Origin of the sequence: Streptomyces sp. NPDC058326 (assembly GCF_042879855.1) — a bacterium.
Classification (GTDB): Bacteria; Actinomycetota; Actinomycetes; order Streptomycetales; family Streptomycetaceae; genus Streptomyces.
Genome location: NZ_JBHVZO010000004.1, coordinates 1 through 112234, shown reverse-complemented (window position 1 = coordinate 112234; position 112234 = coordinate 1). Strand labels below are relative to the sequence as shown.

Annotated in this window: 106 protein-coding genes and 4 pseudogenes (1 of these 110 cut by a window edge); 62 read left to right on the top strand and 48 right to left on the bottom strand. The window is 71.8% G+C overall.

The window, feature by feature from the left end; genetic code table 11:
* Both ACFVYX_RS09145 and hutH read left to right on the top strand, forming a co-directional pair.
* Positions 1-1104, top strand: the 3' portion of a protein-coding gene (locus tag ACFVYX_RS09145) for a diguanylate cyclase domain-containing protein (protein ID WP_389680712.1). Its footprint begins 66 nt before the window's first position; only the last 1104 of its 1170 coding nucleotides appear in the window; its start codon lies beyond the left edge, outside the window; its stop codon occupies positions 1102-1104.
* A gap of 152 nt (positions 1105-1256) precedes the next feature.
* A complete protein-coding gene (gene hutH / locus ACFVYX_RS09140; RefSeq protein WP_389681113.1) occupies positions 1257-2801 on the top strand; it encodes a histidine ammonia-lyase in 1545 nt (514 codons plus the stop codon).
* A gap of 181 nt (positions 2802-2982) precedes the next feature.
* Here the strand turns inward: hutH and ACFVYX_RS09135 are convergent, their stop codons facing one another.
* Entirely contained in the window at positions 2983-3252 is a 270-nt protein-coding gene (locus tag ACFVYX_RS09135) for an LPXTG cell wall anchor domain-containing protein (protein WP_389680711.1), read from the bottom strand.
* Positions 3253-3363: 111 nt separating this feature from the next.
* Between ACFVYX_RS09135 and ACFVYX_RS09130 the strand changes: the two genes are divergently transcribed.
* Together ACFVYX_RS09130 and ACFVYX_RS09125 are read left to right on the top strand one after the other, a co-directional pair.
* The gene (locus ACFVYX_RS09130; protein ID WP_389680710.1) at positions 3364-3705 is read left to right on the top strand and encodes a hypothetical protein; all 342 of its coding nucleotides are present in this window, start codon (positions 3364-3366) and stop codon (positions 3703-3705) included.
* A 251-nt stretch (positions 3706-3956) separates the two neighbouring features.
* Positions 3957-5228 carry an Ig-like domain-containing protein gene (locus ACFVYX_RS09125; protein WP_389680709.1) on the top strand — a complete coding sequence of 424 codons (1272 nt, stop codon included), beginning with the start codon at positions 3957-3959 and terminating at the stop codon, positions 5226-5228.
* A 73-nt stretch (positions 5229-5301) separates the two neighbouring features.
* Here the strand turns inward: ACFVYX_RS09125 and ACFVYX_RS09120 are convergent, their stop codons facing one another.
* The gene (locus tag ACFVYX_RS09120; protein WP_389680708.1) at positions 5302-6156 is read right to left on the bottom strand and encodes a helix-turn-helix domain-containing protein; all 855 of its coding nucleotides are present in this window, start codon (positions 6154-6156) and stop codon (positions 5302-5304) included.
* 129 nt (positions 6157-6285) lie between these two features.
* Between ACFVYX_RS09120 and ACFVYX_RS09115 the strand changes: the two genes are divergently transcribed.
* Together ACFVYX_RS09115 and ACFVYX_RS09110 are read left to right on the top strand one after the other, a co-directional pair.
* The gene (locus tag ACFVYX_RS09115; protein ID WP_389680707.1) at positions 6286-7338 is read left to right on the top strand and encodes an NAD(P)-dependent alcohol dehydrogenase; all 1053 of its coding nucleotides are present in this window, start codon (positions 6286-6288) and stop codon (positions 7336-7338) included.
* A gap of 79 nt (positions 7339-7417) precedes the next feature.
* Entirely contained in the window at positions 7418-7774 is a 357-nt protein-coding gene (locus tag ACFVYX_RS09110) for a DUF1330 domain-containing protein (RefSeq protein WP_389680706.1), read from the top strand.
* Here the strand turns inward: ACFVYX_RS09110 and ACFVYX_RS09105 are convergent.
* The 3 genes from ACFVYX_RS09105 to ACFVYX_RS09095 all read right to left on the bottom strand — a co-directional run bounded on the left by ACFVYX_RS09105 (position 7757) and on the right by ACFVYX_RS09095 (position 11799).
* Positions 7757-9535: an ABC-F family ATP-binding cassette domain-containing protein gene (locus tag ACFVYX_RS09105; RefSeq protein WP_389680705.1), complete on the bottom strand. Its 1779-nt coding sequence runs from the start codon at positions 9533-9535 to the stop codon at positions 7757-7759. The two genes, ACFVYX_RS09110 and ACFVYX_RS09105, sit on opposite strands and share 18 nt — an antisense overlap.
* A gap of 374 nt (positions 9536-9909) precedes the next feature.
* Complete coding sequence (gene msrA / locus ACFVYX_RS09100) at positions 9910-10575, bottom strand: peptide-methionine (S)-S-oxide reductase MsrA (protein WP_389680704.1); 666 nt, start codon at positions 10573-10575, stop codon at positions 9910-9912.
* 117 nt (positions 10576-10692) lie between these two features.
* On the bottom strand, positions 10693-11799 hold the full coding sequence (locus ACFVYX_RS09095; RefSeq protein ID WP_389680703.1) for a hypothetical protein: 1107 nt from the start codon (positions 11797-11799) through the stop codon (positions 10693-10695).
* Positions 11800-11870: 71 nt separating this feature from the next.
* Here ACFVYX_RS09095 and ACFVYX_RS09090 point away from each other — a divergent pair, with 71 nt between their 5' ends.
* On the top strand, positions 11871-13025 hold the full coding sequence (locus ACFVYX_RS09090) for a cystathionine gamma-synthase (RefSeq protein WP_389680702.1): 1155 nt from the start codon (positions 11871-11873) through the stop codon (positions 13023-13025).
* A 69-nt stretch (positions 13026-13094) separates the two neighbouring features.
* Here the strand turns inward: ACFVYX_RS09090 and ACFVYX_RS09085 are convergent, their stop codons facing one another.
* The 4 genes from ACFVYX_RS09085 to ACFVYX_RS09070 are packed head-to-tail and all read right to left on the bottom strand — an operon-like array spanning position 13095 to position 14730.
* On the bottom strand, positions 13095-13286 hold the full coding sequence (locus ACFVYX_RS09085; RefSeq protein ID WP_389680701.1) for a DUF1059 domain-containing protein: 192 nt from the start codon (positions 13284-13286) through the stop codon (positions 13095-13097).
* 43 nt (positions 13287-13329) lie between these two features.
* Positions 13330-13581: a hypothetical protein gene (locus ACFVYX_RS09080; RefSeq protein ID WP_389680700.1), complete on the bottom strand. Its 252-nt coding sequence runs from the start codon at positions 13579-13581 to the stop codon at positions 13330-13332.
* The gene (locus ACFVYX_RS09075) at positions 13578-14099 is read right to left on the bottom strand and encodes a sigma factor-like helix-turn-helix DNA-binding protein (protein ID WP_389680699.1); all 522 of its coding nucleotides are present in this window, start codon (positions 14097-14099) and stop codon (positions 13578-13580) included. The genes ACFVYX_RS09080 and ACFVYX_RS09075 overlap by 4 nt, the downstream gene beginning before the upstream one ends.
* Before the next feature lie 31 nt (positions 14100-14130).
* A complete protein-coding gene (locus ACFVYX_RS09070) occupies positions 14131-14730 on the bottom strand; it encodes a MarR family winged helix-turn-helix transcriptional regulator (RefSeq protein ID WP_389680698.1) in 600 nt (199 codons plus the stop codon).
* A gap of 149 nt (positions 14731-14879) precedes the next feature.
* Between ACFVYX_RS09070 and ilvA the strand changes: the two genes are divergently transcribed.
* The 3 genes from ilvA to ACFVYX_RS09055 all read left to right on the top strand — a co-directional run bounded on the left by ilvA (position 14880) and on the right by ACFVYX_RS09055 (position 18099).
* Positions 14880-16109 carry a threonine ammonia-lyase gene (gene ilvA, locus ACFVYX_RS09065; RefSeq protein ID WP_389680697.1) on the top strand — a complete coding sequence of 410 codons (1230 nt, stop codon included), beginning with the start codon at positions 14880-14882 and terminating at the stop codon, positions 16107-16109.
* Between the two features lie 110 nt (positions 16110-16219).
* Positions 16220-17248, top strand: coding sequence for an ATP-binding cassette domain-containing protein (locus ACFVYX_RS09060; RefSeq protein WP_389680696.1), 1029 nt, complete (start codon positions 16220-16222; stop codon positions 17246-17248).
* Positions 17245-18099 carry an ABC transporter permease gene (locus tag ACFVYX_RS09055; protein WP_389680695.1) on the top strand — a complete coding sequence of 285 codons (855 nt, stop codon included), beginning with the start codon at positions 17245-17247 and terminating at the stop codon, positions 18097-18099. The genes ACFVYX_RS09060 and ACFVYX_RS09055 overlap by 4 nt, the downstream gene beginning before the upstream one ends.
* Before the next feature lie 67 nt (positions 18100-18166).
* Here ACFVYX_RS09055 and greA read toward each other — a convergent pair whose 3' ends face one another.
* Both greA and ACFVYX_RS09045 read right to left on the bottom strand, forming a co-directional pair.
* Positions 18167-18664 carry a transcription elongation factor GreA gene (gene greA / locus ACFVYX_RS09050; protein ID WP_030548867.1) on the bottom strand — a complete coding sequence of 166 codons (498 nt, stop codon included), beginning with the start codon at positions 18662-18664 and terminating at the stop codon, positions 18167-18169.
* A gap of 189 nt (positions 18665-18853) precedes the next feature.
* On the bottom strand, positions 18854-19255 hold the full coding sequence (locus ACFVYX_RS09045) for a DUF4307 domain-containing protein (protein WP_389680694.1): 402 nt from the start codon (positions 19253-19255) through the stop codon (positions 18854-18856).
* Between the two features lie 98 nt (positions 19256-19353).
* Here ACFVYX_RS09045 and mca point away from each other — a divergent pair, with 98 nt between their 5' ends.
* The 8 genes and pseudogenes from mca to ACFVYX_RS09005 all read left to right on the top strand — a co-directional run.
* Positions 19354-20235, top strand: coding sequence for a mycothiol conjugate amidase Mca (gene mca / locus ACFVYX_RS09040; RefSeq protein ID WP_389680693.1), 882 nt, complete (start codon positions 19354-19356; stop codon positions 20233-20235).
* Positions 20228-20470: a hypothetical protein gene (locus ACFVYX_RS09035; RefSeq protein ID WP_389680692.1), complete on the top strand. Its 243-nt coding sequence runs from the start codon at positions 20228-20230 to the stop codon at positions 20468-20470. The genes mca and ACFVYX_RS09035 overlap by 8 nt, the downstream gene beginning before the upstream one ends.
* A gap of 338 nt (positions 20471-20808) precedes the next feature.
* Positions 20809-21195 carry a rodlin gene (locus ACFVYX_RS09030; protein WP_389680691.1) on the top strand — a complete coding sequence of 129 codons (387 nt, stop codon included), beginning with the start codon at positions 20809-20811 and terminating at the stop codon, positions 21193-21195.
* 144 nt (positions 21196-21339) lie between these two features.
* Positions 21340-21495, top strand: a pseudogene (locus tag ACFVYX_RS09025) (DUF255 domain-containing protein); the annotation flags it as partial.
* Positions 21496-22166: 671 nt separating this feature from the next.
* Positions 22167-24305 carry an N-6 DNA methylase gene (locus ACFVYX_RS09020; protein WP_389680690.1) on the top strand — a complete coding sequence of 713 codons (2139 nt, stop codon included), beginning with the start codon at positions 22167-22169 and terminating at the stop codon, positions 24303-24305.
* A 161-nt stretch (positions 24306-24466) separates the two neighbouring features.
* Positions 24467-24868 carry a DUF4357 domain-containing protein gene (locus tag ACFVYX_RS09015; RefSeq protein ID WP_389680689.1) on the top strand — a complete coding sequence of 134 codons (402 nt, stop codon included), beginning with the start codon at positions 24467-24469 and terminating at the stop codon, positions 24866-24868.
* Positions 24869-24984: 116 nt separating this feature from the next.
* Positions 24985-25239 carry a hypothetical protein gene (locus ACFVYX_RS09010; protein WP_389680688.1) on the top strand — a complete coding sequence of 85 codons (255 nt, stop codon included), beginning with the start codon at positions 24985-24987 and terminating at the stop codon, positions 25237-25239.
* A gap of 164 nt (positions 25240-25403) precedes the next feature.
* Positions 25404-26189: pseudogene (locus ACFVYX_RS09005) on the top strand (DUF4365 domain-containing protein); the annotation flags it as partial.
* On the opposite strand, the gene ACFVYX_RS09000 reads toward ACFVYX_RS09005, so the two are convergent.
* On the bottom strand, positions 26108-26674 hold the full coding sequence (locus ACFVYX_RS09000) for a Uma2 family endonuclease (RefSeq protein ID WP_389680687.1): 567 nt from the start codon (positions 26672-26674) through the stop codon (positions 26108-26110). The pseudogene ACFVYX_RS09005 and the gene ACFVYX_RS09000 sit on opposite strands and share 82 nt — an antisense overlap.
* A 197-nt stretch (positions 26675-26871) precedes the next feature.
* On the opposite strand from ACFVYX_RS09000, the gene ACFVYX_RS08995 reads away from it, so the two are divergent.
* Positions 26872-28896, top strand: a complete 2025-nt coding sequence (locus tag ACFVYX_RS08995; protein WP_389680686.1) for a thioredoxin domain-containing protein — start codon at positions 26872-26874, stop codon at positions 28894-28896.
* Between the two features lie 22 nt (positions 28897-28918).
* Here the strand turns inward: ACFVYX_RS08995 and ACFVYX_RS08990 are convergent, their stop codons facing one another.
* On the bottom strand, positions 28919-29980 hold the full coding sequence (locus ACFVYX_RS08990) for an LCP family protein (RefSeq protein WP_389680685.1): 1062 nt from the start codon (positions 29978-29980) through the stop codon (positions 28919-28921).
* Positions 29981-30131: 151 nt separating this feature from the next.
* Here ACFVYX_RS08990 and ACFVYX_RS08985 point away from each other — a divergent pair, with 151 nt between their 5' ends.
* Together ACFVYX_RS08985 and ACFVYX_RS08980 are read left to right on the top strand one after the other, a co-directional pair.
* Positions 30132-30335, top strand: coding sequence for a hypothetical protein (locus tag ACFVYX_RS08985; RefSeq protein ID WP_389680684.1), 204 nt, complete (start codon positions 30132-30134; stop codon positions 30333-30335).
* Positions 30336-30526: 191 nt separating this feature from the next.
* A complete protein-coding gene (locus ACFVYX_RS08980; protein WP_389680683.1) occupies positions 30527-30760 on the top strand; it encodes a chaplin in 234 nt (77 codons plus the stop codon).
* An 82-nt stretch (positions 30761-30842) separates the two neighbouring features.
* On the opposite strand, the gene ACFVYX_RS08975 is transcribed toward ACFVYX_RS08980, so the two are convergent.
* Positions 30843-32309, bottom strand: a complete 1467-nt coding sequence (locus ACFVYX_RS08975; RefSeq protein ID WP_389680682.1) for an ATP-grasp domain-containing protein — start codon at positions 32307-32309, stop codon at positions 30843-30845.
* 333 nt (positions 32310-32642) lie between these two features.
* On the opposite strand from ACFVYX_RS08975, the gene ACFVYX_RS08970 reads away from it, so the two are divergent.
* Entirely contained in the window at positions 32643-34016 is a 1374-nt protein-coding gene (locus tag ACFVYX_RS08970) for a glycoside hydrolase family 26 protein (protein WP_389680681.1), read from the top strand.
* A 32-nt stretch (positions 34017-34048) separates the two neighbouring features.
* Here the strand turns inward: ACFVYX_RS08970 and ACFVYX_RS08965 are convergent, their stop codons facing one another.
* The 8 genes from ACFVYX_RS08965 to ACFVYX_RS08930 all read right to left on the bottom strand — a co-directional run bounded on the left by ACFVYX_RS08965 (position 34049) and on the right by ACFVYX_RS08930 (position 43567).
* A complete protein-coding gene (locus ACFVYX_RS08965) occupies positions 34049-35197 on the bottom strand; it encodes a GNAT family N-acetyltransferase (protein ID WP_389680680.1) in 1149 nt (382 codons plus the stop codon).
* Positions 35194-35874, bottom strand: a complete 681-nt coding sequence (locus tag ACFVYX_RS08960) for a lipopolysaccharide biosynthesis protein (RefSeq protein WP_389680679.1) — start codon at positions 35872-35874, stop codon at positions 35194-35196. The genes ACFVYX_RS08965 and ACFVYX_RS08960 overlap by 4 nt, the downstream gene beginning before the upstream one ends.
* 50 nt (positions 35875-35924) lie before the next feature.
* Complete coding sequence (locus ACFVYX_RS08955) at positions 35925-37070, bottom strand: glycosyltransferase (protein ID WP_389680678.1); 1146 nt, start codon at positions 37068-37070, stop codon at positions 35925-35927.
* Entirely contained in the window at positions 37067-37867 is an 801-nt protein-coding gene (locus ACFVYX_RS08950; protein ID WP_389680677.1) for a polysaccharide deacetylase family protein, read from the bottom strand. The genes ACFVYX_RS08955 and ACFVYX_RS08950 overlap by 4 nt, the downstream gene beginning before the upstream one ends.
* Positions 37764-39560, bottom strand: coding sequence for a lipid II flippase MurJ (locus tag ACFVYX_RS08945; protein ID WP_389680676.1), 1797 nt, complete (start codon positions 39558-39560; stop codon positions 37764-37766). The genes ACFVYX_RS08950 and ACFVYX_RS08945 overlap by 104 nt, the downstream gene beginning before the upstream one ends.
* Positions 39561-39636: 76 nt before the next feature.
* Entirely contained in the window at positions 39637-40971 is a 1335-nt protein-coding gene (locus ACFVYX_RS08940) for an O-antigen ligase family protein (protein WP_389680675.1), read from the bottom strand.
* A gap of 2 nt (positions 40972-40973) precedes the next feature.
* Positions 40974-42431 (bottom strand): exopolysaccharide biosynthesis polyprenyl glycosylphosphotransferase, encoded by a 1458-nt coding sequence (locus tag ACFVYX_RS08935; RefSeq protein ID WP_389680674.1) that lies wholly within the window; start codon positions 42429-42431, stop codon positions 40974-40976.
* A complete protein-coding gene (locus ACFVYX_RS08930; RefSeq protein WP_389680673.1) occupies positions 42428-43567 on the bottom strand; it encodes a glycosyltransferase in 1140 nt (379 codons plus the stop codon). The genes ACFVYX_RS08935 and ACFVYX_RS08930 overlap by 4 nt, the downstream gene beginning before the upstream one ends.
* Before the next feature lie 500 nt (positions 43568-44067).
* Between ACFVYX_RS08930 and ACFVYX_RS08925 the strand changes: the two genes are divergently transcribed.
* From ACFVYX_RS08925 to ACFVYX_RS08910, 4 genes are all read left to right on the top strand, one after another.
* Positions 44068-44307 carry a chaplin gene (locus ACFVYX_RS08925; RefSeq protein ID WP_389680672.1) on the top strand — a complete coding sequence of 80 codons (240 nt, stop codon included), beginning with the start codon at positions 44068-44070 and terminating at the stop codon, positions 44305-44307.
* A gap of 471 nt (positions 44308-44778) precedes the next feature.
* The gene (locus ACFVYX_RS08920; protein WP_389680671.1) at positions 44779-45045 is read left to right on the top strand and encodes a hypothetical protein; all 267 of its coding nucleotides are present in this window, start codon (positions 44779-44781) and stop codon (positions 45043-45045) included.
* Positions 45046-46572: 1527 nt separating this feature from the next.
* Complete coding sequence (locus tag ACFVYX_RS08915; protein ID WP_389680670.1) at positions 46573-47049, top strand: hypothetical protein; 477 nt, start codon at positions 46573-46575, stop codon at positions 47047-47049.
* Positions 47050-47341: 292 nt separating this feature from the next.
* Positions 47342-47617: a chaplin gene (locus tag ACFVYX_RS08910; protein WP_389680669.1), complete on the top strand. Its 276-nt coding sequence runs from the start codon at positions 47342-47344 to the stop codon at positions 47615-47617.
* Positions 47618-47699: 82 nt separating this feature from the next.
* On the opposite strand, the gene ACFVYX_RS08905 is transcribed toward ACFVYX_RS08910, so the two are convergent.
* Positions 47700-48566, bottom strand: a complete 867-nt coding sequence (locus tag ACFVYX_RS08905; protein ID WP_389680668.1) for a tyrosinase family protein — start codon at positions 48564-48566, stop codon at positions 47700-47702.
* On the bottom strand, positions 48550-48966 hold the full coding sequence (locus ACFVYX_RS08900; protein ID WP_389680667.1) for a tyrosinase family oxidase copper chaperone: 417 nt from the start codon (positions 48964-48966) through the stop codon (positions 48550-48552). The genes ACFVYX_RS08905 and ACFVYX_RS08900 overlap by 17 nt, the downstream gene beginning before the upstream one ends.
* A 170-nt stretch (positions 48967-49136) precedes the next feature.
* Here ACFVYX_RS08900 and ACFVYX_RS08895 point away from each other — a divergent pair, with 170 nt between their 5' ends.
* From ACFVYX_RS08895 to ACFVYX_RS08885, 3 genes are read left to right on the top strand one after another with little or no spacing between them, the layout of a single operon-like run.
* On the top strand, positions 49137-49640 hold the full coding sequence (locus tag ACFVYX_RS08895) for a DUF5949 family protein (protein ID WP_389680666.1): 504 nt from the start codon (positions 49137-49139) through the stop codon (positions 49638-49640).
* Positions 49641-49662: 22 nt separating this feature from the next.
* Positions 49663-50307, top strand: coding sequence for a vitamin K epoxide reductase family protein (locus ACFVYX_RS08890; RefSeq protein ID WP_389680665.1), 645 nt, complete (start codon positions 49663-49665; stop codon positions 50305-50307).
* Position 50308: 1 nt separating this feature from the next.
* Complete coding sequence (locus ACFVYX_RS08885) at positions 50309-51325, top strand: glycoside hydrolase family 26 protein (protein ID WP_389680664.1); 1017 nt, start codon at positions 50309-50311, stop codon at positions 51323-51325.
* A 19-nt stretch (positions 51326-51344) separates the two neighbouring features.
* Here the strand turns inward: ACFVYX_RS08885 and ACFVYX_RS08880 are convergent, their stop codons facing one another.
* Positions 51345-52028, bottom strand: a complete 684-nt coding sequence (locus ACFVYX_RS08880) for a hemolysin III family protein (protein WP_389680663.1) — start codon at positions 52026-52028, stop codon at positions 51345-51347.
* Positions 52029-52224: 196 nt separating this feature from the next.
* Between ACFVYX_RS08880 and ACFVYX_RS08875 the strand changes: the two genes are divergently transcribed.
* Positions 52225-54048 carry a phosphoenolpyruvate carboxykinase (GTP) gene (locus ACFVYX_RS08875; RefSeq protein WP_389680662.1) on the top strand — a complete coding sequence of 608 codons (1824 nt, stop codon included), beginning with the start codon at positions 52225-52227 and terminating at the stop codon, positions 54046-54048.
* 147 nt (positions 54049-54195) lie between these two features.
* Here the strand turns inward: ACFVYX_RS08875 and ACFVYX_RS08870 are convergent, their stop codons facing one another.
* The 6 genes from ACFVYX_RS08870 to ACFVYX_RS08845 form a co-directional block, all read right to left on the bottom strand.
* Positions 54196-54789 carry a hypothetical protein gene (locus ACFVYX_RS08870; RefSeq protein WP_389680661.1) on the bottom strand — a complete coding sequence of 198 codons (594 nt, stop codon included), beginning with the start codon at positions 54787-54789 and terminating at the stop codon, positions 54196-54198.
* Positions 54776-56401, bottom strand: coding sequence for a substrate-binding domain-containing protein (locus ACFVYX_RS08865; RefSeq protein WP_389681112.1), 1626 nt, complete (start codon positions 56399-56401; stop codon positions 54776-54778). Before ACFVYX_RS08865 ends, ACFVYX_RS08870 begins: the two co-directional genes overlap by 14 nt.
* 53 nt (positions 56402-56454) lie before the next feature.
* Positions 56455-57675 (bottom strand): toxic anion resistance protein, encoded by a 1221-nt coding sequence (locus ACFVYX_RS08860; protein WP_389680660.1) that lies wholly within the window; start codon positions 57673-57675, stop codon positions 56455-56457.
* Complete coding sequence (locus tag ACFVYX_RS08855; protein ID WP_389680659.1) at positions 57672-58808, bottom strand: hypothetical protein; 1137 nt, start codon at positions 58806-58808, stop codon at positions 57672-57674. Before ACFVYX_RS08855 ends, ACFVYX_RS08860 begins: the two co-directional genes overlap by 4 nt.
* A 127-nt stretch (positions 58809-58935) precedes the next feature.
* Complete coding sequence (locus ACFVYX_RS08850) at positions 58936-59337, bottom strand: hypothetical protein (RefSeq protein WP_389680658.1); 402 nt, start codon at positions 59335-59337, stop codon at positions 58936-58938.
* A gap of 80 nt (positions 59338-59417) precedes the next feature.
* Complete coding sequence (locus ACFVYX_RS08845; RefSeq protein WP_389680657.1) at positions 59418-60629, bottom strand: pyridoxal phosphate-dependent aminotransferase; 1212 nt, start codon at positions 60627-60629, stop codon at positions 59418-59420.
* A gap of 236 nt (positions 60630-60865) precedes the next feature.
* Between ACFVYX_RS08845 and ACFVYX_RS08840 the strand changes: the two genes are divergently transcribed.
* The 3 genes from ACFVYX_RS08840 to ACFVYX_RS08830 all read left to right on the top strand — a co-directional run bounded on the left by ACFVYX_RS08840 (position 60866) and on the right by ACFVYX_RS08830 (position 63411).
* Positions 60866-61423: a hypothetical protein gene (locus ACFVYX_RS08840; RefSeq protein ID WP_389680656.1), complete on the top strand. Its 558-nt coding sequence runs from the start codon at positions 60866-60868 to the stop codon at positions 61421-61423.
* A 104-nt stretch (positions 61424-61527) separates the two neighbouring features.
* Positions 61528-62961, top strand: a complete 1434-nt coding sequence (mptB, locus tag ACFVYX_RS08835; RefSeq protein ID WP_389680655.1) for a polyprenol phosphomannose-dependent alpha 1,6 mannosyltransferase MptB — start codon at positions 61528-61530, stop codon at positions 62959-62961.
* A gap of 9 nt (positions 62962-62970) precedes the next feature.
* Positions 62971-63411: a glutaredoxin domain-containing protein gene (locus ACFVYX_RS08830; RefSeq protein ID WP_389680654.1), complete on the top strand. Its 441-nt coding sequence runs from the start codon at positions 62971-62973 to the stop codon at positions 63409-63411.
* Positions 63412-63482: 71 nt separating this feature from the next.
* Here ACFVYX_RS08830 and ACFVYX_RS08825 read toward each other — a convergent pair whose 3' ends face one another.
* Positions 63483-65078, bottom strand: coding sequence for an amidohydrolase family protein (locus ACFVYX_RS08825; RefSeq protein WP_389680653.1), 1596 nt, complete (start codon positions 65076-65078; stop codon positions 63483-63485).
* Between the two features lie 10 nt (positions 65079-65088).
* Positions 65089-66363, bottom strand: coding sequence for an alanine racemase (locus ACFVYX_RS08820; protein ID WP_389680652.1), 1275 nt, complete (start codon positions 66361-66363; stop codon positions 65089-65091).
* Positions 66364-66513: 150 nt separating this feature from the next.
* On the opposite strand from ACFVYX_RS08820, the gene ACFVYX_RS08815 reads away from it, so the two are divergent.
* The 3 genes from ACFVYX_RS08815 to ACFVYX_RS08805 are packed head-to-tail and all read left to right on the top strand — an operon-like array spanning position 66514 to position 68950.
* Positions 66514-67779, top strand: a complete 1266-nt coding sequence (locus tag ACFVYX_RS08815; protein WP_389680651.1) for a sugar kinase — start codon at positions 66514-66516, stop codon at positions 67777-67779.
* Positions 67776-68540, top strand: a complete 765-nt coding sequence (locus ACFVYX_RS08810; protein ID WP_389680650.1) for an IclR family transcriptional regulator — start codon at positions 67776-67778, stop codon at positions 68538-68540. The genes ACFVYX_RS08815 and ACFVYX_RS08810 overlap by 4 nt, the downstream gene beginning before the upstream one ends.
* On the top strand, positions 68537-68950 hold the full coding sequence (locus ACFVYX_RS08805; protein ID WP_389680649.1) for a RidA family protein: 414 nt from the start codon (positions 68537-68539) through the stop codon (positions 68948-68950). Before ACFVYX_RS08810 ends, ACFVYX_RS08805 begins: the two co-directional genes overlap by 4 nt.
* A gap of 89 nt (positions 68951-69039) precedes the next feature.
* Here the strand turns inward: ACFVYX_RS08805 and ACFVYX_RS08800 are convergent, their stop codons facing one another.
* Positions 69040-69906, bottom strand: coding sequence for a hypothetical protein (locus tag ACFVYX_RS08800; RefSeq protein ID WP_389680648.1), 867 nt, complete (start codon positions 69904-69906; stop codon positions 69040-69042).
* A gap of 111 nt (positions 69907-70017) precedes the next feature.
* Positions 70018-71385 (bottom strand): M14 family metallopeptidase, encoded by a 1368-nt coding sequence (locus ACFVYX_RS08795; RefSeq protein ID WP_389680647.1) that lies wholly within the window; start codon positions 71383-71385, stop codon positions 70018-70020.
* Between the two features lie 172 nt (positions 71386-71557).
* Here ACFVYX_RS08795 and ACFVYX_RS08790 point away from each other — a divergent pair, with 172 nt between their 5' ends.
* The gene (locus ACFVYX_RS08790; RefSeq protein ID WP_389681111.1) at positions 71558-72844 is read left to right on the top strand and encodes a serine/threonine-protein kinase; all 1287 of its coding nucleotides are present in this window, start codon (positions 71558-71560) and stop codon (positions 72842-72844) included.
* Between the two features lie 57 nt (positions 72845-72901).
* On the opposite strand, the gene ACFVYX_RS08785 is transcribed toward ACFVYX_RS08790, so the two are convergent.
* Positions 72902-74617 (bottom strand): chitinase, encoded by a 1716-nt coding sequence (locus ACFVYX_RS08785; protein ID WP_389680646.1) that lies wholly within the window; start codon positions 74615-74617, stop codon positions 72902-72904.
* Positions 74618-74990: 373 nt separating this feature from the next.
* Here ACFVYX_RS08785 and ACFVYX_RS08780 point away from each other — a divergent pair.
* The 12 genes and pseudogenes from ACFVYX_RS08780 to ACFVYX_RS08725 form a co-directional block, all read left to right on the top strand.
* A pseudogene (locus ACFVYX_RS08780) lies at positions 74991-75815 on the top strand (hypothetical protein); the annotation flags it as partial.
* A 670-nt stretch (positions 75816-76485) separates the two neighbouring features.
* Positions 76486-77193 (top strand): Flp pilus assembly protein CpaB, encoded by a 708-nt coding sequence (gene cpaB, locus ACFVYX_RS08775; RefSeq protein ID WP_389680645.1) that lies wholly within the window; start codon positions 76486-76488, stop codon positions 77191-77193.
* A gap of 7 nt (positions 77194-77200) precedes the next feature.
* Complete coding sequence (locus tag ACFVYX_RS08770) at positions 77201-78463, top strand: CpaE family protein (protein WP_389680644.1); 1263 nt, start codon at positions 77201-77203, stop codon at positions 78461-78463.
* 3 nt (positions 78464-78466) lie between these two features.
* Entirely contained in the window at positions 78467-78832 is a 366-nt protein-coding gene (locus ACFVYX_RS08765) for a TadE/TadG family type IV pilus assembly protein (RefSeq protein WP_389680643.1), read from the top strand.
* Entirely contained in the window at positions 78829-79215 is a 387-nt protein-coding gene (locus tag ACFVYX_RS08760) for a TadE/TadG family type IV pilus assembly protein (RefSeq protein WP_389680642.1), read from the top strand. Before ACFVYX_RS08765 ends, ACFVYX_RS08760 begins: the two co-directional genes overlap by 4 nt.
* Entirely contained in the window at positions 79212-80558 is a 1347-nt protein-coding gene (locus ACFVYX_RS08755) for a CpaF family protein (RefSeq protein ID WP_389680641.1), read from the top strand. Before ACFVYX_RS08760 ends, ACFVYX_RS08755 begins: the two co-directional genes overlap by 4 nt.
* A 40-nt stretch (positions 80559-80598) precedes the next feature.
* A complete protein-coding gene (locus ACFVYX_RS08750; RefSeq protein WP_389680640.1) occupies positions 80599-81540 on the top strand; it encodes a type II secretion system F family protein in 942 nt (313 codons plus the stop codon).
* Between the two features lie 12 nt (positions 81541-81552).
* A complete protein-coding gene (locus ACFVYX_RS08745) occupies positions 81553-82440 on the top strand; it encodes a DUF5936 domain-containing protein (protein ID WP_389680639.1) in 888 nt (295 codons plus the stop codon).
* A 211-nt stretch (positions 82441-82651) separates the two neighbouring features.
* On the top strand, positions 82652-82858 hold the full coding sequence (locus tag ACFVYX_RS08740; protein ID WP_389680638.1) for a Flp family type IVb pilin: 207 nt from the start codon (positions 82652-82654) through the stop codon (positions 82856-82858).
* Positions 82859-82860: 2 nt separating this feature from the next.
* A pseudogene (locus ACFVYX_RS08735) lies at positions 82861-83016 on the top strand (pilus assembly protein TadG-related protein); the annotation flags it as partial.
* Between the two features lie 487 nt (positions 83017-83503).
* Positions 83504-84073 carry a hypothetical protein gene (locus tag ACFVYX_RS08730; RefSeq protein WP_389680637.1) on the top strand — a complete coding sequence of 190 codons (570 nt, stop codon included), beginning with the start codon at positions 83504-83506 and terminating at the stop codon, positions 84071-84073.
* Between the two features lie 9 nt (positions 84074-84082).
* Positions 84083-84697 (top strand): OmpA family protein, encoded by a 615-nt coding sequence (locus ACFVYX_RS08725; protein WP_389680636.1) that lies wholly within the window; start codon positions 84083-84085, stop codon positions 84695-84697.
* On the opposite strand, the gene ACFVYX_RS08720 is transcribed toward ACFVYX_RS08725, so the two are convergent.
* Positions 84694-85626: an endonuclease domain-containing protein gene (locus tag ACFVYX_RS08720; protein ID WP_389680635.1), complete on the bottom strand. Its 933-nt coding sequence runs from the start codon at positions 85624-85626 to the stop codon at positions 84694-84696. The two genes, ACFVYX_RS08725 and ACFVYX_RS08720, sit on opposite strands and share 4 nt — an antisense overlap.
* Positions 85627-85747: 121 nt before the next feature.
* Here ACFVYX_RS08720 and ACFVYX_RS08715 point away from each other — a divergent pair, with 121 nt between their 5' ends.
* On the top strand, positions 85748-86182 hold the full coding sequence (locus ACFVYX_RS08715) for a hypothetical protein (protein WP_389680634.1): 435 nt from the start codon (positions 85748-85750) through the stop codon (positions 86180-86182).
* Positions 86183-86213: 31 nt separating this feature from the next.
* The gene (locus tag ACFVYX_RS08710; RefSeq protein ID WP_389680633.1) at positions 86214-87341 is read left to right on the top strand and encodes a mannosyltransferase family protein; all 1128 of its coding nucleotides are present in this window, start codon (positions 86214-86216) and stop codon (positions 87339-87341) included.
* Positions 87342-87426: 85 nt separating this feature from the next.
* Here the strand turns inward: ACFVYX_RS08710 and ACFVYX_RS08705 are convergent, their stop codons facing one another.
* Positions 87427-87777 carry a DUF192 domain-containing protein gene (locus ACFVYX_RS08705; protein ID WP_389680632.1) on the bottom strand — a complete coding sequence of 117 codons (351 nt, stop codon included), beginning with the start codon at positions 87775-87777 and terminating at the stop codon, positions 87427-87429.
* A 40-nt stretch (positions 87778-87817) separates the two neighbouring features.
* Between ACFVYX_RS08705 and ACFVYX_RS08700 the strand changes: the two genes are divergently transcribed.
* The gene (locus ACFVYX_RS08700; protein ID WP_389680631.1) at positions 87818-88555 is read left to right on the top strand and encodes a prepilin peptidase; all 738 of its coding nucleotides are present in this window, start codon (positions 87818-87820) and stop codon (positions 88553-88555) included.
* 275 nt (positions 88556-88830) lie between these two features.
* On the opposite strand, the gene mgrA is transcribed toward ACFVYX_RS08700, so the two are convergent.
* Complete coding sequence (gene mgrA, locus ACFVYX_RS08695; RefSeq protein WP_389680630.1) at positions 88831-89868, bottom strand: L-glyceraldehyde 3-phosphate reductase; 1038 nt, start codon at positions 89866-89868, stop codon at positions 88831-88833.
* A gap of 127 nt (positions 89869-89995) precedes the next feature.
* Here mgrA and ACFVYX_RS08690 point away from each other — a divergent pair, with 127 nt between their 5' ends.
* The 5 genes from ACFVYX_RS08690 (at position 89996) to ACFVYX_RS08670 (ending at position 95730) form a co-directional block, all read left to right on the top strand.
* Positions 89996-90757 carry an isoprenyl transferase gene (locus ACFVYX_RS08690; protein ID WP_389680629.1) on the top strand — a complete coding sequence of 254 codons (762 nt, stop codon included), beginning with the start codon at positions 89996-89998 and terminating at the stop codon, positions 90755-90757.
* A gap of 307 nt (positions 90758-91064) precedes the next feature.
* Positions 91065-92390 (top strand): PhoH family protein, encoded by a 1326-nt coding sequence (locus tag ACFVYX_RS08685; RefSeq protein ID WP_389680628.1) that lies wholly within the window; start codon positions 91065-91067, stop codon positions 92388-92390.
* Between the two features lie 376 nt (positions 92391-92766).
* A complete protein-coding gene (locus tag ACFVYX_RS08680) occupies positions 92767-93492 on the top strand; it encodes a transglycosylase SLT domain-containing protein (protein WP_389680627.1) in 726 nt (241 codons plus the stop codon).
* A gap of 130 nt (positions 93493-93622) precedes the next feature.
* Positions 93623-95065 carry an AI-2E family transporter gene (locus tag ACFVYX_RS08675; RefSeq protein ID WP_389680626.1) on the top strand — a complete coding sequence of 481 codons (1443 nt, stop codon included), beginning with the start codon at positions 93623-93625 and terminating at the stop codon, positions 95063-95065.
* The gene (locus ACFVYX_RS08670) at positions 95062-95730 is read left to right on the top strand and encodes a hypothetical protein (protein ID WP_389680625.1); all 669 of its coding nucleotides are present in this window, start codon (positions 95062-95064) and stop codon (positions 95728-95730) included. Before ACFVYX_RS08675 ends, ACFVYX_RS08670 begins: the two co-directional genes overlap by 4 nt.
* Before the next feature lie 55 nt (positions 95731-95785).
* Here ACFVYX_RS08670 and ACFVYX_RS08665 read toward each other — a convergent pair whose 3' ends face one another.
* Positions 95786-96319, bottom strand: coding sequence for an alkyl hydroperoxide reductase (locus tag ACFVYX_RS08665; RefSeq protein ID WP_073809246.1), 534 nt, complete (start codon positions 96317-96319; stop codon positions 95786-95788).
* Positions 96320-96325: 6 nt separating this feature from the next.
* The gene (locus tag ACFVYX_RS08660; RefSeq protein WP_389680624.1) at positions 96326-96880 is read right to left on the bottom strand and encodes a peroxiredoxin; all 555 of its coding nucleotides are present in this window, start codon (positions 96878-96880) and stop codon (positions 96326-96328) included.
* Between the two features lie 133 nt (positions 96881-97013).
* On the opposite strand from ACFVYX_RS08660, the gene ACFVYX_RS08655 reads away from it, so the two are divergent.
* Positions 97014-97994, top strand: a complete 981-nt coding sequence (locus tag ACFVYX_RS08655; protein ID WP_389680623.1) for a hydrogen peroxide-inducible genes activator — start codon at positions 97014-97016, stop codon at positions 97992-97994.
* Between the two features lie 125 nt (positions 97995-98119).
* Here ACFVYX_RS08655 and ACFVYX_RS08650 read toward each other — a convergent pair whose 3' ends face one another.
* Genes ACFVYX_RS08650 through ACFVYX_RS08640 form a run of 3 tightly spaced genes read right to left on the bottom strand, consistent with a single transcriptional unit; the run spans position 98120 to position 101693 of the window.
* Complete coding sequence (locus ACFVYX_RS08650; RefSeq protein ID WP_389680622.1) at positions 98120-100492, bottom strand: FtsX-like permease family protein; 2373 nt, start codon at positions 100490-100492, stop codon at positions 98120-98122.
* The gene (locus ACFVYX_RS08645) at positions 100489-101172 is read right to left on the bottom strand and encodes an ABC transporter ATP-binding protein (protein ID WP_389680621.1); all 684 of its coding nucleotides are present in this window, start codon (positions 101170-101172) and stop codon (positions 100489-100491) included. Before ACFVYX_RS08645 ends, ACFVYX_RS08650 begins: the two co-directional genes overlap by 4 nt.
* On the bottom strand, positions 101169-101693 hold the full coding sequence (locus ACFVYX_RS08640) for a PadR family transcriptional regulator (RefSeq protein ID WP_389680620.1): 525 nt from the start codon (positions 101691-101693) through the stop codon (positions 101169-101171). The genes ACFVYX_RS08645 and ACFVYX_RS08640 overlap by 4 nt, the downstream gene beginning before the upstream one ends.
* Before the next feature lie 260 nt (positions 101694-101953).
* Here ACFVYX_RS08640 and ACFVYX_RS08635 point away from each other — a divergent pair, with 260 nt between their 5' ends.
* Entirely contained in the window at positions 101954-104176 is a 2223-nt protein-coding gene (locus tag ACFVYX_RS08635) for a transglycosylase domain-containing protein (protein ID WP_389680619.1), read from the top strand.
* A gap of 233 nt (positions 104177-104409) precedes the next feature.
* Here ACFVYX_RS08635 and ACFVYX_RS08630 read toward each other — a convergent pair whose 3' ends face one another.
* From ACFVYX_RS08630 to ACFVYX_RS08620, 3 genes are all read right to left on the bottom strand, one after another.
* Complete coding sequence (locus ACFVYX_RS08630; protein ID WP_389680618.1) at positions 104410-106356, bottom strand: SpoIIE family protein phosphatase; 1947 nt, start codon at positions 106354-106356, stop codon at positions 104410-104412.
* 311 nt (positions 106357-106667) lie between these two features.
* Entirely contained in the window at positions 106668-107333 is a 666-nt protein-coding gene (locus ACFVYX_RS08625) for a DUF402 domain-containing protein (protein WP_389680617.1), read from the bottom strand.
* 96 nt (positions 107334-107429) lie between these two features.
* Complete coding sequence (locus ACFVYX_RS08620; RefSeq protein WP_389680616.1) at positions 107430-108839, bottom strand: class II fumarate hydratase; 1410 nt, start codon at positions 108837-108839, stop codon at positions 107430-107432.
* Between the two features lie 140 nt (positions 108840-108979).
* Here ACFVYX_RS08620 and ACFVYX_RS08615 point away from each other — a divergent pair, with 140 nt between their 5' ends.
* Positions 108980-110509 carry a ricin-type beta-trefoil lectin domain protein gene (locus ACFVYX_RS08615; RefSeq protein ID WP_389680615.1) on the top strand — a complete coding sequence of 510 codons (1530 nt, stop codon included), beginning with the start codon at positions 108980-108982 and terminating at the stop codon, positions 110507-110509.
* Between the two features lie 109 nt (positions 110510-110618).
* Here the strand turns inward: ACFVYX_RS08615 and ACFVYX_RS08610 are convergent, their stop codons facing one another.
* The gene (locus tag ACFVYX_RS08610) at positions 110619-111284 is read right to left on the bottom strand and encodes a lipoprotein (RefSeq protein WP_389680614.1); all 666 of its coding nucleotides are present in this window, start codon (positions 111282-111284) and stop codon (positions 110619-110621) included.
* Between the two features lie 120 nt (positions 111285-111404).
* Between ACFVYX_RS08610 and ACFVYX_RS08605 the strand changes: the two genes are divergently transcribed.
* Complete coding sequence (locus ACFVYX_RS08605) at positions 111405-111902, top strand: hypothetical protein (protein WP_389680613.1); 498 nt, start codon at positions 111405-111407, stop codon at positions 111900-111902.
* 37 nt (positions 111903-111939) lie between these two features.
* Positions 111940-112234 (top strand): IS5 family transposase (locus ACFVYX_RS08600; protein WP_389680612.1); only part of this gene is annotated, 295 nt, incomplete at its 3' end.

The following is a 112234-nucleotide window of genomic DNA, read 5'->3' as shown; positions in this document are numbered from 1 at the left end:
CCACGCGAGTTCTGGCGGGCGGCGGCGCTCGGGTCCCGCGACGGGCTCGACGGGAGCTTCGCCGCCCTGTCGGTCTGGGAGCGGGACCACGGCCGTCTCAAGGTCCTGGTGAACGCGGGGGAGCGGGCCGTGGGGGAGGAGGAGTTCCCGGACTCGGAGACGTATCCGGTGCACCAGTTCCCCGAGATCACCGAGTTCCTGCACGAGCAGTGGGCGGGCGGCGGCGAGCCGGACGCCTGGGTGGAGACGGCGGGGGACCCGGTGCCGACCGGCCGCGTGACCGGGCTGCGCAAGCGGGGCCGGGGCTGCTGCGTGGTCGCCCCGATCGTGCTGCACGGGCGGGCGTGGGGCGAGCTGTACGTGGCCCGCCCGCCCGAGGCGAAACCTTTCACCCGCGCGGACGCCGACTTCGCGACCGTGCTTTCCGCGGTCGTCGCCGCCGGCATCGCCCAGGCCGAACGCCTGGAGGAGGTCCGCAAACTCGCCTTCACCGACCCGCTGACCGGTCTCGCCAACCGGCGGGCCGTCGACACCCGCCTCGACGAGGCCATCGAGCGCTACCGGGCGGACGGCTCCGTCGTCAGCCTGATGGTCTGCGACCTCAACGGCCTCAAGCGCGTCAACGACACCCACGGGCACGCGGTCGGCGACCGCCTCCTCGAACGCTTCGGCTCCGTCCTCTCCCGGTGCGGCGCCAAGCTCCCCGGCGCCCTCGCGGCCCGTCTCGGCGGAGACGAGTTCTGCCTCCTGACGGTGGGCCCGACGGCCGACGAGGTGGTCGCGGTCGCCGAGGAGCTCTGCGTACGGGCGGCGGAGCTGGAGCTGGGGGAGGGCGTCGCCTGCGGAGTGGCGTCCACCGGAGACCCCATCGGCCCCCTCAAGTCGGCCCGCCGCCTCTTCCGGCTCGCCGACGCGGCCCAGTACCAGGCCAAGGCGGCCCGCTCGACCAAGCCGGTGGTGGCGGGCCGCGACGGAACGGTCGTCCGCCTCGCCGACGCACCCCCGGGAGCCCGCGACCGCCGCCGCTTCAGGGACGCGCCACCGGTGGGGCAGCCGCCGACGGACCCGACCATGGCGGATCCGTGGCCCGACGCGCCGTCCTGAGCCGCCGGAGTGTCACCGGCCGCACTCCCGGGCGGCAGACTGGGAGCGCGTGACCGGTCATCGGGCAGGTAAGGGGTCGACCCCCGTCGGGGCCGTGACGAAGTCACCTAGTGACAGGTCGGTCTTCAATCCGTAGGGTGCTGAATATGGATATGCAGACAGTCGTCGTCCTCGGCACGTCCGGCACGACCCCGCAGGACGTCATCGACGTCGCCCGCCACGGCGCCCGCGTCGAGCTGTCGGCCGAGGCCGTGCAGGCGCTGGCCGCCGCCCGAGAGGTCATCGACGCGCTCGCCGCCAAGCCCGAGCCCGTCTACGGGGTCTCCACCGGCTTCGGCGCGCTCGCCACCCGGCACATCAGCCACGAGCTCCGCGCCCAGCTCCAGCGGAACATCGTCCGCTCGCACGCCGCCGGCATGGGCCCCCGCGTCGAGCGCGAAGTCGTGCGCGCCCTGATGTTCCTCCGTCTCAAGACGGTCGCCTCCGGACACACCGGTGTCCGCCCCGAGGTCGCGCAGACCATGGCCGACGTCCTCAACGCGGGCATCACCCCGGTCGTGCACGAGTACGGCTCCCTCGGCTGCTCCGGCGACCTCGCCCCGCTCTCCCACTGCGCCCTCGCCCTCATGGGCGAGGGGGACGCCGAAGGCCCCGACGGTGAGCTCAGGCCCGCCGGCGAGCTCCTCGCCGCTCACGGCATCACGCCCGTCGCGCTCAAGGAGAAGGAGGGTCTCGCCCTCCTCAACGGCACCGACGGCATGCTCGGCATGCTGATCATGGCCCTCGCCGACCTCGACACCCTCTACAAGTCGGCCGACATCACCGCCGCGCTCTCCCTCGAAGCCCTCCTCGGCACCGAGAAGGTCCTCGAACCCGAGCTGCACTCCATCCGCCCCCACCCCGGCCAGGCCGCCTCCGCCGCCAACATGCTGGCCGTGCTCAAGGGCTCCGGCCTCACCGGCCACGCCCAGGCCGGCGAGGCCCCCCGCGTCCAGGACGCCTACTCCGTGCGCTGCGCCCCGCAGGTCGCCGGCGCCGGCCGCGACACCATGGCGCACGCCCGGCTCGTCGCCGAGCGCGAGCTCGCCGCCGCCGTCGACAACCCGGTCGTCCTCGCCGACGGCCAGGTCCGCTCCAACGGCAACTTCCACGGCGCCCCCGTCGCGTACGTCCTCGACTTCCTCGCCATCGCCGCCGCCGACCTCGGCTCCATCGCCGAGCGCCGCACCGACCGGCTCCTCGACAAGAACCGCTCCCACGGCCTGCCGCCCTTCCTCGCCGAGGACGCCGGCGTCGACTCGGGCCTGATGATCGCCCAGTACACGCAGGCCGCCCTTGTCAGCGAGATGAAGCGGCTCGCCGTCCCGGCCTCCGCCGACTCCATCCCGTCCTCCGCGATGCAGGAGGACCACGTCTCCATGGGCTGGTCCGCCGCCCGCAAGCTGCGCACCGCGATCGGCAACCTCAACCGGATCATCGCCGTCGAGCTGTACGCCGCCACCCGCGGCGTCGAGCTCCGCGAGGGCCTCACCCCGGCCCCCGCGTCCCGGGCCGCCATCGCCGCCCTGCGCGCGGCGGGCGTCGAGGGCCCGGGCCCGGACCGGTTCCTCGCCCCCGACCTGGCCGCCGCCGACACCTTCGTACGGGAAGGGAAGCTGGTCGCCGCCGTGGAGCCGGTCACCGGCCCGCTGGCCTGACACCCACCCCACGCGCGCGGGATCCAGCCCTGGGTCCCGCGCGCCACGGGGTCCCGGGCAGCCAGGACCCGCGTACGCCGTGGGTCCCGGGCAGTTCCTACCGGGTACGCCGTGGGTCTCAGAAGGCGCGGCCCCGCACGCCGTGGATCTCGGGCAGTCCCCACCCCGTACGCCGTGGGTCTCAGAAAGCGCGGCCCCTGCGCCGCATCGCGAGCGCCACGAAACCCGCGCCGACCCCCAGGAAACCGGCCCCGCCCAGCAGATACGACGTGGTGTTCCGGCCCCCGGTCTCCGCGAGGCGCCCGCCGCCTCCCGCGGGCGCGTCCTGGATCACCCCGATGCGTACCCCGCCCCGCTCGTCGGTGGCGTTCGCGGACGGTACGAACCACAGGGCGCACAGCAGCGTCCCCGCGACGGTCGCGGTCAGCAGTCGGCGTCGGGCAGCGGGCACGGAAATGTCGGATCCCCCTTGCGGAAACCGCGAATTGGCAGGTGCGCCGATGCTAATGAACACAGCGGGTCGTGGGAAAGCCGAGGCCCCGCGGCACCTACGCTCCGACTCGTGAGCACTTCTGAGACAGCACGCTATGTACGCCTTCGCGTCGATGTGGTTCTGGAGATCGACGGTCCCGCCGAGCTGGCCGAGGCCGCGGAGGCCCGGATCGGCGCCGACGAGTTCATGCCCGAGGAAGAGCGGGTGCACGCCCGGGCCGCCGCGCGCGACGACAGCGCCGAGGCCCTCGCCTACCTCGTCGAGCCCTTCGACCTCATCCGCGACGTCCCCGGCATCGAGATGGTCCAGGCCTCCTGGAGCAGCGAGGAGGTCGAGTACGACCCCGATGCGCTGGAGTGGGACCTCGGCGAGGAGGATGGGGCGGAGGAAGACGACGACGACCGGCCGTAGCGGCGTGGTCCACCGGCCGTGAGGCCGGGAAGCCGCCCGGTGTGAGACCGGGAAGCCGCCCGGCGTGCAGCGCCGGGTGGCCGCTCTGCCGGAGGCCCCGGGACGCCGTCCCGGGGCCTTTGCCCGGCCCCGGGAACCGGACGCGCCACCGGTGCGTGTCGATCAGTGGTGTTCCCCACATACTGCCCGGTTCCGGAACCGGACGGGGTGTCATGGGTATTCAGGTAAGTGTTGGCAGGGATTCGGCGACGATGGAGATGCGTGTGATGACGGACGGCAAGCGCCGCAGGAGCCTGGCGGTCGCGGCCGCGGTGCTCGGCGGCGTAATGGTGCTCTCGGCGTGCAACGACGGCGACAAGGGCGGCAGCGCTTCCGGATCCGCGACACCAACGTCACAGGCCCAGGTCGACGAGGCCGTCGAGGCGGCCAAGACGTCCAAGGCGCAGATCACCATCGCGCCCGAGAGCGGCACGCAGAACGCGTCCATCAACAACGACGCCAAGGTCACCGTCGCCGACGGCAAGCTCACCGAGGTCACCATGACCTCCGCCGAGGGCACCCAGGTCAAGGGCGAGATAACGGCCGACGGCCTCAGCTGGAAGCCGAGCGAGCAGCTGGAGCGGGCCACGGTCTACAAGATCACCGCCACCGCCACCGACGCGGAAGGCCTGGAGGCGCACGAGAACTCCTCGTTCACCACCGTCTCCAAGGCCAACAGCTTCATCGGCAACTTCACGCCCGAGGACGGTTCGACCGTCGGCGTCGGCATGCCGGTCTCGATCAACTTCAACAAGGCGATCACCGACAAGAAGGCCGTCCAGGGCGGCATCACCGTCACCTCCAGCACCGGCCAGGAGGTCGTCGGGCACTGGTTCAACAGCCAGCGCCTCGACTTCCGCCCCGACGACTACTGGACCGAGGGCTCCACCGTCACCCTCAAGCTCGACCTCGACGGCGTCGAGGGCGCCGACGGTGTCTTCGGCGTCCAGCAGAAGACCGTCACCTTCAAGATCGGCCGCAACCAGGTCTCCACCGTCGACGTCGCCACCAAGACCATGACGGTCACCCAGGACGGCAAGACGATCAAGACCATTCCGATCTCCGCGGGCTCCCCGGAGAACCCGACCTACAACGGTCAGATGGTGATCTCCGAGAAGTTCAAGGAGACCCGGATGAACGGTGCCACCGTCGGCTTCACCGACGATGACGGCAAGGGCGAGTACGACATCAAGGACGTGCCGCACGCGATGCGCCTGTCCACGTCGGGCACGTTCATCCACGGCAACTACTGGGGCCCGGACTCGATCTTCGGCGCCGCCAACACCAGCCACGGCTGCGTCGGTCTCAACGACGTCAAGGGCGCGGGCGACCCGAACCAGACGGCCGCCTGGCTCTACGACCACTCGATCGTCGGCGACGTCGTGATCGTCAAGAACTCCAAGGACAAGACGATCGCCCCCGACAACGGCCTCAACGGCTGGAACATGAGCTGGGCGGACTGGAAGGCCGGCTCGGCGGTCTGATCCACGGCCCGACCCGTACGGCACGCAGGACAGCGGCGGCCCCCTCGAAGACCGAGGGGGCCGCCGGCGTTCGTCACCGCCCGACGTCCGCCGACAGGTTCACGCCCCAGCTCGCCAGCAACCGCAGGGCCTCCTCCGACGGAGACCCCGGCTCCGCGTGGAAGGTGACCAGTGACTGTTCCGGGTCGTCGGCCAGTTTCAGCGTCTCGCACCAGAGGGTCAGCTCGCCCACCAGCGGATGATCCAACCGCTTGCTGCCGTAGCCCTTGTCCTTCACGTGGTGCGCCGCCCACAGGCTCCTGAACGGCTCGCTCTTCACCGACAGCTCGCCGACCAGCGCGGACAGCAGAGGGTCATCCGGATGACGGCCCGCTTCCAGCCGCAGATGGCTGACGACCTCGCACGCCTTGTGCTCCCAGTCGACGAACAGCTCCCGGCAGCCGGACCCCAGGAACAGCAGACGGGCGATGTTGCGTTCCTCCGCGGGGAGCGAGGTGACATCCCCGAACAGCGCGGCGGCCATCCGGTTGCAGCCGAGGACATCCGTGCGCCGCCCTATGACGTACGCGGGCACCCCCACCATCGCGTCCATCAGCTGCTGCACCCCGGGCCGCAGTCGCTGCGGGCGCGGCGGGCGCCTCCTGCCGGGGGCGGGCTTGGCGAGCCGGGTCAGGTGCGCCCGCTCCGTGTCGCTCAGCCGCAGCGCCCGCGCGATCGCGTCCAGCACCTCCATGGACACGTTGCGGCCGTTGCCCTGTTCCAGACGGGTGTAGTACGCCACCGACACGCCCGCCAGCTGCGCCAGCTCCTCACGGCGCAGCCCCGGTACACGGCGATGCCGCCCGAACTCCGGCAGGCCCACGTCCTCGGGCTTCAGCCGGGCCCGGCGCGAGCGCAGGAATTCGCTGAGTTCGGCACTGAGATCCATGCAGCCCTATTATCCCAGGTCGTACGACCGGACAGCCGGGCATGCCTGTCCCTGCCAGTGGTAGGCACAGTGGACGTAGGCAGAGCAGGGCACTGGGTGGACCGCCGGAACTCCGGCAGCCTTGACGGCATGACCACGAACGTGACCACCGTCCCCGCCTACGCCGCACCCGCCGCCAACGCCCCCCTGGAGCGCACCACCGTGCCGCGCCGGGCCGTCGGCGAGCACGACGTCCTCATCGACATCAAGTACGCCGGCATCTGCCACTCCGACATCCACCAGGCGCGCGACGGCTGGGGCGAGGGCATCTTCCCGATGGTCCCGGGCCACGAGATCGCCGGCATCGTCGCCGAGGTCGGCCCCGGCGTGACGAAGTTCCGGGTGGGCGACCGGGTCGGCGTCGGCTGCTTCGTCGACTCCTGCCGCACGTGCGAGTACTGCCTGCGGGGCCTGGAGCAGTACTGCGCCCAGGGCATGACGGGTACGTACAACTCCCTCGACAAGAACGGTGAGCCGACGTACGGCGGCTACTCCCGCCACATCGTCGTCGACGAGAACTACACCCTGCGCATCCCCGAGGGCGTCGGCCTCGACGAGGCCGCGCCGCTGCTCTGCGCCGGCATCACCCTCTACTCGCCGCTCGCCCACTGGCAGGCGGGCCCCGGCAAGAAGGTCGCGATCGTCGGCCTCGGCGGCCTCGGTCACATGGGTGTGAAGATCGCCCACGCGCTCGGCGCGGAGGTCACCGTGCTCAGCCAGTCGCTGAAGAAGCAGGAGGACGGCCTGAAGCTGGGCGCCGACCACTTCTACGCGACGAGCGACCCGGAGACCTTCACCGAGCTCGCCGGCACCTTCGACCTGGTGATCTCCACGGTCTCGGCCCCGCTGGACTTCGGCGCCTACCTGAGCCTGGTCAAGACGGACGGCGCCCTGGTGAACGTGGGCGCGCCCGAGGAGCCCGTCGCGCTCAACCTCTTCTCCCTCATCGGCGGCCGCAAGACCCTCGCGGGCTCGATGATCGGCGGCATCGCCGAGACGCAGGAGATGCTCGACTTCTGCGCGGCGCACGGCCTGGGAGCGGAGATCGAGGTGATCGCCGCGGACCGCATCAACGAGGCGTACGAGCGGGTCCTCGCGAGCGACGTGCGCTACCGCTTCGTGATCGACGCGTCGACGATCTGACGACCTGGCGCAGGCGGCTGCCGGGGCATGACCTCGGGGGTAATCGACCCCGGACACCATGCCCCGGCACCCTTGCGTCATGACCGCATACGCCATCGGAAACCTGCAGCCGAAGCCCGCCCTCCACGAGGAGGTCCTCACCTACATGGAACGCATCCAGGGCACCCTCGACCCCTTCGGCGGCCGCTTCCTCGTCCACGGAGCCCCCGAACGGGAGGTCAAGGAGGGTGAGTGGCCCGGCGCCCTCGTGATCATCGGCTTCCCGACGTACGAGGACGCCCGGGCCTGGTACGACTCCGAGCCCTACCGCGCCCTCATCCCCCTGCGCACCCGCCACATGGCCGGAGACATCCTCCTGATCGACGGCGTTCCGCAGGGCTACGACCCGATGACGACCGTCGCGGCCCTGCGCGCCGCGTCAGACGGCACGGCCTGAGCGCAGTTCGAGCCGTGTGCCGCCGAAGCCCGCACGGAACCGGTCGTCGTGGGAGACCGCGACGACCGCGCCCCCGAAGGCGGCCAAGGCCGTCTCCAACTCCTCCACCAGCGAGAGCGCCACATGGTTGGTCGGCTCGTCCAGGACGAGCAGATCGGCCGGCCGGGTCACCAGCCGGGCCAGCTCCAGCCGGCGCTGCTGGCCCACCGAGAGCCGGGCCACCGGAACGGCCAGGTCCTCCTCCCGGAAGAGACCGAGGGCGAGCAGCTCCTCCGCGTGCTCCTCGGGCGGTCCGGGGCGGCCCGCCGCGTACGCCGTGAGCAGGGGCTTCGGGGACGGTACGGGGGGCAGCTCCTGGCGCAGGTACCCGACGGCGACCGGGCGGGTGACCGTACCGCTGTCGGGGCGGAGCTCACCGGCGAGGACGCGGAGCAGGGTCGTCTTGCCCGCGCCGTTGGGACCGGAGACGAGCAGCCGGTCACCGGCGGAGATCCGGAGCGCGTCGACGCGCAGCCGGTCGCCGACGACGACGTCGGCGAGCTCGACGAGAACGCCGTCGTCGACCGGAAGCACACCGCCCGACCCGGGACGGCCCGGCACCTCCGTGGCGACGGGAGAGACCGCCACCCCCGTGGCGACGGGACGGCCAGGCACCCCCGTGGCGACGGGACGGCCCGGCACCTCCGTGGCCGCGGGACCGGCCGAAGCCCCCATCCCGGCGGGACCGGCGGTCGGGATTCGGGCGGTGAAGCGGAGTGGCTCCGGTGGGGCCGCCACCGGTGTCCTCCGGAGCTGTTCGAGCCGTACACGCGCCGCCCTGACCTGCCCGGACAGCTTGTTCTCGTGTGAGCGGCGGTGCTTGCCGAAACCCTGCCGGGGATCCTTCCCCGCCCCCGCGAGCCGCTGCCCGGCCGAGGCCACGAGCTCCTCCGTACGGGCCAGTTCCTCCCGCCACTCCTCGTGCTCCCGCGCCCAGCGCCGCCGCGCCGCGGCCTTCGCCGCCCGGTAGCCGGACCAGCCGTCGCCGTACCGGGTCACCGCGCGGGTGTCCCGGTCGACCTCCAGGACCGTCGTCGCCATCCCTTCCAGGAAGCCCCGGTCGTGGGTGACCGCCACCACCGTGCCCCGATGGGCACGCAGCTGCTCCGTCAGCCAGTCGGCGGCGGCCCGGTCGAGGTGGTTCGTCGGTTCGTCGAGGAGCAGCAGCTCGGCGCCGGAGGCGAGGACGCAGGCGAGGGCGAGCCGTGACTGCTCGCCGCCGGAGAGCGTGCCGAGGCGGCGCTCGTACGGGACGTGCCCGAGGCCCAGCCCGTGCAGGGCGGCGTCCACGGCGGCGTCGGCCCGGTAGCCGCCGCGCTCCTCGAACCGGGCGGCCAGCTCGCCGTAGGCGAGGAGCTCCTCGGGCGTGGCGGCGCCGAGCCGCTCCTCGGCGGCCCGCATCTCCCGTTCCATCGCGCGGAGTTCGGTGAGGGCGGCGTCGACGGTGTCCCGCACGGTGTGCCCGGGTCCGAGGCCGAAGGTCTCGGCGAGCGTCTGGGCGAGCCGCGCGACGCCACCGGGGAAGCGGACGGTCACCTCCCCGCCGCCGGGCGTCTCGGCCCCGGCGAGCAGCCGAAGGAGTGTGGACTTCCCGGAGCCGTTCTCGCCGATGACGGCGGCCTTCTCGCCGGGGCGGACGGTGAACGTGATCTGTTCGAGTACGGAGCGGTCCCCGTAGGACTTGGAGACGTCCTTCAAGGTCAACTGGGCGCGGTCGCGCATGGGATCTTTCCCTGGAAGAGGGGACGTTCGGGCCGGAAGAAGGGACACCGGGCCGCCGCTGCCGCGCCGAAGGGGCGCCGGGTCAGCGGCTCGGGCCGTGTCCGCGGCCGGAATCAGAGAAAGAAGTAGAACGAACCCATGCGGTCGAGTGTAGCCACCGGGCGGGAGAAGCCCCATGGGAATAGGTGAGGGGCCCGCGAGGCGCAGCCACGGGAGGAGGTACGTGTTCGAGGTGGGCCCGGGTCGCGTGGAAGCCGAGCGGGTACTACTGCCAGACGGCACACCGCGGTGCGGTGTGCCGCCCGGCGGGTGGCAGCCGTTTGTCACGGACCCGTCGTGCGCAGGTCCGGAAGCTCACGCGACGAAGCGCGCCGTCAGCCGTCGGCCTTCGCCACGCCGATCGGGCAGGACACGCCCGTCCCGCCGATCCCGCAGTAGCCCGCCGGGTTCTTGTCCAGATACTGCTGGTGGTACGGCTCCGCCGGGTAGAACGGGCGGTTCTCGTCGGCCGGGAGGATCTCGGTGGTGATCGTGCCGTAGCCCGAGCCCGTCAGGACCTTCTGGTAGGCCTCGCGGGACGCCTCGGCCGCCGCGGCCTGGGCGGGGGAGTGGGTGTGGATCGCCGAGCGGTACTGGGTGCCCACGTCGTTGCCCTGACGGAAGCCCTGGGTCGGGTCGTGCGACTCCCAGAACAGCTTCAGGAGGCTCTCGTACGAGACCTTCGACGGGTCGAAGACGACCCGGACGGCCTCCGTGTGGCCGGTCAGGCCCGAGCAGACCTCCTCGTACGCGGGGTTGCGCGTGGAGCCGCCCTGGTAGCCGGCGAGGGTCGTCCAGACGCCGTCGGTCCGCCAGAACGTGCGCTCGGCGCCCCAGAAGCAGCCGAGGGCGAAGTCGGCGATCTCCAGACCGTCCGGGTACGGGCCGAGGAGCGGGTTGCCGAGGACGGTGTGGCGCTCGGGGACGGCGAACTCGGGCTCGGCACGGCCGGGCAGGGCCTGCTCGGGGGTGGGGAGGACGGGGGTGCGGGACAGGAACATGCTGCATCTCTCCTCGACGGTCGGCAGTGGACACAACAAGGAAGCGGGGGGAAACCTTCCCCCCCGCCTCCTCCCGGCCCGTAGCACGGGCCGTAGCACTGGTCGCCCGCGCGGTGGTCAGCGCGGCAGCGTCGCCGGGCTCCCGCCGTTCGCCTCGTACCCCGCCACCGCCAGGTTCCGGACGACCGTGAACGCCGCCGCCGGGTCCCCGCTCAGCGTCCACGGCACCGCGCCCACGTGCCCGTCGACCTTCACCAGCTGGTGCATGGCCTCCGACCAGCGCTCCGCGCGCACCAGGAACCAGACGAGCAGATGGCGGACGTGCGCCAGCATCGGGTCGTCGGACCGGGCCGAGTGCACCGCGTACAGCGCGCCGTCCATCGCCTTCGACACCACCGCCGTACGGAAGAAGTCCTGCACGAGCACCACGTCCGGCACGTGCTCGTACACCGCGAACAGCGGCAGCGCCGCGAGCAGCGAACCGCGCGGGGCGCGCGCCGCGGCCGTCGTCGCGAAGTGGTCGGCCTCCTCGCGGGAGCCGTGCCACTTCTCGCACCAGTAGTGGAGCGCCGCCAGATGGGCACCCATGTGCTGCGGCGCCCGGTCGATGACCTGCGCCCACACCTGGTCGAACTGCTCGTGGCCGTAGCCGAGGCCGCGCGCCACGGCCAGCTGCGTGATGTACGGGACGGGGTCGCCCGGAGCGAGCAGCGCCGCCTCCTCGGTGACCTTCCGCGCCTCCTCCAGGATGATCCGGAAGTCGTCGGTCCCGGCCGCGGAGGAGCGCCACGCCTGCTGCACGAGGAACTCCGCGTGCACGGCCGCGCCGCCCGCGTCCTTGGGGGCGTCGGCCCGCCAGGACCTCAGCCACGCCCCGCCGACCCCGGGCCGCTCCTGGAGTTCGAGGGACGCGGCGCCCGCGAAGGCCTGGACGCGCTGCCAGCGCACCTCGCCGTCCTTGTCGGTGGCGGCGAGCAGCCGTGACGCGGCCCGCCAGTCCTGGGTGGCCTGGACGACGTCGAGCACGTGCAGAAGCTCGTCGTCGGCGCCCGGGAGCCGTACGTCCTGGTCCTCCTGCCGTACGAATCCGTACGCCTCGGGATCGGCCGCGTCCGGCGATCCGGGCGCCGCGAGCCGGATCCCGCCACCCCGGCGGCGCAGCAGATAGGGGCCGAGGACGCCGAACAGAAGGCCGAGCGCGATCAGGAACCAGAGAATCTCCATCTGTCCATTGTCCAGGACACCCGATGAGACGAACGAGGCGACCGTGGTCGTGCGGCACTACGCTCCTGACCATGAGCGACCAGCACTCCCACCAGAGTTTCGAGACCCGCGCGATCCACGCGGGCAACACCGCCGACCCGCTGACCGGCGCGGTCGTCCCGCCCATCTACCAGGTGTCCACCTACAAGCAGGACGGCGTGGGCGGGCTGCGCGGCGGTTACGAGTACAGCCGCAGCGCCAACCCCACCCGTACCGCCCTCGAGGAGAACCTGGCGGCCCTGGAGGGCGGCCGGCGCGGCCTCGCCTTCGCCTCCGGCCTGGCCGCCGAGGACTGCCTGCTGCGCACGCTCCTCGCGCCCGGCGACCACGTGGTCATCCCGAACGACGCCTACGGCGGCACGTTCCGCCTCTTCGCCAAGGTCGTGGAGCGCTGGGGCGTGGACTTCTCGGTGGCGAACACCTCCGACGTCGACTCGGTGCGGGACGCCCTCAACGACCGTACGAAGCTGATCTGGGTCGAGACCCCGTCGAACCCGCTCCTCGGCATCACCGACATCGAGGCCGTCGCGGGCGTCGCCCGTCAGGCCGGCGTGAAGCTCGTCGTCGACAACACCTTCGCCTCGCCGTACCTCCAGCAGCCGCTGGCGCTCGGCGCGGACGTCGTCGTGCACTCGCTCACCAAGTACATGGGCGGCCACTCGGACGTCGTCGGCGGTGCGCTGGTGACGGCCGACGAGGCGCTCGGCGAGGAGCTGGCGTACCACCAGAACGCGATGGGCGCGGTCGCCGGTCCCTTCGACTCGTGGATCGTGCTGCGCGGCATCAAGACCCTCGCGGTGCGCATGGACCGGCACAGCGAGAACGCGGAGAAGATCGTCGAGATGCTGACCCAGCACCCGAAGGTCACCCAGGTCCTCTACCCGGGCCTTCCGGAGCACCCGGGGCACGAGGTCGCCGCCAAGCAGATGCGTTCCTTCGGCGGCATGATCTCCTTCCGCGTGGAGGGCGGCGAGGAGGCGGCGGTCGAGGTCTGCAACCGCGCCCAGCTCTTCACCCTCGGTGAGTCGCTCGGCGGCGTCGAGTCCCTCATCGAGCACCCCGGCCGGATGACCCACGCGAGTGTCGCGGGCTCCGCCCTCGAGGTCCCCGCCGACCTCGTCCGTCTCTCGGTGGGCATCGAGAACGTCGACGACCTGCTCGCGGACCTGCGCCAGGCGCTGGGCTAGAACGCACGGACGCCGGCCCGGCCGGCACGGAGGGGCCCGGCCTCGACGGGGCCGGGCCCCTCCAGCTTCTCAGGTGCCGGGCAGCGGGTCCTTCAGATAGCTCCGGACCTCCTCGCGGAACTCGGGAGTGTCCGTGTGTTCGTGCACGGACACCGCGTGCTCCACGGCCGCCCGAAGAACCTCTTCCTCCTCGCCCGAGATGTAGAGCGAGCAGCCGGAGACGCTCGGCGCGTCCCGGCAGTCGGATGCTTTCCTGGCCATGACGACCTCCAGACGGGCCCCTTCCTCCAGGCTAGGCCCGTCTTCACCACCCTTCGAGCGGTGGTGTCGTCTCGGCGGGCGGGGCCTCCCAGGGACGGGCCGCCGACGCCCACACCGTGAACGCGAGCACCGCGACGACGAGCAGGCCCCACAGCAGCCGGCGCGCCAGCCGCTCGCGGCGGGCCCGCCGGGCTCCGCCCGCCGCTGCCCGTACGGCGAGGTCGGCGGGGACGGGTGGGTGCGGGGTGTCGAGGATGCGGCGGACCGCGGCCTCCTTGTCCTCGTGCCGGGTCACGCGGCCGTCTCCCGGGGCGGGTTCTCCCGCGGGGCGGCCGGGCGCGCGTCGTCCCGGCGCGCGTGCCGCTCCCGGGCCGCCGCCCTGAGCGCGGCGACCGAGCGGGCGCAGACCGCGCGGACGCGTGCCTCGGACAGTCCGAGCAGCGCCGCCACCTGCTCCTCGGCGACGCCCTCGTACAGCCGGAGGACGACGACGAGCCGTTCCTGCGGGTGGAGGGCGGAGAGGACACCGCCGCGGCCGCCGCGGTGCCGCCAGGCGGTGCGCGCGAAGCGGGCGGCGAGGTCGCGCCGGGTCAGGTCGTACGGGTCCTCGTCGCGCAGCCGGCCCCATACCGCGTACGTGTGGGCGAGTGCGGCGGTCAGCAGGGCCTGGGCGCGCGGGTTGCGGGTGCGGGTCTCGGCGGTGAGCAGGGTCGCGGCGTGCAGCAGCCGGCCCGCCGCCCCGGCGACGAACGCGTCGAACTCGCCGCTGTGGGCGGCGCGTTGGGCGTCGGGTCCGTTCTGCCGCTCTCGCACGTCCTCATCAGAGGACAGCGCGGGTGCGGGGTCAAGAGGTCGGCGCGGACTCGCTCGGCCCGTCGGCCGCGGAGGTGCTCGCGGACTCCGCCGCGGAGGCGTCGCCCGGTGACGCCGCGGACGCGCTCGCGGTCTCCGCCCCTGCATGCCCCGTGTGCGCCGACTGCCGTGCGGACAACGCCGTGTTGAAGCGGGTGAGGAGGGTGCAGAAGGATTCCCGCTCGGCCTTCGTCCAGCCGTCCGTGACCTCCGCCATCAGCTGGCGGCGCGAGGAGCGGACCTCCTCGAGGCGGGAGAGGCCGCGCTGCGAGAGCTGGAGGACGACCGCCCGTCCGTCCTCGGGGTGCGAGGTGCGCTTCACCAGACCGGTGTCGACGAGCGGGGCGACCTGGCGGGTGACGGTCGAGGAGTCGATGCCCATGCCCGCGGCCAGCGCCTTGACGCCCATCGGCCCTTCCTGGTCGAGCCGGTTGAGCAGGAGGTAGGCCGCGCGGTCCATCGAGTTCCGCAGCTGGCCCGTCCCGCCGAGGCGGGTCTGCTCGGCCCGGCGGGCGAAGACGGCCACCTGGTGCTGGAGGGCATCGAGGAGACCGGGGTCGAGCGCAGTCGTCATGTCCTGAGATGTGGGCATGGCTGTGGGTCTCTCTCGTGCGGGGGTGGTCGGTCGGTGGGGGACAGAGTACGCGGCCCCGGGGAGGTCCGTACCGGGCCTGCGCAAACCTGCTGGAGCCCCTGCCCGCCGGGCGGCCACGAGGGCCGTGAGCTGCGAGACTTGCTGTCATGAGCTTGCGTACGCCAGACCCCTTGCACCGGATGATGCTCGACGATGTGCGGGGGGCGCGGAAGATGCTGTCCGGGGTGGCCCGGATGACGGCCATGGAGGGAAGCCGTCATCTGTCGTCGCTGGTAGGGGCGCCGGTGCACCTCAAGTGCGAGAACCTGCAGCGGACCGGTTCGTTCAAACTGCGCGGGGCGTACGTGCGGATCGCCGGGCTGCGGCCCGAGCAGCGGGCCGCCGGGGTCGTCGCCGCCTCGGCCGGCAACCACGCGCAGGGCGTCGCGCTCGCCTCGAGACTGCTCGGGGTGCACGCCACCGTCTTCATGCCGGTCGGCGCCCCGCTGCCGAAGGTCGCGGCGACCCGGGAGTACGGCGCCGACGTCCGGATGCACGGCCATGTCGTGGACGAGACGCTGGCGGCCGCGGAGGAGTACGCGCGGGAGACCGGCGCCGTCTTCATCCACCCCTTCGACCACCCCGACATCATCGTGGGGCAGGGCACGGTCGGCCTGGAGATCCTGGAGCAGTGCCCGGAGGTCCGGACGATCCTCGTGGGCGTCGGCGGCGGCGGTCTCGCGGCCGGCATCGGGCTCGCCGTGAAGTCGGTGCGCCCGGACGTGCGGGTGATCGGCGTGCAGGCGGAGGGCGCGGCGGCCTATCCGCCCTCGCTGGCCGCCGGGCACCCGGTGGTCGTCGAGTCGCCGGTGACGATGGCGGACGGGATCAAGGTGGGGCGGCCCGGCGACGTGCCGTTCGCACTGGTCCAGGAGTACGTCGACGATGTCGTCACGGTCTCCGAGGACGCCCTCTCCTCGGCGCTCCTGCTCTGCCTCGAGCGGGCGAAGCTGGTCGTGGAACCGGCGGGGGCCAGCCCGGTGGCGGCGCTGCTCAGCGACCCGAAGGCGTTCCGGGGGCCGGTGGTGGCGGTGCTGTCCGGCGGGAACGTCGACCCGCTGCTGCTCCAGCGCATCCTGCGGCACGGCATGGCCGCCGGAGGCCGCTATCTGAGCCTGCGGCTGCGGGTCACGGACCGGCCGGGGGTCCTGGCGACCCTGCTCGCGGTCCTCACGGCGGCCGACGCGAACGTCCTGGACGTCAGCCATGTGCGGACCGACCCGCGGCTCGGCCTGACAGAGGCGGAGGTCGAGCTGCACCTGGAGACGAAGGGACCGGAGCACTGCCGGGAGGTCGAGGACGCGCTGCGGGACGCCGGGTACACGGTGCTCGGCTGACCGGCGCCGAGCAAGATCGTGTGGCGCGGGTCACAAATTCACTGGGCGGGGCGGGCCCTCGGATCCTAGGATCGGTGGGGCAAACGCCTCCTCTCCCCAGGAGAACCCACATGCCAGGCGCGATCCATGCCGAGGGTCTGGTGAAGACCTTCGGCGACGTACGAGCTCTGGACGGCGTGGACCTCGACGTGCCGGAGGGCACGGTCCTCGGTCTGCTCGGCCCGAACGGCGCGGGGAAGACGACCACCGTGCGCGTACTGACCACGCTCCTCCAGCCGGACAGCGGCAGGGCCGTCGTGGCCGGCATCGACGTACTCAAGCACCCCAACGAGGTGCGCCGCTCGATCGGTCTCTCCGGCCAGTTCGCGGCGGTCGACGAGTACCTCACCGGCCGCGAGAACCTCCAGATGGTCGGGCAGCTCTACCAGATGAAGGCGAAGGCCGCGAAGGCGCGGGCCGGTGAGCTCCTGGAGCGCTTCGGCCTCGCCGACGCCGCCGACCGCACCGCGAAGACGTACTCCGGCGGCATGCGCCGCCGCCTCGACCTCGCGGCGGCCCTCGTCGTCGCCCCGCCGGTGATGTTCATGGACGAGCCGACCACCGGCCTCGACCCCCGCAACCGGCAGGCCCTGTGGGAGGTCATCAAGGAACTCGTCGCCGGCGGTACGACCCTCCTCCTCACCACCCAGTACCTGGAGGAGGCCGACCACCTCGCCCACGACATCTGCGTCGTCGACCAGGGAAGGGTCATCGCGCGCGGCACCTCCGACGAGCTCAAGGCCCAGACGGGCGGCGAGCGCGTCGAGGTCGTCGTCCACGAACCGGAGATGATCACCGGCGCCCGTGACGTCCTCGCCCGCTACGGCATCGAGGGCATCGGCCACGGCGAGGTCTCCGTCGAGAACCACACCCGCAAGCTGACCGTCCCCGTCACGGGCGGCGCCAAGCTGCTCGCCGAGGTCATCCGCGACCTGGACGCCGTCGGCGTCGAGATCGACGACATCGGACTGCGCCGCCCCACGCTCGACGACGTCTTCATCTCCCTGACCGGCCACGCCGCCGAGCGGGACGAGCAGGAGGACGAGGCGACGGCCGGCCGGAAGCGTGGCGGGAAGACCCCGAAGGAGACCGTGAAGTGACCACCGTCCTGGAGGGGACCGACCGCCTGGCCGCGCCGCGCCCCCGCGGTGGAGTCGTCCAGTCCGTGAGCGACTCGCTGGTCATCGCCCGCCGCAATCTGATCAGGATGTCCCGGATCCCCGAGATGATCATCTTCGGGCTGATCCAGCCGATCATGTTCGTGGTGCTGTTCAGCTATGTCTTCGGCGGCTCCATGCAGATCGGCGGGTCCACCTCGCCGAACGTCTACCGCGAGTTCCTGATGGCCGGCATCTTCGCCCAGACCGTCACGTTCGCGACGGCGGGCGCCGGCGCGGGCATCGCCGACGACATGCACAAGGGCCTCATCGACCGCTTCCGCGCCCTGCCGATGGCCCGCGGCGCGGTCCTCACCGGCCGGACCCTCGCCGACCTGGTGCAGACGACGCTCACGCTCTTCGTCCTCGCGATCGTCGCCCTGCTGGTCGGCTGGCGCATCCACGAGGGCGTCCCGAAGGCGCTGGCCGCCTTCGCGCTCCTGCTCCTCCTGGGGTACGCCTTCTCCTGGATCGGGGCCCTGATCGGCCTCTCGGTCCGTACGCCGGAGGCGGCGACCTCGGGCGGGCTGATCTGGCTCTTCCCCGTCACGTTCATCTCGAACGCGTTCGTGGACTCCAGCAAGCTGCCCTCCTGGCTGCAGCCCATCGCCGAGTGGAACCCGTTCAGCGCGACGGTCCAGGCCTGCCGGGAACTCTTCGGCAACCCGGGCGTCTCCACGTCCGACGCCTGGCCGATGCAGCACCCGGTGTGGGCGTCGCTGATCTGGTCGGTGCTGATCATCGTGGTCTTCCGGACGCTCTCGGTACGGAAGTACCGCTCGGCGACGGTGTGACGGACCCGCGCACCGCGAAGGGCCGGACCCCCCGAGGGGGCCCGGCCCTGTGCGTGGAGCAGGCGCCTCAGCCGGTGTACGGCTTCGCGCTGAGGATCTTCACCGCCGCCTTCTTGCCGTTCGGCAGTTCGTACTCGGCGTCGTCACCGGCCTTCTTGCCGTTGACGCCGACGCCGAGCGGCGACTGCGGCGAGTAGGTCTCGATGTCACCGCTCGCGTACTCACGGGAGGCGAGCAGGAAGGTCATCGTGTCGTTCTCGTCGCCGTCGAAGGCGATCGTGACGACCATGCCCGGCTCGACGACGCCGTCGTCCGCGGGGGCCTCGCCGACCTTGGCGTGCTGGAGCAGCTGGGTGAGCTGGCGGACCCGGAGCTCCTGCTTGCCCTGCTCCTCCTTCGCCGCGTGGTACCCGCCGTTCTCGCGCAGATCGCCCTCTTCGCGCGCGGCGGCGATCTTGGCGGCGATCTCGGTACGCGCGGGACCAGACAGGTACTCAAGCTCGTCCTTGAGCTTGTTGTACGCCTCCTGGGTGAGCCAGGTGACGTTGTCGCTGGTCTGGGTCACAGGTGCTCCTCGTAGGTACTGGGAATACAAAGCATCGCCCTACACGGGAAACGGTGCTGTCCCGGGTGGGCGAAACCACGAGCCTAACAATGAGTGGCGAAAAGCGGGAGGACATAACCATCGGGGATGGCGTCACCCCAGGTCACCGTGGTGACTCGCCGGGACTCGACACCCGCTCCCTACCCACCGCTACCGGGCCGTACACCCCACGAGCTCGGCACTCGTCGCGTGCGCGGTCGTACGGAGCGAGAAGACGCTGTCGACCCGGGTGGCGGGGTCGTCGATCCGGACGTCCTTGCGGGCCACCTCGGTGCCGTCCTCGGCCCGCGAGCGCAGCGTGCAGACGCCCAGGACACCCTCGTCCTTGCGGATCTCCAGGTGCACCTGGACCTCGGTGGGACTCACCACGTCGAACTTGATCATCTCGGCGCTGATCCTGCTGTCGACGACGTAGTGCCAGCCGAACCAGCCCATCAGGCCGAGGAAGAGAACACCGAGCACCGCGCCCGTGATCCTGAGCTTGCGGTCCGCCGCCTTGTCCGCGGAGCGCCCGTAGCGCTCCTCGGGCAGCTGCTCTCGCACCGCGCTCATGATCGATCCTCTCGAAGCCGGGGGTGGCGGAATTTTCATCCCCCCGATTCCGTCACTATAGAGACCACCCTCCGCGTCGAATCACTGAGGATCGAGTCTTGACTGAGCAGCTGCGACTGATGGCCGTTCACGCCCACCCCGACGACGAGTCGAGCAAGGGTGCGGCCACGATGGCCAAGTACGTGTCCGAGGGGGTGGACGTCATGGTGGTGACGTGCACGGGCGGCGAGCGGGGCTCGGTCCTCAATCCCCAGCTCCAGGGCGACCCCTACATCGAGGCGAACATCCACGAGGTCCGCCGCAAGGAGATGGACGAGGCCCGCGAGATCCTGGGCGTCTCCCAGGAGTGGCTGGGCTTCGTCGACTCCGGCCTTCCCGAGGGCGACCCGCTGCCCCCGCTGCCCCAGGGCTGCTTCGCCCTGGAGGACGTCGACACCGCGGCCGGGGCGCTGGTCCGCAAGATCCGCTCCTTCCGTCCGCAGGTCGTCACGACCTACGACGAGAACGGCGGGTACCCGCACCCCGACCACATCATGACCCACAAGATCTCCATGGTGGCCTTCGACGGCGCGAACGACGCCGAGAAGTACCCGGAGGCCGAGTTCGGCCCGGTCTGGCAGCCCCTGAAGCTCTACTACAACCAGGGCTTCAACCGCCCCCGCACCACGGCCCTGCACGAGGCGCTCCTCGCCCGTGGCATGGAGTCGCCGTACGGGGAGTGGCTGGAGCGCTGGAAGGAGTTCCAGCGCAAGGAGCGGACGCTCACCACGTTCGTGCCGTGCGCCGACTTCTTCGAGACCCGCGACAAGGCACTGATCGCCCACCGCACCCAGATCGACCCCGACGGCGGCTGGTTCCGGGTCCCGATGGAGATCCAGAAGGAGGTCTGGCCGACGGAGGAGTACGAGCTCAGCAAGGCGCTGGTCCCGACCTCCCTCCCCGAGGAAGATCTCTTCGCGGGCATCCGCGACAATGCCTGACATGAGCGCACACCTGGCACTGACCCAGCTTGTCCCCTTCGCCGCCGAAGAGCTGGACAAGAACAAGGTGACCCCCGGCGTCCTCGGCTTCGTCGTCTTCGCGGTCATGGCCCTCGCGGTCTGGCAGCTGATGAAGTCGATGAACCGCCACATGGGCAAGGTCTCCTTCGAGGAGGCCCCCGATCCGGCGGTCGCCGCGGCCGTGAAGCCCGGCAAGGCGGCGGCGGGCGAGTAGCGGTACGTCGCCGACTCAGGGCCCCGGGATCTCCCGGGGCCCTGAGTCGTGCCTGGGCGCGGAACGGCTTCCCGCGCAGGGTCACGACCCGCTGCCACGGCTCCGCGTTCGAGGGGCGCCGGCGCGGGGGGTCGGAGCGGTCGCCCTTGTCCCGCCTGGCCTCCGGAGGGTTTCGCGGCCACGCCGAACGCATGTCCTTCGAGATCACGTCCGATGGCGTTCATCTGCCAAATAGCGCATCAGGGTGATCAGCCGGAACCAATCCTCTCTCCGGCAGTTGATCAGCGTGCTTCGGTACGGAGCATTCCAGGGCCCTCCAGCTCAAGAAGGAAAATCTCGTGATCAAGAAGGTTCTCGCCACCGCGGCAGTTGCGGCCTCCGTCGTCGGTATGTCCGCTGCCACGGCGACCGCGGCGGCCGATGACGGCAACAGCACCAACGTCATCGGCAACACGTCGAAGCAGGCCATCGGCAGCAACTCGACCGGTGGCTACATGAGCCCGAACTTCGGCCTCATCAACGGTGGCGTCCTGCACTGCTTCGATGTCCAGGACATCACCGCTCAGGTGCCGGTCATCAACCTCGTCTCCGTCCCCATCGACGACGTTCTGAGCCCGAAGCAGAACATGACGTGCACCCAGAACTCGGTCGAGCAGCAGCAGAACAACCCGCTGTCCGACCTCGTCGACCTGCTGGCCGACAACGGCAACACCGACGTCAGCTGACGTCAGCCTCGTCGCTGAGCGGCCCCGTCCCTTCGCAGCTCCACTGCGAAGGGCGGGGCCGCTCCGCCGTACCGGCGCCCCGGCCGTACGACGCCTCCGTGGCGCAACGGACGGGGCTCAGCCGTGTGCGCGAGGATGGGGGGCATGCCGAACAGACTGGCTCATGAGACGTCCCCCTACCTCCTCCAGCACGCCGACAACCCGGTCGACTGGTGGTCCTGGTCGGCCGAGGCGTTCGAGGAGGCGCCCCGCGGCGATGTTCCCGTGCTGCTGAGCGTCGGCTACAGCAGCTGCCACTGGTGACAGTGAACTCGCGAACCCAGGAGTCGGCGGCGCTCATGTCTCTCTGATGATCACGCGCTGCCCGCAGAGCTTCGACCAGTCGCCTCGGTCGGAGGTCAGGACGATCGCGAGGGGACGCTTCGATGCGAGCCGCCACTCCGAGGTCGTTGCACAGGAGCAAGGAGAGCGCCTCGGAGACATGCGCCAGTGAGCGGGCCGGCTCCTCCTTCGCGCGGGGCCCGCTCGGTGTCTTCGTCCCGGAGGTGCCGGCGACGAACGACTCGGCTCGAGCTGCCGTCTCGTTCCGTCGGCGCAAATGCTCCGGCCCGGTCGGTCAGGGGCGCCTCGTGGACCCGGCCGAGGAGCCATGGGTCCGCCCGTGCGCTGGAGAGCCTCACCTCTCAAAGTGATCTGCATCACACCTCCCCCTTTTCTTGGTGATCCGCTGCTGCGGTTCGGCCCGGCACGCTGGCGGCCGGAGCTGCGGCTTACCTGGAAGGAATCTGCGCAGTCGCGCTGCGCAGTGAGGTGTTCCGGTCTCTACTCAACGTGCCGCTTCCCTGAACCAGCGCGTGTGGCCGCTAATCTGGGTGTCACGCGGAAACCCTCTGGGTGTCGAGGCCGCCTGGGGGGCGGTGAAGAGAAGGTGTGCGCAGTAACACTGCGCACCGAGTTCTCCACTGGACGACGTGGCGGCTGAACCAGCTGCTCGCGGCCACCGCTGGGGGGCGTACTTCATCAACCGGGCGAAGTGGAACGAGAAGAACTTCGAGGAAGGGTGCTCGATGATCGAAGAAGCGGAAGACCCGGCAGCAGAGGTCGCCGACCGGCTGTGGCGGGCGTACGCGCCCTACCGGCGCGGCCGGGGTACGGCCGGCGACCTCGACGCGATGCTGGCGATCCTGATGCTCGCCGCCTTCGCGGAAGAGAAGGGCCAGGCCGAGGGTGATTTCGTGAAGCGGTGGAAGCGTGCCTCGGCGGAGGCCGCCGTCGGTTTCTCCCCGGTGACCGAGCTGCGGGGGGCTCTGCAGGAGGCGGCCCGGCGTCCGGGTTTTCCGCTGCCTTGGTCGGCTGACCTCGACCTTGGGAGCGGGCCGGACGACGCCGCCTGGACGACGGCTTTCGTCGCGGCGCTGGATCGGAGTCCCGGCCTCGGAGAGGTCGCGGTGGCCGACGTCTGCGAGCTGTTGCTCCAGCGTCACGCGGAGGAAGGGGCATTGCCGGGAGGGGAGTTCTATACACCGCGCGGGGTCGCTGATCTGCTCGCGGATCTGGCCGGCCCGCGTGCGGGAGACCGAATCATGGACCCGGCCTGTGGTACCGGAAGCGTGCTCGCGGCCGCCGCTCGGTACCTGGCCGAGAGGGGGCCGGTCGGTGACAACTCGTTCGAGGCGTACGCGGTGGATCGGGCCAACGTGCGCCCGGCGATGCTGAACCTGGCCCTGCACAGGGTGAGCGTGCCGCAGGTGGGGCTGGCGGACCCGGCGATGCTGTTGCGGGACCGGAATCTGGGCCGTGTGGACCGGGTGTTGAGCAATCCGCCGTTCAACCAGCGGATCGACGGGTGGGAACGGCGACAGTTCGTCGCGCCACCGGAGTCGAGTGCCAACTTCGCCTGGTTGCAGCTCGCTTGGTCCCAACTGAAGGAAGGCGGGATCGCGGCGGTCGTGATGCCTGCGCGGGCGGCTTGGGCGGGAGGGGCGGAGGCGCTGATCCGCCGGGAGATGGTGGCCCGGGGCGCGGTTCTCGCGGTGATCGCCTTGCCGGCGTACCTTTTTGCGGGAACCAACATCGCCGTGCACATCTGGGTACTCGGCCGAGGGCGCCGGGCCTTTCCGGCGCACCGAAGCGATTCCGTAGTCCTCGTCGATGCGCGCGGCGCGGGAGGGCGGTCGTCGGAGCGGCCCCGCGTGCTGGCGAGCGAGGACGTCGGCCGCATCGCCGAACGCTTCCGACTCTGGTTCGAAACCTCGGAGGAGGTGGACGAGCCGGGTTTCTCCCGATCGGTCACCTACGCCGAACTCATCGAGAACGCCGGCAACCTTGATCCGCGGACTTACCTCAGGACGGAGAGCGAGCCGGGTGAGGTCACGGACCTGAGCGCCGTGCTGGCCGATTTCGAGCGGCGTAACCGCGAGACGTCGGAGCTCGGGGCGGAGCTGGCGCAGATCGCCGGCGCACAGGATCAGTTGGCGCAGAACGGCATCCGATGCCAGAACCTCTCACTGAAGGACGTGGTGGACGAGGGGGGGACGGCTGGTGGCCGTCCCGTGCGGCTGCTCGCGGGGCCTTCGGGAAGCCTGATCCGGGCCCAGGACTATGTGGAGGGTCCTGGGGTCCCTGTGGTGATGCCGAAGGACATCTCGGACATCGGCTTCCTCGTGGACGACATCAAGCGCATTTCCGAGCAGCATGCCGAACGGCTCGACCGATTTCGGTTGAGCCCGGGCGATGTCGTGATCGCCCGCCGGGGTGATCTCGGACGGTGTGCCGTGGTCGGGGAAGAGCAGCAGGGCTGGGTCTGCGGCACCGGCTGTTTCGTGATCACCCCTCCCGGCACCGTCGACTCCCGCTACTTGGCGGCATTCCTGCGCAGCTCCGAAGCTCGGGAGTGGCTCGATGCGCATTCGACCGGAAGTCTCGCACTGCGGACCATCTCACTCGATGTGCTCGGGATGCTGCCCGTCGCCCTTCCCGATCTCGACACCCAGAGGTCCATCGGCGCGGCCATGGCGAGCTTCGATGCCCACGAGCGGCGATTGCTGGACCAGTTGGCGGCGATGCGGGACATGCGCAGCAAGGCGCTGAGCAGCTTCCTGGCGAGATGAGGCGGCCGGACCCCGTGCGCAGGCGAAGCGGACGGCACCCTTTCCCCTCAGTTCTCCTGAACTGCTGTAATGAGGAGTTGATCCAAGCTGCTTGTGCTGCTTAAAATCGAAGACAAGTTAAGGTATCCCGTCGGGGGAGGCCGTCTACGTCAGGAGCGCGCATGGCCACGCTGAGCATCCACTTCGACCCCGCCGTCATCGCCCGACTCGTGAGCGCGAGCGGTGACGACACCATCCACGTCACCCTGTCCCTCGGGGAAGGGCCCGCCTCGGCGCAGGCCGCTCCGGTGATCCCCCAGGGACCTCTGGCCGGGCTGATGCGCGCCGGCCTGCTGGAACCGGGGGCGGTGCTCACGTTCCGTCAGCGCCGAGCCAACAGGTCGGGCCGTGCCGTCGTCACTGCCGACGGCCAGCTCGTCGTCGACGGACACCCCTCCCCCTTCCCCTCGCCGTCGAAGGCCGCGGAGGCCGTGACCGGCAACATCATCAACGGCTGGACCCTGTGGCGGACACACGACGGATTCACGCTGGATCAGCTGCGGCAGAAGCTGGATGCCGAGTAGCCGTCCAGGCGCCCCGCGGCCGGGGGCGTCGAACCCGTCCTTGAACCAGGCCGTTCACCTGCACCCGCCGCCGAGGCATCTCGTTCCGGCAGTGGGCTTCGAATACGGGGGGCTCCTTGTACGTAACCTTTGACCTGATCACCGCCCTTGTCGTTTCCGGGGCCTTCGCAGCCGGGGTGCTCGTCTACCGCCGGACCGCGCCACCGGAGGGTGCGATCGGTCAGTCGAGAGGAGAGCGGCTGGCGGTCGCACTCGGTGCGGCGGCGACCGTCATCGTGATCGGCAGCTACCTCGGGGGCGGGTTCCGAGGCTTCGAGCACGCCGCGAACGCACGGCCGGTGGAACCCGCGAAGTCCGAGGTCAGCCGGTAGGCGGTGCCGTGGCCGGAGGTGCCCCGGGCGGAAGGGTCGCCTGGGGCACCTCCGACGTTCGGGCGCCTCCGGCTTTCGCGAACCCAGCAGACGACGGTGCTCACACGTCCCTGACGGTCACGCGCTTCCCATAGACCTTCGACCGGTCATCGCAGGATGGGCGACGAACAGCGGACTCTCTGGCCGTGCAGGTCAAGGGCGGGGTCTCGACGCGCACCCGGCGGGGGTACCGCGTCCAGGTCGGGGACCACGGGGACAATTGGCGTGACGGCAGCCTGCCGGTGCTCTGCGTCGTCCATGATCCCGAGCGGAATGGCCTCTTCTGGGCCAATGCGACTCGTCAGCTTCGCCGAGCAGAAGCGCTGCGCAAGACGTTGAAGTCAGTTGTCGTCCGGCGGGAGTCCACGCTGGACGATTCCACCTTCGAGGCCTTCGTCTGGCGCACGCGAAGCTACTTGGCCCGGGAGCGCGAGGGTGTCGGCAGATGGGCGGACATGGCGGAGGTCGAGTTCGAGCCGAACGACATCGTCAAACCGTTCGTCAACGAAGTTGGCGAGCCCATGGTCTTCTGGCAGAAACACGGGGAGCCGTTTGCGGTGTTGCTGCATCACGACCTCGACTGGGAGCCCGTGCGCATCCAGGAGCAGATGCTTCGCCTCGATCTCATCCCGTCGATCGGGGACATCATCCTTGACGGTGCCGAAGCACACTGGCTCATGGGCTGCTTCAAGTCCACCGAATGGTGGCGTCGACCAGTCGAAGAGGGCGGGCCCTTCCAGATTCGGTGGCGACGGATTCCGCAAGGCTCGGCATGCCCGGAACGCTCGCTGACAGCCAAACGTCGACGGCGGGGCGACGCCCCGGTTCCTTACAGGGCCCCGAGATCGACCGTGATGGGGAAAGGCGCCGTGGCCTTCACCGTGCCGGTGAACATCTCGCCGTCCCGGTAGGCCCTGGTGGCGGGATCGAGGACGTAGGTATAGATGATCGGGACCCCGGTGGCGGCCTGTTCGACCCGCCAGTAGAAGGGGATGCCGGCCTTGGCGTACTGGTCCACCTTCACGATCCGGTCAGTGGTCTCCGAACCGGGCGACACGACCTCGACGACCAGGAGTACGTGCTCGGGGCGGGTGGGTGTGAGATCGATGGTTTCCGCTCGGTAGACGGTGACGTCCGGGCGGCGGTTGGTGAGTGGAACGTCCTGCAGGCGGACGTCGAAGTCCGTGTCTGCGTTCCAGTCCGGGCCCGCGGCGGCGTCCAGGGCATTGGCCAGGATCCGAGCCAGCCGGTTGTGCCGCTTGGAGGCGCTCGGGCTCACGACGACCATCCCGTCCACGACCTCGATGCCGGCGCACTGCTCCTCGGACCAGGAGTCGTACTGCTCCGCGCTGATCTGCATGTGCATCCACGCGGGTGCCACCATCTCGGCGGTCATGGTGTACCTCCTTCGAGGAGCCTCGGCAGGTCAAGCGTCGCTGCGCCCAGCCTACTGTTCCGGGGTGCCGGGCTGCCCGGCCTGGAGGGAGGCGGCGGCGCCCGTCACGTAATGGCGCACCAGCGCAATTCGGCCGAGCGGGGCGGACTCGTCAGGGTTTCACCGGCCGCGCCAGGCGCTGTGAGAGGCTGGGTCGTATGAACCGGTTGGCTGGTATGACCTCGCCTTATCTGCTTCAGCACGCTGACAATCCGGTCGACTGGTGGCCGTGGGGACCCGAGGCGTTCGAGGAAGCGAAACGGCGCGATGTACCCGTTCTGCTGTCGGTCGGATACTCTGCGTGTCACTGGTGTCATGTGATGGCGCACGAGTCCTTCGAGGACGACGCCACCGCCGCGGACGTCAACGAGCACTTCGTCGCGGTCAAGGTCGACCGCGAGGAGCGCCCCGACGTCGACGCCGTCTACATGGAGGCCGTGCAGGCGGCGACCGGGCAGGGCGGCTGGCCCATGACGGTCTTCCTCACCCCGGACGCCGAACCGTTCTACTTCGGCACCTACTTCCCGCCCGAGGCCCGGCACGGCATGCCCTCCTTCCGTGACGTCCTGGACGGCGTCTCCCGTGCCTGGACGGAGCGCCGCGACGAGGTCGGCGAGGTCGCCGGCAACATCACCAAGGACCTCGCGTCCCGCTCCCTGGCATACGGCGGCGACGGCGTCCCCGGCGAGGCGGAACTGGCCCAGGCCCTGCTCGGCCTCACCCGGGACTACGACTCCCGCAGCGCCGGCTTCGGCGGCGCGCCCAAGTTCCCGCCGTCGATGGTGCTGGAGTTCCTGCTGCGCCACCACGCCCGTACGGGCGCCGAAGGCGCCCTGCAGATGGCCGCCGACACCTGCGCGGCGATGGCCCGCGGCGGCATCTACGACCAGCTCGGCGGCGGCTTCGCCCGCTACTCCGTGGACCGCGACTGGGTCGTGCCCCACTTCGAGAAGATGCTCTACGACAACGCCCTGCTCTGCCGGGTGTACGCGCACCTGTGGCGGACCACCGGCGACGACCTGGCCCGCCGGGTCGCCCTGGAGACCGCGGACTTCATGGTCCGCGAACTGCGCACCCCGGAGGGCGGGTTCGCCTCGGCGCTGGACGCCGACTCCGACGACGGGACGGGACGGCACGTCGAGGGCGCGTACTACGTCTGGACACCGGCGCAGCTGACCGAGGCGCTGGGCGAGGAGGACGCCCGCGACGCCGCCCGGTACTTCGGAGTGACCGAGGAGGGGACCTTCGAGGAGGGGGCCTCCGTCCTCCAGCTCCCGCAGAACACGGGCCCGGTCGACGCCGACCGGATCGCCTCGGTCAAGGAGCGGCTCCTCGCCGCCCGCACGCGGCGGCCCCGCCCCGGCCGCGACGACAAGGTGGTCGCCGCCTGGAACGGCCTGGCGATCGCCGCCCTCGCCGAGACCGGCGCCTTCTTCGACCGCCCCGACCTGATCGAACGCGCCACCGAGGCCGCCGACCTGCTCGTCCGCGTACACATGGGACAGGGCGCGCGGCTCTCCCGGACCTCCAAGGACGGCCGGGGCGGGGCCAACGCCGGAGTGCTCGAGGACTACGCGGACGTCGCCGAGGGCTTCCTCGCGCTCGCCGGTGTCACCGGCGAGGGCGTCTGGCTGGAGTTCGCCGGCTTCCTCCTTGACATCGTGCTCGACCAGTTCGTCGCCGAGGGCGGGGCGCTGTACGACACGGCCCACGACGCGGAGACCCTGATCCGCCGGCCGCAGGACCCCACCGACAGCGCGACCCCGTCCGGCTGGACGGCCGCCGCCGGAGCGCTGCTCTCGTACGCCGCCCACACCGGCTCGGAGGCCCACCGGGCGGCCGCCGAGGGCGCCCTCGGCGTGGTCAAGGCCCTGGGCCCGCGCGCGCCCCGCTTCATCGGCTGGGGCCTGGCCACGGCGGAGGCCCTGCTCGACGGGCCGCGCGAGATCGCGGTGGCGGGACCCGCCGGGGACGACCTGGCCCGCGCACTGCACCGCACCGCCCTCCTTGCCCCCGCGCCCGGCGCGGTCGTCGCCTCCGGCACCCCCGACAGCGACGAGTTCCCGCTGCTCAGGGACCGACCGCTGGTGGACGGGGGAGCGGCCGCGTACGTCTGCCGGCACTTCACCTGCGACGCGCCCACGACGGACCCGGCCGAACTGGCACGCAAACTCGGCCGCTGACGGCGCCGGCACCCGGCGGGGGCTACGCGCAGACGAGCGAAGCGCCGCCGGCCGGCCGGTACTCGGCCTGGGGGATCTCACTGGACGGGGTGAGGCGGGCCGGCGGCAGCGGCTCGTCCGCGCGCAGCCGCGCGAACACCTCCTCGGCGTGCGCCACGTTCCAGGCGACCGAGGACCCGGCCCCCTGGACGTTCTCGAAACGGAGTACGGGCACGGTCGCGAACTCCATACCGTCCGGGGTGAGGTTCCGCAGGCGCACGGCGAGGAACATCAGGTCCAGGGTGGAGAGCCCGCGGTGCTCCGCCGCCGCAGGCCCGCGCAGCACCGAGGCGAACGTCATCAGCCGCAGCGGGTTCCCCAGCAGGTCCGAGCGCACCTTCCGCAGGGTGTTGACGACGAACTGCTGCTGCTTGCGGATCCGTCCGAAGTCCATCTGCCCGTCGGCGCGCCGTGAGCGCACGTACTGGAGGGCCTCTCCGCCGCCGACGTTCGTGGTGCCCGGCCCGAGGTCGATGCCGGTGGACGTGTCCTTCAGCGGCTTCGGGACACAGATCGGCACGCCGCCGTCGAACTGGTCGACGGCGTCCATGAACCGGCGGAAGTCGATCTCCAGATAGCGGTGCACGGGGAGCCGCGTCGTCCTTTCGACCATCTCCATCGCGTACGACGGCCCGCCCTCGGCCCAGGCGCTGTTGAGCTTCGCCGCATGGGTGCCGTGCAGGGCGCCCGTCCGCCGGTCCCGGTGGCCGGCGGCGAACTCGGTGAGCGAGTCGCGCGGCAGGCCCAGCACGCTGACCCGCCTGTTGTCGGCGGAGACGTGCACCAGCATCATCACGTCGGTGCAGCCGCACTCCTTGCCGCCGAGCCGGTACGCCTCCTTCTCCCGCGCGGTCACGCCCTTCCGGGTGTCGAGACCGACCACCAGGATGTTGAGCCCCCGGCTCGGGGACGGCAGGGCGGGGGACGGCAGGTCGGAGGACGGCAGAGCGGCGGGGGCGGCGGCGAGCGCCCCGGAACCGAGGGCGACGAGCGCCGCGGTGGCGAGCGCGAGCCGCCGCGGGCGTGCGAATTTCCTGACGGACACGGGCATGCACCACCGGAGGTCGGGAATGTGGACCCGCACAGTAAATCGATTCTCTTCGTACACAGGTTCGCGACGCGACATCGGCCGATGGAATCACTCTCCTGCGGGGTCTGTGGAATGATGCGGGAACCGCACCGGATGGGAGGGAAAGATGGCGCCCGATCCCGGGAAATGGGAGCGGATGGCCTTCATTCCGAAGAGCCGTTATGTGGTGGACCCGCCACCCGCCGACCGAGGACCGTTCCCCCTGTACTCCTCGCTGGTACAGCGGTGGGCCCAGGCGGGCCGCACGGTGCCGGGAGTTCCCGACCACGAGTGGGAGCGGCTGATCAGGACGCCGATCTGGCCGCGCTGACCGAAATCGCGGCATCCGGCGTAATTCGGTGAATTCGATGGGGTGAATGCCGCGGGTTCGACGATGCGCGCGGTCCGCTTTCCGGCATCGTGCTCGGCGATGTGTGCAGCGGAAGCCGGGGCGCGAAAATGTGCCCCGTGTGATCACGAAAGCCGTGAGGAGTCTTCCGCCGCAGAAAGGATTCAGACGAAATGAAGTGCAAGAAGGCTGCGGCCGTCGTCGCCGGAATCATCATGGCCATGGGTGTGGCGTCGCCCGCCTTCGCGGACGCGGGGGCGCAGGGCGCGGCCTTCGGCTCGCCGGGCATCCTTTCCGGGAACGTCGTCCAGGTCCCGATCCACGCGCCGATCAACGTCTGCGGCAACTCCGTCAACATCGTCGGTCTGCTGAACCCGACCTACGGCAACGTCTGCATCAACGCCTGACGCCGGCGCCCCCTCGCAGGGGCGCGATCCGAGGGGCCGGACCCGGTAGGTGCCCAACACACCTGCCGGGACCGGCCTTTCGTCATGTTTCCTTCACGAGGTCGGGCGTCCGGCCACGGCCCTCGCGTTCCTCGGCCGGCGCGACACCCGGCTTCGTCGCGCGGCACGCCTCCTGGGAGGGGATGCGGGCCGCCGACGGGGACGGCTGTGCGGGCGCGGGGCAGGGCGCGGGCCGAAGGCCTTCGGAGCGGTCGGGGCGGCGGAGTGCCGCGAGTCCCTTGCGCAGGGCCTGCCGGAGCCAGGCCCAGGTCATGGCGAGGCCGGGGACGGGGTCGTCGGCGGCGAACCAGGCCGTCTCCACGCGCCGCGTCGGGGTGCCGGACTCCACGGCCGGTTCCGCGTCCGGTAGCGCGACCGTCTCCGTACCTTCCGCGTCGCCGTACCGCGCACCGGCCGAGATGCCCCGTTCGGCGTCGGGGCCGCGGCGCGGGGAGGTGAGTACAGCCAGCGCCGCGTAGTTCTCCACCACGAACCGGCGGCCGTACGCGGGGGAGTGCGGCGGGACCCGGCGCCCGGTCAGGTCCAGATGCATCGCGCGGACGACGTCGAGTCCTTCGCGGTCCGCGAAGAGCCGGAACTGGGCGCCGGGGCGCGGGTTGAAGTCGATCAGGTGGTACGTGCCCGTCGACCGGTCGAGCCGGAAGTCCAGATCGACCACGCCCCGGTGACCGAGCGCGGTGAGCAGTTCGCGGGCGATGCGCTCCACGGCCGGATTCGGCGTCCACCGGCCGACCGCCGTGAGCCCGGCCCCGTGCGGCCACGAGCGTTCCTTGCGCCCGGTGGCGGCGGCGGAGCAGCGGCCGGTGGAGTCCGCGTACCCGTGGAAGAACCAGTCCAGGTGCCGCCCCGCCGGCAGCAGCCGCTGGAGCAGCAGCCGGCTGCCGGCCTGTGGGGTACGGGCGTACAGCGCGCGCACCTCGGCGAGTGAACGCACGATCGACGTACTGCGCAACCCGCTTCCGGCCGGGAGCAGCCAGGGGCGGCTCCACTTGGCGACGACCGGCAGCCCGAGCGACCACGCCATGGCGGCCGCCTCGTCGGCGCCGGCGGGGATCTCGGTACGGGGATGGGGGAGGTTCAGGGCCCGGCAGGTCTCGGCGAGGGCAGCCTTGTCGGCCACCCGCACGAGCCGCCCGGGCGTCTGGTCGGGCAGCAGGTACCGGCCTGCGAGCTCGGTGCGGTGCTCGGCAAGGGCGAGGGCGGTGATGTCGTCCATGGGGACCAGGAGCGCGGGCCCGGGACCGGAGAGCCCGTCGGAGAGCGTCAGCAGGAGGCGGGAGAGCTCGGCGGAGGAGGGGGCGCCGGGGCTCAGGTGGACGTCGCGGACATAGCGCGAGCGGGCGACGGGGCTCGTGAGCGACTCGATCACCGCGTGGACCGGGATGCCGGCCCGTCCGAGGGACCGGGCGGCGCCGAGCGTGCCGTGATGAAAGGGATTCCGGTCGAGTCGTACGAGGAGCGCGGGGACGCCGGTGTCAAAACTCGGCACGGCATGTCCTCACCTCGAGTGCCCCAAGTGGGCGATGGAATCCTCCAATGGACTACGGATCAGTTCCTCCCTGCGTTCACGGTCGGCTTATTAGGAATACTTTCTGAACATCGGATTGACGGCTCATCAAGCGGCGCGGGACGAGAAGGAGTGGTCATGGCCAACGGAAGACGGAAAGTATCGAGAACGTGGTGGGGGGTGTTCACCGCAGGGCTCCTCGCCTCGGGTTCGGTCGTGCTGTCCTCTCCGGCTCACGCCGCCGAATCCCTAACGACCGGGGCTCCCGAACCGACTCTCTCCAGCGCGATGGGCGCGTTCCTGGAATCGGGCCCCGTGGGTGTCAGCCGCATCCGTCAGATGGAGCGGTGGCTCGGCGGCAGGGAGCTGCGGGTCGGGCACACGTACCTCCCCGGCGACCTCTGGTCGAACATCGAGGGCCCCCCGGGGTTCCTGGACGCCTGGGCGGACTGGCGCAACGAGCGGGAGGACCGGCTGTTCGTCCTGAACGTGCCGATGCTGGAGCGCAACGAGGCGGGGGTCTCCGACCACGAAGTCCGCAGGCAGCTCCAGCTCGGCGCCTCGGGGTACTACGACCACCACTTCAAGGCGCTGGCCGAACGCCTGGTCGACCTGGAGGCGAAGGACACCGTCATCGTCCTCGGGTGGGAGATGAACGGCACCACGTACACCCACCGGTGCGCACCGGATCCGGAAGCGTGGAAGCAGTACTGGAACCGGATCGTCACCGCGATGCGTTCCGTCCCCGGTCAGGAGTTCCGCTTCGACTTCAACCCGAGCCGGGGCAGGGACGCCGTTCCCTGGACGGAATGCTATCCGGGTGACGACGTGGTCGACATCATCGGCATGGACTCGTACGACCAGCCGTCCGGGTCCAGTTTCGACAGTCACGTCAATGAGCCGTACGGGTTGCGCAAGCAGGTGGAATTCGCGGCCGAGCACGGAAAGCAGATCTCGTACCCGGAATGGGGGCTCTTCCGGAACGGGGACAACGCCGAGTACATGCGGCGCATGATCGAATGGATGAAGCAGCACAAGCCGCTGTACCACACGATCACCGACTACTGCCCGCACGGTGTCTGGCAGTGCGATGACAATCCGAAGTCGTCGCAGGTGTTCCGACAGATGCTGTACGGCGCCGAACCCGAGGTGCCGGAGGTCCCGCCGAAGCCGGAGGTTCCCCCGAAGCCCGAGCCCAAGCCGGAGGTTCCGCCGAAGCCCGAGCCCAAGCCGGAGCTCCCGCCCAAGCCTGAGCCGAAGCCTGAGCCGAAGCCGGAAGTCCCGCCGAAGCCGAAGCCGAAGCCGGAGCCGAAGCCGGAGCCCAAGCCGGAGCCGAAGCCGGAGCCCAAGCCGGAGCCGAAGCCTGAAGCCCCGCCGGAGCCCAAGCCGGAGCCGAAGCCCGAGCCGAAGCCCGAAGTCCCGCCGAAGCCCGAAGTCCCGCCCAAGCCGGAGGTTCCGCCCAAGCCCGAAGTCCCGCCGAAGCCCAAGCCGGAACCCCAGCCCGGGACGGACTGCCTGACCATCAATCTCGGTTCCTGGGTGGAGAGCTTGCTCGGCGGGCCCCTCTGCATCGACAAGGGCGACTCGAAGGACGAGATCGACGACATCGTCGACGCCGTCGACAACAACGACGTCGGCGACACCGAGCCCTGGGAGGAGATCATGGACAGCGAGAACTGGCCCTTCTGATCACCCGAGGGTCACCGCGGCGGCGGAGGAGTTCATCCTCCGCCGCCGCTCGGCCGTCCGCGCAGACGTCCGACCGCCCGGCCCACCCACGCCCGCTCGCGCGCCTGCCGTGCCAGCCGACGCCGCCCGTCCGCCGCGCCCGCCCGCAGCCACAGCAACGGGGCCGCGACCCGACCGGACAGCATCAGCCGCTGGTTCGGCACGGTCTCCGGCCGCCAGTGCCGCTTGTACGGTTCCGTGCCCCTCAGCATGCTCAGCGTCGCGCGCCCGCTCGAGCTGGTCTCGCGCGCCCCGTGCCGCAACAGCATCGTCGCCACATCGACCTTCCGGGCCCGCAACACCGGATCCGCGCCGTACAGGTAGCCGCCCGCGAGCCGCGGCGACATCAGGGTGAGGTCGGCCGCGACCACGTCCCCGGCGAGCCGGAACTCGGTCACCCGCGCGTTCCCGCACTCGACCATCGGCCGGATCGCCCGCGCGAGATGCTGCGCGAACCGGTCGCTGGTGTGCTCGGCGGTCACCCCCCTGCCCTGCCACTGGAGCTGGTGGAGCCGCAGCAGCCGTTCCAGCGCCGCCGGTACCTCCTCCCCGGTCACGACCCGCTCGTCGATCCCGAGCGCGTCGAGCTTGCGCAGCTTGGCCCGTACCCGCTGGGCCTTGGCCGACGGGATCCGCTGGAGCAGATCGTCCATCGGCACTGCCGGCAGCTCCAGACAGAGGGAGTCGGCGAGCCGCCTGCGCGGCCCGCGCCAGCGGCCGAAGACCTGTTCGGCCGCCGCCCCGGGCCGCACCTCGCGCAGATCGATCACCGCGCGGCGCGCCGCCCGGGTCAGCGCCCCGGCAAGGGCGGGGACCGCGTCCGGGCAGGAGTCGTCGAGGAGGACGTCGGTGTAGTCGGTGATCGCACCCCCGAGCTGGGTGAGGACCGGCAGCGGGCCGCGGGCGCGCATCAGGGGCGCCGCGGCGACCAGTTCGCCGTCCTCCCGCCGTACGAGCACGACGCGCAGCGCGCCGGGCCTGCCGTACGACACCCACCACGAGTGCAGCCACGCGTGGGACTGGAACGGGGTCGCCGTCGAGCAGCGCGCGTACAGCGATTCCCACCGGTCCGCGAGCCCGCCGAACTCCGCCTCGTCCCGGCAGATCTCGGCGCGCAGGCCGTCCGCGCCCGCCGTGCTCACACCGTCTCCGGTTCCGGCTGGTGCTGTCCGCCCGCCGGGCCGGGGACGGCGGCGGGCTGCCGCGAGTGCCGTGCCTCGGCGCGCGTGGCGCGCGCCGGGCGGACCAGGAGCGCAAGACCGCCGAGCAGACCGCCCGCGCAGCCGCCGACGAGCGCCGAGAGCGGCGCGGACGGCGAGACCGGCGAGGAGGGCTTGGTCGCCCGCGAGAACTGCACCACCTTCACCCCCGTGCTCCCCGAGACGTGTGAGCTGTTGAGGACCAGGGCACGGGCCACTCCGTCGGCCATGGACACCGCCTTGGCCGGCTTGGCCGCCCGCGCCGTGATGGAGATCATCGGCGCGTCCGGGCTGGTGGCCGCCTGCACGCTGGAACGCAGGGTCTGCGCGGAGACCCCGGCCCACACCTGGGCGTCACCGGTCACCGCGATGTCGGTGGCGACCCGCCCGTACGCCTGGGCGAAGCCGACGGCCGCGGCCGGGTCCGACTTCCCGGCCGGGACCACGATGACGTAGCTCGTCGCCGCGTACTCCGGCGCCTTCAGCGCTCCGTAACCGCCGCCGAGGACGACGCCCGCAAGCACGGAGGCGGGCAGCGCCCACCAGCGCTGCGGGGCCCGCAGAGCCGTCGGGAGGGAGGAACGGCGCGAGGGTCGCGGGCCGGGGTTCGCTGAGCTCACCGAGCTCGCGGAGCCGGGAGAGCTCGCCGAGCGTGAGGAGCGTGAAGGGGTCATCGGGTGTCTCGCTTCGCGGGGAGAGGGGTGCCGTGTACGGCCTGTTCGTAGAGGGACATCAACTGCCGTGCACTGTGGGCGATGTCGTAGCGGGACGCCGCGGCGGGCGCCGGGAGCCGGGTGAGCCGGGCGTCCTGGATGCCGTGCAGCGCCGAGACGATCTCGGCGACCGACCCGCCGATCCGGCGGGCGCCCGGGGCAGCGTCGGGCGGCAGGTCGTCGATCGCCGGACACGCCACGTACAGCACCGGCAGTCCGGCGGCCAGCGCCTCGACGACCGCCAGGCCGAAGGACTCGTCGGGGGAGGTGGAGACGAAGACGTCCATCGCGGCGAGCAGCGACGGCAGACCGGGTTCCTCGGCTCCGTCCGGCGCCGGGTCCTCGCAGGCTCCCGCGAACAGCACCCGGTGGGCGGCCCCGCACTCACGGGCCAGCGCCGTCAGCCGCTCGCGCTCCTCGCCCTCGCCGACGAGGAGCAGCCGCGCCTCCGGTACCGAAGCCACCGCCCGTACGAGACGGTCGAAACGTTTCGCGGGCGAGAGCCGCCCCACCCCTCCGACGACGAACGCGTCCTCGGGCAGACCGAGCAGCTTCCTGGCGAGCCGTCGGCGGTCCTCGGTGTAGCCGAAGCGGCCCGTCTCGATGCCGTTGGGCACGACGTGGATGCGGGACGGGGCCACCCCCCACTGCTCAAGCCGGCGCGCGACGCTGGGGGAGACGGCGACGGTGGCGGTGCCCAGGCGCTCGCCCGCCAGGTAGAGGGCGCGGGTGCCCGCGGACAGCGGGCGCCCCTCGATCTGCGTGTCGCCGAGGGAGTGCTCGGTGGTCAGGACCGCGCGGACCCCGGCGAGGCGGGCGGCGAGCCTGCCGTACAGGTTCGCCCGGTACAGATGTGTGTGGACGAGGTCGTACCCGCCCCGGCGGACAAGCCCGGTGAGGCGGGGCAGTGCGCCGAGGTCGCGGTTGCCGGCCATGCCGAGGTGGGTGACGGGGGTGCCGTCGGCCTCGATGCCGCGGGCGACCGCGCCCGGGTTGGTGAGCGTCACGACCTCGGCGCGCACCGGCAGCCGGCGCAGCAGCAGCCTCAGCTGCTGTTCCGCGCCGCCGATGCCGAGGCCGGTGATGACGTGCAGGACCTTCATGAGGCGTCCGCCCCGGCCAGCTGCTGCGGGGCGGGCACCAGATCGGCGGGGCGGCGTCGGCGCAGCGGGTGCAGGACACGCTTGGCGGTGAGGCGCCAGGCGGCGTCCCGCTCGTCGATGTGGATGCGCGGCAGCGCGTGCGTGCTGGTCAGCGGGCCGGGATCGATGGCGCAGGCGTGGCGGTAGCCGGCGGCCCGTACGGCGCGGATCGCTCGGGCGTCGACATGACCGTAGGGGTAGCAGAATCCGTCCACGGTCGTCCCGGTGAGATCCTCCAGGAGGGCGCGGCTGCGGCGGGTCTCGTCGGCGAGGGCCGCGTCGTCGGCGGCGGGCAACGAGACGTGCCGCAGGCCGTGGGAGCCGATCTCCATGCCGGCCTCGGCAGCGCGCAGGATGCCGTCCTCGGTCAGCAGCGACTTGCGCGGGCCGTCCCCGTCCCAGGTGTTCGCGCCGCCGAAGCGGCCCGGCAGGACGTAGACGGTGGCCGTGAACCGGTGATGGCGCAGCAGCGGCACCGCCGATTCGAGGAAGTCCGCGTAACCGTCGTCGAAGGTGAGTCCGACCAGCCCCTTCGCGCGGCCCGCGGCCGTGGCGGCGAGCAGCTCCCGTACCGAGACACCGCGCAGCCCCCGGTCCCTCAGCCAGTGCAGCTGCCTGGCGAAGCGCACGGGGGAGACGGTCACCCGGTACGGATCAGTCGGTGTGTCCGCGATCGAGTGGTACATCACCACCCAGGGGGGCGGCTTCGGCAGCAGACGACGAATCGCGGGGGTGCGGGGCGCCAAGGCAGCGGGCATGGGCGAGCCTTCGTGATGCGACGGGGGTGAGGGGAGGGATCTCGGGCGCGCGGGGCGCGCAGGCGGTGAACAGCAGGAAGACGGACGCGGTGACCACGCTCGCCACGGCGAGCGAGAGAAGCGCCGGGCTCACGAAGGACGCGCAGAACCAGCCGGCGCCGGTGGCCCACGCGGCGGCCGTGGCCAGCCGCAGGAGTCCCTCGCCGAGAAGGCGGATGCGGACCGGGATGGACTGGCGGCGGGCGCCGAGCAGCATCATCACGGCGGTGAGCGTGATGCCCAGGGCGTTGGCGGCGGCGATGCCGACCGCGCCCCAGAGGCGGGCGCCGGGGATTCCGGCGAGGGCGGTCACGGCGAGCCCCGTGGCCATGGCGGCGGCCGGGTACCAGAGCGGTCGCGCGGTGGAGAAGTAGCAGCGGACGAGGGTGCCGACCAGCGTCTGGCCGAGCAGCCCGAGGGCGTAGACGCGCATGACGGCGGCGGTCGCCTCGGTGTCGGCGCGGTCGAACGCCCCTCGCTGGAAAAGGACTTCGACGATCTGGGGAGCGGCGGCGATCACGATCGACGCGCCGATGAGCACGACGACGGCGGCAAGGAGCAGGTCGCGCTCGACCCGGTGGCGGGCGCCCTCGGTGTCGCCCGCGGCCATGGCGCGGGCGACGACGGGGAAGCTGACCGTGCACAGCATCAGGGAGAGGATCATCGGCATCTGCGCGATCTTCTGCGCGTAGTTCAGATGCGAGATGGCGCCCGCCGGAAGGGGGGAGGCGAGGAAGCGCTCGACGAGGATCTGGGACTGGCGGGAGAGCGCGAAGACGATGACGGGCGCGATGAGCCCGAGGACGAGCAGCCGCCCGTCGCCGGAGAGCGCCGCCGCCGTCTCCTTCGGTGGCGGTGCCGGTGCCGGCTTCGGTGGGCGGCGCAACTCCTTCAGCAGCCAGGGAGCCTGGACCAGCACCATCAGCACACCGCCGACGGCGACCCCGGCGGCCGCCGCCCGGACGCCGAAGGGCTCGCGGAGCACCACGACCGTGCCGATGATGCCGATGTTGTACGCGACGTAGATGGCGGCCGGTGGCAGGAAGCTGCCGTGGGCGCGCAGCGCGGCGGAGCAGTAGCCGGCGAGCGCGAAGGTCAGGACACAGGTCGCGGTCAGCCGGGTGCAGTCGACGGCCAGCCGGGGGTCGGCGAGACCGGGCGCGAGGGCGGCGACCAGGAGCGGTGCGGTGAGGACGAGGAGTCCGGCGACGGCGCTCACGGCGAGTGCGAGCCGGGGCAGGGTGGAGCGTACGAGGGAGAGTACGGGGTCACCGGTGAGGGCGCCGCTCCGCCGGGCGAGGGCCCGGCTGAACGCGGGCACCAGGATCAGCGCCATCGCGTCCTCGATGAGCAGCGTCGAGGCGAACTCGGGCACCGTCCAGGCCACCAGGAAGGCGTCCGTCTCGGCGCCGGCGCCGAAGAAGTGAGCCAGGATCTGGTCCCGCACGAGCCCGAGCGCCGCACCGGCCGCGGTGAGCCCCGCGGTCACGGCGGCGGCCCGCGCGAGGAACCGCCCGGAGGACAGCTGCGGGCGGAGCCGGTGGCGGCCTCGGCCGCCGGCGGCGTGCGCGCGCGGGGGCGGTGGGGAGGGGGACGGCGGTCGGCCCGCGCGGTCGGCCCCGGGCGGTCCCGGAGCCGGAGAAGGCTCCGGCACCGGAGAAGGCTCCGGCACCGGAGAAGGCTCCGGCACCGGCACCGCGTCCGTCGCTTCCGGCTCCCCGCCCCTCGCGTCACGCACGCCGCACCTCCGCCAGGGACCACCAGGCCGCCAGACCGAGGACCACCGACATCAGGACCGTGGAAGGGCCGCCGATGTCCGCGTAGAAGAAGTCGATGAGCTGCCAGGACAGCAGGCCGACCGCCACCAGAGCGCACTCCGCGCTCCGGGACCGCCGCCACAGCGCCCCCGCGAGCAGCGCCGCCCAGCTGCCCGCCAGGGCGAGCAGCCCCACCAGGCCCTGCTCGCTCAGCACCAGCAGGTACATGTTGTGCGGGGAGAGCAGTGGCTGGCGCCGGAAGTCGGCGCCGGCGCCCGCCGTGTCGCTGCCCGAGGACAGTGCCAGCGAGGCATGGGAGTCGCGGTACTGCGGGAAGCCCTTCAGCCCGACCCCCGTCACCGGCTCCGAACGCCACATCCGCTCCGCCGCCGCCCACATCGTGTAACGGTCCGTCACCGACTGGTCCGGCGCGGCCGTCACCTGCGTGATGCTGGCGACCCGCTCCTCCACCATCGACGAGCCGACGCCGAGACCGCCGACGAGGACCACGGCCAGCGCGCCCACCACCAGCGCCACCCGGCCGGCCCGCCGGAGCCCCGACAGCACCAGCTGGATCGCACACGCCAGCACCGTCGCGATCCACGCGCCCCGGCTGAAGGACACCACCAGCGGCACGCACAGCAGTCCGGCGCAGACGACCGCCGCCGTCCGCGTCCGGCCTCCGCCGCCCAGGGCGATCCCGGTGACGACGACGAGTCCGTACGACACGATCGTCGCCATGCCCATCACGTCGGTCGGTCCGAACGTCCCGACCGCCCGGATGTTCTCCCCCATGTACGAGGCGCCCGTGCCGGTCAGGTACTGCGCCACGCCGATCCCGCCCTGGACCAGCGCCAGAGCGACCAGCGCCCACGCGACGAGCGCGAAGTCCCGCCGGTCACGGATCATCAGCAGTACGGCCGCCGGGACGAGCACGAAGACCTGTACGTAACGGGCGACGCCCGGCAGGCTCGCGGCCGGGTCGTTCGACGTGATCGCCGACAGGCAGATCCCGAGGACCGGCAGTCCGAGCACGAAGGCCGCGCCCCGGGTCAGCGGCCGCGCCCCGCCGCGTACGACCCGTACGAGGCAGATCAGCACGAGCAGCCCCGAGGCCGCGTCGGCGAGCGTGCCCGAACCGCCCGTGCCGCCCTCCGCGTCGCCGGCGGGCGGCACGAGCAGCAGGGCGATCACCGCGAGGACCGGGGACAGCGCCCCCGCCCGGCGGAGCAGGTCGCGCACCGGCCGACGCGCCGCCACCGGCCCGAGCACACGTCCTGGCACACGGACCGGTACGGCTGTCGCCATCATCAGCTCCCCGCGGGCCGGACGAGCCCGGCCGCGGTCCGCAGCAGAATGCGGACGTCCTGCCAGAACGACCAGTGGTCGATGTAGTGGTTGTCGAACCGGCAGCGGTCCTCGATCGAGGTGTCACCGCGCAGTCCGTGCACCTGCGCCAGACCGGTCAGTCCCACCGGCATCCGGTGACGGTCGGCGTACCCGGCGTGGACCTTGCTGAACTGGGCGACGAAGTAAGGGCGTTCGGGCCTCGGGCCGACCAGGCTCATGTCCCCGCGCAGTACGTTCCACAGCTGCGGCAGCTCGTCCAGCGACGTCCGCCGGAGGAAACCGCCGACCGTGCTCATCCGCCGGTCGTTGGCGACGTTCCACCGCGTCGCCGACTCGGCCTCGTCGGCCGGGCGCAGCGTACGGAACTTCAGCAGCGTGAACAGCCGCCCGTTCTGCCCCACCCGTTCCTGGTGGAACAGCACACCGGGCCCGTCCGAGAGCCGTACCGCCACCGCGCACAGCAGCAGCACGGGCAGCGCGAGCACCAGTGCCGGACCGGCCAGGGTCACGTCGAGGACGCGCTTCGCGGTCAGACCGCGCCGCTCGGCCGGCGGTACCAGCCGGCGGTAGCCGTGCCCCCACAGGTGCTCGCCCATCGCCCCGCCGTGCCGCTGCTCGCCCACCCGCCAGGTGGTGCACCCGTAGTGCTGGAAGAGCATCACCAGAGCCGGGTCGTCGGTCAGGAACAGCGCGTCGCGGACGGTGTTCTGGATGACGGCGCGGTGGATCTCCTCCGTGGTGGTCAGGACCGGCAGCCCCATCTCCCCGGCCGGCTCCGGCGAGTCGCCGTTCTGCCGGGCGCCGACGATCCCGACCGGCCGGATCCCGTACTCCGGATGCTGCCCGAGCGCGGTCGCGAACCGCCGGGCGGCGGCCGTCCCGCCGACGACCAGCGCGGACCTCGGATGCGCCCGCGCCGTCCGCCGCCTGCGGGCGTGCACCGCGCCGCGGAGCAGGCACACGGCGACGAGCTGGGTGGCGTACGCCGAGCAGAGCGCGGCCGGACCGATCGCCAGAGCCGGGGTGAACGCGGCGACGGCGGCGGCCGCGGCACACCACGCGACGCCGATCCGGGCGGCGAGCGCGGGCAGCTCGTCCAGGACGGAGGTGCGGGGCCCGGGCCGGTACAGTCCGGCACTGCCGTGGAGTACGAGAACGCCCCCGACGACCAGCAGGAGCAGCCGGATCTCGCGGTACGGCTCGGCGAGCGGTCCGGCCGCGAGCAGCACGGCCAGAGCGTCGGCCGCCACCAACGGGACGGCGGCGAACCGCGTCCGGGTGGGCCTGCGCTGCGGCAGCGCGAGCCGGTCGGCCGCGCCACGCCGCGGTGCGAGGGAGGCGAGTCCGTGAGCGTGGCCCCGGCCCGCCGGGGGCCAGGCCCCGGATGCGGGAGGGACGCTGGTGCTTTCCGTGGTCACGGCGAAATCGGCTCCCTGTGCTCGGTGCTCCGCGCTCCGGCCAGCTCGCGGTACACGTCCGCGACGGCAGCGCCGGTGCGCCGCACATCGAATCTGCTGAGTACGTGTTCGTGGGCCTGGCGGCCCAGCGACCGCCGCAGCTCCGGCCGGCCGAGAAGGCGGCCGACAGCGTCGGCGAGGGCGGCCGGGTCCCCGGGCGGGACCAGGCACAGGGGTTCGGTGCCCGGCGGCAGGCTCTCTCTCGCGCCGTCCACGTCAGTGACCACCACCGGACGGCCGCTCGCCATCGCCTCAAGGGGCGCGAGCGCCATGCCCTCCCAGCGGGACGGCAGGACGACGAGGTCGGCAGCCCGGTACCAGGGGGTGGTGTCGTCGACGGCGCCGGTGAAACGCACCGACGGGGGAGCCTCGGCCCGCAGTCGCTCGCCGTCCGGGCCGTCACCGACCAGGACGAGGCGGGCCGTGGGGGCCTGGGCGAGGATGCCGGGCCAGGCGGCGAGCAGGATGTCCTGCCCCTTCTGCCGGCAGAGCCGGCCCACGCAGACGACGACGGGTCCGTCATCGGAGCGGCCGGGAACGGCGGCGCCGGCGAACCTGGCCACGTCCACACCGTTGTGGATGACGGACCAGGAGGCGCGTACGCCGGCCTCCTCGCCGGTGCGGCGCTCGGCCTCACTGACGCAGACGATGCGCTGGGTCCAGCGCGCCGCCCGGCGTTCCCAGCGCCGGGCCAGCGCGGCGACCGTGCCTTCGACGGCTTCGAAGGACCAGGCGTGCGGCTGGTACACCGTCGGCAGAGCGCCGCGCAGCGCCAGCCGGGCGCACAGTCCCGCCTTGGCACTGTGGGCGTGCACCAGGTCCGGGCGGGCGGTACGGATCAGCCGGGCGAGGCCGAGCGTCTCGCGGACCAGCCGGGGGCCGGGGTCACGTCCGGCCCGCCACGCGTAGACGTCGGCACCCTCGGCGCGGACGGCCGCGGCGAGCGACGTGCCGGGCGGACAGGCGACGGTGACCCGCATCCCGGCGCGGAGCTGGTCGCGGACCAGGTCCGCGACGACACGGGCGACGCCGCCGTCCCCGGGCTGGACCGCGTGCAGGACGGAGAGGGAGGAGTCCGGTTCTCGTGGAGGCGGCATGTCAGCGTCCGACGTCCGCCCGGAGGGAGAGCGCCGCCCGCCGGGCGGCGCCGGACCGGGCGCACGGCACGCCGCGGCGCACAGCAGGAACCGCTGAATTCCGCATACAGGTTCTCCGCTTTGATGAGAGAAACAAGGGAACACCCGTGAAGGCCAGGGGGAGGGAAGCTTCCGACCGTGCGAAAACGATGTCCGCGCGGCTGGACCGTGAGCGATGTCGGGCAACGTTATAACGCTGATTCCGGGCGAAAGTAAGCATTAGATGCTCACAAAGACTAACCTTCGTATCCGGGCGTCCGTTTACTCGTTGAGCGTGTTGCGCCGTTCCCGGCTCTCTTGCCCGAATACCCCTCTGATGGCCCAAAGATAGGTTGAACGTCACCCATTCGGGAGAGCAACCGAAGAATTGGAACCGCGTTGTTGAGGGGGCCGGGCAGATCCGGTCACACCGCTGACCTTCCGGTCCGAGTGGTTCGCAATCGATCGAGGAGCGCTTCCCCATGTCCCGTATCGCAAAGGCTGTCGTCCTGTTCGCGGGTGCCGCCGCGTCCGTCGCTGGTGCCACCGGTGTCGCCGTCGCCGACTCCGGCGCCACGGGTGTGGCCGCGGCATCCCCGGGCATCGCGTCCGGCAACGTCGTGCAGGTGCCGATCCACGTGCCGATCAACCTCTGCGGCAACACCGTCAACTTCATCGGCGCCCTCAACCCCACCTTCGGCAACACCTGCGTCAACGCCTGATCCCCCACGCGGATCGCGGTCCCCGAGGCCGGTGCGCCACCCCTCCCGGGGTGTGCGTGCCGGCCTCCCGCTCGTTGGGGCGCACCTTCGTGCGCCGCCCGGTGCAACGGCGTACGCCCCCGGGGGTAGCAGCTCAGGGGGGTGGATTCACCCGAACGAATGCGTGGCGCTCAGTAGTTCTCCCGTCGCGGAGAGCTATAGCCGCAGGGCCGGTGGGGGGCTGCCCGACGCGCCGGGCCCCTTGCCGTCGTGGGGGAGGCCGGCGCCGAGCCGACCGACCCGGTCGTGCCGATCGGCAAATAGGACCGGGCCCTTCATTCGGGTGCAGTGTCGTCCCCCCGGAGTTTCCGGGGAGCACACCTCTCGTTACAGAGGCAGCAGGACGCGGTGGAGGTCGCTCAACTCCGCCGCTCGGCAAGCGATTTGCTTGCCGAGAAGACGCATTGACGCTCAGAGGAAAGGACTCACTCCATGAAGCCCACCAAGGTCGCCGCGATCGTCGCCGGTTCCGTCATGGCCCTCGGTGCCGCCACGCCCGCCATGGCCATGGCGCCGGCGGATCTTCCCGCCGGCCTGGACGGGGGGCTCGGCGGGATCTCCAGCGAGGGCCTGGAGACGGACGCGCTGAGCAGCACCACGGAAGGTTCCCCGGTCAAGACCGTGGGAGAGGTCGCCGGGCAGCTGAACGAGACCGGCAAGAAGGCGCCGCTGCTCGGTGGCCTCCCGCTGGGCGGCTGACGCTCGCTCAGTAACGGGACCCCTCGCGCCCTTCTCCCGCGCGGACGAGCGCGCCGCTCGCGGTCCCGATCCCTCTTGAACGGACCCTCGCTCCGCCCGTTTCCGGCGGTCGCCCCTCGGCGCACCCCACTGCTGTCCACTGCGATCGGCTGATCGAATGATTTTCTGATCCGCCGCCGTGTGGGGCCGGTTCTTCGTCGTGTGCGAATCCTTACGCTCTCGCCCATCATCCACGGAAGGCCGGCTCGTCGAGAGACCGAGAACGGCGTTCCGTAACCAGTTCGTCGGCGACTGACGGACTGGGCGCGCGGAAAGGCCGGGCGGAGCGAGGGGGATCCTCGGGCCGGTCTCTCCCTTTCTCCAGAGGAAGAGCGGTATGCGATCCATCATCACCAGGAAGCTGCTCACTGCCGCAGCCGCGACGGGCATTCTGTCGCTGACCGGAGGCTTCGCCGTGGCGTCGAACTCCACGGGGGATACGCCGGGGCCCGACGCCGGCCACCATCGTCAGGCCCTCTCGGTGAGCCTGTGCGGGGAATCCGTGAATCTCGGCGACATCGGCGGCAAGGCGGTCCGTGACCTTTGCGCCCAGGCCGTCGACGACCCCGAGGGATACGGGGACGGCCCCGACGAGGAAACCCCCGACCACCCGGGCGAGAACCCGGCGCCTCCCGGCCACCCGACGAAGCCTGGGCATCCTACGTATCCGGGTGAGCCGACGAAGCCTGGGCATCCTACGAATCCGGGTGAGCCGACGAAGCCTGGGCATCCCACGTATCCGGGTGAGCCGACCAAGCCGGGGCACCCCACGCATCCGGGTGAGCCGACCAAGCCGGGGCATCCTACGCATCCGGGTGAGCCCACGAAGCCGGGGCACCCCACGCATCCGGGTGAGCCGACCAAGCCGGGGCACCCCACGCATCCGGGTGAGCCGACCAAGCCGGGTGAGCCCACGAAGCCGGGTGAGCCGACGAAGCCGGGTGAGCCCACGAAGCCGGGTGAGCCGACCAAGCCCGGTGAGCCGACGAAGCCGGGTGAGCCCACGAAGCCGGGTGAGCCGACCAAGCCCGGTGAGCCGACCAAGCCGGGTGAGCCCACGAAGCCCGGTGAGCCGACCACGCCCGGTGAGCCGACGCAGCCGCCGACCACTCCGGCACCCCCTGGCCCGACCGGACCGGGTAAGCCCCAGCTCCCCGACACCGGAAGTGACACCGCGGCACTGACGGGCGCCGCGGCGGTCAGCGCCGCCCTGCTCCTCGGTGGAGCGGCTCTCCGATTCCGCGCCGGACGTGCGATCCGCGCCGGACGCTCCGCACGCCTCCACTGACGCGTCGGGCTGACAGCCTGTCAACCAGGGCCCTCACCGTCACCGGTGAGGGCCCTCGGCGTTGCTGCGCACAGGCGAATTTTCGCAACGTTTCTGCCGGAGGGCTCGTTTACAGGACACAGCTCCACAGCATTGTCGTCACCCTCCGAAGGGCACACGCAGTCATGAACCTGCGATCACAAGCCGGCATGGGAATCCTCATGACCGCTCTCGCCTCCGCGGCCATGGCCGCCCCCGCTTCCGCCGCCGAGGCACCGGTGGTCGTCCCGCTCCAGGGCTTGGAGCCGGCGATCCCGATGGACGCGCCCACCGTGGCCACCGGAGTTCCGCTGCCCGTGCCGGGCGCCCCCACCGTCTTCCACGAGGGGCGCTCCCAGGGCATGCCGGACATCGGCCTGCCGCGGGTCCCGGTCGCCAGCTCGGTCCCGAAGACCGTCCTCGCCGCCCCGCTCCCCGAGGTCATCGAGGGAAGCCAGTTCGGCACGGCTCTGCTCACCAGCCCCGGCTCGCCCCTGAAGGCGGCCACCCCGGCGGCCAAGGTCGGCAACCCGGTCGGCATGCCGCGCGGCGACAGGTTCGGGCTCCCCGAGCTCGCGATGCCGGATGCCGGCGTCCTCACTCCCGCGGTGAACGGGGGGCTGGAGCCCCAGCTGGGCCTGGCGCAGCCGACGGCCTGACCGGCGTTCCTTTGTACGACCAATGGCCCGGCGGGTGAAGACACGATTCTTCCCCGCTACCCGAGGGGTCGTTGCTCGTTACAACAGAAGGCCCGTCGCATGGCCCTGGCCCGCGGATCCGGAGGTTCGGCCGTCGTATCCGACGGCGGACGGACCACCGGTCTGCGGGCCTTCGTCCTTTCCTTCTGTCCCATCCGGCCCAAAGGCCGTTACTCGTGCGCCCTTTCGGCGTTGAAGGGGATTGTGCGGCCGTGATTCTCGCGGTCGACTTTCCACGTCCAAGGAGTTCTTGATGTCTCGCATCGCGAAGGCTGCCGCTGTCCTCGCCGGCACGGGTGCCGTTGCCCTCAGCGGAGCCGGCATGGCCGTCGCCGACTCGGGCGCCGAGGCCGTCGCCGCCGCGTCCCCCGGTATCGCCTCCGGGAACGTCGTCCAGGTCCCGGTCCACGTGCCGATCAACCTGTGCGGCAACACCGTCACCATCATCGGCCTGATCAACCCGGCGTTCGGCAACACCTGCGCGAACATCGACGGTCACGGTCACCACGACGGTGGCTACGGCGGCTGATCCCCTGCCCCACGGAGCGGCCCCCCGGCACATCCGCCGGAGGGCCGCTTCCCCGTGTGTGCGGCGCGGCCGCCCGCGTACCTCAGGCGTACCGGTAGATCGCGCTGTGGTCGAGCATCTGCGCCGGGGTGACGCCCCACGGGCCCATCCGCTCGTCGCGGGCCGCGATCCGGCCGTGCTGCGAGTCGCCCAGCGGCGGGGGTTGCGTCGGCAGGTAGCCGGCGCGCGGGTTGCGCTGCTGCCAGCGTGACCAGAGCAGGTCGACGAAGGAGTGGTGGAGCCAGAAGACCGGGTCGTTGACCGAGGCGCCGCCCAGCATCAGACCGCCGATCCAGCGGTGCACCCGGTTGTGGATCCGGAAGCGCTCGTTGCCCCGGCCCGGGGCCCAGCCCTCCAGGCGGTTGCGGAAACCGGAGGCGCTCGTGGAGTTCCAGGGCGCCACGTCGTACACCGTCTCGCGCATCACCTCGTCGAGCTCCGCCCTTGTGGGGAGCGTGATCGGGTCGCGGGGGCGGCCGAAGTCCCTGGTGAGGAAGGCGCCTTCGGTCATCGCATGGGTGATGGTCCAGCGGCCGCCCGCGTGGGCGAAGGGCCCGGTCATCACCTGGAGGTCGCTGCGCCGGCCGTTGCCGCCCATGAAGTCGTCGTTCCAGAGGGAGGCGGCCGGGGTGTTGTCGCGGGTCCAGTCCCAGTACGGCACGGTGACCGTGGGGTCGATCCGGCGCAGCGCCCGCTCGAACTCCAGCAGGAACTTGCGGTGCCAGGGAAGGAAGCTGGGCGCCATGTGGGCCACGCGCAGGCGGCCGTCGCCGTCGGACGTGTAGTAGTCGATGTGGGTGCGGACGAAGTCGTCGTACTCCCCACTGCGCTTCAGCTCCAGGACCGCGGCGACGAACTTCTTCCGCTCGGCGCTGGTCAGATCGCGCTGGTTCTTACGCGTGTAGGCCACGCGGACTCCCTCCCGGGTGGACGCCGTGGGCGGCGGCGAAGCGGGTCAGCGGTGCGGACCCGAGCTCGTCCACGGCCGCACGCGTGGCCGCCAGCGGCGTCGGATGGGTCTGGTAGTGATCGATGGGGGTGAGATAGCCGCCGTTCGCGCAGCGCATCAGATGCAGCGGCCGGCCGTCGACGAGGACCTCGGTCCCGTCGCCGGGTGCCGGCCGCCCCTGGATGCGGCGGCCCCGGTACATCTCGTCGAAGGTCCCGCCGGGCGGCGCGCCGGTGGCGGGCGCCGCGGCCGCCGTGCCGCTCCGGGGCGTCATGGCGATACGGGCGAGCGCTCCGCCCGTGAGGGCGGCGATGGTCAGGGGGAAGAGGGACCGCAGTGCGAGGCGGCGCGGGACGGTCATGAGTGATCTCCTGGTGGTCCGGAGGCCCGCCGCAGGCGGAGGGAAATGCCCTGAAGGAACAACGAGGAAAACGCTGATTTGTTGTGGTGGAAATTTCATCCGGGTGAATGTCGGCCGATCGGGTGAATGGGCGGGGAGTGGCGGACACACGACCACTAACATCCGGACCCATGACTTCTTCCCCTGTCGTTTCCGAGGCGCGCAGCGCCTCTCCGCTGGGTAGCCTCGCGACCCTCTTCTGGACCACCGGTCCCACCGAGGAAAAGCCGGCCGCCGCGTATCTGATGGTGTATTCGCTCGGCGACGGCAGCGATGGTCCCGAGGCCGGCGAGGAAGCGATGCGGGCCGCCGTGGAGGGCATGGGCCTGACCGTCGGCGGACCCGTGGTCGACGCGTCCGAGCAGTCCGGTGTCGACGCCCACCTCCTCGTCGAGGCGCAGCAGGCGGTCCTCACGCTGCCGTTCCTCAAGTTGCAGTGCTCGGTGCCGGTGGAGTGGGAGGCGGCCGCCAAGAAGCTCGGACACGCCTACCTGGTCTGCTCCGTGCGCCCCTGGCCCGAGGCCGCGCCCGGCGGACCGATCTCGGAGGACCAGCTGCGCTCGTTCTTCGCCGGCGAGGATCCCCTGGCGGGCGGGGCGCACGTGGTGCTGCCGGTCCGTCGACTGCAGGGCTGAGCGGGCGGAGGGCGGCGGCGACATGGCGACGGTGGACGTCCAGGGCGTACCGGGGCAGCGGCGGCTCGCGGGTGACGACGCGACGCAGGGGCCGGCCGGGGCGGGCCGGTCCCTCGCCTGGCTGCTGATGATCACCGGGGCGGCCGGAGTCCTCGCCGCCTGGGTGATCACGATCGACAAGTTCAAGCTCCTCGAGGACCCCGGCTTCCAGCCCGGGTGCAGCCTGAACCCGGTCGTCTCCTGCGGCAACATCATGAAGAGCGACCAGGCCTCGGTCTTCGGCTTCCCCAACCCGATGCTCGGCCTCGTCACGTACGCCGTCGTCGTCGCCCTCGGGGCGGGGCTGCTCGCCGGGGCGCGCTACCGGGCCTGGATCTGGTGCGGTCTCAACGCCGGGATGCTCTTCGGTGTCGGCTTCTGCACCTGGCTGATGTACCAGTCGCTGTACGAGATCAACTCGCTCTGCCTGTGGTGCTGCCTGGCCTGGGTCGCCACCATCGTCATGTTCTGGTACGTCACCGCGCACAACGTCCGCCACCGGGTGATCCCGGCGCCGGCCGGGGTGCGCACCTTCCTCGGCGAGTTCACCTTCGCCCTGCCCGTCCTGCACATCGGGATCATCGGGATGCTGATCCTGACCCGCTGGTGGGAATTCTGGACGAGCTGACGTGAATCGTTTCCTCCCCTGGCCGCGGGCCGCACTCGCCGTGCTGCTCGCGGCCGTTCTCGTGCTCCTGGTCGCGCCCGAACGGATCGCGCCCGGCGGGCGGCAGACCGGGAGCCGGGCCGCGCCCGAGCCGGTGCCCCTGCCCGGGGTGCCCTCGGGGTTCTTCACCGGCTCCGACGAGGCGGGGGTACGCAGGATCGCCCAGGCGCAGGCCTGGCTCGGCGGCGAGGCGCTGACCGTCGGCCACACGTATCTGCCGGGTGACCGCTGGTCCAACATCGAGGGCCATCCGGCGCTCTTCGGGCCCTGGGCGCGCTGGAAGGAGGCGCGGCCGGGGCGTCTCTTCGTGCTCAACGTGCCGCTGCTCGACCGCAGTGAGGAGGGCCTGCCGGACGCCGAGGTGCGGACGGGGCTGCGGAGCGGCGCCGCGGGGGCGTACGACCGGCACTTCCGGGTGCTGGGGGAGCGGCTCGTGGAGCACGGCCTCGGGGACGCGGTCCTGGTCCTCGGCTGGGAGATGAACGGCACCACGTACAGCCACCGCTGCGGCCCGGACCCGGCGGCCTGGAAGACGTACTGGCGCAGGGTCGTCGGGGTGCTGCGGGAGGTGCCGGGGCAGCGGTTCCGCTTCGACTTCACGCCGAGCCGGGGGCGGGACGCCGTGGAGTGGCCGCGCTGCTACCCGGGGGACGACGTCGTCGACATCATCGGGATGGACGCGTACGACCAGCCCGAGGGGCTGGCCTTCGAGGACCAGGTGGCCGAGGAGTACGGGCTCGAGCACCACGTCCGTTTCGCGGCGGCGCACGGCAAGCCGGTCTCGTACCCGGAGTGGGGGCTCTTCAGGAACGGGGACAACCCGGCGTATGTACGGGGGATGCTCGACTGGTTCGCCCGGCACCGGCCGGTGTACCAGACGGTCACCGACTACTGCCCGCACGGAGTGTGGGGGTGCGCGGACAACCCCGAATCGGCGCGGGTGCTCAGGAACGCGCTGGGAGCGCCGGCCCGCCCGTGAAGGCGGGCCGGCGTGGCCGTCAGGCGTGCTGGTAGGCCACCAGGGAGATCCCCACGTAGTGGACGATGAAGGCGGCCAGGGTCAGCGAGTGGAAGACCTCGTGGAAGCCGAAATAGCGCGGGGACGGGTTCGGGCGCTTGATGCCGTAGATGACTCCGCCCGCGCTGTAGAGCAGTCCGCCGACGATCACCAGGACGAGGACGGCGATGCCGCCCGCGCGCATGAAGTCGGGCAGGAAGAAGACGGCGGCCCAGCCCATCGCGATGTAGCAGGGCGTGTACAGCCAGCGGGGGGCGCCGACCCAGAAGACCCGGAAGGCGATGCCGGCGAGGGCCGCCGCCCAGACCGCCCACATGAGCGGCTTGGCCGTGGAGTCGGGGAGCAGGAGCAGGGTGAGCGGGGTGTAGGTGCCCGCGATGATCAGGAAGATGTTGGCGTGGTCGAGGCGCCGGAGCACGGCTTCGCCGCGCGGGCCCCAGTTGCCGCGGTGGTACAGCGCGCTGATGCCGAAGAGCAGGCAGGCGGTGAGGACGTAGATCCCGCAGGCGAGGCGGGCGCGGGGCGAGTCCGCGAGGGCGACGAGGACGACGCCCGCGACGATCACGGCGGGGAACATGCCCGCGTGCAGCCAGCCTCTCAGCCGGGGCTTGATCGGGAGCGCGGGGAGCTCGGTCGGGGGCGCGTCCGGCGTGGCTGCAGTCATGAGAAGTAATCGTACCTACGGCGCCGTAGGTCCCGGATATGAGTGGCGATGCTCACGTGGGCGGCCCCCTGGACATATGGGCGGATCCGTCGGATGATCAAATGAGTGCGGTCGGCACCGGATGAGCAGCTACGAAGCATCCGGGTCGCGGCCCCCACGGGGCACACACCAAAAAACCCCTCTACAAGGAGCAATCGTGGCGCGCGACAACGCGGCTCCCCAGACCCTTCCGACCCAGCACCAGGAGCTCGTCTCCTGGGTGAACGAGATCGCCGAGATCACCCAGCCGGACAACATCGTCTGGTGCGACGGCTCCGAGGCCGAGTACGAGCGCCTGTGCGAGGAGCTCGTCACCAAGGGGACCTTCACCAAGCTCGACCCGGTGAAGCGCCCGAACTCGTACTACGCGGCCTCCGACCCGACCGACGTCGCGCGCGTCGAGGACCGGACCTTCATCTGCTCCGAGAAGGAGGAGGACGCGGGCCCGACCAACCACTGGAAGGCCCCGGCCGAGATGAAGGAGCTCTTCGCGGGCTCCGAGGGCATCTTCCGCGGCTCGATGCGCGGCCGCACCATGTACGTCGTGCCCTTCTGCATGGGCCCCGTCGGTTCCCCGCTCTCCGCCATCGGCGTCGAGATCACCGACTCCGCGTACGTCGCCGTCTCCATGCGCACCATGACCCGCATGGGCCAGGCCGTCCTCGACGAGCTCGGCACCGACGGCTTCTTCGTCAAGGCCGTCCACACCCTCGGCGCCCCCCTGGAGGAGGGCCAGGAGGACGTGCCGTGGCCGTGCAACTCCACCAAGTACATCTCGCACTTCCCCGAGACCCGCGAGATCTGGTCGTACGGCTCGGGCTACGGCGGCAACGCCCTCCTCGGCAAGAAGTGCTACGCGCTCCGCATCGCCTCCGTCATGGCCCGTGACGAGGGCTGGCTCGCCGAGCACATGCTCATCCTCAAGCTGACCCCGCCGCAGGGCGAGGCCAAGTACGTCGCGGCCGCGTTCCCCTCGGCCTGCGGCAAGACGAACCTGGCCATGCTGGAGCCCACGATCTCCGGCTGGACCGTCGAGACCATCGGCGACGACATCGCCTGGATGCGCTTCGGCGAGGACGGGCGGCTGTACGCGATCAACCCCGAGGCCGGCTTCTTCGGCGTCGCGCCCGGCACCGGCGAGCACACCAACGCCAACGCCATGAAGACCCTCTGGGGCAACTCCGTCTTCACCAACGTCGCGCTCACCGACGACGGCGACGTGTGGTGGGAGGGCATGACCGAGGAGGCCCCGGCCCACCTCACGGACTGGAAGGGCAACGACTGGACGCCCGCGTCCGAGACGCCCGCCGCCCACCCGAACGCCCGCTTCACCGTCCCGGCCGGCCAGTGCCCGACGATCGCCCCGGAGTGGGAGGACACCAAGGGCGTCCCGATCTCGGCGATCCTCTTCGGCGGCCGCCGCGCCTCCGCGGTCCCCCTTGTCACCGAGTCCTTCGACTGGAACCACGGCGTCTTCCTCGGCGCGAACGTCGCCTCCGAGAAGACCGCCGCCGCCGAGGGCAAGGTCGGCGAGCTGCGCCGCGACCCCTTCGCCATGCTGCCGTTCTGCGGCTACAACATGGGCGACTACATGGCCCACTGGGTCAAGGTCGGTGCCTCCGCGGACGCCGCGAAGCTCCCGAAGATCTACTACGTGAACTGGTTCCGCAAGAACGACGCCGGCAAGTTCGTCTGGCCCGGCTTCGGCGAGAACAGCCGCGTCCTGAAGTGGATCGTCGAGCGCCTGGAGGGCAAGGCCGAGGGCGTCGAGACCCCGATCGGCATCCTGCCGACCCCGGAGTCCTTCGACACCGACGGCCTGGACCTGCCCGCCGAGGACCTGGAGTTCCTCCTCAAGGTCGACCGTGACGTGTGGCGCGAGGAGGCCGCCCTCGTCCCCGACCACCTCAACACCTTCGGCGACCACACGCCGAAGGAGCTGTGGGACCAGTACCACGCGCTCGTCGAGCGCCTGGGCTGATCCCGCACCGCAGACTCGTGGTGGGTTGCCCCGAGATACCGCCCTGACCAGTGGGGTCACGACGGCCCACCACGACGCAACCGGCCCCCGGAGCCCCCTCAGGCTCCGGGGGCCGGCGCATCTCCGCCGCCTGCCGGGTGCGGCCGCTCAGTCGCGGCCCCGGCCCTCCAGATAGCGTGTGTGGATCTCCTGCCGCATCGCGTCCGCCTCCTCGAGTGCGGCAGTGACGGCGGCCACCTCCTCGTGCAGGACGGCCAGCTGGCGTTCGAGATGGCGCTCCGGCGCCTCCGTGCCCGGCGTGACCCGCGACCACCACCGGGTCCGTACGAAGGCGTCCACGGCCTCCGGCACGTCCAGGCGCACCGTACGGGCCAGGACGTGCAGATGCTCCGGGTCGGTCACCAAGCCCGGTGCGAGCAGCGCCTCGATCAGGGCGTCCAGCGCGCTGAGCCGCTCCCGCGCGGCGGACGGCAGCTCCACCTCCGCGAGATACCCGCGGAGGGTCGCGAAATCGGCTCGCACTCCGTCGAGCCGGTCACCCTCCTCGGCGAACTCCGGCGTCGCGGGCCGCTCCGGCGGGGCGATCAGCGCCCCCGCCCCGTACAGGCCCGCGATCACGAGCGGCCAGAGGCCGCCCGCCGCACCCGTGAGGGCGATGCCGACACCGGCCAGGCCGCAGACGCCGCCGACGAGGTTCTTGCGGGACTCCGCGTACCGCAGCAGCGGGTTACTGGTAGCCACGGATCTCCTCGAAGGCGCCGTCCAGCGAGCCGCTCGTGGCGTCGAAGAGCCTGCCGCCGGTCAGGTCCGCGATGTGGTCGAGCTCGCCCCGGTCGGAGTCCCCGAAGAGGATCGGGAACACCGGGGTGCGCCGCTGCTCGGCGGGCAGCGAACGGTAGAAGGTGTCGAAGGCGGCGGCCGGGTCGCCGTCGGTGTTCTCCCCGTCCGTCATGAGCACGATCGAGGTGAAGGTGTCGCCCCGCGCCGTGCCGAGGAAGCGGTACGCCTCCTGGACGCTGGAGTAGATCGCGGTGCCGCCCGAGGCCGAGAGCCTCCCCGCGTCGGCCCTGATCGCGTCGAGCGCCGTCCGTGGCGAGGCCGGGTCGACCGTGTGCGTACGGACCTCGCTCTCCTTCACCGCGGAGCCGAAGGGCATCAGGGTGACCTCCTCCCGGTCCCGGAAGTCACCGGTCAGCTCGGCGAGGGCCGCCTTGAGCCGTTCGAGCCGCTCGCCCCTCATGGAGCCCGAGGTGTCGAGCACGTACACCGTGCGGGAAGGCCGGCGCAGGGTGTTGTCGTACGCGTCGAGCAGCCCGTCCGCGACGGCCCGGCTGCCGGGGAACGGCAGCTCGCGCCGCAGGTCACGGGCGAGCGCGGACGCCGGGCGGACGCCCGGGACCACCGGGCGGCGGAGCGTCGCCCGGGTGATCCGGTCCTGGACGTCCGGCGAGCGGAGGTGGTCGGTGAGCCGCCGCGCCGCGTCCTTCGCCTCGGGGCGGGCGGAGGTGAGCAGGCTGAGCGGGTAGTCGGCGGTGACGACCCCGTCGGTCGGCCTGATCACGGTCAGGTCGTCGGCCTGGAAGGAGGACAGCAGCACCGACTCGTAGTTGACGAGCGCGTCGACATCGCCGCGACGGCCGTACGCGGTGGCCAGCCAGCCCGAGGAGCCCGACGTCAGCTTCTGTCCGGCGAAGAACTCCTTGAGCCTCGGCGTGGCCCGGCGGACGTCCGCCTCGGTGAGCGCCGCCTGGGCGCCGGAGAGCCCGGAGGCGACCGAGACGAGGGCGGAGAAGCCGGAGTTGGAGCGCATCGGGTCCGTCATCCCGTAGCTGAGCCTCCCGTCGGCGACGGCCCGGTGCAGCTGCGACCAGGTGACCTTCGCCGGGTCCCAGCCGAGCCGGGCGACGGCGGCGGGCCGCACCCCGAGGGCGACCGGCGAGGTCATGATCGGCGTCTCGCCGGTGATCCGGCGCGCGGCGTCCGGGTCGAGCCGGAGGTAGTCGTTGGAGGAGAGCCAGACCGCGTCGTAGGCCTCGCCGGCCTTGCCGGAGGCGATCTGTTCGACGGCGTCGAGGGTGCCGACGTACGTGGTGCGGACCTGGACGCCGGTCGCGCGGCGGGCCGTGTCGAGGACGGGCTCCATGTCGGTGAGTTCGGAGGAGGCGAGGACGCGGAGCGTGCCGGGGACGTGCTCTGTGCCGTTCCGCCCGGTCGGTTCGCCGGCGCGGCCGGTCCCGTCGCAGGCGCTTCCGGTGGCGGTGACGAGCAGCGCGAGGGCGAGTCCGGCGAGCGTACGCCGCAGGGCGCGGCCCCGCCTGTCGGCGTCGCGGCCCCGGGCGTCGGCGCGGGGCATCGGGCGGGGCGTGCCGGCCGGGTTCGGTGCGGTGCCCGGGGAGGGGATGTACGTCATGCGGGGCCGCCACCCTCCAGGGCTCCGGTGCGGCGGCTGCGCGCCAGGTGGGCGCTCGCCTCCTGGAGTTCGGCTGTCAGGGAATCGACCGTCGCCGCCATGGACTCCGTCGCCCGGGCCTTGTACGTGTCGATGGCGTCCAGGGTCCGGTAGATCTCCTGGAACGCGGTGCGGAGCGTCTCCGCGCCCACCGCCGGGTTCGCCGCCATCTCCTGGATCTCGCCGGCCTGTTCGGCCAGCATGGCGGCGTTCCCGCGGATCAGCCCCTCGGTCGTCGAGCGCAGCACGTCGACCTGCTCGGTGACCTTCCGCTGGTGTTCGAGCGCGGAGGCGAGCATCACCGCGATCCGCAGCGCCGACACCGTCGTCGTCGCCGCCCGCTCCACGCCCTTGATCAGTTCGGTGTTGTTCCGGCGGACCATGTCCATCGCCAGGTACCCCTGCGCGCAGACGGCCAGCTGCGTCAGCAGGTCCTGGTGCTTCTGCCGCACCGGGAAGAGGAGGTCGGCGCGGAGCGCGTCCGCCTGGGCCGGGTCGGGCGTGAGGGCGACGCGCTGCTCCACGGCCGCGTCGAGGGCCTCGGTGAGCACCGCGTACTCCTGGAGCCTGCCCATGGTCTCCCACAGCCGGGCCCGCTCGGTCTCCAGCGCCGCGTTGTCGCGCCGCAGTTCGTTCTGGCCGTCGCGCAGGGACTCGACGATCCGGTTCAGGGTGGTCTGCGAGGAGGCGTACCTGGCGACGTGGTCCCGGAGCCTGTTGCCGCCCGGCAGCTTCGACAGCAGCCCCTTGAAGCCCTTGGCGGGCGTGTCGCGGGGGTCCAGGTCCTCGACGGTGCGCCGGAGTTCGACGAGGGAGGTGCCGACGCGGGACCGGGCGTCGCCGCCGGAGGCGCCGGAGTCGAGCGAGCGGACCGTACGGTCGAGCATGCGGTTCGACTGCTGCGCCGCCGTGCGCACCTCGCCCGCGCCGAGCGCCGTGATCTCGCCCACGCGGCCGGCGAACTCGGGGGAGCGCGGGTCGAGTCCCTCGATCGAGCCGACGTACTCGGCGGCCCTGCGGGACATCTCCGCGCGGGTGGCCTCGTCCAGCGGCACCAGGCCGGAGGCCCGCGCGGCGGGGACCGGGGCGACGGGCTCCGGCGGTGTCAGGACGAGCGGGGTGTCGTGCTCGGGCGGTGTCAGGGCCATCGTCCTTCTCGGATCCTCGGGCGTCGTCATGCGGTGTCCCCCTGGTCACGGGCCCGCAGCGCCATGTCGTGCAGCACCCGGCTGGTGGGCACGGGCGCCTGGCGGACTCCGGTCAGCGTCTGGTTGAGGTACTCGGTGTGGCCGTCGGTCGCGGCGGTGAACTCGCTCGCCGCGCCCTGTGGCCGGAAGCCGTGGCGGACCGCGAGCTTGCGCAGCTCGGGGTCGGTGGAGAGGAGTTCGCCGAGCGCCCGGCCGTTCGCGGTCATCGGCACGAGCGTGTGGTCGCTGTTGACCGTGGTGTCCGGGTAGAGGACCACGAGGTCTCCCATCGGGCGCCCGGCGAGCAGCTGGGCGGCGACCTGGGACTCGTACACGAGGACCAGCGGGTTGCCGACGCCGCTGATGAAGTCCCGGAAGGGGGCGTCCGAGCCGGACTGCTGGGCGCCCTGCACCTGGACGAGCTTGCGGAGCAGCGGGGCCGTGCGGGTGACGGCGGCCTTGTCGCCGGCGACCCGTCCGCCGTCGGCGACGTAGCTCGCGGCGGCGAGGTAGAGGGCGCCGGAGCTGGAGGCGACCGGATCGGTGGAGGTGATGAAGAGGGTGCCGCTCAGCTCGGCGTGCCCGGCGGAGCCCTTGAGCTGCTGCCAGGTCCGGTCGGCGCGGGCCGCCGCGAGGTAGGCGTCCATCTTCAGGGTGCCGCTGGTGCCGCGCGGGCCGAGGGTCGCGAGGCCGTTCCCGGCGAGGACCCGGGCGGCGGCGCTGTGCGCGACGACGACGAGCGGTGAGTAGAACGGCCGCAGCGGGGCCGTCATCGCCTTGTCCTTGGTCCGGCTCACGGCCTTCGCGCGGAGCTCGTCGGCCGGCGCCTTGGAGGCCGGGAAGGCGAAGTCGTAGCCGTCGAGGGGCAGTTCCTCCATGTCCCAGGACCCGGAGGTCTCGGATCGCACGGTGAAGCCCTTCGCGGCCAGGGCCTTCACCACCTGAGGGTCGGCGAAGAACTCCGCCTTCTCCGACCCGATGACTCCTCGCACGGTCTTCGTTGCCGTGCCCGTGTCCTTGTCGCCGCCCGTCACGAGGACGGCGGCCACGCCGCCGAGGAGCAGGACGGCCAGGATGATTCCCAGGATGCGTCTCACGCGGGCAGCGTGCTCGCGGAAACCCACATTCCAGGGGGAGTTGTGTGTACGGCGAGTGAAGGGGCGATCCCGGTACCGAACCGGAGCGGGACCTACCGCGGCCGCCGTGGGTGGCGCCCGGTCCGCACGGTTCGTGCCGCGCGGACCGGGGCCGTCAGGGGGCGCCGGCTGCGGCCAGGGTGGGGCCCCCGGCGAGCGCGGCGGTGTGCGCGTCCATGCGCCCCGCGGCGAGGATCGCGGCGGCCGTGTCGGCCCGGGAGGCGGCGACGACCAGTGCGCGGCCCGCGAGGGCGTGGGCCTTGCGGTGCAGGTCCTGGGCGGACGAGCCGCTCAGGCCGGCGTGCCGCGCGGGCGGCGCGCCACGCAGCCGCGCCACCTGCCGGGCGATCTGCTCGCCGGCCTCCGTGTCGCCGAGCTCGTCCGTGACGGCGAGCAGGGCGGCGAGGTGTCCGGCGAGCTGGATGTCCAGCTCCTCCTCGCGGGAGCGGTGCGGATACGTGTCGGGGGCGTCGTCGGCCATCCGGTGGACCGACTTGGTGCGGATCGGTTCGTACATGGGACGGCCTCCTGAGTGCTCTGGAGCCATCCTAGCTTAGATCCTGTCTAAAGTTGTGCTGCATCCGGGCGGTGTGGGGGTCAGGGCTGGCTGTAACCGTCCAGGAAGCGCCCGATCCGGGTCACCGCGTCCGCGAGATCCGCCGCGGCCGGCAGCGTGACGATCCGGAAGTGGTCCGGCTCGTGCCAGTTGAAGCCCGTCCCGTGCACGACCATGATCTTCTCCGCCCGCAGCAGGTCCAGGACCATCTGCCGGTCGTCCTTGATCTTGTAGACGCTCGGGTCGAGCCGCGGGAACAGATACAGCGCGCCCTTCGGCTTCACACACGTCACGCCCGGAATCTGCGTAAGGAGCTCGTACGCCGTGTCCCGCTGCTCCAGGAGCCGCCCGCCCGGCAGCACCAGATCCTCGATCGACTGCCGGCCCTGGAGCGCGGCGGCCACCGCGTGCTGCGCCGGCATGTTCGCGCAGAGGCGCATGTTGGCGAGGATCGTCAGGCCCTCGATGTACGAGGAGGCGTGGTGCTTCGGGCCGCAGACCGCGAGCCAGCCGGAGCGGAAACCGGCCACCCGGTAGTTCTTGCTCATCCCGTTGAACGTGAGGACGAGCAGGTCCGGGGCGATCGCGGCGGTGGGCGTGTGTGTGGCGCCGTCGTAGAGGATCTTGTCGTAGATCTCGTCCGAGCAGACGACCAGGTTGTGACGCCGGGCGATCTCCGTCAGGGAGCGGAGCATCTCGTCGTCGTAGACCGCGCCCGTCGGGTTGTTCGGGTTGATGATCACGATCGCCTTGGTGCGGTCCGTGATCTTCCGCTCGATGTCCGCGAGGTCCGGCATCCAGTCCGCCTGCTCGTCGCAGCGGTAGTGCACGGCCGTACCGCCCGCGAGGGAGACCGAGGCCGTCCACAGCGGATAGTCCGGGGCCGGGACCAGCACCTCGTCGCCGTCGTCGAGCAGCGCCTGCATCGACATCTGGATCAGCTCGGAGACGCCGTTGCCGAGGTAGATGTCCTCGACGGAGAGCGGGATGCCCTTGGTCTCGTAGTGGCTCATCACCGCGCGGCGGGCCGAGAGCAGCCCCTTCGCGTCGCCGTAGCCGTGCGCGTCGGAGAGGTTCCGCAGCACGTCCTCGAGGATGGCGGGCGGGCACTCGAAGCCGAAGGCGGCCGGGTTTCCCGTGTTGAGCTTGAGGATGCGATGACCCGCGGCCTCAAGCCGCATCGCCTCTTCGAGCACCGGACCCCGGATTTCGTAACAGACGTTGGCGAGCTTCGTGGACTGGATCACCTGCATGACGAGAGCTTACGGCCGGTCCGGCCGGGACGCCTCGTGTTTTGGGACACGTCGGACACCGGGCGCGGGGCCGCGCGGGTGGTCGGGAGGGTCGTGCGGGGGTGCGGGGCGCGGGGTGAACGGGCGGCGGGAAGGGGCCGTACGGGGCCGGGGCGCCCCGCTCATGGCCGGCGCTCGTGGTTCCCGGTGTGACTCGTGTCGCACCAGGGGTGTCGTGCTCCCTACAATCCGGGCCCATGAGCCACCACGTCTCCGGAGCCGACGCGCCCCGGCCCGGCCGCCGCCGTCACGCCCCCGCACGCCGGGGCCGGGGAACGGTCTGGCTGCTCGCCGCCGGCGGCGCCGCGGTCCTCGGGCTCGGCGCCGCGCTGGTCGCGGGAGGCGCCGGCCGGGGCGGCGGCGCGGGGGCCCCGGACGGGGGCGCGCACGACGGGCCGCCCGCACTGATCCAGGCGGACCCGACGGACGGCTCGGGCGGCTCGGACAGCTCCGAGGGCTCCGACGGCGCGGACAGGAAGCCGGACTCCCCGGACGTCTCCGGCTCCCCGGACCCCACGGGGGCCGACAGGCGGACGCCGGACGGGGACGGGGACGGCGGTGACGACGCCTCCCCGGCGGCCGCGGAACCGGGTACGACGACAGTTCCGTCCGGGGCCGGAGAGGAGACGGCCGCGTCCACGGCCGTACCGACGGGGGAGCCCTCGGCCGACGCCTCCGCCGCCGACGAGCAGTCCGGCAAGCCGGGGCGGGCCGGGGACAGACCAAGCGGCCGAGGTAGCGGGGCGGGACCGTGATCCTCCCGGCCGGGCCGGTGGCTCGCCGTTCCCCGCCGAGAGGGGCGGGGCGGCGCCGTCGGCGGAGTAGGGGTCCCCGGCCCGCCGGGATAGGTTGGCCCGTCATGTGGGCTTTCAGTGCCTCCGGATGCCGGTGGCTGGGTGCGGGCGGTTCCCTCGGTGTCGCCGTCGGCGGATGGGCCGCCGGGACGCTGCCCGTGCGCGGCGGCTGGGGCCTGTGGGAGCCGCGCGGCTCCGCGCTGACCGTCGCCGGCGCCGTCCTCGCGTACCTCGGCCTGACCCTGCTCGTCGCCGCCTGGTGGCGCTACGGCGTCCTCCTCGCCCGGGGACCGCTGGACGGCGTCCTCGCCACCCTCGCCTGCTGGACCGCGCCGCTGCTCCTCGCCCCGCCCCTGCACAGCGCCGACGTGTACAGCTACATCGCCCAGGGCGCGATGGTCCTCGAAGGACACGACGTGTACGGCGGCGGGCCCTCCCTCCTCGGCCCCGACGAGCTCGGCGCGGACGCGGCGGCGAGCGTCGGCGGGAACTGGACGGACACCCCCGCCCCGTACGGACCCGTCTTCCTGCTCCTCGCCGCGGCGGTGGTGAAGGTGACCGGCGGGGCGATCGTGCCCGCCGTCCTCGGGACGCGCCTGATCGCCCTCGGCGCGCTCGCCCTGATCGTCTGGGCCGTACGTGGGCTCGGCGGCGGCCCCGGCGGCCGGGCCGGCGCCCTGTGGCTCGCCGCCCTCAACCCGCTCCTCCTCATCCATGTCGTCGGCGGCATGCACAACGACGGCCTGATGATCGGTCTCGTGCTCGGCGGCGTCCTGCTCACCACGCGAGGCCGGTGGGTGCTCGGCTGCGTCCTGGTCGGCCTCGCGGTGATGATCAAGTCGCCGGCGGCGGTCGCGCTCCTGTTCATCGGCGTGACGATCGCGCGCCGGGACGGGGGCGCACGGGGCCTGGTCAAGGGCCTCGTCCTGCCAGGGGCCGTCGCGGGCGCCGTGGCCGCCGGGGCGAGCCTCGCGGCGGGGACCGGCTTCGGCTGGCTCGGAACCCAGAGCGTCGCCGGGGCCATCCACACCCCGCTCTCCCTCACCAGCGACCTCGGGCTCGCCCTCGGCACGCTCGTCGCCGACGACCCGGACCCGGTCAAGGGCGCCGTGCAGAAACTGGGCCTGCTCGCCGCCGCCGCGATCATCGCCGCGCTCGCGTGGCGCGCCTGGCGCGGCAGGATCGACCCGTTCCTCGGGCTCGGCCTGTCCCTGGTGGCGCTCGTCGCCCTGTCGCCGATGGTGCAGCCCTGGTACCTGCTGTGGGGGACGGCCGTCGTCGCGGCCGTCGCCTGGCGCGGACGGGCGGGACAGGTGCTCGCCGTCCTCTCGGCGGCCCTCGTGTACGAGACGGCTCCCTCGGGGCACACCCCCTGGTACGGCTTCGTGCTGGCGGGCGGCGTGCTCGCGCTCGGCCTGGTGTGGCTCCGGCGGGACCCGTGGCCGGCCGCCCTGCCCACCGCGGGGAACCCGTCCCCGGAGAGCGCCCCTGCCCGGTAGCCTCCGGCCATGACGCGTGCCTGGACCCTGCCGGTGCTCACACTGCTCTGCGGTGTCCTTCTCTCGACCCGACAGGCAGTCGGGGGGAGACCCGGCACGGCCGTGGCGCTCTTCCTGCTGTTCGGCCTGCTCGCGACCGCCACCTCGCCCCTGGCCTTCCCGAGGTCGACCGGGGCGGCCGAGGCCCGGCGCCGCGCCGCCGCCGACGGCCGCCCGGTCGTCTACTGGCGACCGGGCTGCACGTACTGCCTGCGGCTTCGCATGCGTCTCGGCGGCCGCGCCCGCCGGGCGCACTGGGTGGACATCTGGCGCGACCCGGAGGCCGCTGCGGTGGTCCGGGCGGCCACGGGCGGCGACGAGACCGTGCCGACGGTCGTCGTCGAAGGCCGCGCCCACGTCAACCCGGACCCGGCCTGGGTGAGGGAACAGCTGGAGAGGCAGCGGCTCTAGAGAAGGGTCCGGAACAGCTGGAGAGGGGCAGCTCTGGACGGGCGTCCGGAACAGCTGGAGGGGCAGCGGTTCTAGACGGGCGTCCGGCGGATCGCGCGGCCCGCGAGGACGTCCGTCCGCAGGCCGTCCTCGATCACGAACCTTCCGTCGATCAGCACGTGCGGGATGCCCACCGGGAGAGTGCGCGGTGCGGCGTACGTCGAGCCCGCCGCCACCGTCTCCGGGTCGAACAGGACCAGGTCCGCCACGAAGCCCTCGCGGATCCGGCCCCGGTCCGGGAGACGGAGGCGGGCCGCGGGGCGGGAGGTGAGGTGGGCGACGCACTCCTCCAGGGAGAGGACGCCGAGCTCGCGCGCGTACCGGCCGAGGTAGCGCGGAAACGTCCCGTACGCGCGCGGGTGCGGCTTCAGGCCTTGGAGGATGCCGTCCGAGCCGCCCGTGTGCACCCGGTGCCGCATGATCGCCCGCACGTTCTCCTCGTGGCCCACGTGCTGCAGGACCGTCGTCCCCAGACGGTCCTCGAGGAGAAGCCGGCGGGCTGTGTCCCAGCCGTCCACGCGGCGGCCCACGAACCCCGCGAGCGCCGGATCCGACACCCCCGAGACCTCGATCGTGCCCCATTCGACCGGCACCCCGTGGCAGCCGTCCGAGCCGACGACTTCGAGGTGGTGGCGGATGCGCTCGGCCGTCGCGCCGTCCCGGAGCCTCGCGAGCAGCGCCTCCGGGCCGCCCTCGCCCGCCCAGCTCGGCAGCACGGCCACCAGCGTCGTACAGCCCGGCGTGTACGGGTACGTGTCGAGGCTGATGTCCGCGCCCGCGTCCAGGGCGTCGTCGAGGAGCGCGAGGAGCTCGGGCGCCCTGCCCTCGTTCACACCGAAGTTCATGGTGGCGTGGGCGAGGTGAAGGGCGCAGCCCGCGTCGCGGGCGAGCCGCACCATCTCCGCGTACGCCTCAAGGGCTCCCGCCCCGTACGAACGGTGGTGCGGGCAGTAGTAGCCGCCGTACGCCGCCACCACCCGGCACAACTCCGTGAGCTCGGCGTCCGGCGCGTACATCCCGGGGGTGTACGTCAGGCCGGAGGACATGCCGACCGCGCCCTGCTCCAGGCCCTCGGCGACGAGCCGCCGCATCCGGTCCAGCTCGGCTCCGGTCGCGGGGCGGTCCTCCCAGCCGACGGCGTGCGTGCGGACCGTGCCCTGGGGGACCAGATAGGCGGCGTTGACGGCGATCCCCCGGCCGTCGTGCGCCCGGTCCAGGCGGTCGAGGTACTCGCCGACCGTGCGCCAGTCGAAGTCGATGTCGTCGCCGTATCCGTTCCAGCCGGTGATCGCCCTGCGCACCTCCCCGAGGGTCCGGTCGTCGACCGGCGCGTACGAGAGACCGTCCTGGCCCAGGACTTCGAGGGTCACGCCCTGCGCGGCCTTCGCGCTGTGGTCCGGGTCGCGGAGCAGCGCGAGGTCGCTGTGGGCGTGCATGTCGATGAACCCGGGCGAGAGCACGAGACCCTCCGCGTCCACGACGCGCCGGGCGGTGGGGCGCTGGCAGCCGGCCGCCGCGGCCTCCTGGACGATCGCGGCGATCCGGCCGCCCTCGATCGCCACGTCGGCGCGGTAGGACGGGCCGCCCGTGCCGTCGACGACCTCCGCGTCACGGAAGACCAGGTCCATGGTCCTGCTCCTAGAAGAAGGTGCGGATGTGGTCGACGACCGTGCCGTCCGCCTCGACCAGCGGGATGAGCTGCCACTTGTCGAAGGAGGTGCAGGGGTGCGACAGGCCCATCCCCACCCAGTCGCCGACCTCGACGGCCGCCCCCGGCTCCGTGCGCAGCCAGGCGTGCTGGTCGGAGAGGCCCGTGACGGTGATCCCCTCGGCGGCGCGGATCTCCCCCGTGCGGCCGTCGCGCACGACCTGCGCCTCCGGGAGGTGGAGGTCGTGAGCGGCGTCCCGCTTGCCCGCGTTGGTGAAGGCCTGCCCCGCGGTGGGGCGGGAGACGACCTGCGACCAGAGCCGGAAGGCCGGCTGGAGCGCGCCCTCCTCGGGGATCCGGTTGAAGGGGGTCTTCTCGCGGTACTGGCCGTCGTCGTGCGAGACGTACGCGCCGGAGCGCAGCAGCTTCAGGACCGGCAGGGAGAGTTCGGGGATCCCCTCGAAGACGTCGGCGACCGCGTCGAACCACTCGCTGCCACCCGCGCTCACCACGATCTCGCCGACGGCGGGGTCGAAGCGGCCGGCCTTGTCGAAGTCGGCCGCGAGCCCGACGAGCCGGTGCAGCCACTCCCGTACCCGGTCGGCGTCGGCCCCCGGCATCGTGCCCTCGTACCCGGCGACACCGACGAGCCGCAGCGTGGGGGAGGCGGCGACGGCGTCGGCGACGGCCGCGCACTCCGCCTCGGTCCGGACGCCCGTACGCCCGGTCGTCCCGGCCGCCAGCTCGACGACGACGTCCAGGGGGCGGCCGGCGCCCGCCGCGCGCAGGGCCTCGTCCATCAGCTCGGCACCCCGCACGGAGTCGACGTAGCAGATGACGCGGAAGTCCGGGTCGGCGTCGAGCTCGGCGGCGAGCCAGCGCAGGGCGGCGGCGTCGACGACCTCGTTGGCGAGGAAGATCCTGGCGATGCCGTGCGCGCGGTAGACACGGGCCTGGTGCGGCATGGCGGCGGTGATGCCCCACGCGCCGTGCGCCAGTTGCCGGTCGAAGAGCTGCGGGGCCATGGAGGTCTTGCCGTGCGGGGCGAAGGCGAGGCCGTGGCGCTCGGCGTAGGTCTCCAGGAGGCGCAGGTTGTGCTCGACGGACTCGGCGGAGAGGGCGAGCACCGGGGTGGTGTAACCGCCGGTGAAGAGGTTGCGCCGCTGGGCGGAGAGCTCACCCACGGTCAGGCCGTCCGCGTCGGGGGGCAGAGCCTTGAAACGGTGGTCGACGCGCTCGTTCGCCAGGTCAGCCGGGTCGGGCATGAGGCCTCCTCATCAGCGTGTTGCAGGATGTGCAACACTCATTGCGCATAATGCTCATGGCTGTCTAACATCCGGGCCGAGGCCGGGTCAATGGACCCGTACGAGCCAGGCCGGGTCAAGGAGACCCGTACGAGTCGCAGGGAGCCGAGAGTGAGCGGACACGCGCCCCCGGACGCCACCACGCACCCGTCCGCACCCTCGCCTCCGGAACTCGTCTGCCTCGGCGAGTCCATGGTCACCTTCCTTCCCGTCCGCCCGGGCCGCCTCGCCGACGTCCCCGCCTTCACCCGTGCGATCGGCGGCGCCGAGTCCAACGTCGCCTGCGCGCTCGCCGCCGCCGGGCACCACGTGCGATGGGTCGGCCGCGTCGGCCGGGACGGCTTCGGCGACCACCTGGTGGAGACGATCCGCGCGTACGGCGTCGATGTCGCCGCCGTCGCCCGCGACCCGCACCGGCCGACCGGCGTCTACTTCCGCACCGACGCCGACCGGGCCACCGACGCCCACGAGGTGGCCTACTACCGGGCGGGGTCGGCCGCCTCGGCCATGTCGCCGGCCACCGTCCCGTACGCCTCCGTCGCCGACGCGCGGATCCTGCACCTGAGCGGGATCACGGCGGCCCTGTCCGCCGACTGCCTCGCCCTGATGCGGGAGCTCACCGCGCCCCGCCCCGGACGCCCGCTCGTCTCCTTCGACGTCAACCACCGTCCGGGGCTGTGGCGCGGTGGCGACGCCGCCGAGGTGCTGCTCGAACTCGCCCGCGGGGCGGACATGGTCTTCGTGGGGGCGGACGAGGCGGAGGAGTTGTGGGGGGCCGGCTCTCCGGGGGCGATTCGGGCCGTGCTGGCGGAGCCAACGGTGCTGGTCGTGAAGCGGGGCGGGGCGGGGGCGGTGCTGTTCGAGCGCCGCGCGGATCCAGCCCCCACCCGGCCCCTTCCCGAAACCGGAGGCGCGCCCCCGGACCCTGTACCGCCCGCGGACCTTGTACGGCCCGCGGACCCCGTACGGCCCCCGGACCCCGTACGGCCCCCGGCCGCGCCCTCCCACGCCGGGCGGGCGGAATCCCGTCCCCACGCCGAGACGGCGTCGGCAACCGACATCCGCACCTCCGTCCCCGCCCCCCGCGTCGACGTCATCGCCCCCGTCGGCGCCGGGGACGCCTTCGCCGCCGGGTTCCTCTCCGCGACCCTCCGCGGGCTCGGCCCACGCGACCGGCTCCGGCACGGGCACCTCATGGCCGCCGCCGCCCTCACCGCCCCCGGCGACCTGGCCACGCCACCCCGCCGTGACCACGCCGACCGGCTCGCCGCGCTCGACGAGGCCGCCTGGGGCACACTTCACCTCGGCCCCGGCTGGACGGGGGGCCACCACGGCCCCGACCGGACGGGGGACGACCAGGAGGTACGTACGCCATGAGCCAGACCGTCGACCGGGCGCTCAGCATCCTGCCGCTGCTCGCCCAGGGCCCCGCCGACCTCGGGCAGGTCGCCGAGCGGCTCGGCGTCCACAAGTCCACGGCCCTGCGCCTGCTGCGCACCCTCCACGAGCACGGCCTCGTCCACCGGCAGCAGGACCAGCGCTACCGCCTCGGCGCCCGGCTCTTCGCCCTCGCACAGGAGGCCGTCGAGAACCTCGACATCCGCGAGATCGCCCACCCCTACCTGACGGCCCTCAACGAGCGGATCGGACACACCGTCCACCTCGCCGTGTACGAGGAGGGCGAGGTCCTCTACATCGACAAGGTCGAGAGCCGCTACCCGGTCCGCATGTACTCGCGCATCGGCAAGCCCGTCGCGATCACCGTCGCCGCCGTCGCCAAACTGCTCCTCGCCGACCTGCCCGAGCCCGAGCGGCGCGCCGTCGCCGCGAAGCTCGACTACCCGCCGTACACCCCCCGTTCGACCCCGAACGCCGCCGCCTTCCTCAAGGAGCTGGCGACCGTACGCGAACAGGGCTGGGCCACCGACCTCGGCGGCCACGAGGAGTCCATCAACTGCGTCGGCGCGCCCATCCGCGGCGCCGACGGGCGGGTCGTCGCCGCCATGTCGGTCTCGGCGCCCAACGTCGTCGTCACCGCCGAGGAACTCCTCACCCTCCTCCCGCAGGTGCGCGGCACCGCGGACGCCATCAGCCGCGAGTACTCCGGCGAAGCCCCGACGAAGGAAGCCAGCGCATGACCATCGAGAAGATCGCCCTCACCCCCGCGACCCACACCGCCCCGCCCGCGAAGTTCTCGCACGGGGTGAAGAAGGGCAACATCCTCCAGGTCGCCGGACAGGTAGGCTTCCTGCCCGCCGTCGAGGGCCAGGCTCCGAAGGTCGCGGGCCCGACGCTGCGCGAGCAGACCCTCCAGACCTTCGCCAACGTCAGGGCGATCCTGGAGGAGGGGGGCGCGAGCTGGGACGACGTGATGATGATGCGCGTCTACCTCACGGACGTGGACCACTTCGCCGAGATGAACGCGCTCTACAACCAGTACTTCGAGGACCAGAACCTCAAGGCCCCCGCCGCCGCGCGTACGACGGTCTACGTCGGCCTCCCGGCCGGCCTCCTCATCGAGATCGACGCGCTCGCGGTCCTCGGCTGAGCCGGGTCCCCGGGCCGAACACGACCGGGCGGGCCGCACCTTCCGAGGTGTGGCCCGCCCGCCCGGCCGGTCACGGCCGTGCGCGCAGGTCAGTTCGAGGCGGGCTCGGTACGGTCCGCGGTGGATTCGTGGACCTCCACGAATTCCCCTTCCACGAATTCCGCGTCCACGGCTTCCCCGTCCACGAATTCCGCGTCTGCCGCTCGGTTCGTCGGCTTCGTCAGCTCCAAGCCGGCCAGATGGTTCTTCAGTCTTTTCGCCATGGGGCGGTACGTCGCGAAAGTGAGCCCGCCGGAAACAACGGCCCCGACGAAAGGGATGGCCTTCGACACGGTCTTCGCGAAGGTCTGCTTGGTCATCTGAACGCCGAGGTAGCCCGCGACCTTCTTCACGATCGGATAGACGACGCCCTGGGTGAGCGCCTTCTGAGGCAGCTTCCTGGCGACCTCCTTCGACATCATCCCCGCGATCTGCCCTACGGCGGCGTTCGCCGACTGGGTGCCGAACATCACGCCGAAGAAGAGCGTGAGGACGCCCTTGGTCGCGTCGTCGATGCTGTCGCTGTCACTGGAGAACAGGTCGGGCCAGCTGTAGAGATAGGCGAGCTTCTGCGCGATGCGCAGCATGTGACCGAAGTACTGGGCCATATCGGCGGGCACGGTGGCCGGAAGGGCGAGGATGCCGGGTATCCCGGCAGCCGCGGAGAGAGCGCTGGCCTTGGCGGTCTCGTAGCCGATGGAGTCGTTGGCCGCTCTCTCCAGAACGTCGAGGGGGATACCCGCCGCCGCGGGGGTCTCCTCGATTGCCCGGCGGATGTCGTCCTCGGAGCAATAGCGAGCCAGAGCCTTGCGGAGGTACGCCTCCCGATGGATACGCACACCCGGAAGGCTCGCCGCGCTCGCCAGCACTGCGGAGAAGCGTGACTCCGGGTTCTCCATCACTTTGCTCTTGGCCATGGGTCAGAACCTACAGCACCGGGCTGGACGCGGATTCGGTTTCAACAGGACTGCGGGGGCGGCCGTTTGGGGCCGACGGGACTCCCCGCCGGCCCCGGTTCGTACATCCGATCAGGCAGTGCAGTACTGCGCCTGCTTGCCGATCGAGCGGTACATGCAGTCCGCGTTCTCCAGGAGCTGGAGGACCGCGTCGCGGTTGCGGCTCGTCTCGCGTTCGATGACCTCGTCGGGCGGGTAGAAGCCGCCGTTCCAGGACGAGGACGGGTACATCTCGAAGGTGTACCCGAAGATCTTGTGGACGCCCCACAGGTAGTCGTCGATCGAGCCGTCCGTGATGTAGAGGTCACTGGACTGCTCGGCCGTGTAGCCGTTGCTGGCGGCCATCTTGCCGCCGACGGTCGCGAAGGCGTCCCGGTCGTCCTGGGTCATGCCCGGGGCGGTGTCCGCCGTGGTGTAGCCGAAGGGCCAGAGCACCAGCTCGCTGTACGTGTGGAAGTCGATGGCCGCGGTGATCTGCTGCTTGCCGCCGACCACCCGGGAGCGGACGAAGTCGGCGACGACCTTCACCTCGGGGGCGGACTCGGGGGCCGCGCCCCGGTACGTCTCGGAGCTCTTGGAACCGGAGGAGCCGCCGCAGCAGCCCCACTTGTAGTTCCAGTTCCGGTTCATGTCGGTGCCGATGTACGAGGAGCCGGAGTTGGGCTGCCGGTTCTTGCGCCAGCTGCGGTAGGAGCCGCTGGCGATGTCGTACTCCCCGCCGTCCGGGTTGAGGTCGGGGATGATCCAGATCTCGCGCCCGTTCACGGCGTTGGTGACCCGGGAGTCCGAGCCGTACCCCGCGCCGAGCTCGCGCAGCAGGTAGAGCGCCATCTCGACCGTGAGGTGCTCGCGGGCGTGCTGGTGGTGCGTGAAGAGGACCTCGGGCTCGTTCTCGTCGGTGGCGACGTTGTCGCTGATCTTGATGGCGACGATGTCCCGGCCCTGGTACGACTTCCCGATCACCTGCTTGCGCATGATGGACGGGTACGCGGCGAGGCGCTGGTCGATCTCCGCGTTCATCTCCGCGTAGTTGTGGTACCTCGCGTCGGACGAGGGGAAGTCGAGCGGGCCGACGGCGTGGTCGTGAGCGTCTTCCTCGGCGGTGTTCCGGTTCGGCGGACCCGGGAGGGCGACCGGCTTGTAGCCGAGTGCCTTGAGGTTCCTGAGCTGTTCGGTGTTGGCGCTGACGACGACCGAACGCGCGTCGACCTCGTCGATCGAGACGCCGGTGGCCATGAGCGCCGTGCGGGCGTGCGGGGTGGACGGTCCGGCGATCTCGTACTGCCGGATCACCTCCTCGGCGCCGGCGGCGATACGGGCGGCGGTCGGCGCCGGGTCGGCCCCGGCGGGTGTGGTGAGGGCGGAGAGGGGCGCCGCGAGGGCGAGCGCCACGAGGGCCGCGAGGGTGGCGGACCTTCTGCCGCGGGTGGGACGTCGCATGTCGTCTCCTGGGTGGGGAGTGTGGGGGTGTGCGACAAACTGGTGCGGGTGTCCAGGGCACATGGTGGAGCTATGTCATGGACCGGTCAAGACGTGGAGTTCGGCCATACTGTCCCGCGTGGGGAACCTCATCGGCAGATACGTCATCGAACACAAGCTAGGCGAAGGCGGCATGGGCACCGTCTATCTGGCCCGGTCGCGCGGCGGGCGCGCCGTCGCCGTCAAGGTCGCCCGGCCGGAACTCGCCGCCGACCCCTCCTTCCGCGCCCGCTTCCGCGCCGAGGTCGCCGCCGCCCGGCAGGTCGGCGGATTCCACACCGCGCAGGTCGTCGACGCCGACCCCGACGCCGAGGCACCCTGGCTCGCCACCGCCTACATCCCCGGCCCCACCCTCTCGGCGCTCGTCACCGCCGAGGGCCCGATGGGCGAGGAACGCCTGCGCTCCCTCGGAGCCGCTCTCGCCGAGGCCCTGGAGGCCATTCACGCCTGCGGGCTCGTCCACCGCGACCTCAAGCCCGGCAACATCGTCATGGCCCCCGACGGGCCGCGCGTCCTCGACTTCGGCATCGCCCGCGCGGTGGAGTCGACCCGGCTGACGGCCACCGGCTCCGCCTTCGGCACCCCCGGCTACCTCGCCCCCGAACAGGCCCTCGGCGAGGAAGTCACCGGCGCCGCCGACGTCTTCGCCCTCGGCGCCGTGCTCGTCGCCGCGGCGGGCGGACGACCCTTCGGGGACGGTACGCCGATGGGGCTCATGTACCGGGCGGTGCACGAGGCCCCGGACCTCACCTCCGTCCCGGAGGCGCTGCGCGGCCTCGTGGGCCGCTGCCTCGCGAAGGACCCGGCCGAGCGGCCCGCACCGGAGGAGATCCTGGACGCGCTGGGTGCGGGAGCGGGAGCGGGGGTCGGGGTCGGGACGGTGCCGGGGTCCGCGCCTGTGTCCGTGCCTCCGCACGAGCCCTCGCCGACCGGGGAGCCCGCGCCGACGGGGAACCCCGCTCCGACCGGGGAGCCCGTGCCAGGGTCGGCCCCGGGGCCCCTGGCGACACCCGCCGACGCCGTTCCCCTGCCTCCTCACGCGCTGCCGACACGGACGGCCGATGTCCAGGACGCCGTCCCCTTCGTCGTACCCCACCCCGCCACCCTCGTCGTACCGCCGCAGCCGTCCGTGCCCCCGCAGCCCGCGCCGGACTTCGTCGCCGCCGACCGGAATTCCGGCGTGGCCGTCGACGCGAGCGGGGTGTCCCTGCACTTCTACGGCGAGGAGGCCGACTTCGTCTGGGCCGAGATCGGGGCCGTACGGTACGAGCGCCTCCGGCGCGGCCGGGCGCTGCGCGTCGTCGTCCACCTGTACGACGGTTCGGTCTACGACTGCGAGGTCGACGGCCGCCGTGCCGCCCGGGTCGACGAGTGGATCCTCGGGCTCGACCCGGTGCTCGCCCGGTACCTGCCCGCGTGAGGGAACGGCACAGCGCCGCCGGGTGAGCGGCGGCGCTGCGGTGTGACGTTCTTACGGTTACGGCAGGTTGTGGACGTGCGGGCCCACCGCGTTCGACCAGGCGTTGCCGGCCGTCGCGTCCCAGTTGGTCGACCAGGTCATGGCGCCGCGCAGCGACGGCCAGGTCTGGGCGGGCTTGAAGGTGCCGCAGCCGGTGCCCCTGGTCAGGCAGTCAAGCGCGTTCTTCACGATCTGCGGGTCGACGTAGCCGCTGCCCGCGCCCCGCGTGGAGGCGGGGACGCCCAGGCCGACCTGGGACGGGGCGAGGCCGCCCTGGAGCTGGATGCAGGCGAGCGCCGTGAGGAAGTCCACCGAGCCCTGGCTGTACACCTTGCCGTCGCAGCCGAGCATCGAACCGCTGTTGTAGTACTGCATGTTGACCACCGTGAGGATGTCCTTCACGGCGAGCGCGGTCTTGAAGTACTCCGTGCCGGTGTTCTGCATGTCGATGGTCTGCGGTGCCATCGTCAGGACCATGGTGGAGCCCGCCTTGGCGGAGAGCTGGCGGAGCGCCTTGGTCAGGTACGTCGAGTTGATGCCGTGTTCGAGGTCGATGTCGACGCCGTTGAAGCCGTACTCCCGCATGAGGGCGTACGCGCTGTCGGCGAAGGCCGTCGCGGAGGCGTCACTGTTGATGGTGACGTTCCCCTTCTCGCCGCCGACCGAGATGATGACCGACTTGCCCGCGGCCTTCTTCGCGGCGATGTCGGCCTTGAAGTCGGCGACCGAGGCGTAGCCGACCGCCGGGTCGAGGTTGAAGACGATCTGGCCGGGCGTGGCCGTCGAGTCGGCGAAGGAGACGGCGATGATGTCGTACTGCGACTGCACGTCCCGCAGCTTCTGGACCGTGGCGCCGTTGTTGAAGTTCTGCCAGTAGCCGGTGAGGGCGTGCTTCGGTACGGCGGGGCCGGGGCCCGGGTCGGTGACCTTCGCGGTCCGCGCCGACACGGCGGCGGACTTCGCGGACTCGCCCGCGGTGTTCGTCGCGGCGACCTGGAACTGGTAGGCGGTGTCGGCGGTGAGCCCGGTGACGGTCGTCGACGTACCGCTGACGCTCTGCGGGTTGGCGCCGTTGCGGTACACCTTGTAGCCGGTGGCGCCGGAGACCGCGCCCCAGCTCAGGGCGACGGAGGACGAGGTGACCGCGCCGGCGGTCAGGCCGGCCGGGGTGGCCGGGACGACCGGGTCGGGGTCCTGGCCGCCGCCCCCGTCGGGGCCGAAGACGCTGACGTCGTCGACGAGGTAGGGGGAGGTCCCGTACCAGCCGTGGGTGTAGATCTCGACCGATGTGGTGCTCGCGCCGGTGGTGAAGCTGGTGGTGAGCTGCTTCCAGGCGGCGCTGTCCGGGGTCCAGGTGGAGACCGAGCCGGAGCCGGTCCCGGTGCCGCTCGCGCCGAGGTAGGCGTAGCCGCCCTGGACCCAGGCGCTGAGCGAGTACGTCGAGTTGGGCCTCACGGTCACGGTCTGCACGCACTTGGCGTTGTCGAGCCCGGCCGGGGTGGCCCTGAGGGCCCCGGCCCCGGTGCGGACCGGGGAGGAGACGGCGGCGCCGCTTCCCGCGGAACAGGACCAGTTGGCGAGGCCGCTCTCGAAGCCGGCGTTCCTGGCGACGTTGACGTCGGCCGCCTGCGCGGTGCCGGCTCCGCCGACGAGGACAAGCCCGGAGCCGACGGCGAGCGCGAGGGCGCCGCCGAGCCAGCGGCGTCCGTGCGGGCGGGTGGTGGTGCGGTCCACGTGCGTCCTCCGGTGGGGGAGTTGGGGATGTGGAGGTGCCGTACGTCGTCTTCGTCGTACGGAGGGGTTCGTACGGGGGGTGCGGACGGTGGCCACCGTTGTCGCAACAAGCTGGTCCAGACCAATCGCGTTGTCAAGGCCTGTGGCAGGAGCCGCTGTTCGGACGGGGTGCGACGGGCCGTGGGGGCGGGCTCCGGGGCCGGGCTCCGGGGCCGGAGAAAAAGGGGGACAGCTTGGCGGATTGTGTGTTCACCACCCCGGGGGGCGCGGATAGGGTGCAGGGACGGCAGCACCCTGCGGTGACGCCGTGAACGCGGTAAGTGATCCGCGGCCTCCCGGGAGCGGGGAGGCCGGAGGGGACGGGGGGTCCGACGTGCCGACAGCGATCGCGGTCACCAGCGCCGACCTGGTGCTGCCGCCGACCGACCCCGGAACCCCGCACGCCGCCGTACTCCCGGCCCCGGACACGCAGTCGCTCGACGCCTCGATCGCCGACATGCAGCAGCTCCTCACCCGCTTCGGGCACGTGGTCGTCGTCTGCCCCACCTCCGTCCCCGCCGCCGTCGAGAACCGGCTGCACGCCGTCCGCTCCCTCCTCGAAAGCGACCGGATCGCCCTGGTCCGCACTGACCTGCCACCCCTCGGCGCGGCCGTACTCGTCCGCCAGCTGCGGCAGCTCGCGGGCTGCGACTTCAGCCCCGGCGTCCTCGCCACCGCCGCCCGGCTCCTCGCCCACTACATCTACGCCGGCGCCGTCCTCGGCTCCGTCTCACGGCTCGACCGGGTCCCCGTCAGCCTCCGCTCCCACCTCAAGGGCTGGCTGCCCGGCGCCCACTTCGCCGTACTCGCGGCACCGACGCCCCAGATCACCCGCGTCGGCAACGGCGAGACACCGCTCGCGGGGCCGGAGTTCACCACCGAACTCCTCCTCGCCCGGGGCCAGCTCCAGACCGACTGGCCCACCACCACCCTCGTGCCCCGCTGGCGGATCCAGGGCGCCGCCCAGGAGACCCCGCTGCCCGAGACCTCACCCGGCTGGTGGGGCACCGGCAAGCTCGTCGAGTTCGCCGCGTACCTGCCCGACCTGCCGGTCCTCTACCAGCTCGTCTCCTCCGTACGGCGCGAGACCTGCCACTGGTGCGCGATGGAACTCATCGGCGACCGCTGCGGCTTCTGCGCGGCGCCGCTGCGGACGGCACCACCGCAGGACGGGGGCCCCCGAGCCCTCGGCACCGACGAACGCACGGGCAGCCGGGCCCTCGGAACCGACGGACGCACGGGCCCCCGAGCCCTCGGAGCCGACGGACGCGCCGGCGCCCGCGCCCTCGGAGCCGACGGACGCGCCGGCGCCCGCGCCCTCGGAGCCGGCGGACAGGCCACGGCGCGGGCGCTCGGCACGGGCGGGCCCGCCTCCGGAGCCGCCGCTCCCGGCCACCCCCGCGGACCGGGAAGCGGGGGGCCTGTGGATCCTCGTGGATGGGGCTCCACGGCGGATCCCCATGGTCTCGGAGCCACGGCGGATCCCCGCGGTCTCGGAGTCACGGCCGATCCCCGCGGTCTCGGAGCCGCGGCCGATCCCCGTGGCCTCGCAGCCACGGCCGATGACCGCGCGCCGGCAGCCTCTGCCGATCCCCACGGTCTCGGAGCCACCGGGCCAGTGGACCCCCTCGCCCCCGGAGCCGCCGACCCCGCCGACCCCGCCGATCCCCGCGGCCCCGGAGCCGGCGGGCAGCCCGGCGCCCCCGCCGCCCGCGCCGTGCCGTGAACCGTCCCGCGTGCCGCCCCCGGCACACGCTCCCGTCCACCGGCGTCCGCCCGCCCGCACCCGTCCGCCCCGGACCCACGTCTCCGATCGAGGTAGTACGGCCATGAACTCCCGCCAGCGCCGCGGCGTCATCCTGCTGCTGCTGTCCGTCCTCTGCGCCCTCGGGGCCTTCGCCGGCGTGCTCGCCGTCATCAGCGACGTGAACTCCAAGGTCGGCCCGGAGACCACCGCCTACCGGATCAAGAGCAAGGTGGCCCCCTACGAACCCCTGAAGCCCAGCCAGTTCGAGAAGATCTCGATGCCCGCGCGCTGGCTCTCGAAGACCGCCGTCACCGACCTCCGTCAGATCGAGGGCAAGATCGCCGTCACCGAACTCCGCTCCGGCTCCCTCCTCCAGACCGACATGATCGTCGAACGGCCCGAGCTCCAGCCAGGCCAGCAGGAGATCGCGATCATGATCGACGCCGCCACAGGCGTCGCCGGAAAGATCACCGCCGGCGCCACCGTCAACATCTACGCCACCTTCGAGGGCGAGAAGAAGGACGACCCCTCCCAGTCGCGGATGATCGTGGCCGGTGCCCGCGTCCTCTCCGTCGGCAAGCTCACCCCGATCAGCGACAGCAACGACCGCTCGGGCCGCGCCTCCAACGCCGTTCCCATCAGCTTCGCGCTCTCCACCCTCGACACCCAGCGCGTCGCGTACGCCGAGTCCTTCGCCGAGCACGTACGCCTCGCCCTCGTCGCCCCCACCACCGGCGGCGCCCCGGCCGACCAGCGCGACCGCACGTACACGCTCGACAAGGACAAGTGAGGCCGGTATGACCACCAGGATCCTGCCGGCCGTCGGGGACCCCGACGCGGCCCGGTCCGTCGTCACCCTGCTCAGCCAGCTCCCCGACGCCGAACCCGCCGCGCCCGTCACCGACTCCACCCAGCTCGTCGACACCCTCGCCCGCCTCGCCGCCGCCTCCCTCGACGAACTCCCCGAGGTCGTCCTCGTCCACGAGCGCATCGGCCCCGTCCCCGCGCTCGAACTCGTCCGCGAGGTCGCCCTCCGCTTCCCCGCCGTCGGCGTCGTCCTCATCACCGTCGACGCCAGCCCCGTCCTCTTCTCCGCCGCCATGGACTCCGGCGCCCGCGGCCTCGTCACCCTCCCCCTCGGATACGAGGAGCTCGCCAGCCGCGTCCAGGCCGCCGCCCAGTGGTCCGCCGGCGTCCGCCGCCACCTCGGCGGGGGCGCCGACCAGATCACCGGACCCGGCGGCACCGTCGTCACCGTCAGCGGCGCCAAGGGCGGTGTCGGCACCACCGTCACCGCCGTCCACCTCGCCCTCGCGGCCCGCGCCTCCGGACGGACCGTCGCGCTCGTCGACATGGACCTCCAGAGCGGCGACATCGCCTCCTACCTGGACGTCCAGTTCCGGCGCTCCGTCGCCGACCTCGCCTCCATCGCCGACATCTCGCCCCGCGTCCTCCAGGACGCCGTCTACGTCCACGAGACGGGCCTCTCCCTCCTCCTCGCCCCGGCCGAGGGCGAACGCGGCGAAGAGGTCACCGACCGCGCCACCCGCCAGATCGTCAGCGCCCTGCGCGGCCGGCACGAGGTCGTCGTCATCGACTGCGGCTCCCAGCTCAACAGCGCCAACGCCGCCGCCATCGAAATGGCCGACACGGCCCTTCTCGTCGTCACCCCGGACGTGGTGGCCGTCCGGGCCGCCAAGCGGACGGTACGCATGTGGGAACGGCTTCAGGTCCGCAAGGCCGAGGAGACGGCGACCGTGGTCAACCGCCACCACCGCTCCAGCGAGATCCAGCCACCCCTCGTCCAGAAGATCACCGGCACCCGCATCGCCGGCGTCGCCGTCCCCGCCCACTTCAAGGAACTCCAGGCCGTGGTCGACGCCGGCCGGCTCCACGAACTCGACGCCAAGTCGACGGTCAAGCAGGCCCTGTGGACCCTCGCGGGCGAACTGGGCCTGGTCAAGCAGGCGGCTCCGGCGGCGGGACAGCCCGGAAAGCAGCTCGCCCGCGCCGGCGACCGGGGCTCGCTCGGGCTGCGGCGCCGTACCGGGGGACGCTGAGGAATGCGTACCTACCGGGACGACGACAGGGGACAGGTGGCGATCGAGTTCCTCGGCATGGTGCCGGTCATCCTGCTCACCCTCGTGCTGCTCTGGCAGGTCGTCCTGGTCGGGTACACGTACACGCTGGCGGGGAACGCGGCGGACGAGGCGGCGCGGGCGGCCGCGGTCGGCGACGACTGCGGCGAGGCGGCTCTGCGGCACCTGGACGGCCCGTGGAGGAGCGGCGCCCTCCCGCACTGCTCCGAAGGGGACGGCGTGGTGACCGCGGTGGTGACGATCCGGGTCCCCGTCCTCGTCCCGGGCGTCGGCGGCCTCTTCGACGTCAAGGGCAGGGCGGGCGCGATCTCGGAGGAGCCCACACCATGAGCCGACCACCGCGCACCAGGTCCCGTGACCGTGGCCAGGCCGCCATCGAGTACCTCGGGTTCCTGCCGATCCTGCTCCTCGTCGGACTCGCCGGGCTTCAGCTCGGGGTCGCCGCGTACGCCGCCCAGCAGGCGGGCTCGGCGGCCCGCGCGGCGGCGAGGGCCGCGAGCATGGCCGACGAGGAGAACGCACCCGACGCCGACGCGGCCGGCCGCGCGGCCGCCGACTGGGCCACTGGCGTCAGCGTCGACCGCACCGGGGACGCGGCCGTCGCCACCGTCACCGTACGGATCCCTTCCGTCGTCCCCTTCTGGGACGGCTTCGGAACAGTCGAGAAGACCGCCACCATGCCGATGTCACCGGAGCAGGAGGAGGGGCCATGAGCCTGCGCGCCCGGATCAACTCCCCCGAGGAGCACGGCGGCGGCGCGGCCGCCCGCGAGGACAGCCATCTCGTCGCCTCCTTCCGCGCCAAGCTCCTGGAGGAGATCGACCTCACCGAGATGTCCGCGCTCGCGGCGGCCGAGCGGCGGGCCCGCCTCGAACGCGTCCTCGGCCACATCATCAGCCGCGAGGGCCCCGTCCTCTCCACGGCCGAGCGCTCCCAGCTGATCCGCCGCGTCGTCGACGAGGCCCTCGGTCTCGGCGTACTCGAACCACTCCTCGAAGACGCCTCCATCACCGAGATCATGGTCAACGGCCCCGACCAGATCTTCATCGAGCGCAACGGCCGCGTCGAACTCCTCCCGCTGCGCTTCGCCTCCCACGACCAGCTGATGCAGACCATCGAGCGGATCGTCTCCACCGTCAACCGGCGCGTCGACGAGTCGAACCCGATGGTCGACGCCCGGCTCCCGTCCGGCGAGCGCGTCAACGTCATCATCCCGCCGCTCTCCCTCACCGGGGCGACGCTCACCATCCGCCGCTTCCCCCGCGCGTACACGCTCCACGAGATGCTCGGCCTCGGCTCCCTCGACGAGCAGATGCTGCTCCTCCTCTCCGGGCTCGTGCAGGCCAAGTTCAACCTGATCGTCTCCGGCGCGACCGGCACCGGGAAGACCACCCTCCTCAACGCCCTCTCCGGGCTCGTCCCGGACGGCGAACGGATCATCACCATCGAGGACTCGGCCGAACTCCAGCTCCAGCAGTCCCACGTGATCCGCCTGGAGGCCCGCCCTCCCAACATCGAGGGCCGCGGAGCCATCTCCATCCGCGACCTCGTCCGCAACTCGCTCCGCATGCGCCCCGACCGGATCATCGTCGGAGAGGTCCGCGGCGGCGAGACCCTCGACATGCTCCAGGCCATGTCGACCGGCCACGACGGCTCGCTCGCCACCGTCCACGCCAACTCCGCCGAGGACGCCCTCATGCGCCTCCAGACCCTCGCCTCCATGTCGGAGGTGAAGGTGCCGTTCGAGGCGCTCCGCGACCAGATCAACAGCGCGGTCGACGTCCTCGTCCAGCTCACCCGGCACCCCGACGGCACGCGCCGCATCACCGAGATCTCCGTCCTCGCCTCCCACGGCCGCGAACGGTTCCTGCTCGCGACGGTCTGCCGCTTCCAGGCGCAGCCGGTGGCCGCCGACGGACGCGTGTACGGGCAGTTCACGTACCACCCGCTGCCCCGGCGGGTCGCCGAACGCCTCTACCTGGCCGGCCAGCCGGTCCCGCAGGCCTTCGGCGTGGCCGCGACCGACGCCCACCTGGCCACCCGAGAGGCGGAATGACGATGACCGGCGTCCAGCTCGCCACCCGGGAGGCGGAGCGATGACCGACCCCTTCTGGCTGACCACGGGCGTGACCCTGCTCGCCTGCGTCCTCGGCGTCATCGGCGTCCAGGTGTACGCGAGCGGTGCCCGCCGGCACGCGGCGCTCGTCGCCCGGCTCGACGAGACCGGCGAGCCCCAGACCCCGGGCCGCCGCAGACGCCGCTTCCGGGGCCTCGACCGGCGCGTCCGCAGGACCGCTCCCGGCCGGAAACTGGAACTGCGGATCGCGGCCACCGGCCTCGACATCACCCCCGGCGAGTTCACCGTCGCCCTCGCCGTGACCGTCGCCGTCCTGTGGACCGTCGGACAGGCCGCGCTGTCCCCGTTCTTCGGCCCGATCTGCGGGCTCCTCGGCGTGTGGGTGGCGATGGGCTACCTCAGCTGGCAGCGCCAGAAGCGCATCGAGAAGTTCATCAACCAGCTCCCCGAACTCTCCCGCATCCTGGCCAACGCCACCCAGGCCGGGCTCGCCCTCCGGATGGCCCTCAGCCTGGCCGCCGACGAGCTGGAGGCCCCCGCCGGGGTCGAACTGGAGAAGGTGGCCCAGCAGCTGGCCGTCGGCACCTCCCTCGACGACGCGCTGGGAGAGTTGGCCGAACGCCTGCCCTCCCGCGAACTCGTCGTCCTCGTCACCACCCTCGTCCTCGCCAACCGGGCCGGCGGCACCGTCGTCTCCTCCCTGCGGAACCTCACCGAGACCCTGGAGGAACGCAAGGAGACCCGGCGCGAAGTCCGCACCCAGCTCTCCCAGGTGAGCATGACCGCGTACTCCGTCCCGGTCATCGGCGTCGGCTCACTCCTGCTCATCGACAACATGCAGCCCGGCGCCCTCGACCGCATGACCAGTTCCGGCATCGGACAGTTCGCCGTCGTCGCCGCCTTCGCCCTGTACGTGGTCGGCTTCGTCGCCATCCGCCGCTTCTCGAAGATCGACGTGTAGGGACTGCCCACCGTGGACCTCCTCCTCGCCCTCCTCGCCGGCCTCGCCGTCACCGGCGCCGCCTACGGCCTGCGTCTCTACCGCGCCGACGCCCGGCTCCCCGACGACCTCAAACTCGCCCTCGAGGTCGGCGCGACCCGTACCGGCGCCGTCGACTCGGCCGTGGACCGCCTGGGTATGCGCTGGTCACCGGCGGTCCTGCGCCTGATGGGCCCCAAGCGGGTCAACGCGGTCCGCCGCCGCATCGATCTCGCCGGAAACCCCGGCGGACTGACCATCGACCGGTACGGGGCGCGTCGGGCGGTCTACGGCTTCCTGGGCGTCCTGGGCGGTCTGCTCATGCTGTCGCGAGGCTCGTTCCTGGTCGCGCTCCTCCTGTTCGCCTTCGGCGCGTTCTGGACGGAGGTCGGCATCTGGTCGGCGGTCCGTATCCGCAAGGACCAGATCGAACGCACACTGCCGGACTTCCTGGACGTCCTCGCCGTCGTCGTCTCGGCCGGCCTCGGCTTCCGCCAGGCGCTCGAACGCGTCGCGGAGAAGTACGAGGGCCCCTGGGCCGACGAACTCCGCATCACCCTCCGCCAGATGGACATGGGCGTCAGTCGCCGCCAGGCCTTCGACGAACTGCGCCGCCGAAACGACTCCGAACAGGTCGCCCAGTTCGTCACCGCCCTCCAGCAGGGCGAGGAACTCGGCGCCCCGATCGTCGACACGCTCATCCAGATCGCCAACGACATGCGGCGCACCGACGCCCAGAACGCCCGCCGCAAGGCGGCGAAGGCGGTCCCCAAGGCGACCATGGTCATCACGACCCTGATGGTCCCGGCGACGATGATCCTCCTCGGCGCGGGCCTCTTCCTGGGCACGGGTACGGACTTCGGGTCGGTCACGGGGGAGTGAGCGGCCGATGTCTCAGCCGGTGACATATTCGCGGGAAAGGCCTTCGCGCGTGCAACAGGATGTGCCAGAGTGCGGACTGAGTGTGAGGGAGGTGGAGTGGTGGACCTGACGTCGAACCACCGCCCCCGCCTCCCGGCCGGGCACCAGGCCCACCCATCGACCCGGGCCCACCGTGCCCGAACGCAAGCGTCTGAACGCGGAGGGGACCACGATGAACGACGCGATGCTGAAGGCCTTGACGAAGGCCAGGCTCGGACTGACCACTCGGGCAAGGCCGAGGGACCGCGGGCAGACGGCGGTGGAGTACCTGGGGATCATTGTGGTGGTGGTGGCGATCGTGATCGCGATCACGGGGACGGACATCGGGACCACGATCATGACCGCGATCACGAACAAGATTGCCGAGCTGACCGGCTAGCGGTGCTTGGTGGGGGAAGCGAATCGGGGCAGGCGTTTCCCGTCTACATCGCCGTTGTGGCGGGCCTCTTGTTCCTTGCCTTTGCCTACTTTGCCGTCGGGCAGGCTGCATTCACTCGGAACAGTGCCCAGACTGCAGCCGATGCTGCGGCTCTCGCGGCCGCGCAGGACGCCCGGGACCAGCTGCGCGAGGGTTGGCTCGAAGTCATCCTTGACCCTGGCCGATGGGGCGAGTTCCTTAGGGGAGAGACGTACGACGAAGGGGCCGCGTGCGCGCGGGCAGCGGAGTTCGCGGCCCTGAACGAGGCTGACCTCCCGGCTGGTCGTTGTGAGCCTCTCTCTCCTAGCGGATTCCGAGTGACGGTAACTACGACCGGCTCGGAGGCGCAGCACGCAACGGCGTCTGCTGAGGCAGTGATCGAGCCGCGCTGCGACTTTACGGGGCAGGAGCCCACTCCAGATCCCAGTCCTGAGCCCTCGCCGACTCCATCCGAAGAACCCGAAGACGACCCGATCGTGGGGTTGGTGTGCGGCGACGAATCCTGGGTGATCGACCTGGAGGATCCGACCCTGCCTGGTGCCGTCGAGCTCTTCGCTGTACGGCTGTCCGAATGACCTGCGACGACGAGTAAAGGAAGCGCGCTTCATGAACGTTCGGTACGCACGCAGGGGCATGGCTTCCCTCGCAGTCGCGTCGGTGGCTCTGCTCACGGTTGGCTGTGGAGCCGAAGAAAAGCCGAAAGCGGACAAGCCGGCGACTACTACACATGCGCCTCAGAGCCCGACGACGCAGGCGGAACTTCCTGCTGAGGAGCCTGTGGATCCGCTAGCCGTACTCAAAGGGGAGGACGGGTTCGAGCTCACGCTCAGCTTGGTTGAACGTGATGCTGGCGGCTTCCTGACGATAAAGGGATCACTGAAGAACACCTCCGACCGGAGCAGGGCCGTCCCGCCTCGGATGAGGGGCGACGAGACCGAACTGTTGAAGCACGGCAATTCACTCGGAGGTGCCACCCTGCTCGACTCCGAGGGAAAGAAGCGCTACTACGTTCTCCGGGACACGGATGGGCGACCGCTGACGACGACCGGCCTAAGCATTCTCGGCGGAGGCAAGTCCGTTCCGGTGTTCATGCAATTCCCCGCACCCCCCACCTCCACCACAGAGGTCTCCTTCCAGCTCCCCACCTTCGAACCCGCCACCCTCAAGCTCTCCTGAGGCGACGCCATGACGACGACGAACCGCCGCCTGGCCGCCCTGGCCCTCGTCTCCGTGGCCATATGGCCGCTCACCGTGCCCACCGCGCACGCCGACGATCCGCCCGGCTCCGCCGCCAGCGCCGAACCGCCCCCCGCCATCGATCCCGACGCCCCCGGCCTCATGCTCCCCGACGGTGCCACCCTCGCGGCCGCCAAGGTCCTCGACATCAAGCAGATCGTCGAGGAGGAGGGCGGGCAGCAGCGGCGGCAGGACACCAACGTGGACGTGACCTTCGCGCTGCAGGCCGAGGTGCTCTTCCCGAAGAACAGCGCCAAGCTGAGTCCCGCCGCCACCTCCCGCATCGCCGCCATCGCCGCAGAGATCAACAAGCTGGGGTCCGGTCGTGTCCGGGTCTTCGGGTTCACCGACAACCTCGGGACGTACGAGCACGGGCTCAAGCTGTCGAAGCAGCGGGCCGTCGCCGTGCAGCTGGTGCTCGCGCGGAGTCTCGACCCGGGGACGGCCTTCGACATCCGTGGGTACAGCGAGGACTACCCGATCGCCGACAACCGCTCCGAGGAGGGCCGGAAGAAGAACCGGCGCGTCGAGATCTCCTTCCCCCGTACGACCCCCGGGGCTTAGCGCGACAGCGAGGCCAGCGCCGCCCGGATCGTGGCCGTCATGCGGTCCGGGTGGCGGAAGACCTCTCCCGCCGTGAACCGCAGAACCCGGCGCACCCCCGGGCAGGACTGCAGCGCGTTGAAGCGGGCGACGTCCCGTTCGTGGGCGCTGCGGGTGCCGTGGAAGGCGTAGCCCTCGACCTCGACCGCGAGGCCCTCCGCGCGGAAGAGGAAGTCGGGGCGGAGGAGCAGGCGTCCGTCCGCCGTGCGGAGCGCCGGTTGCGATTCGGGGAACAGGCCGGCGTCCCCTATCCGCAGTCTGGCGACCGACTCCGCAGGGGAGCCCGAGGCCGCCTCGGTCAGCGGGAGCCAGGCCCGGGCGCGGACCGCGCCCCTTCGGGGCGGGGAGAGTTCGGCGGCGAGTTCCTCGTACCGGACGAGTGGCTCTCGCCGTACGCCTCCGACCGACCGTCGTGCGAGGGCCGAGTCCGCGACCACCACCGCCTCCTCCCGGCTCCCGCAGCCCCGTATGAGGTCGCCGACCGTCCGCGCCGGGGTCGTCGTGCGCAGCCCGCGCCGGGTCGTCCGGTCCCGGGCGGTGAGGAACAGGGTCGCGTGGACCCGTATCCGGTCGCCGTGGGACGAGTGGGCGGGGCGTGCGGCGGTGAAGTCGAGGACGTCGGACGGCCGTGCGCCTCCGAGGCGTTCGATGCGGTGCAGCTCCGCCGCCGTGCCGTGGCTGCACACCAGTTCCGGACGCAGGAACTGCAGGGCCGTCGCCCTCACCCGCCAGTCCACCTCCTTCCCCGGGGCGGCCCAAGCGCCCCGGCAGATCCACTGCCAGCCGTCCCGGTGCAGGCGGCCGGCCAGCCGGCCCGGGGGCCAGCCCGCCGTGACCGCCCAGACCGTCAGGAGGACCCCGCCCCTGGCGAGGATCGCCAACTCGTACATACGCCCAACGATCCACGGAAGAGGGACACTTCGCACCCCCTGTGGAAAACCTGCCGAAAGCCGTCGTCAGGAAAGCGCAAAGCCGGGGGACAAGCGCGCCGGGCGGGAGCATTCTGGACAGATGACGACGACTCCGCGCGAGACGCCGGGCGGGACGCTGAGGGTGACGCCGAACGGGACGCCGAGCGAGGCCGGGAGCGAGACGCCCGGCGTTCGGCTGGTCGGTGATCTCGTCAGCCGTATCCCGGAGTTCCGGGGCGTGTACGAGAACCATGTGTTCCGTCAGGGGGGTGTACTGCCGCACGTGTTCTTCTGGGACGTCGTCCAGGACACCGTCCGTTCTTTCCTCGGCGAGGCCCCGGACGCGGCCGACTGGCGCAGCACCCTCGCCTTCCTGGAGGAGCAGAGCTGCCGTGGGGTCCTCGGCGTCGACGAGGTCATCGTGACGTCGTTCCTCGGTGATCTGCCCTCCCCGCAGGAACCCGGGCATGCCATCGTGCATCAGCTCGGTCCCGTCATGGCCGCGAAGTTCGTCCGCATAAGGCCCCTCGGCTGACCGTTCCGGCCGCCCCGGGATAATCGAGCGCATGCCCGATTCCCGTCCCGACCGTCCCAGCAGCCTCAACCGCCTCCGCCGCCCCACCGTCCTCGCCGTCGGCGGGTATGCCCTCACCCGCCTCATCGGCCTCGCGGTCCTCGCGATCGCCGCCGCGGCGACCGGCGAGGACGGGCTGCACCGGCTCAAGGGACGCTGGGACTCCGTCTGGTACGTGCGGATCGCCGAGCACGGTTACGGGTACGAGGTGACCCTGCCCGACGGCGACGTTCACTCCGACCTCGCCTTCTTCCCCCTCTTCCCCGCCCTTGAGCGAGGCCTCTCGGCCGTCCTCCCCGTGGACGCCGCCACCGCCGGGCTGCTGATCTCCTGGACGGCCGGGCTCGCCGCCGCCTGGGGCATCCACCGGTGCGGCGCCCATGTCTTCCGCCCCGCCGTCGGGGTCGTGCTCGCCGTCCTCTGGGGTGTGTACCCGACCGCGTTCGTCCAGTCGATGGCGTACACGGAGACGCTGTTCACCGCCCTCGCCGCCTGGTCGCTGTACGCGGTCCTGCGCGGGCGCTGGATCATGGCCGGTGTCCTGTGCGCGGCCGCCGGGCTCACCCGGCCGACGGCCGCCGCGCTGATCGCCGCCCTCGGGATCACGGCCCTTGTCATGCTCGTACGGGACCGGCGACTGCCCGCGCGGACGGTGGCCGGGGTCCTGATCGCCCCGCTCGGCTGGCTGGGGTACGTCGTGTACGTCGGCGTCCGGGAGGGCGGTCCGACCGCCTACTTCGACGTCCAGGCGGCCTGGGGCAACTCCATAGACGGGGGCGTCGCCCTCGGCAGGTTCATCCTCGGCCTGCCGTGGCCCGCCGCCCTCGGTCTGTGCGCGGCGCTGGCGCTGCTCGGCCGGCTCGTCGCCCTGTGCGTACGGCAGCGGCAGCCGTTGCCCCTGCTCCTCTACACCATCGGCGTCGTGTTCGTCTCGCTCGTCGGCGCCGCGTACTTCGGCTCCCGGCCGCGTCTGATGATGCCGGCGTTCGGGCTGCTGCTTCCGCCCGCCGTCGCCCTCGCGCGGCTGCGGACCCGTACCGTCGTGCCCGTCCTCGCCGGGCTCGCGCTGGCCTCCGCCGCGTACGGGGCCTTCACCCTGCTCGGCTCCGGCCCCCCGTGACCATGACGGGGGAACCTCCACGCGTACGCGTCCCCCGGCCCCGTGACTACGGAGCATCCACGCGCACGACCCCCGTCCCCCGTGACTACGGAGCATCCACGCGCACGCGTACCCCCGGCCGCAGGCCCCACCCGGCCATCGCTCCCGCCTCCGCCTCAAGGACGTGCCGGCCGCGCGGCCGGATCATGCCGAGCCGCCCCGGCTTCATGGTGACGACGGAGAGGACCGTGGACGAGCGGTCCAGATAGGCCACGTCGATCGCGAACCGCATGCCGAAGGTGTGCACGCTGTTCGTCCGGACGATCAGCAGCGCCCCCTCGATCCCGTCCCGCCCGAGCAGCCCCCGCCGCCGCGCCCGGTACGAGGCCGCGACCTGCAGCGGCACCGTCGCCCCCGGAGCCGTCAGCGTTCCCGGCCCGTCCTCCCATTTCCCCATGGGCCAGACCGTAGCGGCCCCAGACCCTAGGGTCTGGTCCGTGTACGTCACCTTGATCGCCCTCGCCGCCCTCTGGGGCGCCGCCGTCGGCCTGCTCGTGCCGCGGGCCGCGTACCGGCTCTCCGTGGCGTCCGAGGAGCCGTGGCGGGACCGCTGCCCCGCCGGGCACGTGCTCGTGGGGCCTGCGGGCGGGTGGCTGGGCGGACCCGGCCGGCGGGACTGCGCGACGACCGCCGCCCCGCTCACCGCGCCGCTGCTCACCGCCCTCGTGTGCGCCGCGCTCGCCGCCGCCACCGGCGGGCCCCGGCCCGAGCTGGTGGTCTGGCTGCTCGTCGCGCCCTTCGCCGTGCTCCTCGCCGGTGTCGACGCGCGCGTGCACCGGCTGCCGGACGCGGTGACGCTGCCGCTCGCCGCCGCCGTCCCGGTGCTGCTCGGTGCCGCGGAGCTCCTCCCGTACGACGCGGGTTCCTGGCTTCACGCGCTGCTCGGCGCGCTCACCCTCGGCGGCGCCTATCTGGTGCTGTTCTGGATCAACCCGAGCGGTCTCGGCTTCGGCGACGTCAAGCTGGCGCTGTCGCTGGGCGCCGCGCTCGGCTGGTACGGCTGGGGAGTCCTCTTCGTCGGCGCGTTCGCGGGCTTCCTGCTCGGCGCGGTCTACGGCCTCGGCCTGGTCCTGCTGCGGCGGGCCGGCCGCTCCTCGGCGATCCCCTTCGGGCCCTTCATGCTCGGGGGCGGTCTCCTCGGTCTGCTTCTCGGCGCCTTCACCGCGCTTCCCTGAGCCCGCTCGGGGCCTCCCCGCGTCAACGTCGTGCCCCGCCCGTCCGGTCCCTCGTGGGAGGGACGGAACTCCGCCGCCACGCCGGGCGCAAACCCGCCACGGCCCCCCGCAGCCCTTGTCCCGACTGGGATCCGACAGATTCGTCGAGGTTCGTACGGCGTACGTGGCGCGCAGGACGACTATCGAAGGGTTATGGTGGAAACCCCCCCTCGGGCCGGTCCGTATCCCCCCCACGGACCGGCCCGTTTTTTCTTTTCCCGGCCCCCTCAGGAGCGTCAGCCCCGGCCGGCCCAGATGTTCGTGCCCTGGGTGTCCACGGCGAACGAGTCGATCTCCACCAGCTCCGCGGCGGTCAGCGGCGGACCGGCGAGCGCCGCCACGTTCTCCTCCAGCTGGGCGACGCTGGACGCGCCGATCAGCGCCGAGGTCATCCGCTCGTCCCGCAGGACCCACGACAGCGCCAGCTGCGCCAGGGACTGTCCGCGCCGCTCCGCGATGTCCGCGAGGCCGTGCAGGCGCCGCAGCACCTCGTCGGAGAGCAGGTTCGGGTCGAGGGACTTGCCCTGGGTGGCACGGGAGCCCTCCGGGATGCCCTTCAGGTACTTGTTGGTGAGCAGCCCCTGCGCGAGCGGCACGAAGGAGATGCAGCCCATCCCGGCCTCCTCCAGGGTGTCGAGGAGGCCGTCCTCCTCGGTCCAGCGGTTGATCATCGAGTACGAGGGCTGGTGGATGAGCGCGGGGACGCCCATCGCGCGCAGGATCCGCGCGGCCTCGGCGGTCTGCTCGCTGGTGTAGGAGGAGACACCGACGTACAGCGCCTTGCCCTGCTGGACGGCGGAGGCCAGGGCGCCCATCGTCTCTTCGAGGGGGGTGTGCGGGTCGAAGCGGTGCGAGTAGAAGATGTCGACGTGGTCGAGGCCCATCCGCTTCAGGGAGGCGTCGAGCGAGGACAGCAGGTACTTGCGGGAGCCCCACTCGCCGTACGGGCCGGGGTGCATCTCGTATCCGGCCTTCGTGGAGATGATCAGCTCGTCCCGGTACGGCGCGAAGTCCTGGGCGAAGAGCTTGCCGAAGTTCAGCTCGGCGGAGCCGGGCGGCGGCCCGTAGTTGTTCGCCAGGTCGAAGTGGGTCACGCCCAGGTCGAAGGCGCGGCGCAGGATCGCCCGCTGGGTGGCGAGCGCGCGGTCGTCGCCGAAGTTGTGCCAGAGGCCGAGCGAGACCGCCGGGAGCTTGAGGCCGCTGCGGCCCGAGCGGCGGTACTCCATGGTGTCGTAGCGGTCGGCGGAGGCGCGGTACAAGGGGGAATCAGTCACGTATCTCTGCTTATCACGTACTTGTGACAGTCCCGGGCTGGGAGCCTGTCGCCCGTGCGCAGTAGTGTGGCGGCTTGCGGACCGCCGCTGCATGGCGGACCGCCGCTGCACAGAGGGGTAAAGAACGGTGAACCTGCGCGACCTGGTGTACGGGCTCTACGCACGCCGGGTGGAAGGCCGCCTCGACCACGCCCAGGTGCCCAAGCACATCGGGGTGATCCTCGACGGGAACCGCCGCTGGGCCAAGGCGTCCGGCGGAACCCCCGAGCAGGGACACAAGGCCGGCGCGGACAAGATCCAGGAGCTGCTCGGCTGGTGTGCCGAGACCGACGTCGAGGTCGTCACGCTCTGGATGCTCTCCACGGACAACCTGAACCGGCCCGAGGAGCAGCTGGTGCCGCTGCTCGGCATCATCGAGAACGCGGTGCGCTCGCTCGCCTCCGACGGCCGCTGGCGGGTCAACCACGTCGGCACGATGGACCTGCTGCCCTCCCGTACGCAGTCGGTCCTGAAGGAGGCCGAGCAGGCCACCCACGCCAACACGGGGATACTCGTGAACGTGGCGGTGGGCTACGGCGGCCGGCAGGAGATCGCGGACGCGGTCCGCTCGCTGCTCCTGGAGCACGCGGACCGGGGGACGAGCTTCGAGGAGCTCGCCGAGATCGTCGACGTCGAGCACATCTCGGAGCACCTGTACACGCGCGGTCAGCCCGATCCGGACCTGGTGATCCGTACCAGCGGCGAGCAGCGGCTCTCGGGCTTCATGCTGTGGCAGAGCGCCCACTCGGAGTACTACTTCTGCGAGGTGCACTGGCCGGCCTTCCGCAAGGTCGACTTCCTGCGGGCGCTGCGTGACTACGCGGCCAGGCACCGGCGTTACGGGACCTGAGACCGGGCGCCCTCGGAGCGCCCGCGTTCCGGTCGGAACCGATCACCTCGTGTTCATGAACACGTCGTCATATGCCCTGGCATGGCAAGGCCTGATCGAGGGCATATCCCTGGTGAAGTGAGCGGCACGGAGACCGCCACCCGGGAGGCCCCTTGCACCAGGACGACCGTGCGGGACACGTACGGGAGAAGCGGAGGGCCGTGGTTCGGCCCGCGCATCGCGGCCTGAACCCGGTCCCATTCCGCAGCGACACCGGTTCCGTCGCACCCCGACCTCACAGGGGTCTTCCGAGGGGGTCTGTCCTTCCGTGGTGACCAGCACGAAGCGCCGCCTTTCCGACCGGCGCACCTATGTTCTCGACACCAGCGTCCTGCTGGCCGACCCCAACGCCGTGTCTCGTTTCGAGGAGCACGAGGTGGTGCTCCCGATCGTCGTGGTGACGGAGCTCGAGGCCAAGCGGCACCATCCCGAACTCGGCTACTTCGCCCGGCAGGCCCTGCGCCTCCTGGACGACTTCCGGGTGCGGTACGGGCGTCTGGACGCCCCGCTCCCCATCGGGGACCTGGGCGGCAGCCTGCGTGTCGAACTCAACCATTCCGACCCCGGTGTACTGCCCGCCGGCTACAGGTTGGGGGACAACGACTCACGGATCCTCGCGGTCGCGCGGAACCTCCAGGCGGAGGGGTACGACGTCACGGTCGTCTCCAAGGACCTGCCGCTGCGCATCAAGGCCTCATCGGTCGGGCTCCTCGCCGAGGAGTACCGGGCCGAACTGGCCATCACGGACGCCAACGGCTGGACCGGGATGTCCGACCTCGCGCTCTCCGGGGAGCAGGTGGACCTGCTGTACGACCAGGAGTCGCTGTACGTGCCGGAGGCCGCCGAGCTTCCGGTCCACACGGGCCTGGTGCTCCAGTCCGAGCGGGGCAAGGCGCTCGGCCGGATCACCGCCGAGGGGAACGTACGGCTGGTCCGCGGCGACCGGGAGGCCTTCGGGCTCCGCGGCCGCAGCGCCGAGCAGCGGATCGCGCTCGATCTGCTCCTCGACCCGGACGTCGGCATCATCTCGATGGGCGGCCGGGCCGGCACCGGCAAGTCCGCGCTCGCGCTCTGCGCGGGCCTCGAGGCGGTCCTGGAGCGCCGTCAGCACCAGAAGGTGATGGTCTTCCGTCCGCTGTACGCGGTCGGTGGCCAGGAGCTCGGGTACCTGCCGGGCAGCGAGTCCGAGAAGATGAGCCCGTGGGCCCAGGCGGTCTTCGACACGCTGTCGTCGGTCGCGAGCCGCGAGGTGATCGAGGAGGTGCTCGGCCGGGGGATGCTGGAGGTCCTGCCGCTGACCCACATCCGTGGCCGCTCGCTCCACGACGCGTTCGTCATCGTGGACGAGGCCCAGTCCCTGGAGCGGAACGTCCTGTTGACCGTTCTGTCCCGGATCGGGGCGAATTCGCGGGTCGTGCTGACCCACGACGTCGCCCAGCGGGACAACCTCCGGGTCGGCCGGTACGACGGAGTCGTCGCCGTGGTCGAGAAACTGAAGGGTCATCCGCTCTTCGCCCATGTCACGCTCACCCGATCCGAGCGCTCCCCGATCGCCGCGCTCGTGACGGAGATGCTGGAGGACAGTGTGATGTGACCCGTTTCGTACGGGTCCGCACCCGTACGGAAGTTGGCGCCGCCCGGCAAAGCGCAGGAGCTTAGCCGGGCGGCGCCGCGCTGTCCGCCGTATCGTCCAAAACTCCCGCCCCGCCGAGGTGTGAGCTTTCACACGCAACACAGAATTGCCTTGCGGTGTCGCCGTCCGGCAGAGTCTTGCTTCCGTCAGGCCCCGCATACGGCACCCGTGCACCTTCAGGCGCACAACCCCCGCACAACTCAACAGCCGTCCGCCGTATGCCGCCCACAGCACCACGGGCCCGTGTCTCCTGTGACCCAGTACGTCGGAGACCAGCGCCAGGGGCACGATTTCGCCCGCGTGGTCACCTGTGCGGACGATGCTGGAAGGAAACCGTGTGAGCCGGATCTCGGTCCGGGGATTCGCGGTGGCTTCGGCCACTGCGGTCACCACCGTCGGCGCCGTCGTGGGCGTTGCGTCGGGTAACGCCGCTCAGCCCTCGGACGACAACTTCGAGGCCACCGCGGCCGACACCACGCTGCTCGCGGACATTCCCGTGGGCGAGCAGGCCCAGGTACAGGTCTCGTCCCTCTCGGAGCAGGCCGACGTCCAGGCCGCCGCTGCCGACTCGGCCGCGAAGAAGTCCGCGGAGGAGGCCGCCCGTCTGCGCGCGGCCAAGGACGCCGAGGCGAAGAAGGAGGCGGCCGACAAGGCCGCCGCCGAAGCCGAGGCCGAGGCGAAGGCCGAGAAGGAGCGCAAGGAGGCGGAGGCCGAGCGCGCAAGCCGCTCCTCGATGCGCGACGCCTCGTCGTTCTCCGCCCAGGGCTCGTACTCCATCTCCGAGGTCAAGGCGATGGCTCGCCAGATGATCCCGGCCTCGCAGTTCCAGTGCTTCAGCAACATCGTGGACCACGAGTCCGGCTGGAACTACCGCGCGACCAATCCGTCTTCGGGCGCCTACGGCCTCATGCAGGCCCTCCCGGGCTACAAGATGCAGTCCGCCGGCGCCGACTGGCAGACCAACCCCGCCACCCAGATCAAGTGGGGCCTCAGCTACATGGACGGCCGCTACGGCAGCCCCTGTGGCGCCTGGTCGTTCTGGCAGGCCAACCGCTGGTACTAGTAGCGGCGTGCTCAACCTTGGGGAGCCCCTCACCGTCCTACGGTGAGGGGCTCCTTGCGTGTAGGTTCGGAGCCCCATGGGCTCGCGGGGGAGCGAGCGGGGCAGCGCAGGCGGGGGGAAGAGGAAAGAGATGGCAAGAATGCCAGGGTGGTTGGGTCGGCTGGGCGAAAGCCTGAGCCGTATGGGTGAGCGCCTCGACGAGCGCAGGGCCGAGGCCGAGCGCGAGGACCCGATCCACCCGCCGTACGAGGACCCGCGGGAACGACCGGCCGACCGCACCCCCGCGGACGCGGCCACACCCGTGCGCCCGCAGGGGGAACCGGACACCGCCGCCGCCCTCCCCGAGCCGGCCGCCGCGTCGGCGGAGCCGGTCTCCTCCGTCCCCGCGCCCCCCTCGTACGCGCCGGCCGTCGCCGCCCGGCCCGACCCCGTCGCCGCGATCCCCTGGGGCATGCGCGTCGCGGCGGAGGCGAGCTGGCGCCTCCTCGTCTTCGCCGGGACGGTCTGGGTCCTGATGAAGGTGATCAGCTCCGTGCAGCTGGTCGTCCTCGCCTTCGTCGCCGCACTTCTCGTCACCGCCCTGCTCCAGCCCACCGTGACCATGCTGCGCAGGAAGGGCCTGCCCCGCGGCCTCGCCACGGCCGTCACCGCCGTCTCGGGCTTCGTCGTGATGGGCCTGGTCGGCTGGTTCGTGGTCTGGCAGGTCATGGACAACATCGACAACCTGTCCGACCAGGTCAAGAACGGCATCGAGGAACTCAAGCTCGCGCTGCTCAACAGCCCCTTCCATGTGACCGAGCAGCAGATCAACGGCATCGCGAAGAACCTCAGCGACTCCGTCGGCGCCAACGCCGAGCAGATCACCCAGGTCGGTCTCCAGGGCGTCACCGTGGTCGTCGAGACGATGACCGGCATCCTGCTCGCCATGTTCTCGACGCTCTTCCTGCTCTACGACGGGAAGAAGGTGTGGGAGTGGACGCTGAAGCTGGTCCCCGCCCAGGCCAGGCCGGGCGTCGCCGGCGCCGGCCCGCGCGCCTGGCGCACCCTCACCGCCTATGTGCGGGGCACGGTGCTCGTCGCCCTGATCGACGCCGTCTTCATCGGCCTCGGGCTCTGGTTCCTCGAAGTACCGATGGCGGTGCCGCTCGCCGTCTTCATCTTCCTGTTCGCCTTCATCCCGCTGGTCGGCGCGGTGGTCTCCGGCGCCCTCGCGGTCGTCGTCGCCCTCGTCACCAACGGTCTCTTCACCTCGCTCATGGTGCTCGTCGTCGTCCTCGCCGTGCAGCAGATCGAGGGCCATGTGCTCCAGCCCTTCATCCTCGGACGCGCCGTGCGGGTCCACCCGCTGGCCGTCGTCCTCGCGGTCGCGGCCGGCGGTCTGACCGCCGGCATCGGCGGCGCCGTCGTCGCGGTCCCGCTGGTCGCCGTCGCCAACACCGTGGTCGGCTACCTGCGCGCGTACAGCACGGAACAGGCGCTCCGCAGCGCCCCCGAACCGCGCGGGGCGACCGCGTTCGAGGTGGCTCCCACCCCGGCGCCGGGCTCGGCGGCCGACAAGGGCGGGAGCCGGTGATCTCGGAACCGGAACTGGTCGGCGGGGCCGGGTTCGACGCGCCCGAAGTCCTCACCGAGACCCCGCCGCCCCGCGAGCCCCGGCCACGCCGCCCCTGGCTGTGGGCGCTCGGCGGCGTGGTGGCGGCCTCGGCGGTGTGGGGCGGCGGGCTCTACGCGTACGAACGGGGAAAGGAACCGGGACCGGACCTCGGCGGGTACAGGGCGGTGGAGAGCCTCTGCGAGGTGGCGGAGCTCAAGGCGCTCGCCGGTGTCCTGGGGAAGCGGAGCCAGGACGGGGCCGGGTTCACCGTGGACGAACCGGCGATCAGCGAGTCGTCGTGCGTGGTCACCTTCGGCCCGCCGGAGACCGGGCAGAGCGTCGACATCACGTACACCCTGCACAGGACGATCGACCCGGGTGCCGAGTTCGAGGTGCGGGCGCGGCAGTTCGGCGTGATCCAGGAGCTCGACGGCATCGGTGAGCAGGCCTTCTTCGACGACCACGGAGGCGAGGGCGGAACCTTGAGGATCCTCGACGGTCAGGCGGAGATCTCGTTCGACATGTACCGCCAGAACCACGAGGTGGACGGGCGGCTGGTCGTGACCGAGCCGCTCGACCTCTCCGGGATCGACGTCCCGATGTCCCAGGACGCGCTGGCCCTCATGAAGGCGCTCAAGAAGTGACGGAAGGGCCCCGGGGCGTGCTGCCCCGGGGCCCTTCACGTACGACGGTCACGCCTTACTCGGCGAGGACCGCTTCCGCGTCGAGGGTGACGCCGACCGCCTGGATCACCGCGGCGATCTTCACGGCCTCCTGGATCGTCGCGCGGTCGACACCGGCCTGGCGCAGGACCTGCTCGTGCGAGTCCAGGCACTGGCCGCAGCCGTTGATCGCGGAGACGGCCAGCGACCACAGCTCGAAGTCGACCTTCTCGACGCCCGGGTTGCCGATGACGTTCATCCGCAGACCGGCGCGCAGCGTCCCGTACTCGGGGTCCGACAGCAGGTGCCGGGTCCGGTAGAAGACGTTGTTCATCGCCATGATCGCGGCGGCGGACTTGGCGGCCTGGTACGCCTCGGGCTTCAGGTTGGCCTGGGCCTCGGGCTCCAGCTCCTTGAGGACCTTCGGCGAGCGCGAGGCGATCGCGCAGGCGAGGACGGTGCCCCAGAGCTGCTGCTGCGGCAGCTCGCTGTTGCCGATGACCGAACCGAGGTTCAGCTTCAGGTCCTTGGCGAAGTCCGGTATGGCGGACTTGAGTTCGTCGAGAGCCATGTCAGATCACTCGCCCGCGAGGAGGGCGCCGGCGTCGAGGGTGCCCTCGCCCTTGTTCCAGTTGCACGGGCACAGCTCGTCGGTCTGCAGGGCGTCGAGGACCCGCAGGACCTCCTTGGGGTTACGGCCGACGGAGCCGGCGGTCACCATGGTGAACTGGATCTCGTTGTTCGGGTCCACGATGAAGACGGCACGCTGGGCGAAGCCGTCCTCGCCCTCGACGCCGCAGTCGCGCATGAGCTCGTGCTTCGAGTCGGCCAGCATCGGGAAGGGCAGGTCACGCAGGTCGGCGTGGTCCTTGCGCCAGGCGTGGTGCACGAACTCGGAGTCGCCGGAGACGCCGAGGATCTGGGCGTCGCGGTCCGCGAACTCGTCGTTGAGCTTGCCGAAGGCGGCGATCTCGGTGGGGCAGACGAAGGTGAAGTCCTTCGGCCAGAAGAACACCACGCGCCACTTGCCCTCGTAGGACTTGTGGTCGATCTGCTCGAACTCCTTGCCGCTCTCCAGCGACACGCAGGCGGTCAGGTCGTAAGCGGGGAACTTGTCACCGACAGTGAGCACGCGCTCTCCTTGCAAACAGGAAGGGTCCCTTTTGGGGGCTTCCGTGGGGGTTGGACGAGATCACAGCATGGCACGGAGTGCATTGATCAGTGAAATAGCTAGAGTGGGTCGTGTTGATCGAAGGTGGTTATCAGTGGCATCCCCATACAGCTCCCCGCACGGCCCCTCCCGAGGCAAACAGCCGAGCCTCTCGCAGCTCAGGGCGTTCGCGGCGGTCGCCGAGCATCTGCACTTCCGCGACGCGGCGGCCGCCATCGGCATGAGCCAGCCCGCACTCTCGGGCGCGGTTTCGACTCTCGAAGAGGCACTCGGTGTCCAGCTCCTTGAGCGTACGACGAGAAAGGTGCTGCTCTCGCCCGCGGGGGAGCGGCTCGCGGTGCGCGCCCGTGCGGTCCTCGACGCGGTCGCGGAGCTGATGGAGGAGGCGGAGGCGGCCCAGGCGCCGTTCACCGGGGTGCTGCGGCTCGGCGTGATCCCGACCGTCGCGCCCTATCTGCTGCCGACGGTCCTGCGCCTGGTCCACCGGCGCTACCCGGACCTCGACCTCCAGGTCCACGAGGAGCAGACCTCCTCGCTCCTGGAGGGGCTCGCGGCCGGGCGGCTCGACCTGCTGCTGCTCGCCGTCCCGCTCGGCGTGCCCGGCATCACCGAACTCCCGCTCTTCGACGAGGACTTCGTCCTGGTCACCCCGCAGGGGCATCCGCTGGCCGGACGGCACGACATCCCGCGCGAGGCGCTCAGGGAGCAGCGGCTGCTCCTCCTCGACGAGGGGCACTGCCTGCGCGACCAGGCCCTGGACATCTGCCGCGAGGCCGGGCGCACGGACGGTGCCGAGGTCACCACCACCGCCGCGGGGCTCGCCACCCTGGTCCAGCTGGTGGCCGGCGGACTCGGGGTGACGCTGCTGCCGCGTACCGCCGTCACCGTCGAGACCGCCCGTAACGACGCCCTGTGGACCGGGCTCTTCGCCGGACCCGCCCCGGCCCGGCGGATCGCCCTCGCGATGCGGACGGGCGCGGCCCGGCACGCCGAGTTCGAGCAACTCGCCGAGGCCCTGCGGGAGGCCATGAGGGAACTTCCCGTACGGTTGCTGGACGCGACGGCGGGTTCCTGAGCCGCGCGTACGGCGGCGGGCGGTCGCCGGGACCCGGGTGCCGTACGCGGGAAGGGGGCGGCGGCTCCTGAGACCCCCCGGCCCCAGGAACCGCCGCCCCCTCCCTCGTACACGCGCCCGGAGGGTTACTCCGTGCGCAGGCCGTCCGCGCGCATGAGCCGCCACAGGACCGGCATGCTCAGCAGCGTCACGGCCGCGATCAGCGCGAGCCCGATCCCGACGACGGGCAGGAAGACCCACCAGTCGGTGACCGGCTGCCCGCCCATCCTGAGGAGGACCACCCCGAGGCCGAGCCCGCCCGCCACGGCGAGGACGAGCCCGAGGGCGATCGGCACCGCCGTCTGCCACAGCACCGACCAGCCGAGGGTGGAGCGCCGGGTGCCGAAGGCGACGAGGGAGGAGAGCAGCCGCTTGCGGTCCCTGAGCTGCTCCAGGGTCGCCACCAGGAGCGAGGCCGCCACCAGGAGCATCGTCAGGGTGGAGCCGACCAGGATGCCGGTGCGGACGCTGGAGAACGCCGCGTCCCGCTCGGTCTCCTTCAGGTCGCGGACCCAGGACGTCGGGTCGATGGCAGCCGCCGTGTTCCGTACGTTGTCGGCGGCGTCCGGCACCGCCGGGTCGAGCCGGACCATGGCCTGCGCGTCGGGCTCGTCGAGCCGCGCGGCGTCGATCGCCGACGGGGTCGCGAGGACACCGTACTGGTACATGCCCGTCGGGTCGGGGCGGGAGTCCACGATCCGGGCGGTGGCCGGGAGGCGCCACTGCGGCAGCGGAGTGCCCTCGGGGCGCTTCGGCTCGCTCGGGTGCGGATGCGGGTCGCGCAGGGCGACCGTGGCGCCGGGCCGCGCGACCACGGTGACCCGGGCGTCGTCCGGGTTGCCCTGAGCGCCGTGCGCGAGGAAGACGAACACGTCGCCGTCCTCGCAGGAGGGCAGGATGGCGAACTCCGCGAGGGAGGCGCAGTCGCCGACCCTGAGCGAGGCCATCGGGGCGAACTCCTCGCCCTCCTTGAGGGGCCCGGGCCGCCACACGTGCGACTCGATGATGCCGATCACCCCGCTGACGCCCTCGGTCCGCTCGAAGCGGTCGATCATCCCGCGGGCCTCGTCCGCGGTCCTGGCATCGGTGCCGAACGCGATCTGGGCGCGGGACGCGTCCTCGCCCGTGGCCTGCGTGAAGTCGTGCTCCATCGTCTGGAAGAGCATCTGCAGGGCGATCGCCCCCGTCGCCGCGACGACGATGCCGCTGACGGCGCGGGCCGCGGTGCCGCTGCTCAGCTGGAGCCTGCGGACGGCGAGCTGCCAGGCCACCGGGCCTCCGCGCAGCCGCTTCACACATGCCTCCACCAGCCATGGCAGGAGTGTGGTGAGGCCGATCAGGGCGAGGGTGGTCCCTGTCGCGACGCCCACGGTGTCGATGCTGGTGTCGGTCACCTGGACGTCGCCCATGAGCGGGACGAGGAGGGCCACGCCGGCCGCGACGAGCAGGATCCGCCACCACAGCCGGCGGCGGCGCGGAGTCGAGGTCCTGACGACACCGAGCGGTTCGATCACCACTCCGCGCAGCGCGAAGAGGGTGACCACGACGGAGGAGACCGGGACCGTGACGAGGACGAGCACGGCGAGCACGGGCATCGGTGCCACGTCGGAGGGATAGGCGTTGACGTCCCAGACGGTGAAGGTGCCGGCGAACTCCCGGGCCGCCGCGAAGAGTCCGATGCCCACGAGCAGGCCGAGCAGCGCGCCCGCGAGGGACTCGCCGGCCGCGATCCGCCGGGTCATGGCGGTGTCGGCGCCGACGAGCCGGAGCGCGGCGAGCCGCCGGTCACGCTGCTCGCCGCCGAAGCGGACGGCGGTCGCGATGAAGACGAGCACCGGGAGGAGCAGGACGACACAGGCGACGACGACGAGGAGGATCAGGAACGCGTTCATCGGTTCCTCGGGCACGGACCAGCCGTACCGCGTGCCGCGCCCGTCGAAGTTCTCGGGGTCGAGGAAGTCGACGTGGGCGACGTACCGCAGCTCGGCCGGCCCGATGAGTCCGGCCTCGCCGATCGTGCCGACGGTCCTGTAGGGGATCCGCTCCTTGAGCAGCGCGCCCTCGGGGGAGTCGAGCAGTGCGGCGAGCGCGGGGGAGACCAGCATCTCGCCGGTCCCGGGGAACGCCGTGGCGCCCGGCGGGACCGGGGGTGCGTCGCCCTCGGGGCGCAGCAGCAGTCCGCTGATGACGTCGTCCCGGTAGACGGTGTTCCGGCCGAGGTGGAGAAAGGAGTCGGGCCGGGGGGAGGTGACCTGCGCACTGCCGTCGACGGCCCGGACCGCCTCCCGTACCTCCCGCTGGAAGAGCATGTTCGGGAAGGAGGAGGCGAGCAGCAGCAGGGCCACGCCGAAGCCGACGCCGGTCGCGGTCAGCAGGGTGCGGAGGAGGCCCGAGCGGCCGCCGGCCACCGCGAACCGGGCACCGAGCATCAGGTCGCGGGACCAGGTGCGGAGCGTCATGCGGCCCACTCCGCGTCCCGTACGGCCCCGTCGCGTACGACGATCTCGCGGTCGGAGTAGGCGGCGACCCGGGCCTCGTGGGTGACGAGGACGACGGCGGCGCCGGTGTCCCGTGAGGCGTCGGTGAGCAGCCGCATGACCCGTTCGCCGTTGAGGGAGTCGAGGGCGCCGGTCGGTTCGTCGGCGAAGATCACGCGGGGTGCGGTGACGAGCGCCCGGGCGACGGCGACGCGCTGGCCCTGGCCGCCGGATATCTCGCCGGGGCGCTTGCCCGCGGTGTCGTCGACCTCCAGGCGGGCCAGCCACTCGACGGCCCTGGCCTCCGCGGCCTTCCGCCTCTCGCCGTTGAGGCGGAGCGGGAGGGCCACGTTCTCCACGCAGGTCAGCTCGGGGACGAGCTGGCCGAACTGGAAGACGAAGCCGAAGTCGGTACGGCGCAGGGAGCTGCGCGCGGTGTCGGAGAGCGCGGTGAGTTCGCGTCCGTCGTAGGTGATGGTGCCCGCGTCGGGGCGCACGATTCCGGCCAGGCAGTGCAGCAGGGTCGACTTGCCGGAGCCGGAGGGGCCCATGACGGCGACGACCTCGCCGGCCCGGAGCGAGAAGGAGGCGCCCGCGAGGGCCGGGGTCGATCCATAGGTCTTGTCGAGGCCGGTGGCCCGGAGGAGGGGTGTGGAGCTCATCGGTGGATCTCCTCGGCGAGCCGGTCGAGCCGGGCGGCGGTGAGTTCCAGCCAGCGCAGGTCCGCCTCCAGGTGGAAGAGGGCGTGGTCGCAGATGAGCTGGTCGGCGAGGTCGCCGTCCTTCTTGCGCCGGGTGAGTTCGCGCATCAGTCGCAGGTGCTCGGCGCGCTGGGTGTCGAGGAGCTCGGCGGCGCCGCGGCCGGTGAGCAGGGCCAGGACGACTTTGGTGTAGAGCGTGGACTGGAGGTACGGCTCCGGCTTCTCGGGGGTGGCGAGCCACTGGGCGACATCGGTGATGCCGGCGTCCGTGATGGCGTACCGCTTCCGCTCCGGGCCGCCGCCCGCCTCGATGCCGTCGACGACGACGAGGCCGTTCTTCAGGAGCCTGGACATGGTCGAGTAGACCTGGCCGTAGTGCAGCGGCCGGTCGTGGCCGAATTTCTCGTCGAAGGCGCGCTTGAGGTCGTAGCCGTGGCGCGGGCCGGACTCCAGGAGTCCCAGGAGGGTGTGACCGATGGACATGGGCGTCACTGTACATGGTGTGTATACGCGCGATGTATAGCGGCGCTCCGCAAAGTGGAGGCCCCGCTTCACGCAACCATCCGGCCCGCCGGAGCGTCGGTTCCTCTGGGCATGGGTGCTGATTCTCACGTCCGTAAAAGGCGTGATCGGTTGTCCTTTGTCCGCATCGTCGGTGTTAGCTGGCTAGCTGAGCCGACCCGGCGCGGGCGGGACACGGACCGGGCGCGCCAGGACACACGACGAGCGGAGCGACACGACACATGGGCCGACCGGACACGGGCAAGGCGAGGAAACGCGGCCTGCGCCGCCTCTTCTCCTGGAAGAAGCTCCTGGGCACGTTCTTCGTGTGCTGCCTGCTCGCCATGGGCGCCCTGTACGTCGTCTACCTCATGGTCCCGGTGCCGACGGCCAACGCCGAGGCGACCATGCAGAGCAACATCTACAAGTACTCCAACGGCAAGATCCTCGCCCGCACCGGCGAGATCAACCGCGAGATCGTCGGCCTGGAGAAGATCCCCGAGAAGGTCCAGAAGGCGTTCGTCGCCGCGGAGAACAAGACCTTCTACGAGGACAACGGCGTCGACATCAAGGGCATCACCCGCGCCGCCTGGTCCACCGTCACCGGCAAGGGCAAGCAGGGTGGTTCGACCATCACCCAGCAGTACGTCAAGAACTACTACCTGAGCCAGGACCAGACCGCGACGCGCAAGCTCAAGGAACTGGTCATCGCCATCAAGGTCGACCAGCAGGACGAGAAGAGCGACATCCTCGCCGGCTACATGAACACCAGCTACTACGGACGCAGCGCCTACGGCATCCAGGCCGCCGCCCGCTCGTACTACGGCGTCGACGCCACCCGGCTCACCACCGCCCAGGGTGCCTACCTCGCCTCGCTGCTCCAGGCGCCCAACCAGTACGACTGGTCCTCCGCGAGCACCACCGGCCGCAAGCTCGTCGAGGAGCGCTGGAACTACGTCCTCGACAACATGGTCGGCGAGGGCTGGCTCGCCGCGGACGAGCGCGCCGCCATGAAGTTCCCCGTGCCGCAGAAGCCCAAGCCGCTCCCCGGCATGGAGGGCCAGACCGGCTACATCGTCGAGGCCGCCAACCAGGAGCTGATGCGCCAGGGCGTCAGCGAGGAGGACATCAAGGCCGGCGGCTGGACGATCACCCTCAACATCGACGAGAAGAAGCAGAAGGACCTCGTCAAGGCCGTCGACCGGCAGCTGGAGGCCAAGCTCGACCGCGAGGGCGACAAGAAGGACGCCGTCGTCCAGGCCGGCGCCACCTCCGTCGACCCGAAGACCGGCGCGGTCGTCGCCCTGTACGGCGGCGTCGGCGCCACCCAGCACTGGACGTCCAACGCGACCCGCCGCGACTACCAGCCCGCCTCCACCTTCAAGCCGGTCGTCCTCGCCGCCGCCCTCGACGCCGGGGCGAAGACCCAGGACGGGCGCGAGATAGGACTCGGCACGATCTACGACGGCACGAGCAAGCGGAAGGTCGTCGGCAGCGACATCGCCTTCGCGCCGGAGAACCTGAACAACCGCAGCTACGGCCCCGTCACCGTCCAGAAGGCCACCGACAGCTCCATCAACTCGGTCTACGCCCAGATGATCGTCGACGTCGGCGAGGCCGACACCAAGAAGACCGCCCTCGCTCTCGGCATGAAGGACGGCCCGGGCTTCGGCGAGACCCCCGCCATGTCCCTCGGCACGATGGGCGCCTCCACCTTCGACATGGCCGGCGTGTACGCCACGCTCGACAACCACGGCAAGAAGGTCACCCCGACCCTCGTGAAGGCCGCCGCGCACAAGGACCGCGTGCACGAGCCCCTGAACGCGATCGGCGAGCAGGTCATCAGCCGCGAGGCCGCCGACACCGTCACCAAGGCCATGCAGGGCGTCGTCCAGAACGGTTCCGGCTTCCGGGCCGCCGGTGACTACGCGGCCGCCGGCAAGACCGGCACCTCCGAGAACAACCGTTCCGTCTGGTTCGTGGGCTACACCCCCGAACTCGTCACCGCCGTCGGCATCTTCGGCGAGGACACCAAGGGCAACCAGGTCACCCTCACCGACACCGTCAACCCCGGCCGCGCCGAAGGCGGCCGTACGCCGGCCCGGATCTGGGGCGACTACACCACCGGCGCCCTCGACGGCGGCTCCGACGCCTCCTTCGACCTGGAGACCGGCAGCTGGGCCTCCACCGAGCCGGACCCCGGGCCGACCCGGACCACCGAGGCGCCCGAGGAGCCGACCGAGGAGCCGACCACGAAGTCCCCGGATCCGACGCCGCCGCCGACCACGACGTCCACCACGCCGCCGGAGCCGACGCGGGACCCGGTCACCACGCCGCCCGTGCCCACCGGGAAGCCGAAACCGAAGCCGACCGACACCGGCGAACCCTCCCCGCCGCCGTCGATCGAGCCGCCGGACGCGGGTACCGAACCCGAGGGCGGGCTCACCACCCGCCCGGCGCGGTAGCGACACGACGGACCGACGCGGTAGCGACACGACGAAGGCCGGACCCCTCAGGAGGGGTCCGGCCTTCGTCACTGCCGGGTACGCGCGGGCCCGGGCACGTCCACAGGGGTGACAGGCTCCTGCGCGTCCGCCGGACGGTCAGCCCGGGGTGTCCGGCTTTTGTGCCTCCGCTTTTGTGCCTCCGCCGGACGGTCAGTCCGGGGTGTCCGGCCTTGGCGCGTCCGCCGGGACGGTCAGCCTGGGGTGGCCAGCTCGAACCAGACCACCTTGCCGCCCGAGAGCCGGGTCGCCCCCCACCGCCGTGCCAGCCGGTTCACCAGGAAGAGACCGCGCCCGCCCTCGTCGGTGTCACGCGCCCGCCGCTGCCGGGGCAGCTGGGGCGAGTCGTCGCCGACCTCGCAGCGCAGCACGTCCGTCCGCAGCAGCCGCAGCGTCACGGGACGCTCCGCGTACCGCACGGCATTCGTCACGACCTCGCTGATCAGCAGCTCCACCGAGTCCGTCAGCTCCTCCAGGTCCCACCGGGCGAGCGCCCGCCGGGCGAGGCGCCGGGCCCGCCCCGGGGCCGCGTCCTCCGGCTCCAGGAACCAGTACGCCACGTCGCTCGGCGCGATCCCGTCGAACCGCGCCGCGAGCAGTGCGATGTCGTCGTCCCGGTCGCCGGGCCCCAGCATGTCGAGGACGTCGTCGCAGAGCGCCTCCAGGGGCGGCGAATGGTCGGGGCCCGTGAGCTGCGCCGTCGCCGCGAGGCGCTCCCGCAGCTGCTCGATGCCCGTCCACACGTCACGCAGCCGGGACTCGACCAGGCCGTCCGTGTACAGCAGCAGCGTGGCACCGGCGGGCGCGTCCAGCTCGACCGCCTCGAAGTCCACCCCGCCGACCCCGATCGGCGCGCCCGGCGGTACGCGCAGCACCTCGGCGCGGCCGCCGAGGTGGAGCAGTATCGGCGGCGGATGGCCCGCGTTGGCCACGGTGATCCGGTGCGAGACCGGGTCGTACACCGCGTACATGCAGGTCGCCATCCGGTTCTCGCCGAGCCGCTGCGCCTGCTCGTCCAGATGGTGCAGGACCTCCTGCGGCGGCAGGTCGAGGCCGGCCAGGGTCTGCGTGGTGGTGCGCAGCTGGCCCATGATCGCGGCCGAGGTCATGGAGTGGCCCATCACGTCGCCGACGACCAGGGCGACCCGGCTGCCGGGCAGCGGGATCGCGTCGTACCAGTCACCGCCCACCCGGGCCGTCTCGGCGGCCGGCAGATAACGCGAGGCGAGCTTGACCCCGGTCGGCTGTGGCAGCGAGTCCGGCAGCATCGTCCGCTGGAGCTCGTCCGCGATGTACGCCTCACGCCCGTAGAGCACGGCCTTGTCGATGCCGAGCGCGGTGTGCGTGGCCAACTGCGCCGCGACGAGCAGGTCGTTCGGTTCGAAACCGGCCCGCTCGGGGCGGCGCAGGAACACGGCCGCGCCGATCACCCGGCGCCGGCCGCGCAAGGGGGCGAGGACCGCCCGCAGTCCGCCGGGCAGCGGATGCTCGGGGCCGAGCAGCTCGGTCAGCGCCGTCTTCGCGGCGGCGGAGTCGCCGAACACCGGGCGCACCCCGCGGAGCACCTCGGCGAGCGCACCACCGGACCGCACCTCGCAGAGCTCGGCCGCGGGCGTCGGATCCGGATCGGGTACGAGGAGGAGCTCCTCGCCCTCCAGATCGCTTAACCGGAGCCGGTCGGTGCGGCGCAGGCGCAGGACGAACGGCGCCGCCGGGCGCTCGTCGCCCACCGGCAGCGGGTCGCGCAGATAGACCAGGATCTCGTCGGAGAACGTCGGCACGGTGGCCCGGCACAGGCCGAGCACGATCTCGTCCAGGTCGATGCCGCGCGCGATGCGCCGGGTCGCCGCCCCGACGAACCGCAGCCGCTCGCCCTCGCGCCGCGCCGTGGTGTCCCCGCCACGGACGCCGCCCGGGTGCTGCGCGGACACGGCGACGGCGATGGTGCCGGGCGCGCCCGGGGGCGCCGCCGGCCCGCCACCGGTGAGGGGCGCGTCCGCACCGGGGGCCGCCGGTCCGCCCGCCTGGGCGGGCAGGTCGGAGGGCAGGCCGGCCGCCGCCTCCTGGCGAGGGCGCGCGTGTTCCTGCGGCCGGGCAGCCAGGGGCTGCCGGCCTTCGTGGGAGGTGGGATGCTCCGTCACGCGTGGGATTCCGTCCGTCCGGGCCGGTGGTGCGATGCACTCGCTCTTCTCGCCGATGCCGCGCCTTCGGCGGGGATAAACCCCTTGTGTACGGCGGATGTGGTGGCTCCGCGGATCGCGGCAACGGCAGGGGTGGGAACACCCGGGCAGACGTCCGGCACTGCTCTCCCCCTCGTGGATGACTTCTGGTCAGGTCCTGCGCTGTGCTCGGTCTTTGACGTGTGGTCCGGTCCGTCTGACGTGCCGTTCGGTCCGCCTCTTCCGTGCGGAGGACGATCCTACGTTTGAACCCCGGGGGCGCATCAAGGGTCTCACGGTGCCGTGTGCGCCGGAGTGCGGTCCCAGTCGGCCGGCAGCTCCGGAACCCGCCATGCCGGATCAGGCCGCCAGTCCTCCCAGCCGTCCGCGAACGGCGCCCCCCACGCCCTGATCCGCTCCACCGCCCGCTGACCTGCCTCGCGGACCCGCGCGGCCTGCTCGGGGCTCATCAGGCCGGACCGCTGGGCCTGCGCGAACTCGTCCTCGTCCCGCCACAGCCAGCTGCGGTCGGGATAGACGGAGATGTCGAGGAAATGGTCCTCGGAGTCGAGGCCGCCGGACCACCGGACGCGCGGCTCCTCCAGGTTCACGTACCAGCTGCGGAAGCGCCAGCCGCGCTCCCAGAAAAGCCACACCGACCACGGGTCGCCGGGCCGGGCCAGCTTCAGCACCCCGCTGCCGAACCACCGCGCGCGTTCCGTGGTGCGCGCGGCGGTGTAGCGGGTGGCGAGCGGCTCCTCGTGCACGGGTGTGCCGTCGGCGAGCACCGGGCGTACGCACTCGGTGCCGGGCGCCATCCAGACCGCGAGCAGCTCGGGCGTGTCCTGCACGACCGTCACCGGCCGGCAGATGTGCACGGCTCCGGTGCCGTTGCCGCGGTAGCGCCAGAGGATGTGATCCCCGGGCGCCCAGTGCTGGGAGCCGACCGATCCTGTCATGCGCAGATCTTAGGGGCGCGCTCCCACCGCCGCTGCGGTACAGATCACGGATGAGTCAGCTACCGGCCGGTCATATGAGGGGCGGGTCCGGGCGCCCTAGGGGCGCGTCATCCGCAGCACGTCGAGCGCCTCGTCCAGCTGCTCGACCGTGAGGTCGCCGCGCTCCACGTAACCGGACTCGATGACCACCTCGCGAATGGTCTTCCGCTCGGCGAGGGACCTCTTCGCCACCTTCGCGGCCTCCTCGTAGCCGATGTACTTGTTCAGCGGGGTGACCACGGACGGCGACGACTCGGCGTACTCGCGGGCCCGTTCGACGTTGGCGGTGATCCCGTCCACCGTGCGGTCGGCGAGCAGCCGGGAGGCGTTGGCGAGGAGGCGTACCGACTCCAGGAGGTTCTTCGCCATCACCGGCAGCATGACGTTGAGCTCGAAGTTCCCGGCCGCGCCCGCCACCGCCACCGTGGTGTCGTTTCCGGTCACCTGCGCGGCGACCATGAGGACCGCCTCGGGGATCACCGGGTTGACTTTGCCCGGCATGATCGACGAGCCGGGCTGGAGGTCGGGCAGGTTGATCTCGGCGAGGCCCGTGCGGGGTCCGCTGGCCATCCAGCGCAGGTCGTTGGCGATCTTGGTGAGGGAGACGGCGACCGTACGGAGCTGCCCGGACGTCTCCACCAGGGCGTCCCGGGCGCCCTGCGCCTCGAAGTGGTCACGGGCCTCGGTCAGCGGCAGTCCGGTCGCGCGGGCGACCTCCGCGATGACGGCCGCCGAGAAGCCGGCCGGGGTGTTGATGCCGGTGCCGACCGCCGTACCGCCGAGGGGGAGTTCGGCGAGCCGGGGGAGCGCGGCCCGCAACCGCTCGACGCCGTACCTGACCTGGGCCGCGTACCCGCCGAACTCCTGGCCGAGGGTCACCGGGGTGGCGTCCATCAGGTGCGTGCGGCCGGACTTCACCACCGTCGCGAATTCGGCCGATTTTCGCTCCAGGGACGCGGCCAGGTGATCGAGGGCGGGGATCAGATCGCGGGCGACGGCGGCGGTGGCCGCGATGTGGATGGAGGACGGGAAGACGTCGTTGGAGGACTGCGAGGCGTTCACATGGTCGTTGGGGTGGACCTCGCGGCCCTCGGGGAGCCGCTCGGTGGCCAGGGTGGCGATCACCTCGTTGGTGTTCATGTTGGACGAGGTGCCGGATCCGGTCTGGAAGACGTCCACCGGGAAGTGCTCGTCCCACCGCCCCTCGGCGACCTCCCCCGCCGCCGAGGCGATGGCCTCCGCGCGGTCCCGGTCGATCACCCCGAGCTCCGCGTTGACCTGGGCGGCGGCGGCCTTGATCCGGGCGAGGGCCTCGATGTGGGCGCGCTCGAGGCGCTGGCCCGAGACCGGGAAGTTCTCCACCGCCCGCTGCGTCTGGGCCCGCCACTTGGCGTGCGCGGGAACCCGCACCTCGCCCATGGAGTCGTGCTCGGTCCGGTAGTCCTCGGTGCCGCTGGTGTCGTTCATTTCCTCAGTCTCCTGCGCGGTGCCCATCGGGGCGACGCCCCAACCCCCCGAAAAAGATGAGCACTTGTCTTGTTCGATGTATTCCCAACCCGCGTACCGACCAGTAAAAACCGTGGGTAACCCCACTTCCAGGAGGCGCAATGAGGCGCACCAGGTACAGACTCCGCTGGCCCATCGCCGCCGTCACCGCGGCCGCCGCCGCACTCGGCACGATGACCGCCGCCGCCCCGGCCGGCGCCACCGCCACCGGCACGACGGCGGTCACGGCCGCCGTACCGCTCCCGCCCGAGCTCGAGGCGATCCGGGCCGCCGAGGCCACGAAGATCTACGGCAGCCCCGAGGAGCGCCCGCTCGCCCAGCGCAAGACCGGCCTGATCTCGCTCGGCGACAGCGAGATCTCCGGCGAGGGAGTCGGCAGCTACGAGCCCCCCACCAACGGCCCCACCAACTGGTGCCACCGCTCGCCCGACGCCGCCATCCACCGGACCGGCATCCCCGCGGACCTCACCTTCAACGTCTCGTGCTCCGGCGCGTACTCCGGCAACATCCGGATCGGCGGCTCGAAGCAGTACGCCGACGAACTCGTCCAGAGCGACAACCTGGCCGTCAAGGCGCGCAACACCCGCATCAAGATGGTCCTGCTCGTCGCCGGAGCCAACGACGACCTGCAGTTCGGGCCCGTGATGACGGACTGCGTCACGCGGTACCTGACCCTCCAGGGCCCCTGCGAGCCGAAGTACGCCCCCGGCTGGCAGGCCCGCGTCGACGCGCTCGTCCCCAAGGTCGAGCAGACCGTGCGCGACCTCAAGAGCGTCATGCGCGACGCCGGATACGCCGACGGCGACTACAAGCTCGTCCTGATGGGCTACCCCAGCCCCATCGGCCCCGACTTCCACGACAACCCCGACTTCCCCGGCAAGCTGGCCTGCGGCGGACTCGGCTACGACTCCGACACCGTCTGGGGCCGCAACACCGCCGTCCCCGCCTTCGAACGCGGGATGCGCGCGGCCGCCGCCTCCACCGGATCCGTCTACCTCGACAACTCGCGGCTCTTCCACGGCCACGAGGTCTGCATGGAGGACCCCTGGGCCCGCGGCCTCTACATCGACCTCTCCAAGCCCGGCACCCCGGACGAGAACTCGGTGCGGCAGTCCTTCCACCCCAACGCGCGCGGCCACGCCGCCTTCGCGTCCTGCCTGACCCAGCTCTACGGCTCCGGTGCGCGTGAGGCCAGTTGCGCCGACGTCAACTCCACCGGGAAGCCCACGCTCTTCCCGGTCGCCTGGGACGACGTGTACAAGCCGCTCAAGAACGCGGCGACCGGCAACTGCCTCGACGTGGACAGCGCCCAGAGCGCCAACGGCACCCGGGTCTTCGGCTGGGACTGCCACGGCGGCCGCAACCAGACCTGGTGGTACGACTCCGCCCGGCAGACCGTCCACACCGGGCTCACCCAGGACCGCTGCCTCGACGTGCCCAGCACCTCGAACGCGGCGGGCACGGCGCTCATCCTCTGGAACTGCCACGGCGGCGCCAACCAGAAGTTCGTCCGCGACGGCGCCACGATCCGGCCCGCCGCCGCCACCGCCCTCTGCCTCACGCAGAGCGCGGCCAAGCAGCAGATCCGGCTCCAGAACTGCGACGGCTCGGCGAACCAGAAGTTCGTGTAGGCCCGTCCCGGCGGGGAAAGCCGTGGCCGCCGTCCGACCCGGACGGCGGCCACGGTCCTGCTCGGCGTGAACCGGACGCGTCACGGAGTCCGGGTCAATCAGGCGCGCCTCAGAGGACCTTGAGCGTCGAGCGGGCCAGCTCGTACGCCGGGAGCATCGCCCGGTACTCCTCGCTGTCGAGCCCGGCGACGTGCAGGATCACCGTCCCCTTCGGAGTCGCGACGGCGAAGGCCCGCTCCTCCTTCGACTCGTCCAACAGCTCGCTGTGGACCGTGTACGTCACCTCGGTGACCGGCAGCGCGCCGGTCACGGTCTCCTTGTAGACGGCCTTCGAGGCGTCCTTCTCACCCTTCACGAAGCCTTCGAGGGCGGGCCGGGCGGGCCCCTTCCCGGCCGCCGTCCACACCCGCAGATAACCGATGTGCCCGGCCGGCTTGGCGTCCACCTCGCAGCGCACCACGGCCGGCCCCTGCCGCGTGAGCACCGCGAACTCCGGGTCCTCGGGGTTCTTGATCGCCTCCGCCTCCCACTTCTCCGCCAGCGCGAAGGAGACGGGCAGTGCGCACGCCGTCCCCGGCCCGCCGACGGTCACCCGCGAAGCCGCCGCAGCCGCGGGTGCGGCCGTGGCCGCCGGTGCGGACGTGGCCGGCGCCGCCGACGGCCGCGGGCCCTGCGTCACCTCGGGCAGCGGCTCGGGGGCGCCGCAGCCGGTCAGCAGCAGCCCCGCCGCCAGCGCGGCGGTGAGCGGGGCCGGGGTCCGTATCGGGTGTCTCATGCGCGTCAGCGTAGCCGCGGCCCGGTCCCACGCAGGACGGGCGGAGCGGGGGCGGGCGCCGGACAATGTGAAGCGGGCGAGAGACCCCCGGGGGGAGATCCCGACCACAGGAGGCAGGACATGTTCCGCAGCTTCAGGAGGATCGGTGCCCTCGGCGCGTGCGCGGCCGCGGCCGTCGCCTTCACCGCCGCCGCCCCGGTCCACGCCGCTCCCCAGGCGGAGGACCTGGCATTCACCCTCTACGCCAAGGAGGTCCCCGGCGAACAGACCGACGAGAGCGCCCCGGCGCCCGAGGTCGGGGACTCCTTCGCCTTCGCCGACGACCTGTACAGGACCAAGGGCGGCGAGAAGGCCGGCCGGGACGGCGTGAGCTGCACCGTGGCGCGCACCGGGAACCCCGGTGACCTGCAGTGCGTGGGCACGTTCGTGCTGACCGGCGGTCCGCGCGGACAGATCGCCGGTCAGACCCTCCTCTCGGTCGACCCGGCGGACCAGTCGCCCGCCGCCTTCGACATCGCCGTCACCGGCGGAACCGGTGACTTCAAGGACGTGCGCGGCACCATCCGTTCGACCCCGGACGGGGACTACTCACGGCTGGAGTTCCGCCTCACCCCCTAGGCCGTGTCCGTAAAGTTGGTGGCTCGTTGCTCTGTTCGTGGTGCGTCGACATGAACTGACGGATGAGTCGTGGGCGTTGATCGCTCCGTTGCTGGCGCCGGGCCGGATGGGCAGGCCTGTGCGGGACCGGCGCCAGGTCGTCAACGGGATCTTGTGGAAGCTGTCCACCGGTGCCGCGTGGCGTGACCTGCCCGAGCGATACGGACCATGGAAGACGGTCTACGAACGCTTCCGGCGCTGGTCCGCCGACGGCACCTGGGACCGGCTCCTGGCCCACGTCCAACAGCACTCCGACGCCGTCGGGACCGTGGACTGGTCCATCGTCTGCGTGG

Bases quoted from the DNA above. Each gene is read 5' to 3' on its own strand.
- ACFVYX_RS08765 (WP_389680643.1), top strand. From the start codon at position 78,467: ATGCGTACCTACCGGGACGACGACAGGGGACAGGTGGCGATCGAGTTC.
- ACFVYX_RS09015 (WP_389680689.1), top strand. From the start codon at position 24,467: ATGGCCACGCTGAGCATCCACTTCGACCCCGCCGTCATCGCCCGACTC.
- ACFVYX_RS08825 (WP_389680653.1), bottom strand. From the start codon at position 65,078: ATGGACCTGGTCTTCCGTGACGCGGAGGTCGTCGACGGCACGGGCGGC.
- ACFVYX_RS08850 (WP_389680658.1), bottom strand. From the start codon at position 59,337: ATGTACGAACCGATCCGCACCAAGTCGGTCCACCGGATGGCCGACGAC.
- ACFVYX_RS08995 (WP_389680686.1), top strand. From the start codon at position 26,872: ATGAACCGGTTGGCTGGTATGACCTCGCCTTATCTGCTTCAGCACGCT.
- ACFVYX_RS08820 (WP_389680652.1), bottom strand. From the start codon at position 66,363: ATGCCCGACCCGGCTGACCTGGCGAACGAGCGCGTCGACCACCGTTTC.
- ACFVYX_RS08880 (WP_389680663.1), bottom strand. From the start codon at position 52,028: ATGACTGCAGCCACGCCGGACGCGCCCCCGACCGAGCTCCCCGCGCTC.
- ACFVYX_RS08860 (WP_389680660.1), bottom strand. From the start codon at position 57,675: ATGACGACGCCCGAGGATCCGAGAAGGACGATGGCCCTGACACCGCCC.
- ACFVYX_RS08940 (WP_389680675.1), bottom strand. From the start codon at position 40,971: ATGGCGACAGCCGTACCGGTCCGTGTGCCAGGACGTGTGCTCGGGCCG.
- ACFVYX_RS08955 (WP_389680678.1), bottom strand. From the start codon at position 37,070: ATGAAGGTCCTGCACGTCATCACCGGCCTCGGCATCGGCGGCGCGGAA.
- mptB (WP_389680655.1), top strand. From the start codon at position 61,528: ATGTGGGCTTTCAGTGCCTCCGGATGCCGGTGGCTGGGTGCGGGCGGT.
- ACFVYX_RS08605 (WP_389680613.1), top strand. From the start codon at position 111,405: ATGTTCCGCAGCTTCAGGAGGATCGGTGCCCTCGGCGCGTGCGCGGCC.
- ACFVYX_RS09035 (WP_389680692.1), top strand. From the start codon at position 20,228: ATGCCTGACATGAGCGCACACCTGGCACTGACCCAGCTTGTCCCCTTC.
- msrA (WP_389680704.1), bottom strand. From the start codon at position 10,575: ATGTTCCTGTCCCGCACCCCCGTCCTCCCCACCCCCGAGCAGGCCCTG.
- ACFVYX_RS09110 (WP_389680706.1), top strand. From the start codon at position 7,418: ATGACCGCATACGCCATCGGAAACCTGCAGCCGAAGCCCGCCCTCCAC.
- ACFVYX_RS08920 (WP_389680671.1), top strand. From the start codon at position 44,779: ATGAAGCCCACCAAGGTCGCCGCGATCGTCGCCGGTTCCGTCATGGCC.
- ACFVYX_RS09090 (WP_389680702.1), top strand. From the start codon at position 11,871: ATGAGCGACCAGCACTCCCACCAGAGTTTCGAGACCCGCGCGATCCAC.
- ACFVYX_RS08840 (WP_389680656.1), top strand. From the start codon at position 60,866: ATGAGCCACCACGTCTCCGGAGCCGACGCGCCCCGGCCCGGCCGCCGC.
- ACFVYX_RS08750 (WP_389680640.1), top strand. From the start codon at position 80,599: ATGACCGACCCCTTCTGGCTGACCACGGGCGTGACCCTGCTCGCCTGC.
- ACFVYX_RS08845 (WP_389680657.1), bottom strand. From the start codon at position 60,629: ATGCAGGTGATCCAGTCCACGAAGCTCGCCAACGTCTGTTACGAAATC.
- ACFVYX_RS08755 (WP_389680641.1), top strand. From the start codon at position 79,212: ATGAGCCTGCGCGCCCGGATCAACTCCCCCGAGGAGCACGGCGGCGGC.
- ACFVYX_RS08740 (WP_389680638.1), top strand. From the start codon at position 82,652: ATGAACGACGCGATGCTGAAGGCCTTGACGAAGGCCAGGCTCGGACTG.
- ACFVYX_RS08665 (WP_073809246.1), bottom strand. From the start codon at position 96,319: ATGGCTCTCGACGAACTCAAGTCCGCCATACCGGACTTCGCCAAGGAC.
- ACFVYX_RS08795 (WP_389680647.1), bottom strand. From the start codon at position 71,385: ATGCGACGTCCCACCCGCGGCAGAAGGTCCGCCACCCTCGCGGCCCTC.
- ACFVYX_RS08720 (WP_389680635.1), bottom strand. From the start codon at position 85,626: ATGTACGAGTTGGCGATCCTCGCCAGGGGCGGGGTCCTCCTGACGGTC.
- ACFVYX_RS08645 (WP_389680621.1), bottom strand. From the start codon at position 101,172: ATGAGCTCCACACCCCTCCTCCGGGCCACCGGCCTCGACAAGACCTAT.
- ACFVYX_RS08810 (WP_389680650.1), top strand. From the start codon at position 67,776: ATGAGCCAGACCGTCGACCGGGCGCTCAGCATCCTGCCGCTGCTCGCC.
- ACFVYX_RS08725 (WP_389680636.1), top strand. From the start codon at position 84,083: ATGACGACGACGAACCGCCGCCTGGCCGCCCTGGCCCTCGTCTCCGTG.
- ACFVYX_RS08730 (WP_389680637.1), top strand. From the start codon at position 83,504: ATGAACGTTCGGTACGCACGCAGGGGCATGGCTTCCCTCGCAGTCGCG.
- cpaB (WP_389680645.1), top strand. From the start codon at position 76,486: ATGAACTCCCGCCAGCGCCGCGGCGTCATCCTGCTGCTGCTGTCCGTC.
- ACFVYX_RS08895 (WP_389680666.1), top strand. From the start codon at position 49,137: ATGACTTCTTCCCCTGTCGTTTCCGAGGCGCGCAGCGCCTCTCCGCTG.
- ACFVYX_RS09000 (WP_389680687.1), bottom strand. From the start codon at position 26,674: ATGACCGCCGAGATGGTGGCACCCGCGTGGATGCACATGCAGATCAGC.
- ACFVYX_RS08790 (WP_389681111.1), top strand. From the start codon at position 71,558: ATGGGCACCGTCTATCTGGCCCGGTCGCGCGGCGGGCGCGCCGTCGCC.
- ACFVYX_RS08640 (WP_389680620.1), bottom strand. From the start codon at position 101,693: ATGTCCATCGGTCACACCCTCCTGGGACTCCTGGAGTCCGGCCCGCGC.
- ACFVYX_RS08710 (WP_389680633.1), top strand. From the start codon at position 86,214: ATGCCCGATTCCCGTCCCGACCGTCCCAGCAGCCTCAACCGCCTCCGC.
- ACFVYX_RS08675 (WP_389680626.1), top strand. From the start codon at position 93,623: ATGGCAAGAATGCCAGGGTGGTTGGGTCGGCTGGGCGAAAGCCTGAGC.
- ACFVYX_RS08915 (WP_389680670.1), top strand. From the start codon at position 46,573: ATGACCGCTCTCGCCTCCGCGGCCATGGCCGCCCCCGCTTCCGCCGCC.
- ACFVYX_RS09115 (WP_389680707.1), top strand. From the start codon at position 6,286: ATGACCACGAACGTGACCACCGTCCCCGCCTACGCCGCACCCGCCGCC.
- ilvA (WP_389680697.1), top strand. From the start codon at position 14,880: ATGAGCTTGCGTACGCCAGACCCCTTGCACCGGATGATGCTCGACGAT.
- ACFVYX_RS08950 (WP_389680677.1), bottom strand. From the start codon at position 37,867: ATGCCCGCTGCCTTGGCGCCCCGCACCCCCGCGATTCGTCGTCTGCTG.
- ACFVYX_RS08625 (WP_389680617.1), bottom strand. From the start codon at position 107,333: ATGACAGGATCGGTCGGCTCCCAGCACTGGGCGCCCGGGGATCACATC.
- ACFVYX_RS09095 (WP_389680703.1), bottom strand. From the start codon at position 11,799: ATGGAGATTCTCTGGTTCCTGATCGCGCTCGGCCTTCTGTTCGGCGTC.
- ACFVYX_RS08770 (WP_389680644.1), top strand. From the start codon at position 77,201: ATGACCACCAGGATCCTGCCGGCCGTCGGGGACCCCGACGCGGCCCGG.
- ACFVYX_RS08760 (WP_389680642.1), top strand. From the start codon at position 78,829: ATGAGCCGACCACCGCGCACCAGGTCCCGTGACCGTGGCCAGGCCGCC.
- ACFVYX_RS09070 (WP_389680698.1), bottom strand. From the start codon at position 14,730: ATGCCCACATCTCAGGACATGACGACTGCGCTCGACCCCGGTCTCCTC.
- ACFVYX_RS08805 (WP_389680649.1), top strand. From the start codon at position 68,537: ATGACCATCGAGAAGATCGCCCTCACCCCCGCGACCCACACCGCCCCG.
- ACFVYX_RS08615 (WP_389680615.1), top strand. From the start codon at position 108,980: ATGAGGCGCACCAGGTACAGACTCCGCTGGCCCATCGCCGCCGTCACC.
- ACFVYX_RS08910 (WP_389680669.1), top strand. From the start codon at position 47,342: ATGTCTCGCATCGCGAAGGCTGCCGCTGTCCTCGCCGGCACGGGTGCC.
- ACFVYX_RS08715 (WP_389680634.1), top strand. From the start codon at position 85,748: ATGACGACGACTCCGCGCGAGACGCCGGGCGGGACGCTGAGGGTGACG.
- ACFVYX_RS09120 (WP_389680708.1), bottom strand. From the start codon at position 6,156: ATGGATCTCAGTGCCGAACTCAGCGAATTCCTGCGCTCGCGCCGGGCC.
- ACFVYX_RS08610 (WP_389680614.1), bottom strand. From the start codon at position 111,284: ATGAGACACCCGATACGGACCCCGGCCCCGCTCACCGCCGCGCTGGCG.
- hutH (WP_389681113.1), top strand. From the start codon at position 1,257: ATGCAGACAGTCGTCGTCCTCGGCACGTCCGGCACGACCCCGCAGGAC.
- ACFVYX_RS08900 (WP_389680667.1), bottom strand. From the start codon at position 48,966: ATGACCGTCCCGCGCCGCCTCGCACTGCGGTCCCTCTTCCCCCTGACC.
- ACFVYX_RS08800 (WP_389680648.1), bottom strand. From the start codon at position 69,906: ATGGCCAAGAGCAAAGTGATGGAGAACCCGGAGTCACGCTTCTCCGCA.
- ACFVYX_RS09125 (WP_389680709.1), top strand. From the start codon at position 3,957: ATGGAGATGCGTGTGATGACGGACGGCAAGCGCCGCAGGAGCCTGGCG.
- ACFVYX_RS08865 (WP_389681112.1), bottom strand. From the start codon at position 56,401: ATGCCCCGCGCCGACGCCCGGGGCCGCGACGCCGACAGGCGGGGCCGC.
- ACFVYX_RS09105 (WP_389680705.1), bottom strand. From the start codon at position 9,535: ATGCGCGACCGCGCCCAGTTGACCTTGAAGGACGTCTCCAAGTCCTAC.
- ACFVYX_RS08930 (WP_389680673.1), bottom strand. From the start codon at position 43,567: ATGCCGCCTCCACGAGAACCGGACTCCTCCCTCTCCGTCCTGCACGCG.
- ACFVYX_RS08650 (WP_389680622.1), bottom strand. From the start codon at position 100,492: ATGACGCTCCGCACCTGGTCCCGCGACCTGATGCTCGGTGCCCGGTTC.
- ACFVYX_RS08980 (WP_389680683.1), top strand. From the start codon at position 30,527: ATGAAGTGCAAGAAGGCTGCGGCCGTCGTCGCCGGAATCATCATGGCC.
- ACFVYX_RS08705 (WP_389680632.1), bottom strand. From the start codon at position 87,777: ATGGGGAAATGGGAGGACGGGCCGGGAACGCTGACGGCTCCGGGGGCG.
- ACFVYX_RS08620 (WP_389680616.1), bottom strand. From the start codon at position 108,839: ATGAACGACACCAGCGGCACCGAGGACTACCGGACCGAGCACGACTCC.
- ACFVYX_RS08985 (WP_389680684.1), top strand. From the start codon at position 30,132: ATGGCGCCCGATCCCGGGAAATGGGAGCGGATGGCCTTCATTCCGAAG.
- ACFVYX_RS08890 (WP_389680665.1), top strand. From the start codon at position 49,663: ATGGCGACGGTGGACGTCCAGGGCGTACCGGGGCAGCGGCGGCTCGCG.
- ACFVYX_RS08635 (WP_389680619.1), top strand. From the start codon at position 101,954: ATGGGCCGACCGGACACGGGCAAGGCGAGGAAACGCGGCCTGCGCCGC.
- ACFVYX_RS09085 (WP_389680701.1), bottom strand. From the start codon at position 13,286: ATGGCCAGGAAAGCATCCGACTGCCGGGACGCGCCGAGCGTCTCCGGC.
- ACFVYX_RS08925 (WP_389680672.1), top strand. From the start codon at position 44,068: ATGTCCCGTATCGCAAAGGCTGTCGTCCTGTTCGCGGGTGCCGCCGCG.
- ACFVYX_RS09060 (WP_389680696.1), top strand. From the start codon at position 16,220: ATGCCAGGCGCGATCCATGCCGAGGGTCTGGTGAAGACCTTCGGCGAC.
- ACFVYX_RS08830 (WP_389680654.1), top strand. From the start codon at position 62,971: ATGACGCGTGCCTGGACCCTGCCGGTGCTCACACTGCTCTGCGGTGTC.
- ACFVYX_RS09045 (WP_389680694.1), bottom strand. From the start codon at position 19,255: ATGAGCGCGGTGCGAGAGCAGCTGCCCGAGGAGCGCTACGGGCGCTCC.